This is a genomic window from Sphingomonas sp. Leaf5 (assembly GCF_001421155.1).
Lineage (GTDB): Bacteria > Pseudomonadota > Alphaproteobacteria > Sphingomonadales > Sphingomonadaceae > Sphingomonas.
This window is the reverse complement of the sequence record NZ_LMJZ01000009.1, coordinates 1-85,731: the sequence shown is the minus strand read 5'-3', so window position 1 is coordinate 85,731 and position 85,731 is coordinate 1. Positions and strand designations below refer to the sequence as shown.

78 protein-coding genes and 1 tRNA gene are annotated in these 85,731 nt (G+C 67.0%); 44 read left to right on the top strand and 35 right to left on the bottom strand.

The genetic code is table 11. The features are described from left to right. Positions 1 to 138: 138 nt before the first annotated feature. The 4 genes from arsC to aroQ all read right to left on the bottom strand — a co-directional run bounded on the left by arsC (position 139) and on the right by aroQ (position 2,981). A complete protein-coding gene (gene arsC / locus ASE50_RS08390; protein WP_056398435.1) occupies positions 139 to 474 on the bottom strand; it encodes an arsenate reductase (glutaredoxin) in 336 nt (111 codons plus the stop codon). Positions 475 to 625: 151 nt separating this feature from the next. Continuing rightward, positions 626 to 1,975 (bottom strand): acetyl-CoA carboxylase biotin carboxylase subunit, encoded by a 1,350-nt coding sequence (gene accC, locus ASE50_RS08385; RefSeq protein WP_056398432.1) that lies wholly within the window; start codon positions 1,973 to 1,975, stop codon positions 626 to 628. A 1-nt stretch (position 1,976) separates the two neighbouring features. Beyond that, positions 1,977 to 2,489: an acetyl-CoA carboxylase biotin carboxyl carrier protein gene (accB, locus tag ASE50_RS08380; RefSeq protein ID WP_055996566.1), complete on the bottom strand. Its 513-nt coding sequence runs from the start codon at positions 2,487 to 2,489 to the stop codon at positions 1,977 to 1,979. 45 nt (positions 2,490 to 2,534) lie between these two features. After that, positions 2,535 to 2,981 (bottom strand): type II 3-dehydroquinate dehydratase, encoded by a 447-nt coding sequence (aroQ, locus tag ASE50_RS08375; RefSeq protein ID WP_055996563.1) that lies wholly within the window; start codon positions 2,979 to 2,981, stop codon positions 2,535 to 2,537. Between the two features lie 111 nt (positions 2,982 to 3,092). Between aroQ and thiS the strand changes: the two genes are divergently transcribed. The 3 genes from thiS (at position 3,093) to ASE50_RS08360 (ending at position 4,866) form a co-directional block, all read left to right on the top strand. Continuing rightward, the gene (gene thiS / locus ASE50_RS08370; protein WP_082438912.1) at positions 3,093 to 4,100 is read left to right on the top strand and encodes a sulfur carrier protein ThiS; all 1,008 of its coding nucleotides are present in this window, start codon (positions 3,093 to 3,095) and stop codon (positions 4,098 to 4,100) included. Positions 4,101 to 4,189: 89 nt separating this feature from the next. Then, positions 4,190 to 4,372 carry a CsbD family protein gene (locus tag ASE50_RS08365; protein ID WP_056398429.1) on the top strand — a complete coding sequence of 61 codons (183 nt, stop codon included), beginning with the start codon at positions 4,190 to 4,192 and terminating at the stop codon, positions 4,370 to 4,372. A gap of 149 nt (positions 4,373 to 4,521) precedes the next feature. After that, on the top strand, positions 4,522 to 4,866 hold the full coding sequence (locus ASE50_RS08360) for a hypothetical protein (protein ID WP_056398425.1): 345 nt from the start codon (positions 4,522 to 4,524) through the stop codon (positions 4,864 to 4,866). 480 nt (positions 4,867 to 5,346) lie between these two features. On the opposite strand, the gene ASE50_RS08355 is transcribed toward ASE50_RS08360, so the two are convergent. Further along, positions 5,347 to 6,999 (bottom strand): thiamine pyrophosphate-dependent enzyme, encoded by a 1,653-nt coding sequence (locus ASE50_RS08355; protein ID WP_056398422.1) that lies wholly within the window; start codon positions 6,997 to 6,999, stop codon positions 5,347 to 5,349. A 127-nt stretch (positions 7,000 to 7,126) separates the two neighbouring features. On the opposite strand from ASE50_RS08355, the gene ASE50_RS08350 reads away from it, so the two are divergent. The 9 genes from ASE50_RS08350 (at position 7,127) to grxD (ending at position 14,452) form a co-directional block, all read left to right on the top strand. Continuing rightward, on the top strand, positions 7,127 to 7,840 hold the full coding sequence (locus tag ASE50_RS08350) for a CoA transferase subunit A (protein ID WP_082438911.1): 714 nt from the start codon (positions 7,127 to 7,129) through the stop codon (positions 7,838 to 7,840). Between the two features lie 224 nt (positions 7,841 to 8,064). After that, on the top strand, positions 8,065 to 8,958 hold the full coding sequence (locus tag ASE50_RS08345; RefSeq protein ID WP_056398472.1) for a 5'-nucleotidase, lipoprotein e(P4) family: 894 nt from the start codon (positions 8,065 to 8,067) through the stop codon (positions 8,956 to 8,958). A gap of 4 nt (positions 8,959 to 8,962) precedes the next feature. Beyond that, positions 8,963 to 9,598, top strand: coding sequence for a CoA transferase subunit B (locus ASE50_RS08340; protein WP_056398418.1), 636 nt, complete (start codon positions 8,963 to 8,965; stop codon positions 9,596 to 9,598). A gap of 437 nt (positions 9,599 to 10,035) precedes the next feature. Continuing rightward, on the top strand, positions 10,036 to 11,481 hold the full coding sequence (leuC, locus tag ASE50_RS08335; protein ID WP_056398415.1) for a 3-isopropylmalate dehydratase large subunit: 1,446 nt from the start codon (positions 10,036 to 10,038) through the stop codon (positions 11,479 to 11,481). A gap of 117 nt (positions 11,482 to 11,598) precedes the next feature. Beyond that, complete coding sequence (gene leuD / locus ASE50_RS08330; RefSeq protein WP_056398411.1) at positions 11,599 to 12,228, top strand: 3-isopropylmalate dehydratase small subunit; 630 nt, start codon at positions 11,599 to 11,601, stop codon at positions 12,226 to 12,228. Continuing rightward, positions 12,191 to 13,186 carry an NADPH:quinone oxidoreductase family protein gene (locus ASE50_RS08325; RefSeq protein WP_200909502.1) on the top strand — a complete coding sequence of 332 codons (996 nt, stop codon included), beginning with the start codon at positions 12,191 to 12,193 and terminating at the stop codon, positions 13,184 to 13,186. The genes leuD and ASE50_RS08325 overlap by 38 nt, the downstream gene beginning before the upstream one ends. Positions 13,187 to 13,530: 344 nt before the next feature. Further along, positions 13,531 to 13,854: a DUF1476 domain-containing protein gene (locus tag ASE50_RS08320; protein WP_056398408.1), complete on the top strand. Its 324-nt coding sequence runs from the start codon at positions 13,531 to 13,533 to the stop codon at positions 13,852 to 13,854. Then, positions 13,854 to 14,096 carry a BolA/IbaG family iron-sulfur metabolism protein gene (locus ASE50_RS08315; RefSeq protein WP_055996542.1) on the top strand — a complete coding sequence of 81 codons (243 nt, stop codon included), beginning with the start codon at positions 13,854 to 13,856 and terminating at the stop codon, positions 14,094 to 14,096. The genes ASE50_RS08320 and ASE50_RS08315 overlap by 1 nt, the downstream gene beginning before the upstream one ends. Before the next feature lie 32 nt (positions 14,097 to 14,128). Then, positions 14,129 to 14,452 (top strand): Grx4 family monothiol glutaredoxin, encoded by a 324-nt coding sequence (gene grxD / locus ASE50_RS08310; RefSeq protein WP_056398467.1) that lies wholly within the window; start codon positions 14,129 to 14,131, stop codon positions 14,450 to 14,452. Positions 14,453 to 14,559: 107 nt separating this feature from the next. Here the strand turns inward: grxD and aqpZ are convergent, their stop codons facing one another. From aqpZ to ASE50_RS08290, 4 genes are all read right to left on the bottom strand, one after another. Then, positions 14,560 to 15,369, bottom strand: coding sequence for an aquaporin Z (gene aqpZ, locus ASE50_RS08305; protein ID WP_056398406.1), 810 nt, complete (start codon positions 15,367 to 15,369; stop codon positions 14,560 to 14,562). Positions 15,370 to 15,443: 74 nt separating this feature from the next. After that, a complete protein-coding gene (locus ASE50_RS08300) occupies positions 15,444 to 15,728 on the bottom strand; it encodes a CsbD family protein (protein ID WP_056398404.1) in 285 nt (94 codons plus the stop codon). Next, entirely contained in the window at positions 15,725 to 17,077 is a 1,353-nt protein-coding gene (locus ASE50_RS08295; protein ID WP_056398401.1) for a mechanosensitive ion channel, read from the bottom strand. Before ASE50_RS08295 ends, ASE50_RS08300 begins: the two co-directional genes overlap by 4 nt. Positions 17,078 to 17,101: 24 nt before the next feature. Then, positions 17,102 to 17,425, bottom strand: a complete 324-nt coding sequence (locus ASE50_RS08290) for a hypothetical protein (protein WP_235512256.1) — start codon at positions 17,423 to 17,425, stop codon at positions 17,102 to 17,104. Positions 17,426 to 17,836: 411 nt separating this feature from the next. Between ASE50_RS08290 and ASE50_RS08285 the strand changes: the two genes are divergently transcribed. The 5 genes from ASE50_RS08285 (at position 17,837) to nadA (ending at position 22,689) form a co-directional block, all read left to right on the top strand. Beyond that, entirely contained in the window at positions 17,837 to 18,205 is a 369-nt protein-coding gene (locus ASE50_RS08285; RefSeq protein ID WP_056398396.1) for a BlaI/MecI/CopY family transcriptional regulator, read from the top strand. After that, complete coding sequence (locus tag ASE50_RS08280) at positions 18,202 to 19,818, top strand: M56 family metallopeptidase (RefSeq protein ID WP_056398391.1); 1,617 nt, start codon at positions 18,202 to 18,204, stop codon at positions 19,816 to 19,818. The genes ASE50_RS08285 and ASE50_RS08280 overlap by 4 nt, the downstream gene beginning before the upstream one ends. Positions 19,819 to 19,944: 126 nt before the next feature. Next, positions 19,945 to 20,802, top strand: coding sequence for an MBL fold metallo-hydrolase (locus tag ASE50_RS08275; RefSeq protein WP_056398386.1), 858 nt, complete (start codon positions 19,945 to 19,947; stop codon positions 20,800 to 20,802). Beyond that, the gene (locus ASE50_RS08270) at positions 20,787 to 21,503 is read left to right on the top strand and encodes a DUF4230 domain-containing protein (protein ID WP_056398383.1); all 717 of its coding nucleotides are present in this window, start codon (positions 20,787 to 20,789) and stop codon (positions 21,501 to 21,503) included. Before ASE50_RS08275 ends, ASE50_RS08270 begins: the two co-directional genes overlap by 16 nt. A gap of 190 nt (positions 21,504 to 21,693) precedes the next feature. After that, the gene (gene nadA, locus ASE50_RS08265; RefSeq protein ID WP_056398380.1) at positions 21,694 to 22,689 is read left to right on the top strand and encodes a quinolinate synthase NadA; all 996 of its coding nucleotides are present in this window, start codon (positions 21,694 to 21,696) and stop codon (positions 22,687 to 22,689) included. Positions 22,690 to 22,785: 96 nt separating this feature from the next. On the opposite strand, the gene ASE50_RS08260 is transcribed toward nadA, so the two are convergent. From ASE50_RS08260 to ASE50_RS08230, 7 genes are all read right to left on the bottom strand, one after another. Next, positions 22,786 to 23,625 (bottom strand): hypothetical protein, encoded by an 840-nt coding sequence (locus ASE50_RS08260; RefSeq protein WP_082438908.1) that lies wholly within the window; start codon positions 23,623 to 23,625, stop codon positions 22,786 to 22,788. A gap of 120 nt (positions 23,626 to 23,745) precedes the next feature. After that, positions 23,746 to 26,931, bottom strand: a complete 3,186-nt coding sequence (locus ASE50_RS08255) for an efflux RND transporter permease subunit (protein ID WP_056398377.1) — start codon at positions 26,929 to 26,931, stop codon at positions 23,746 to 23,748. 3 nt (positions 26,932 to 26,934) lie between these two features. Beyond that, positions 26,935 to 28,077 (bottom strand): efflux RND transporter periplasmic adaptor subunit, encoded by a 1,143-nt coding sequence (locus ASE50_RS08250; RefSeq protein ID WP_056398373.1) that lies wholly within the window; start codon positions 28,075 to 28,077, stop codon positions 26,935 to 26,937. After that, positions 28,077 to 29,339 (bottom strand): TolC family protein, encoded by a 1,263-nt coding sequence (locus ASE50_RS08245; protein ID WP_056398370.1) that lies wholly within the window; start codon positions 29,337 to 29,339, stop codon positions 28,077 to 28,079. Before ASE50_RS08245 ends, ASE50_RS08250 begins: the two co-directional genes overlap by 1 nt. A 57-nt stretch (positions 29,340 to 29,396) precedes the next feature. Further along, a complete protein-coding gene (locus ASE50_RS08240) occupies positions 29,397 to 29,729 on the bottom strand; it encodes a hypothetical protein (protein WP_156347364.1) in 333 nt (110 codons plus the stop codon). Positions 29,730 to 29,775: 46 nt separating this feature from the next. Continuing rightward, positions 29,776 to 30,531: a glycosyltransferase family 2 protein gene (locus ASE50_RS08235; RefSeq protein WP_056398367.1), complete on the bottom strand. Its 756-nt coding sequence runs from the start codon at positions 30,529 to 30,531 to the stop codon at positions 29,776 to 29,778. A 248-nt stretch (positions 30,532 to 30,779) separates the two neighbouring features. Further along, positions 30,780 to 33,677 (bottom strand): TonB-dependent receptor plug domain-containing protein, encoded by a 2,898-nt coding sequence (locus ASE50_RS08230; protein WP_082438907.1) that lies wholly within the window; start codon positions 33,675 to 33,677, stop codon positions 30,780 to 30,782. Positions 33,678 to 33,855: 178 nt separating this feature from the next. Between ASE50_RS08230 and ASE50_RS08225 the strand changes: the two genes are divergently transcribed. The 3 genes from ASE50_RS08225 to ASE50_RS08215 are packed head-to-tail and all read left to right on the top strand — an operon-like array spanning position 33,856 to position 36,841. Beyond that, a complete protein-coding gene (locus tag ASE50_RS08225; protein WP_056398357.1) occupies positions 33,856 to 35,121 on the top strand; it encodes an extracellular solute-binding protein in 1,266 nt (421 codons plus the stop codon). Further along, positions 35,118 to 35,999, top strand: coding sequence for a carbohydrate ABC transporter permease (locus tag ASE50_RS08220; RefSeq protein WP_056398354.1), 882 nt, complete (start codon positions 35,118 to 35,120; stop codon positions 35,997 to 35,999). Before ASE50_RS08225 ends, ASE50_RS08220 begins: the two co-directional genes overlap by 4 nt. Then, positions 35,990 to 36,841: a carbohydrate ABC transporter permease gene (locus tag ASE50_RS08215; protein WP_056398351.1), complete on the top strand. Its 852-nt coding sequence runs from the start codon at positions 35,990 to 35,992 to the stop codon at positions 36,839 to 36,841. Before ASE50_RS08220 ends, ASE50_RS08215 begins: the two co-directional genes overlap by 10 nt. Here the strand turns inward: ASE50_RS08215 and ASE50_RS08210 are convergent. Continuing rightward, positions 36,802 to 37,911, bottom strand: a complete 1,110-nt coding sequence (locus ASE50_RS08210) for an ABC transporter ATP-binding protein (protein ID WP_056398348.1) — start codon at positions 37,909 to 37,911, stop codon at positions 36,802 to 36,804. The two genes, ASE50_RS08215 and ASE50_RS08210, sit on opposite strands and share 40 nt — an antisense overlap. A 241-nt stretch (positions 37,912 to 38,152) precedes the next feature. After that, positions 38,153 to 38,836 (bottom strand): hypothetical protein, encoded by a 684-nt coding sequence (locus ASE50_RS08205; RefSeq protein WP_235512254.1) that lies wholly within the window; start codon positions 38,834 to 38,836, stop codon positions 38,153 to 38,155. Positions 38,837 to 39,135: 299 nt separating this feature from the next. On the opposite strand from ASE50_RS08205, the gene ASE50_RS08200 reads away from it, so the two are divergent. The 5 genes from ASE50_RS08200 to ASE50_RS08180 all read left to right on the top strand — a co-directional run bounded on the left by ASE50_RS08200 (position 39,136) and on the right by ASE50_RS08180 (position 43,852). After that, entirely contained in the window at positions 39,136 to 39,570 is a 435-nt protein-coding gene (locus ASE50_RS08200) for a DUF3576 domain-containing protein (protein ID WP_056398346.1), read from the top strand. Between the two features lie 11 nt (positions 39,571 to 39,581). Beyond that, positions 39,582 to 42,197 (top strand): leucine--tRNA ligase, encoded by a 2,616-nt coding sequence (gene leuS / locus ASE50_RS08195; RefSeq protein WP_056398343.1) that lies wholly within the window; start codon positions 39,582 to 39,584, stop codon positions 42,195 to 42,197. Next, positions 42,194 to 42,679, top strand: a complete 486-nt coding sequence (gene lptE, locus ASE50_RS08190) for an LPS assembly lipoprotein LptE (RefSeq protein ID WP_056398341.1) — start codon at positions 42,194 to 42,196, stop codon at positions 42,677 to 42,679. The genes leuS and lptE overlap by 4 nt, the downstream gene beginning before the upstream one ends. Continuing rightward, positions 42,676 to 43,680, top strand: a complete 1,005-nt coding sequence (holA, locus tag ASE50_RS08185) for a DNA polymerase III subunit delta (RefSeq protein ID WP_056398339.1) — start codon at positions 42,676 to 42,678, stop codon at positions 43,678 to 43,680. The genes lptE and holA overlap by 4 nt, the downstream gene beginning before the upstream one ends. Before the next feature lie 85 nt (positions 43,681 to 43,765). Further along, positions 43,766 to 43,852 (top strand) — tRNA-Leu (locus tag ASE50_RS08180). A gap of 26 nt (positions 43,853 to 43,878) precedes the next feature. Here the strand turns inward: ASE50_RS08180 and ASE50_RS08175 are convergent. The 7 genes from ASE50_RS08175 to ASE50_RS08145 form a co-directional block, all read right to left on the bottom strand. Beyond that, a complete protein-coding gene (locus ASE50_RS08175) occupies positions 43,879 to 45,426 on the bottom strand; it encodes a hypothetical protein (protein WP_056398336.1) in 1,548 nt (515 codons plus the stop codon). Then, positions 45,423 to 47,129, bottom strand: coding sequence for an Hsp70 family protein (locus ASE50_RS08170; RefSeq protein ID WP_056398333.1), 1,707 nt, complete (start codon positions 47,127 to 47,129; stop codon positions 45,423 to 45,425). Before ASE50_RS08170 ends, ASE50_RS08175 begins: the two co-directional genes overlap by 4 nt. Before the next feature lie 90 nt (positions 47,130 to 47,219). After that, complete coding sequence (locus ASE50_RS08165) at positions 47,220 to 48,545, bottom strand: NAD(P)/FAD-dependent oxidoreductase (RefSeq protein WP_056398330.1); 1,326 nt, start codon at positions 48,543 to 48,545, stop codon at positions 47,220 to 47,222. 33 nt (positions 48,546 to 48,578) lie between these two features. Next, complete coding sequence (locus ASE50_RS08160; RefSeq protein ID WP_082438905.1) at positions 48,579 to 49,781, bottom strand: DUF1624 domain-containing protein; 1,203 nt, start codon at positions 49,779 to 49,781, stop codon at positions 48,579 to 48,581. A gap of 23 nt (positions 49,782 to 49,804) precedes the next feature. Continuing rightward, entirely contained in the window at positions 49,805 to 50,200 is a 396-nt protein-coding gene (locus tag ASE50_RS08155) for a RidA family protein (RefSeq protein WP_056398325.1), read from the bottom strand. Position 50,201: 1 nt separating this feature from the next. Further along, positions 50,202 to 51,377 (bottom strand): DSD1 family PLP-dependent enzyme, encoded by a 1,176-nt coding sequence (locus ASE50_RS08150; protein ID WP_056398322.1) that lies wholly within the window; start codon positions 51,375 to 51,377, stop codon positions 50,202 to 50,204. Next, positions 51,374 to 52,801: an aldehyde dehydrogenase family protein gene (locus tag ASE50_RS08145; protein WP_056398320.1), complete on the bottom strand. Its 1,428-nt coding sequence runs from the start codon at positions 52,799 to 52,801 to the stop codon at positions 51,374 to 51,376. Before ASE50_RS08145 ends, ASE50_RS08150 begins: the two co-directional genes overlap by 4 nt. A 453-nt stretch (positions 52,802 to 53,254) precedes the next feature. Here ASE50_RS08145 and ASE50_RS08140 point away from each other — a divergent pair, with 453 nt between their 5' ends. Next, on the top strand, positions 53,255 to 53,917 hold the full coding sequence (locus tag ASE50_RS08140) for a haloacid dehalogenase type II (RefSeq protein ID WP_056398318.1): 663 nt from the start codon (positions 53,255 to 53,257) through the stop codon (positions 53,915 to 53,917). 2 nt (positions 53,918 to 53,919) lie between these two features. Then, entirely contained in the window at positions 53,920 to 54,618 is a 699-nt protein-coding gene (locus tag ASE50_RS08135; protein WP_235512253.1) for a cupin domain-containing protein, read from the top strand. Between the two features lie 236 nt (positions 54,619 to 54,854). Here the strand turns inward: ASE50_RS08135 and ASE50_RS08130 are convergent, their stop codons facing one another. From ASE50_RS08130 to ASE50_RS08110, 5 genes are read right to left on the bottom strand one after another with little or no spacing between them, the layout of a single operon-like run. Continuing rightward, positions 54,855 to 56,645 (bottom strand): ABC transporter ATP-binding protein, encoded by a 1,791-nt coding sequence (locus tag ASE50_RS08130; RefSeq protein ID WP_056398312.1) that lies wholly within the window; start codon positions 56,643 to 56,645, stop codon positions 54,855 to 54,857. Beyond that, on the bottom strand, positions 56,642 to 57,439 hold the full coding sequence (locus ASE50_RS08125) for an ABC transporter permease (protein ID WP_056398309.1): 798 nt from the start codon (positions 57,437 to 57,439) through the stop codon (positions 56,642 to 56,644). Before ASE50_RS08125 ends, ASE50_RS08130 begins: the two co-directional genes overlap by 4 nt. Continuing rightward, complete coding sequence (locus ASE50_RS08120; RefSeq protein ID WP_056398302.1) at positions 57,436 to 58,395, bottom strand: ABC transporter permease; 960 nt, start codon at positions 58,393 to 58,395, stop codon at positions 57,436 to 57,438. Before ASE50_RS08120 ends, ASE50_RS08125 begins: the two co-directional genes overlap by 4 nt. Next, entirely contained in the window at positions 58,392 to 59,918 is a 1,527-nt protein-coding gene (locus ASE50_RS08115) for an ABC transporter substrate-binding protein (protein WP_235512252.1), read from the bottom strand. The genes ASE50_RS08120 and ASE50_RS08115 overlap by 4 nt, the downstream gene beginning before the upstream one ends. Next, entirely contained in the window at positions 59,915 to 61,195 is a 1,281-nt protein-coding gene (locus ASE50_RS08110) for an NAD(P)/FAD-dependent oxidoreductase (protein WP_056398296.1), read from the bottom strand. The genes ASE50_RS08115 and ASE50_RS08110 overlap by 4 nt, the downstream gene beginning before the upstream one ends. Before the next feature lie 258 nt (positions 61,196 to 61,453). Here ASE50_RS08110 and ASE50_RS08105 point away from each other — a divergent pair, with 258 nt between their 5' ends. The 10 genes from ASE50_RS08105 to copD all read left to right on the top strand — a co-directional run bounded on the left by ASE50_RS08105 (position 61,454) and on the right by copD (position 72,873). Further along, positions 61,454 to 62,428 (top strand): GNAT family N-acetyltransferase, encoded by a 975-nt coding sequence (locus ASE50_RS08105; protein ID WP_200909501.1) that lies wholly within the window; start codon positions 61,454 to 61,456, stop codon positions 62,426 to 62,428. Positions 62,429 to 62,469: 41 nt separating this feature from the next. Then, positions 62,470 to 63,894 carry an NAD-dependent succinate-semialdehyde dehydrogenase gene (locus ASE50_RS08100; protein ID WP_056398447.1) on the top strand — a complete coding sequence of 475 codons (1,425 nt, stop codon included), beginning with the start codon at positions 62,470 to 62,472 and terminating at the stop codon, positions 63,892 to 63,894. After that, positions 63,891 to 64,958 (top strand): tartrate dehydrogenase, encoded by a 1,068-nt coding sequence (locus tag ASE50_RS08095; RefSeq protein WP_056398293.1) that lies wholly within the window; start codon positions 63,891 to 63,893, stop codon positions 64,956 to 64,958. Before ASE50_RS08100 ends, ASE50_RS08095 begins: the two co-directional genes overlap by 4 nt. A gap of 316 nt (positions 64,959 to 65,274) precedes the next feature. Continuing rightward, positions 65,275 to 66,651: an aminotransferase class III-fold pyridoxal phosphate-dependent enzyme gene (locus tag ASE50_RS08090; RefSeq protein ID WP_056398290.1), complete on the top strand. Its 1,377-nt coding sequence runs from the start codon at positions 65,275 to 65,277 to the stop codon at positions 66,649 to 66,651. 38 nt (positions 66,652 to 66,689) lie between these two features. Beyond that, positions 66,690 to 67,184, top strand: coding sequence for an Lrp/AsnC family transcriptional regulator (locus ASE50_RS08085; protein WP_056398288.1), 495 nt, complete (start codon positions 66,690 to 66,692; stop codon positions 67,182 to 67,184). 19 nt (positions 67,185 to 67,203) lie between these two features. Beyond that, positions 67,204 to 68,358, top strand: coding sequence for a M20 aminoacylase family protein (locus tag ASE50_RS08080; protein ID WP_056398285.1), 1,155 nt, complete (start codon positions 67,204 to 67,206; stop codon positions 68,356 to 68,358). A gap of 213 nt (positions 68,359 to 68,571) precedes the next feature. Continuing rightward, complete coding sequence (locus tag ASE50_RS08075) at positions 68,572 to 70,764, top strand: TonB-dependent siderophore receptor (protein WP_056398282.1); 2,193 nt, start codon at positions 68,572 to 68,574, stop codon at positions 70,762 to 70,764. Positions 70,765 to 70,830: 66 nt separating this feature from the next. After that, positions 70,831 to 71,577 carry a DUF4198 domain-containing protein gene (locus ASE50_RS08070; protein ID WP_082438903.1) on the top strand — a complete coding sequence of 249 codons (747 nt, stop codon included), beginning with the start codon at positions 70,831 to 70,833 and terminating at the stop codon, positions 71,575 to 71,577. A 79-nt stretch (positions 71,578 to 71,656) separates the two neighbouring features. Then, positions 71,657 to 72,022: a copper homeostasis periplasmic binding protein CopC gene (copC, locus tag ASE50_RS08065; RefSeq protein ID WP_056398279.1), complete on the top strand. Its 366-nt coding sequence runs from the start codon at positions 71,657 to 71,659 to the stop codon at positions 72,020 to 72,022. A 2-nt stretch (positions 72,023 to 72,024) separates the two neighbouring features. Then, positions 72,025 to 72,873: a copper homeostasis membrane protein CopD gene (copD, locus tag ASE50_RS08060; protein WP_056398275.1), complete on the top strand. Its 849-nt coding sequence runs from the start codon at positions 72,025 to 72,027 to the stop codon at positions 72,871 to 72,873. Positions 72,874 to 72,986: 113 nt separating this feature from the next. On the opposite strand, the gene ASE50_RS08055 is transcribed toward copD, so the two are convergent. Together ASE50_RS08055 and ASE50_RS08050 are read right to left on the bottom strand one after the other, a co-directional pair. Continuing rightward, the gene (locus ASE50_RS08055) at positions 72,987 to 76,169 is read right to left on the bottom strand and encodes a beta strand repeat-containing protein (protein ID WP_156347361.1); all 3,183 of its coding nucleotides are present in this window, start codon (positions 76,167 to 76,169) and stop codon (positions 72,987 to 72,989) included. A gap of 304 nt (positions 76,170 to 76,473) precedes the next feature. Continuing rightward, positions 76,474 to 77,016 (bottom strand): GAF domain-containing protein, encoded by a 543-nt coding sequence (locus ASE50_RS08050; RefSeq protein ID WP_056398267.1) that lies wholly within the window; start codon positions 77,014 to 77,016, stop codon positions 76,474 to 76,476. A gap of 378 nt (positions 77,017 to 77,394) precedes the next feature. On the opposite strand from ASE50_RS08050, the gene mbhE reads away from it, so the two are divergent. The 6 genes from mbhE to mnhG are packed head-to-tail and all read left to right on the top strand — an operon-like array spanning position 77,395 to position 82,939. After that, positions 77,395 to 80,121: a hydrogen gas-evolving membrane-bound hydrogenase subunit E gene (gene mbhE, locus ASE50_RS08045; RefSeq protein ID WP_056398264.1), complete on the top strand. Its 2,727-nt coding sequence runs from the start codon at positions 77,395 to 77,397 to the stop codon at positions 80,119 to 80,121. Further along, on the top strand, positions 80,118 to 80,492 hold the full coding sequence (locus tag ASE50_RS08040; protein WP_235512250.1) for a sodium:proton antiporter: 375 nt from the start codon (positions 80,118 to 80,120) through the stop codon (positions 80,490 to 80,492). The genes mbhE and ASE50_RS08040 overlap by 4 nt, the downstream gene beginning before the upstream one ends. Then, positions 80,489 to 81,955 carry a proton-conducting transporter membrane subunit gene (locus ASE50_RS08035; RefSeq protein ID WP_082438902.1) on the top strand — a complete coding sequence of 489 codons (1,467 nt, stop codon included), beginning with the start codon at positions 80,489 to 80,491 and terminating at the stop codon, positions 81,953 to 81,955. The genes ASE50_RS08040 and ASE50_RS08035 overlap by 4 nt, the downstream gene beginning before the upstream one ends. Beyond that, positions 81,952 to 82,287 (top strand): Na+/H+ antiporter subunit E, encoded by a 336-nt coding sequence (locus ASE50_RS08030; protein WP_056398261.1) that lies wholly within the window; start codon positions 81,952 to 81,954, stop codon positions 82,285 to 82,287. Before ASE50_RS08035 ends, ASE50_RS08030 begins: the two co-directional genes overlap by 4 nt. Beyond that, the gene (locus ASE50_RS08025) at positions 82,284 to 82,562 is read left to right on the top strand and encodes a monovalent cation/H+ antiporter complex subunit F (RefSeq protein WP_056398257.1); all 279 of its coding nucleotides are present in this window, start codon (positions 82,284 to 82,286) and stop codon (positions 82,560 to 82,562) included. Before ASE50_RS08030 ends, ASE50_RS08025 begins: the two co-directional genes overlap by 4 nt. Positions 82,563 to 82,564: 2 nt before the next feature. Next, positions 82,565 to 82,939, top strand: coding sequence for a monovalent cation/H(+) antiporter subunit G (gene mnhG / locus ASE50_RS08020; RefSeq protein ID WP_056398254.1), 375 nt, complete (start codon positions 82,565 to 82,567; stop codon positions 82,937 to 82,939). A gap of 41 nt (positions 82,940 to 82,980) precedes the next feature. Here the strand turns inward: mnhG and ASE50_RS08015 are convergent, their stop codons facing one another. Both ASE50_RS08015 and ASE50_RS18745 read right to left on the bottom strand, forming a co-directional pair. Beyond that, positions 82,981 to 83,469, bottom strand: a complete 489-nt coding sequence (locus ASE50_RS08015; RefSeq protein ID WP_056620985.1) for a GAF domain-containing protein — start codon at positions 83,467 to 83,469, stop codon at positions 82,981 to 82,983. 250 nt (positions 83,470 to 83,719) lie between these two features. After that, a complete protein-coding gene (locus ASE50_RS18745) occupies positions 83,720 to 84,232 on the bottom strand; it encodes a hypothetical protein (protein WP_156347360.1) in 513 nt (170 codons plus the stop codon). Between the two features lie 289 nt (positions 84,233 to 84,521). On the opposite strand from ASE50_RS18745, the gene ASE50_RS08005 reads away from it, so the two are divergent. Continuing rightward, on the top strand, positions 84,522 to 84,872 hold the full coding sequence (locus ASE50_RS08005; protein ID WP_056398243.1) for a DUF6481 family protein: 351 nt from the start codon (positions 84,522 to 84,524) through the stop codon (positions 84,870 to 84,872). A gap of 599 nt (positions 84,873 to 85,471) precedes the next feature. On the opposite strand, the gene ASE50_RS19025 is transcribed toward ASE50_RS08005, so the two are convergent. After that, positions 85,472 to 85,731: IS1 family transposase (locus ASE50_RS19025; protein WP_162236180.1), on the bottom strand; the 260-nt coding region annotated here is incomplete at its 5' end.

Sequence of the window (85,731 nt, the reverse complement as noted above, 5' to 3'; positions counted from 1 at the left end):
CCCGCGCAGGCGGGGGTCCAGAGCCAAGCAGAACAACGGCCTGCGCTTGGAACCCTGGACCCCCGCCTGCGCGGGGGTACGGCAGGGGCAGGGATTAGTAGTTTCGCAGAGGTCGCGGGCGACGGGGTGGAAAGGTGGTTACAGGATGTAGTGCACCCGTTCGGGCGGACGGGCGATGACGACGCCGTTTGCCGTTTCGACGATCGGGCGTTCGATCAGGATGGGGTGGTCGGCCATCGCGTCGAGAATGGCGTCGTCGGTGGCGTTCTTCAGCGGTTTGGCTTCGGGTTCGCCGGTGCGCAGGGCCTGACGGGGGGTGAGTTGGGCGCGGTGGAGCAGCTCGGCCAGTTCTGTGCGGGTCGGCGGGGTTTTCAGATATTCGATGACGGCGACGTCTACGCCGGCGTCGGTCAGGAGCGTCAGGGCTGCGCGGGACTTCGAGCAGCGGGGGTTGTGGTAGATCGTGGCTTTCATTTGCAAATCCTCCCCGCTTGCGGGGAGGGGGACCGCCGGCGCAGCCGGTGGTGGAGGGGGATGTCCGCGTCCACCACGGTTGCGTTTGGGGCGATCCCCCTCCACCATCCTGCGGATGGTCCCCCTCCCCGCGGGCGGGGAGGATTTTACGTCAGTCGTTCTTTGCCAGCCATTCTTCGAGCCATTTGATCGTATAGTCGCCCTGCTGGAATTCGGGGTCGTCGAGCAGCGCCTGATGGAGCGGGATGGTAGTCTTCATCCCCTCGATCACGAATTCCTCCAGCGCGCGGCGCAGGCGCATCAGGCAGCGTTCGCGGGTGGTGCCATAGACGATCAGCTTGGCGATCATGCTGTCGTAATAGGGCGGTACCTTGTAGCCGGCATACAGCCCGCTATCGACGCGGACGTGCATCCCCCCCGGCGCATGGAAATGCTTCACCGTGCCGGGCGACGGCGCGAAGGTGCGCGGGTCCTCGGCATTGATGCGGCATTCGATCGCGTGGCCGGTGAAGCGGATCTGGTCCTGCCGACAGGTCAGGCCGTGCCCTTCGGCGACGCGGATCTGTTCGCGGACGAGGTCTAGGCCGGTGATCATCTCGGTCACCGGATGTTCAACCTGCAGGCGGGTGTTCATTTCGATGAAATAGAACTCGCCGTCCTCCCACAGGAATTCGATCGTGCCCGCGCCGCGATAGCCCATATCGGCCATCGCCTTCGCACAGATGCCGCCCATGCGCTCGCGGTCGGCCTGTCCGAGCACCGGCGAGGGCGCTTCCTCCAGCACCTTCTGGTGCCGGCGTTGCAGCGAACAGTCGCGCTCGCCCAGATGAATGGCGTGGCCGTTGCCGTCGCCGAACACCTGGAACTCGATATGGCGCGGGTTGCCGAGATATTTCTCCATGTAGACGGTGGCGTCGCCGAACGCCGCCTTCGCCTCGCTGCCCGCCTGCTGCATCAGCGTTTCGAGCTGGTCCTCGGATGCGCAGACCTTCATGCCGCGCCCGCCGCCGCCCGATGCGGCCTTGATGATGACCGGATAGCCGATCGACGCGGCGATCGCCTTGGCATCGTCGACGTCCGCGATCGGGCCGTCGGAGCCGGGGACGAGGGGCAGGCCGAGCTTGCCGGCGGTCCGCTTCGCCTCGACCTTGTCGCCCATTACCCGGATATGTTCGGGCTTGGGACCGACGAAGATCAGATTATGCAGCTCGACGATCTCGGCGAACTTGGCGTTTTCCGACAGGAAGCCATAGCCCGGATGGATCGCGTCCGCGCCGCTGATCTCGGCGGCCGAGATGATGTTGGGGATGTTGAGATAGCTGTCGGTCGCCGCCGGCGGGCCGATGCAGATGGCTTCGTCGGCGAGGCGCACGTGCATCGCATCGGCATCGGCGGTCGAATGGACCGCGACCGTCCTGATGCCCATTTCATGGCACGCGCGGTGGATGCGGAGCGCGATCTCGCCACGGTTGGCGATCAGCAGTTTCTTGATTTCGGGCATGTTATTCCACGACCACCAGCGGCTGGTCGAATTCGACCGGCTGGCCGTTCGACACGAGGATCTGGGTGACGGTGCCGGCGGCGGGGGCGACGATCGGGTTCATGACCTTCATCGCTTCGATGATGACCAGCGTGTCCCCGGCCGCGACCTTTTGCCCGACCGCGATGAACGGTTTCGCATCGGGATTGGCGGCGAGATAGACGGTGCCGACCATCGGCGAGGTCACCGGCGGCACGGCGCTGACCGGCGCGACGGCGGCAGCGGCCTCGATCGTGGTCGTCGCGGCGCTGGCAAGCTGCGGCGCGGGTTGCGAGGCATAGGCCGGGGCGTAGGTCGCCTGTGCGACCGGCGCATGCTTGCGCACCACGCGGACCTTGCGCGCGCCGTCCTCCACCTCGACCTCGGTCAGGTCGGTTTCGTCGAGCACCTGCGCCAGCGCACGGACGAGGTCGATGTCGACGCGCATCGCGTGGCTGGTGAACGGCGTTCCTTCGCCCTGATTGTCGTCTGCCATGGTAACCCCCAATGGTATCGCTGAGTATAAAAAACCGCGCCCTTGTCAGATGCGGGCGGCCGCTTCAAGCGCGACCAGATAGGAGAGCGCGCCGAACCCGGCCACCGTGCCGCGTGCGGCGCGGCCGACGAAGCTGACGTGGCGAAAGTCCTCGCGGGTATGCGGATTCGACAGATGGACCTCGATCACCGGGGTCTTCACCGCCTTGATCGCGTCGTGGAGCGCGATCGACGTATGGGTATAGGCACCGGCGTTGAGCAGCACCGCCTTTGCCCCGTCCGCCTGCGCCTCGTGCAGCCAGTCGACCAGATGGCCTTCGTGGTTCGACTGGCGCAGGTCGATGGCGAGGCCGAGTTCGCGGGCGCGATCCTCCAGCATGCCGGCGATGTCGTCGAGCGTGTCCGACCCGTAGATGTCGGGTTCGCGCAGGCCCAGCAGGTTCAGGTTCGGGCCGTTGAGGACGAAGACGGTGGCGGGCGTCGGTGCGGGCACGGGCGGGCAGGCTTTCGGTTGCGGGCGCTTGGTCGCGGTCCCTATATGCACCGCACCATAGCCGGACCGGGCACCCTAAGTCGAGAGAACGGCGCCCCGACAGGAGACGACATGCATAGCGACGGCACCATCAGCATCACGGTCAACGGCGATCACATGCGGGTTCGCGACGGGCTGACCATCGCCGAGCTGGCCGCGCAGATCGGGCTGGTCGCCGAAAAGGTGGCGGTCGAGCGCAATCTGGAAGTGGTGCCGCGTTCGACGCTGAAGGACGTGAAGGTCGAGGACGGCGACGAGCTGGAGATCGTGCATTTCGTTGGCGGTGGCGATCATCAGCCGGTCGCGGCGTCGGCCGATACGTGGAGCGTGGCGGGCCGCACCTTCACCTCGCGGTTGATCGTCGGCACCGGCAAGTACAAGGATTTCGAACAGAATGCCGCCGCCGTCGCGGCGTCGGGCGCGGAGATCGTCACGGTCGCGGTGCGCCGGGTGAACGTCAGCGACCCCAAGGCACCGATGCTGACCGACTTTATCGATCCCAAGAAGGTCACCTACCTGCCCAACACTGCCGGCTGCTTCGATGCCGACAGCGCGATCCGCACGCTGCGGCTGGCGCGCGAGGCGGGCGGCTGGGACCTGGTCAAGCTGGAGGTGCTGGGCGAGGCACGGACGCTGTATCCCGACATGGTCGAGACGCTGCGCGCGACCGAGGTGCTGGCCAAGGAGGGTTTCCTGCCGATGGTCTATTGCGTCGACGATCCGATCGCGGCCAAGCGGCTGGAGGATGCGGGCGCGGTCGCGATCATGCCGCTGGGCGCGCCGATCGGGTCGGGGCTGGGCATCCAGAACCTCGTGACGATCCGCCTGATCGTCGAGGGGGCGAAGGTGCCGGTGCTGGTCGATGCCGGTGTCGGACAGGCGTCCGATGCGGCGGTGGCGATGGAGCTGGGCTGCGACGGTGTGCTGATGAACACCGCCATCGCCGAGGCCAGGGACCCGGTGCTGATGGCCCGCGCGATGAAGGCCGCGGTCGAGGCGGGGCGCATGGGTTATCTGGCGGGCCGGATGCAGCGGCGGCGCTATGCCGATCCGTCGAGCCCGCTGGCGGGCCTGATATGAAGTAAGTTTAATGGAACCGGTGGGTGCGGTTGCGCTTTGTATAATCGCAATCCAACGAGGGAAACCTCGCCAACCTACAGGAGCCTTTCATGGGTGAACTCACCGACAAGCTCGCCGCCACCGGCAACAAGATCGCCGGGAACGTCAAGGAAGCCGTAGGCAAGGCGACCGACAACGAGCGTCTGGAAGCCGAAGGCGAGGCCCAGCAGGCCAAGGGCACCGGACAGGACGTCAAGGGCAGCGTCAAGGGCGCGCTCGGCGACAAGATCTGAGCCGATCCGCACCGCGTACCGCCGGGTAGTTGGCGGATGGTGCGACAGGGCCGCTCCGGGAAACCGGGGCGGCTCTTTTCGTTTTCGGAGGCGTCGGGTTGCGGCAGGCCGCGCGTTGCGGGTCGGCCGCGGACGCGATAGGAACGGGGATGGCCAGAGCGGATCGACTTGCCCGTACCGAAACGTTGCGCGTCGAGCGCGAGGGCGACTATCGCGATGCGCTGATCGCGGCACTGACGGCGGCGGCGTCGGGCAGGCAGGGGCTGTTCGATCACACCCGCGATCGCCGCACCCGCGCGGCGATCGCCCCGGTCGTCGACGAACTGGTCCAGATCGGCGAGGAGATCGACGCGATGCGCGAGCAGCTGGGGATGCCGCCCTTCGCCTTGCACCACGAATTTCTCAAATCGCGCGGGCCGGTCGGACCGCAGGCGGTCGGTGAGCGCAAGCAGGCGCAGGCATGGCTGAACCGGCTGGCGACGGATGTGGAGTAGCGTTGGGGCGGTGTGATCGAACGGTTCGATCGGAATTGCTGCCCGACGCGGGTCCGGGTGGGCCGACAGAGGTTCATGACCGTCAGGCCGGATGTGTTCGCGATCCCTGCAAAGGTCGCGATCGCTGATCCATCAGCGTACCCTCGCGCAGGCGGGGGGCCAGTGTCACAAGCGCAAGTGGTTGTTTCGCTTGGCTCTGGACCCCCGCCTGCGCGGGGGTACGGGGGGGGTCGCCTCGACGCGCGACGGTTGCAGAGGTCTCGAACTAGGGCCGATCGACCTTCAGCGATAACCACGGAATTTCGTCATTCCCGCGCAGGCGGGAATCCATAAACGCCAACGGTTCGGCTCGATCCGCGACGCTGGCGTATATGGACTCCCGCCTGCGCGGGAGTGACGAAAGGGGATGGAACGCTATTCCTTACGCGCAGCGAACTGAATGTCGATCCCGCATGGTCCGGGGTACCGCAGCGGGCGAGGTTAACGATTGCGGATGGCGGCGATCGTCGTGCTGTGGGTGATGATCTCGATCTCGGTCTTGCAGTGGAGCAGGCGGACACCGGTCCGCGCCAGCGCGCGGTCGAGGGCGGGGGCGAATTGGTCGGTCGTCTCGACGGTTTCGGACCACGCGCCATAGGCACGGGCCAGCGCCGCGAAGTCGGGGTTGTGAAGCGCGGTGCCGCTGAGGCGTGCGGGATATTCGCGTTCCTGATGCATGCGGATCGTGCCGTAGCCGCCATTGTCGACGAGGATGACGAGCAGGTTTGCTTGCGTCTGGACGGCGGTGGCGAGTTCCTGTCCGTTCATCAGGAAGTCGCCGTCGCCGGCAATCGCGACCGCCAGTTTGTCGGGTTCGCGCAAGGCGGCGGCGACGGCGGCGGGGACGCCATAGCCCATCGCGCCGCAGGTCGGGGCGAGCTGCGTGCCCGACCAGCCATAGTGCCAGTAGCGATGCCACCAGCCCGAGAAATTGCCTGCGCCGTTGCAGATGATCGTGTCGTGGCCGGAGAGGCGCTCGCGCATCGCCGCGACGCATTGGCCGAGGTCGAGGGTCACGTCGCGGGGGGCGGGGGTCGACCATGCCAGCCATTCGGCATGGGCTTCGGCAGCGGCGGGCGCGGGTTGCGTCGGCGGTTCGGCTTGGGTCAGCATGTCGGCGAAGGCGAACGGGTCGGCGACGATGGCGAGGTCGGCGCGGTAGACACGGTCGAGCTCGGCCGGGTCGGGGTGGACGTGAATCAGCGTCTGGCCGGGATGGTCGGGGGTCACCAGCGTATAGCCGTCGGTGGTGGCTTCGCCGAGGCGGGCACCGACGACCAGCAGCAGGTCGGCGGATTTGATCCGCTGGACTAGTTTGGGCGACGGGCCGTAGCCGAGATTGCCGGCCCATGCGGGCGTGTCGTTGGCGATGGCGTCCTGTCGGCGGAAGGCACCGGCGACGGGGATGCCCCATTGCTTGGCGAAGGCGGCAAAGGCGGCACCGGTCGCCTTGTCCCAGCCGGCACCGCCGACGATCGCGACCGGACGTTCGGCCCGGCGCAATCGGTCGAGCAGGTCACCGAAGTTGGCGGGGTCGAGCATCGTTTCGAGTTTCGCTAGCGGCGGGCGGTCGACCGCCACCGCTTCCTCAACCAGCATATCCTCGGGCAGCGCAATCACCACGGGCCCCGGACGGCCGGAAGTGGCGGTGCGCCACGCGCGGGCGATATATTCGGGGATGCGCGCGGGATCGTCGATGCGCAGCACCAGCTTGGCGAGCGGGGCGAACATCGTCAGGAAATCGACCTCCTGAAATCCTTCGCGGTCGCGCATTCCGCGATCGACGTCGCCGATGAACAGCAGCATCGGAATCGAATCCTGCATCGCGACATGCACGCCGATCGAGGCGTTGGTGGCACCGGGGCCGCGCGTGACGAACGCGACGCCCGGCCGGCCGGTCAGCACCGCATCGGCACAGGCCATGAAGCCGACCCCGCCCTCCTGCCGGCAGGTGACCAGATCGATCGCGGGCGTGTCGTGCAGCGCGTCGAGGACGGCGAGGAAACTTTCGCCGGGGACGTGGAAGATGCGGTCGCAGCCATAAGTGACAAGGGCATCGACGAGGATGCGGCCGCCGGGTCGTGGAGTTGTCATGGCCCCACGCTATCGCGGGCCACCGGTCGACGCCAGAGCGGGCGGCGAAGTTGAAGGGCGGTTCAGGTTCTTGACCCGCCCGGTCGACCCTGCGACATCGGCGACGCGACCAGTTGGGAGAGAGCGAGTGAACAAGCTGTACCCGAGTGCCGAGGCGGCGCTGGAGGGATTGCTCCACGACGGGATGACGATCTGCGCGGGCGGGTTCGGCCTGTGCGGCATTCCCGAACGGCTGATCGACGCGATCGAGGCGTCGGGCGTCCAGAAGCTGACCATCGCCAGCAACAATGCCGGAATCGACGGACAGGGTCTGGGCAAGCTGTTGCGCAGCCGGCAGGTCGCCAAGATGATTTCGAGCTATGTCGGTGAGAACAAGGAGTTCGAACGGCAGTATCTGTCGGGCGAGCTGGAGGTCGAATTCTGTCCGCAGGGGACGCTGGCCGAACGTTGTCGCGCGGGCGGGGCGGGGATTCCGGGCTTCTATACCAAGACCGGGGTCGGCACGCTGATCGCCGAAGGCAAGGAAGTGAAGCAGTTCGATGGCCCAAATGGACCGGAAGACTATATCCTCGAACGCGGTATTCGCGCCGACCTGTCGATCATCAAGGGGTGGAAGGCCGACGAGGCCGGCAACCTGATCTTTCGCAAGACCGCGCGCAATTTCAACCAGCCGATGGCGACCGCCGCCAATTTCTGCGTGGCCGAAGTCGAGGAAGTCGTGCCGGTCGGGTCGCTCGACCCCGATGCGATCCATTTGCCGGGCATCTATGTGAAGCGGATGATCGTCGGCGCGCCCTATGACAAGCAGATCGAATTCCGCACGGTGCGGGAGCGGGTCTGATGGGGTTGTGGTCTTTCCGTATTCCCGCGAAGGTGGGAATCCAGGATTGCGGGTCACTGCCGGCGGTACCTTTGGCTCTGGATCCCCGCCTCCGCGGGGATACGGGTGGGGGCGGGGCACTCGCCCTCTCACTGCGTCACCCCGGACTTGATCCGGGGTCCCGCTACTCTCCCGCTGTGGAAGAAGAAGCGGGACCCCGGATCAAGTCCGGGGTGACGAGTGTGGTGAGCCGCGCGCTTACCGTCGGTTTCGCTGCCTTCGCGCTGTCGGGCTGCGTCGTTGCGGTGGGCAACCAGTCCGCCGCGCCGGTCGCGCTGGCGACCGTGTCGGGCGTGCCGGCGGGGATGCAGTATCTCTATGGGTCGGGGGAGGCGGCGGCGGCTAGCCGGCAGGCCTATGCCGGGCTGGTCCGCTATGTGAACCAGTATCTGCGCGACCGGACGACGCTCCGGCGGATGCCGTTGTCGGCGGTCCTTGCCGCCAATGCGACGCTCGCGCAGCCGGCGCAGTGGCCCTGCACCGGCAAGCCGGCGGTCGTGTTCGATGTCGACGAAACCGTGCTGCTGAACACCGGGTATGAATATTCGGATGCGCGCGGCGGCCTTGGCTATGATGCCGCGCGCTGGGAACGGTGGGAGCGATCGGACGGGCGCGCGACCCGCGCCGTGCCGGGCGCGGTCGAAGGGCTGGCGGCACTGCGCGCGGCGGGGGTGACCGTGGTGTTCAACACCAACCGCAACGCCGCGACCGCCGAGTTCACCGAAGGCGTGCTGAACCGCGCGGGCCTCGGCCCCGCCAAGCACGGCGAGACGCTGTTCCTGAAGGGGGACGCGCCGGGCGGGTCGGGCAAGGATGCGCGGCGGGCGCTGATCGCCAGCCGATACTGCGTCGTGGCGCTGGTCGGCGATCAGCTGGGCGATTTCAGCGACCTGTTCAACACCGGGCTGAAACCGGTCGAGCGTCGCGCCGCCGCCGATTCGCCGGCCATCGCCCCGCTATGGGGCAATGGCTGGTTCGTGCTGCCCAACCCGGTCTATGGCACCGCGCTGGCCGGTGATTTCGACGATGTTTTCCCCAATGATCTGCGCTGGACCGATCCCGGCGCGCGCAAGGAGTAACCGCATGGCCTGGACCCGCGATGAAATGGCGGCGCGTGCCGCGCGCGAGCTGAAGGACGGATTCTACGTCAATCTGGGGATCGGCATCCCGACGCTGGTCGCGAATCACATCCCGGATGGCGTCGAGGTGACGTTGCAGTCGGAAAACGGCATGCTGGGCATCGGCCCGTTCCCCTATGCCGGCGAGGAGGACCCCGACCTGATCAACGCCGGCAAGCAGACGATCAGCGAATTGCCGCAATCGGCCTATTTCAGCAGCGCCGACAGCTTCGCGATGATCCGCGGCGGGCATATCGACCTGACCGTGCTGGGCGCGATGGAGGTGTCGGAAGCCGGCGACATCGCCAACTGGATGATTCCGGGCAAGATGGTGAAGGGCATGGGCGGGGCCATGGATCTGGTCGCCGGGGTCAAGAAGATCATCGTCGTGATGGAACACACGTCCAAGAACGGCGATCCGAAGTTCATCCCCGAATGCACCCTGCCGCTGACCGGGCGCAACGTGGTGGACATGATCGTCACCGATCTGGCGGTGTTCCAGCGGGCCGACCATGACAGCCCGTTCCGGCTGATCGAATGTGCACCGGGGGTGAGCGCGGACGAGGTTCGGGCGAAGACGACGGCCGCGTACGAGGGGTAGCCTCGCCTCGCCACGGACGTCCTTTGCGGGAAGGCTGGGGTGACGTTCGCGGTGGGCGCTGGGTAAGAAGAGGGGTTTCTTGCGGAGGCGCGGAGACGCGGAGGAAGAAGTAGCAGAATTCGTTCGCGCAGAAGCGCGAAGGGCGCAAAGCACTGCGTTTGCGATAAAGTCCGCCGCGACAACGGCGTTCGGTGCTTGCGGCAAAAGGAAGAGAGGCTTCGCCGGACAGGCGGTGACCGCCACGTCCCCAACCTCTCTGCGTCCTCTGCGCCTTTGCGCGAATTCTCTTTTCTCCCTTCGCGTCTTCGCGCCTTCGCGTGAACCAACCTTTTCCTACTGTTCCACAGGCTCGATGCGCCCTTATGCAGTCCGGGGATATCGGTAATAAAATGTCGTGCGGCCTTTTGTTGACGACTATTTTCGGTTAACGCGCGGCCATGAGCAACCGTCCGCAAACCCTGTACGAGAAGATCTGGGACGACCATGTCGTCGAACGCCGCGATGACGGCACTTGCCTGATCTATATCGACCGGCATCTCGTCCATGAAGTCACCAGTCCGCAGGCGTTTGCGGGCCTGCGCGCCGCCGGACGGCGGGTGCGGCGGCCCGACCTGACGCTGGCGGTGCCCGATCACAACCTGCCGACGACGGCACGGGTCGACGCACAGGGCAACCGCCTGCCGATCGCCGATCCGGCCAGTGCCAGCCAGCTGGCGGCGCTGGAGAAGAACGCGCCCGAATACGGCATCCGCTATATCGACGCGACGGCGGCGGCGCAGGGCATCGTCCATGTCGTCGGGCCGGAACAGGGCTTTACCCTGCCGGGAACGACGCTGGTGTGCGGCGACAGCCATACCAGCGCGCACGGGGCGCTGGGCGCGCTGGCGTTCGGGATCGGCACCAGCGAGGTCGAACATGTGCTGGCGACGCAGACGCTGTTGCTGCAGCAATCGAAGACGATGGAAATCCGCGTCGACGGGACGCTGGGCTATGGCGTGTCGGCCAAGGACGTCGTGCTGGCGATCATCGGCAAGATCGGCGCGGCGGGCGGCACCGGCTATGTCGTCGAATATACCGGCGAGGTCATTCGCGGCCTGTCGGTCGAGGGGCGGCTGACGATCAGCAACATGTCGATCGAGGGCGGGGCGCGCGCCGGGCTGATCGCGCCCGACGAGACGACCTTCGCGTATCTGAAGGGGCGGCCGATGGCCCCGGCCGGGGCCGATTGGGACCGGGCGGTCGATTACTGGCGGACGCTGCCGACCGACGCCGATGCCCGGTACGATCGCGTTGTCCAGTTGCACGCCAGCGACATCGCCCCGTCGCTGACCTGGGGCACCAGCCCCGAGGATGTCGTGCCGATCACCGGCGTGGTGCCGTCGCCCGACAGCTTCGCCGATGCCAGCAAGCGCGTCGCCGCGCAGAAATCGCTCGATTATATGGGGCTGACGCCGGGCACGCGGATGCAGGATGTACCGGTCAGCTATATCTTCATCGGCAGCTGCACCAACAGCCGGATCGAGGATCTGCGCGCCGCCGCCAGCGTCGTGAAGGGTCGCCATGTCGCGGGCGGCATCAAGCAGGCGCTGGTCGTGCCGGGATCGGGGCTGGTCAAGCGACAGGCCGAGGCCGAGGGGCTCGACCGCATCTTTACCGAAGCGGGCTTCGAATGGCGCGAACCGGGCTGTTCGATGTGCCTGGCGATGAACCCGGACAAGGTGCCGCCGGGCGAACGCTGCGCTTCCACCAGCAACCGCAATTTCGTAGGGCGGCAGGGGCCGGGCGCACGGACGCACCTGTTGTCGCCGGCGATGGCGGCGGCGGCGGCGGTGACCGGGCGGCTGGCCGATGTCCGCGAACTGGTGACGGAGCAAGGCGTATGAAGAAGGTGTTGATGGCGCTGATCGCGGGCGCGGTGCTGAGCGGAGTCGCGGCGGCTTATGCGTCGAGCGTGCGGCCGGCAGTGGCGAAGCCGGTCGTGCCACGCGACGGAGCGTAGGATGGAAGCGATCACGCAGGTCGAGGGTGGCGCCTATCCATGGGGCGCCAAGAATATCGACACCGACATCATCATCCCGGCGCACTGGCTGAAGACCACGACGCGCGAGGGGCTGGGCAAGGGCGCGTTCGAGAGCGTGCGGGCGGAAGCCGGCAATATCTTCGACGATCCGCGCTATGCCGGCAGCCCGATCCTGATCGCAGGCGAGAATTTCGGTTGCGGGTCGAGCCGCGAACATGCCGCGTGGGCGCTGGGCGACATGGGCGTCAAGGCGGTGATCGCACCAAGCTTTTCCGACATTTTCTCCGGGAATGCGATCAAGAACGGGATCGTGACGGTCGTGCTGCCGCAAGCGGCGATCGACCGGCTGGTCGAGGTGGCGAAGGATCAGCCGATCGCGGTCGATCTGGAGACGATGACCGTCACCACGCCGTATCAGGATCGCTTCACCTTCGACCTCGATCCGTTTCGTCGCCGGTGCCTGATGGAAGGGCTGGACGAGATCGGCATGACGCTGGCACAAGATACCGCGATTTCGAAATATGAGTCCGGCGCGGCGAATGCCCGACCGTGGCTCAATGGGAGAAGCGGTGATGCGGGCGTTGCTGTCGAAGGAGCCGGGCGGGCCTGATACGCTTGCGATCGGCGAATTGCCGGAGCCGGTGGCGGGCAAGGGGCAGGTCGTCGTCGCCGTCCGCGCCTGTGCGGTCAACTATCCCGACGTCCTGATCATCGAGGATCGCTACCAATTCCGCCCGCCGCGCCCGTTCGCGCCGGGGGGCGAGGTGGCGGGTGTGATCGAGAGCGTCGGCGAGGGTGTCGCGGGTTGGGCGGTCGGCGACCGGGTGATCGCGGTCACCGGCCATGGCGGGATGGTCGGGAAACTGGCGCTGCCCGCCGCCGCGCTTCACCGCCTGCCACCGGACCGCAGTTTCGAAGATGGTGCGGCGCTGTTGCTCACCTATGCCACGGCGATCCACGCGCTGGTCGATCGCGGGCGGATCGCCGCGGGGCAGACGTTGCTGGTGCTGGGGGCTGCGGGCGGGGTCGGGCTGGCGACGATCGAGCTGGGCAAGGCGTTCGGGGCGCGGGTGGTCGCGGCGGTGTCTTCGGAGGAAAAGGCGGCAGCGGCGCGGAGCGCGGGGGCGGACGAGGTCGTCGTCTACCCTCACGCGCCGCTCGACAAGGATGCGTCGAAGGCGCTGGCGGATGTGTTCAAGGCAGCGGTCGGCGGGCAGGGGGCGGACATCGTGTTCGATCCGGTCGGCGGCGACTATGCCGAACCGGCGCTGCGCAGCGTCGGGTGGGAAGGGCGCTATCTGGTCGTCGGGTTCCCGGCGGGGATACCGAAGCTGCCGCTCAATCTCACGCTACTGAAGAGTTGCGATGTATGCGGCGTCTTCTGGGGCGCGTTCGCGATGCGCGATCCGGCGGCGAATGCGGCACATGTGGCGACGCTGTTCCGGTTGTGGGACGAGGGAGCGATCGCCCCGAAGGTGACGGGGGTGTTTCCGCTGGAGCGCGGGGGTGAGGCGATCACGGCGCTGGCGGCACGTAATGTTATCGGGAAGCTGGTGGTGGTGCCGTAGATTCGGTTCACGCGAAGGCGCAGAAGAAGGTGTTTTTTCGCGCAGAGGCGCAGAGGCGCAGAGGCGCAGAGGCGTTGGGGGCGCGATGATCGCAGCATGTCTGGCGAAGCCTCTCGCCCTGTTGCCCTGAAAGCCAAAGGCCGCTGGCGCGGCGGGCGATTGCGACAATGGCCATCCCTTTGCGTCCTTTGCGCCTTTGCGCGCATTGATCTCCCTGCTCCTTCCTCCGCGCCTCCACGTGAACCCCTTCTTCTTCCGAGCTGGAATCGCCCAGAATCGAGACGCCGTTGCGCGGAACCCGGCTGCGTCCTATCTCGCGGGGGAGGGACCATTAGGGGATTGCCATGACGACGTTCGACGACCGGGAGCGCGCTTTCGAAGCCAAATTCGCCCGTGACGGGGAAATGGCGTTTCGCGTGACCGCGCGGCGTAACAAGCTGGTCGGCCAATGGGCCGCCGAACGCATGGAACTGACCCCGGCCGAAACCGACGCCTATGCGACGTCGGTGGTGCAGGCCGATTTCGAGGAAGTCGGCGACGAGGACGTGATCCGCAAGCTGATATCCGATCTGGCCGCCGCCGGGGTCGATTGTGGCGAGTCGGACATTCGCCAGGCGATGGCCGATTGCGCGGTCGAAGCCCGCCGGCAGCTGCTGGAGAGCATGTAATGCCGATGGAGGCTCAGGCGATCGAGGCGCTGATCGTCGCCGCCATCCCCGATGCGGTGGTCGAGATCACCGATCTGGCGGGTGATGGCGACCATTATGCGGCACGGGTCGTGTCGGAGAGTTTCCGTGGGAAACCGCGTATCGCACAACAGCGCGCGGTCTATGCGGCGCTGGGCGAGCGGATGGGCGGTGAATTGCACGCATTGCAACTGACGACCGGCGTCCCCACTCCACAGGCATGACGCGCCCGCCGGGCGACGAGAAGGATATGACGATGACCGACGATACCAACGCCCGCATCGATGCGGTGGTGCAGAGCAACCCGGTGGTGCTGTTCATGAAGGGCAGCCCGCTGTTCCCGCAATGCGGCTTTTCGAGCCGGGCGGTGGCGATCCTGAACCACCTGAACACCCAGTTCGAAAGCGTCGACGTGTTGCAGGATCAGGGCATCCGGCAGGGCATCAAGGCCTATTCGGACTGGCCAACCATCCCGCAGCTGTACGTCAATGGCGAGTTCGTCGGGGGGTCGGACATCATGATGGAAATGTACGAGAGCGGCGAGCTGGCCGAATTGCTGGGCGGCGACAAGGCGGCGTAAGCCACGCCCTCCGGTTCCGGACGGTCTTGCGGCTCTGTGTGGTGCCGCATGAGGAAACAGGCCCGGCCGCGTGGTGATGCGGTCGGGCCTGTTCGTGTCGAGTTGGCTTATCGTTCGGCGCGGTCGCGTTCGACCATCCGTTCGATCGGCATGTCGCCGATCGGGCCGGGCGACTGGTCGCGCGACTGGTGGGCGAAGAGCCAGCGACCGGCGAGGCCGGCGACGACCGAACCGGCCAGCGGGGCGACCCAGAACAGCCAGAGCTGCGACAGGGCCCAGCCGTCGACGAACAGCGCCGGACCGGTGCTGCGCGCCGGATTGACCGAGGTGTTGGTCACGGGAATCGAGATCAGGTGGATCAGCGTCAGCGCCAGACCGATCGCCAAGGGAGCGAACGGAGCCGCCGATCGCGCGTCGGTCGCGCCGATGATGACCAGCAGGAAGCCGGCGGTCAGCAACGCTTCGATGACGAACGCGCTGGTCATCGAATAATTTCCGGGCGAGTGCGCGCCATAGCCATTGGCGGCAAGACCGCTGGACACGAGGTCGAAGCCGGGCTGCCCCGCCGCGATCAGCGCCACGACGCCGGCCCCCAGCGTCGCACCGATCAGCTGCGCGACGATGTAGAGCGGCAGGTCGCGCGCCGGGAAGCGGCCGGCAACGGCCAGCCCGACGCTGACCGCCGGATTGAAATGGCCGCCGGAAATGAAGCCGACCGCAAACGCCATGGTGAAGACGGTCAGGCCGAACGCGAGCGAGACGCCGAGCAGCCCGATCGATCCGGGCACGTTGCTGCCCGCGGCGAGGACGGCGGCACCGCAGCCGCCGACGACCAGCCAGAAGGTGCCGAACGCTTCGGCGGCGAGCCGCCGGGCGGCGGCGACAGGACGGGGACGGATGCCGATATCGTCGGTCATGTCATGTGTCCTTACAGTGCGATGATGGCGATGGCAGGCGGGCGGGGTATCGCGGCGACCCCCGCCCTTCCCGGTTATTTGCCGCGCAGGGTGTTGATGAGCGCGATGCCGAGCACGCCGCCCAGTGCCGCCGAAGCGAACGGGCGTTCGCGGACGAACTGGCGGACATAGTCGATCACCGGGCGGATCGTATCCTCGACCACGTCCTTCGCTTCGCCATAGGTCTGCTGGACCTTGCCGCCGAGCTGGTCGGCCTCGCCCTGGCTCTGCAACGTCTTGTCGCCGGTGGCGGCACCGATGCCTTCCTTCAGCTTGCCGCCAAGGTCGGTCGCGGTTCCGGTCAGGGTGTCGGTGTTCATAGGTCGTCTCCTTGATTGAAGCGGTCGGAATAGTCCGGGCGCTCGCCGGTCGCGGCCGGATCGGCCGGACGGGCGGTGTCGCGGGCGGATTTGTCGTCCCGGTCGAGCAGCCGGGCGACCGCGCGGCGGGCCGGTTCGCGCCCGCCCAGACCGAAGGCGAGGGCGAAGGCGACCGCGACCGCACCGAACAACAGGCCGAACGCCATGTTGATGATGTCGTCGGCCAGCCCCATGAAGCGCAGGCCGATCGCGGTGCCCAGCACGATGATCGCGATCCGGACGACCGGGGCGGCGGCACGCGCCCCCCCGTCGCCGCTGCGTTCGATCGCATGGCCGATCAGACGGGCGATGACGACCGCGGCAAAGATGATGACCGATCCGAACACGACCTGTCCGAACAGTGTCAGCACTTCGGCCATGATCTGCGAACCATAGTCGAAGCTGAGCTGGCGGAACGCCTCCATCAACCCGAAGATCAGCACGGCGACGAAGACGCCGTTGCCGACCAGCTTCGATGGCCGGAACCCGGCAGTGCTGCCCGCCGAGTCGCTGGTCGCCTGCTGCCACAGCCCTGTCGCGCCGATCGCGCGGTCGAAGCCGGTGGTGCCGAGGAACTGGGTCAGCAGGCGCTGGGCGAACTTGCCGATCGCATACGCTACGGCGAGGATCAGTGCGGCGGCGATGACATGCGGGATGGCGTCGAGGATGATGCGCAGCATCGCCGTCGCCGGTTGCGAGATCGCGGCGATGTTCAACGTATCGAGCGCGGCGATCGCCACCGGAATGATTATGAGCGCGAAGACGATCGCACCCAGCGTCCGGGCGAGCATCGCCGGATCGGCGGGCGTCGCGTCGCCAAGGCGCGACGACAGCCGTTCGACATGGCTGGCGGTCACGACCGCCTCCACGGCCTTGCGCGCGACCTTTGCAAGGACATAGCCGAGGAAGAAGATCAGGCTGGCCCCGATGATGTGCGGCACCGCCTGGCCAAAGCCGCGCAGCATGTCGCCGAGCGGGCCGGTCGCGCCGGTCAGGCCCAGCGGCTGGACGGCGAGGAACAGCGTGACCAGCAGTACGACCCAATAGGCGGCGTCGCCAACCTGTGCGCCGATGCTGTCGGGATGGCGTTCGCCATGGCCCGGTTCGTTGGCGTGACGCGCCAGCGGGGTGCGGTTCACCAGCTTGGCGACACCCCATTTGATGCCGCGCGCGATCAGCCAGCCGACACCGAGGATGACCAGCGCGGCAAGGATGCGCGGACCCCATTGTCCGGCGTAGAAAAGCAGTTGCGAGCCGAATTCACGGCCGTGCGACACGACGGTGCCGCCCGCATAGGTTACGTCGTTCATGACGATTTCCAATATGGTAGGGCGTCAGAGCGCCGGCGGATTGGTGAGGACGCCGCATCCGGCAGCGGCGCGAGCGACTTCCAGCGGGACCTTCGGGTCCTTGACCGCAGCGGCGGCGCGGACGAAGTCGCTGACGGTCAGCCGGCCGGGCGTGGTGTCGCCTTCGCGGGCGGCACGGGCAGCGCGCCCCAGTTGCTGCAACTGGCCGAGCGACAAATTGGCTTCGAGCCGGTCGCCGACGCATTGCGACTGATCGGGCTGGAACCCATAGCCTTCCAGTGACGACGCGATCCGCGCCGACGGGTTTACGCAACCTGACAGCGACAATCCTATTGCCGTGGAAGCCACGACAATGCTTGCGATCCGCATGATATTTCCCCTGTAGAAGCGGAATTAACCATGCTGAACTTGGATGTATCCCAGGTACATATGCACTATAGTACCAAGTACATCGGCGAAACTGGCGGAATATTGCGGTTTCCGTGCCGGAAAGCGGCGGGTGCGACGCGGTTTGGTACGGTATCGCCGGACCCGGGTGGGCGGACCGGCAGGGGCCGGCCCGCCCGATTGAAGCGCGAACGCATCGGGTGCCGGTAACCGTGCAGGTCGCGTGCCAGTTCCGGAAAATGCCGATTTCGGCGGGGCGGTGCGGTTAATCCGGCTCCACCACGGGTGCGAAGTGTAAGCCGTTCCGACAGGTTTGGAAACGCCTGTAAATTACACTTGTAAACGTTACGACCACGGGTGTAGTCAACATTCATGGCCGAACGAATCAGCGATGCCGAGCATGCCGTCATGGAAGTGCTCTGGGACAAGAACCCGCTCACCGCGCAGGAGGTGGTCGAACGTGTTGCCCCGCTGCGCGATTGGAGCGCGAACACCGTCAAGACGCTGCTCGGCCGGCTGCTCGCCAAGGACGTGATCGGCGCGGAGGAGGATGGGCGGCGCTACCGCTATCGCCCGCTGGTCGCGCGTGAGGAATATGTCGCGGGGGAATCGCAGAAGTTCATCGACCGGTTGTTCGGTGGCAGCCTGACCCCGCTGGTCGCGCATCTGGCCGAACGCGACCAGTTGAGCGCGAAGGAAATCGACGAGATCGAGGCTCTGTTAAAGGCGCTGAAACAATGATCGGATGGGCGGTGGAAACGATCGCGGCGGCGACGCTGCTGATGTTGCTGGTGCTGATGCTGCGCGGTCCGGTCGCGCGGCGGTTCGGTCCGCAAGCGGCCTATGCGCTGTGGGCGCTGCCGGCGCTGCGCATGATCCTGCCGCCGATTCCCGATGCGTGGCGGCCGGTCGATATCGCGCCGATCGGTGCCGCGACCGAGCCGGGCTTCATCATGCTGGGCGTGCCCGTCGCCGAGGTGCCGGCACTGCCACAGGGCTGGGGCATGGCCGATGTGCCGCTGGCAATCATCGCCTTGTGGTTTCTGGGCGCGGTCGCGTTCGTCACCTGGCATGTCGTCCAGCATCGTCGTTTCTGTGCGAAGGTGCTGGCGTCGGGGCGGGCGAAGGGGGTGGCGAACGGCCACGTCAAGATGATCGAGACGCGCCATGCCGCCGGGCCGCTCGCCTTCGGCGTGGTGCACCGCTACGTCGCGATGCCGGTCGATTTCCGCGAACGCTATGACGAGCGCGAACAGGCGTTGGCGCTGGCGCACGAGCTGGGCCATCATGCGCGCGGCGACCTGCTCGCCAACTGGGTCGCGCTGGTCGTGCTGGGGTGCCACTGGTTCAATCCGGTCGCGTGGCGCGCTTTTCGGGCCTTCCGCGCCGATCAGGAGATGGCGTGCGACGCGATGGTGCTGGCCCGCGCCACGCCCGGCGTCCGCCACGCCTATGCCACCGCCATCGTCAAATCCGCGCATGGGCAGGGGCTGTCGGCCGCCTGCCACCTGCACGGCGTCCATGAACTGAAAGGGAGGCTTGTCATGTTGTCGAAGCATCGGGTGATGTCGCCCGCCACCAAGCGGATCGCCGGGGGGGCGACGCTGGCGCTGGCCGTGCTGGGGCTGGGGATCACCGCGTCGGGGACGCAGGCGGCCGAGACGCTGCGCGGCAAGATGGAGGATGCGACGGGCGTCGAGATCGCAGCAGTCGAGGAGAAGGCGGCGGCGGTGCTCGCCCCGGTCGCGGCGATCGTGCCGGCACAGGCGGCCCCGGCGCAGCCTGCACTTCCGGCTGGGCCGGCTGGGCCAGTCGCGGTGCCGCCCGTCTCCCCGGTTCGCGACGGGCAGGTCCGCAAGATCGTGATCCGTCAGATCGGCGAGGACGACAAGGTGCTGAGCGAGAGCCTGACCGAGATTCCCGAGATCGCCAATGCCAATTGCGGCATCGGCGGCACGCCCGGCGGCAACCGCGAGACCACGATCACCCGTACGGAGAACGGGCGGACCAAAATCATCGTCTGCAAGGACCGGGTGCGGCAGATCGCGACCTTCGCCGCCCGCGACGCAGCGTTTGCCGAGCGCTCCGCCGCCTTTGCCGAGCGTCAGGCCGAAGCCGCCAGTCGCCGGGCGGCGACCGCCGGCATCCGTGCCGAGGTACAGGGTGCGGATGCCGAGCGCCAGGCGGCAGTGGCGGCCGCCTCCGGCCTGCGCGCGGCAATGGCGGGGTTGAAGGCGGCGCTCGTGTCGATCGATGCCGACCTGAGCCTCTCGGCCGAGCAGCGCCGGGAAGCCGTGGCTGGCATTCGTGAAGGCATGACCGAATTGCAGGCCGAGATGGACGACAAGGATTAACCGCTTCCCCGAACGTCCTGCCCCGTTCGTTCGGTGGAAAGGGGACCGGCCGCTTTACCGCGGGCCGGTCCCCATATCGTTTGCAGCGGTTGCATAACCGGGGGGGCACCGCCATCTGCCGAGGCAATGGCCGAATTTCCCCCCGGTATCGCCCAGCCGCTCGAACCGCTGGTGACGCGCGTGCTGGCGCGCAATGCTTCGCCCTACACCCATAGCGGTACCCAGAGCTTCGTGGTCGGCGGCACGGGGGCGGTGGCGGTGATCGATCCGGGGCCGGTCGACGACGTCCATCTCGACGCGATCCTCGCAGCGGTCGGCGGGCGCGAGGTCGCCGCGATCCTGTGTACCCACACCCATCGCGATCACAGTCCGGGCGCGGCACCGCTGGCCGAGCGGACCGGCGCAGGGATCATCGGCTGCGCACCGCTGACGATGGACGATGCGGGGCCGCGTTCGGATGCAGCGTTCGACATCGATTATCGCCCCGACCGGGTGCTGGCCGATGGCGAGGCGGTGGCGGGCGACGGGTGGACGCTTGTCGCGGTGGCGACGCCGGGCCATACGTCGAACCACCTCGCCTTCGCCTTGCCCGAAAGCGGTGCGCTGTTCAGCGGCGACCATGTCATGGGCTGGTCGACGACGATCGTGTCGCCGCCCGATGGCGACATGGGCGAGTACATGGCGAGCCTGTCGAAGCTGCTCGAACGCGATGATCGCGTCTATTACCCGGCGCACGGTGACGTCGTAGCGACGCCGCAACGGCTGGTGCGCAGTATGCTCGGCCATCGTCGACAGCGTGAGGGGCAGATCGTCCGGGCAATCGAACGCGGCATGCACGACGTGCCGACGATGGTTTCGGCGATGTATGTCGGACTGGCACCGGGGCTGGTCGGTGCGGCGCAGCGGTCGGTGCTGGCGCATCTGATTGACATGGAGCGGCGTGGATTGGTGATGCAGGAGGGCGCGACATGGCATCGCAGGTGAGGCCACAGGCGCTGCGGCTGGTCGTCGCGGTCGTCGTGCTGCTGGCATTGGCGGTCGGCGGTTGGCTGCTGTGGCAACGCTATGAAGAGCGCTATACCGTCACAACCGAGCCGGACAGCGGGCAGGCGGTGACGCGGATCATCACCGCGCGGCTGTCGGGGGCGAGCGCGCTGAAGGTCGCGTCGTTGTCGGGCACGTTGCAGGCGACGGCGAGCGATGTCCGCGGCTTTGGCTGGCTGCGGTCCGATCAGGTGGTCAAGATGCCGTATTCGGTCGATTATTTCGTCGATGTCGGCGGGATCGGGGACGGGCAGCTCAGCTGGTCGGCCGATACCCGGACGCTGGTGGTCGATGCGCCCGAGGTCACGGTGGCGCGGCCGAACGTCGACGAAGCAGCGCGGACGCTGATTCAAACGAACGGGTTGTACGTCACGCGCGAGGCGGCGGCGGCGCTGTCGCAGCGGGTGTCGTCGGTGGCACAGACGCGCGCCGAACGCGAGGCGCGCAGTCCCGAGCGGCTGGCGCAGGCGCGTGAAATGGCTCGCGCCGGGCTGGCCCGGTTGCTGGCCGCGCCGCTGGCGGCGGCGGGCGAGCGGAATGTGCGGGTCGTGGTGACCTTTCCGGCCGAACGGGCGGTTCGGAACAACGAGCGTTGGGATGTTTCGGCGGACCCGGCCGAGGTCGTCGCCAATCGACGGTGACGTTTGCTCCCCTCCCTGACAAGGGAGGGGTTGGGGGTGGGTAGACCGGTTGTAGAGCGTTTCCGTTCCCTCGCGGGCCGACCCACCCCCGGCCCCTCCCTTGTCAGGGAGGGGAGGCGCTTGTCTCGACACAGGAGCGACTTGCGGCGAACGGGTCCGCGACCTACGGGCAGGTTCACAGGAGACGACAATGAACGCGCGCACCGACATGCCCACCGGCACCGACCTGCTGGCCGAGATCGACCGGCTGCGCCGTGAGCGCAATGCCGTCATCCTCGGCCATTATTACCAGCGGCCCGAGATTCAGGACCTTGCCGATTTCGTCGGCGACAGCCTCGACCTCAGCCGCAAGGCGGCGGCGACCGATGCCGATGTCATCGCGTTTTGCGGCGTGCGCTTCATGGCGGAAACGGCCAAGATCCTGTCGCCCGACAAGACGGTGATCCTGCCCGACATGGATGCCGGCTGTTCGCTGGAGGACAGCTGCCCGCCCGACCAGTTCGCGGCGTTCCGGGCCAAGCATCCCGACCATATCGCGCTGACGTACATCAACTGTTCGACCGAGGTGAAGGCGCTGTCCGACATCATCGTGACGTCGTCGTCGGCCGAAAAGATTCTGGCGCAGCTGCCGGCCGATCAGAAGGTGATCTTCGGTCCCGACCGCAATCTGGGCGGGTATCTGATGCGCAAGACCGGGCGCGACATGTTGCTCTGGCCGGGGGTGTGCATCGTGCACGAGGCGTTCAGCGAGACCGAGTTGCTGAAGCTCAAGGCGCAGCATCCCGGCGCACCGGTCGCGGCGCATCCCGAATGCCCGGCGATCATCCTCGACCATGCCGATTATGTCGGGTCGACCAGCGGCATCCTCGCCTATGCCGCCGACTTCCCCGGCGACACGCTGATCGTCGCGACCGAACCGCACATCATCCACCAGATGGAAAAGGCGTTGCCGAACAAGCAATTTATCGGCGCGCCGGGTGCGGACGGCAACTGCAACTGCAATATTTGTCCGTATATGGCGCTCAACACGCTGGAGAAGCTCTATATCGCGCTGCGCGACCTGTCGCCGCGGATCGAGATCGAGGAGGGCTTGCGCCAGCGGGCCAAGGTGTCGCTCGACCGGATGCTGGCGATGGCCAGCGGCACGGTGGGACTGGGCGATCTGGGACCGCTGCGCGCGGGGTGACGCCGGCGTAGCGCCACGGGTGCCGGATGCCGGGTCGTCATGCCATCGGCGGTACGGGCCGGCGGCTATCCCCGCCGGTGCGGGAGCGGTCGCGATTCACACGCGGGCCCGGTTCCGGATTTCGTCCGTCGCGCGCGGCACCCCGCGGCCCAGCCAATGGGCGAAACCGCCATTGCGCAGGCCGGTGATGGTGCCGATCAGCACCAGCAGCGTGGCGATCACCACGCCGATCGCGACCAGCGCCGATCGCTGGCCGCCCGATCCCCAGATCGCCGACAGCGCCCAGAAGAACACCAGCGCATAGGGTGGGCAACCCCGGCCGGCGACCAATGCCGCCGACGCGATCGCGCCACCGACGACCACCACCGCCGCGGCGATGAACGGCGTCTCGCCGCCGAAATAGACGCCGTGCGCGCGCAACGTCGCGGTGATGTTGACGATCGATGCGACGGTCAGCCAGCTGGCCAGTGCGGTCAGCGGCAGGACCGCGCACCACCGCTCCCCGGTGGTGAAGCCCGATGGCCATGCGGCGAGAATGCGATAGCTTTTGAGCAGGCACAACAGCGTGAACAGGATGATCGCGACCGACGGCACACCCAGCCCGGCGACCTGCACATAGGCCGCCCATAGCGCGTTGCCGAAGAACGCGCCGGCGGCGGGGCCGCGCAACCGGGCGATCAGCGCATTGTCGCGCTGGGCGGGCAGCGCCTGATACAATGCGAACACCAGGGTGCCGGTATAGAGCGCCCCCCAGATCGCGAACGCCCATCCGGCCGGCGTGACCAGCGTGCGGACGGCGTTCGACTGGTCGCCGATTGTCCGGCCGATGCCGATCATCGGCAGCAGGGGGGTGAGGATCTGTGCGCAGGCGCAAACCAGAGGGAGCAGGCGCGACGTAAAGGATACGTCGGCGACATCAGGGGATTGCGTCGTCATGGCGAGCAAACTCGCAACATTATATTCGGTTGCCAACTGCTACTGGCATGTTGGTTCCATTATTTTTTGTTCTGCTCCGACTAATCGGCGCGCCGGGGGGTGCCGGCGCGCCCGAAATGGTCAGGGATTTGCCATGCCGCGCCGTTCGCCGAACCGGGCATAGAGCGTCGGCAGAACGAACAGCGTCAGCAGCGTGGCGGAGATCAGCCCGCCGATGACGACGGTGGCGAGCGGTTTCTGCACCTCCGCCCCCGCCCCCGATCCGAGCGCCATCGGCACGAAGCCGAGGCTGGCGACGAGCGCGGTCATCGCGACCGGCCGCAGGCGGAGCATCGCCCCGGTCCGCGCCGCTTCCGCCCGGGCCATGCCGCCGGCGACCAGTTGCTGGATCGAATTGACCATCACCAGCCCGTTGAGCACCGCGATCCCCGACAGCGCGATGAACCCCACCGCCGCCGATACCGAGAAATCGATGCCGCGTGCGTAGAGCAGCAGCACGCCACCGACCATCGCGAAGGGAACGCCGGTGAACACGATCGCCGCATCGAGGACCGATCGCAGCGCGCCGTACAGCAGCAACAGGATCAGCACGAAACAGGCGGGGACGACCAGTTTCAGCCGGGCGGTGGCGGAGGCGAGGTTTTCGAACTGACCACCCCATTCCAGATAGCTGCCCGAGGGCAGGCGGACCTTCGCCGCGATCGCCTCCTGCGCATCGGCGACGACCGAGGCGACGTCGCGGCCGCGGACATTGGCCTGCACCACGACGCGGCGCTTGCCGTTTTCGCGGCTGATCTGGTTCGGTCCATCGACGACGCGGATCTCGGCCACGCTCGACAGCGGTACGCTGCCGCCGCCCGCGATCGGCACCGGCACGCGCTCCAGCAGTTGCAGGTCGGCGCGCTGGCTGTCGGACAGGCGGATGACGATCGGCACCCGCCGGTCACCTTCGAAGATCACGCCCGATGGCCGCCCGCCGATGGTGGCGGTGATGACGTCCTGCACGTCCTGCGCGGTGACGCCGCGCTGCGCCATCGCCATGCGGTCGACGCGGATGTCGAGCATCGGTAAACCCGTCGTCTGTTCGACCTTCACGTCCGCCGCGCCCTTCGTCTGGCGCAGGACGCCGGCGATCTGTTCGGCGGTGCGGTTCATCGCGTCGAAATCGTCGCCGAAGACCTTTACCGCGATGTCGCCGCGCACCCCCGCGATCAGTTCGTTGAAGCGCATCTGGATCGGCTGGGTGATCTCATAGGCATTGCCGGGGATCTTCGACAGCTCGTGTTCGATCCGCTCGACCAGTTCGGCCTTGGGCAGACGGGAGTCGGGCCATTCGGACCGGGGTTTCAGGATCACGAACATGTCGGTCGCGTTGGGCGGCATCGGGTCCGACGCGAGTTCGGCGGTGCCGGTCTTCGAATAGACGAAGCGCACCTCGGGCTGTCGCGACATCATCCGTTCGATCGGGACCTGCATCGCCTGGCTCTGCTGGACCGAGGTCGCGGGGATGCGCAGCGCCTGGATCAGCAGATCGCCTTCGTCGAGTTGCGGCAGGAATACCTGCCCCAGCCCGGTGAAGGCGAGCAGCGCAACGATCAGGCTGGCGATGCCCGCACCGATCGTCAGCGACGGGCGCTTCATCGCGCGGTCGAGTCCGGGTTCGTAGCGCGCCTTGAGCCACGTGACGATCCGGCCGTCCTTTTCCTCGATCCGGCGCGACAGCAACAGCGCGATCATGGCGGGGACGAAGGTCAGCGACAGCACGAAGGCGAAGGCGAGCGCGATGATGACGGTCAGCGCCATCGGCACGAACGTCCGCCCCTCGACCCCCGACAGCGTCAGCAAGGGCAGGTAGACGAGGATGATGATCGCCTGTCCGTAAACAGATGGCCGGATCATCTCGCGCGCCGCCGCCGTCACGGTGTCGAGCCGTTCGTCGGTGGTCAGCAGCCGGCCTTCGTGATGTTGCCGGTCGGCCAGACGCCGCATCGCGTTCTCGACGATGATGACCGCGCCGTCGACGATCAGCCCGAAATCGAGCGCGCCGAGGCTCATCAGATTGGCCGACACGCCCGCGTGCAACATGCCGAACCCGGTCAGCAGCATCGTGATCGGGATGACCAATGCCGCGATCACCGCCGCGCGGAAATTGCCGAGCAGCAGGAACAGCACGACGATGACCAGCACCGCGCCTTCGGAAAGATTTTTCCCGACGGTGGCGATGGTCGCGTTGACCAGTGCGGTACGGTCGAGCACCGGCTGCACCACCACGTCGGGCGGCAGCGAGGCGTTGATCGATTTGAGCTTGTCGGCAACGGCGGTGGCGACGGTCCGGCTGTTCTGGCCAATCCGCATGATCGCGGTGCCGACGACGACTTCGGTGCCGTTTTCGGAGGCCGATCCCATCCGCACCGCCTGCCCGGTCCGCACGGTCGCGACCTGATCGAGCGTGATCGGCACGCCTTCGCGGGTGGCGATGACCATGCGCGACAGGTCGGCGGCGCTGCGCACCAGCGCGTCGGAGCGTACCGCCAGCCCCTCGCCACCGCGATCGACGAAGCCGCCGCCGACGCTGCTGTTGTTGCGTTCCAGCGCGGTGCCGAGCTCGGTCAGCGTCAGGTTCAGCGCCGCCAGCCGCTGGATATCGGGGACGACGAGGAACTGTTTCGCATAGCCGCCGATCGAATCGACCCCGGCGAGGCCCGGCACGGTCTTGAGCAGCGGGGTGACGATCCAGTCCTGCGCGGTGCGCAGATAGGTCGCCTTGTCCTCTTCGCTGACCAGCCGTTCGCCCTCGGGCGTGATATAGCTGCCATCGGGTTGCTGGCCGGGCTCGCCGGGTTTGTGCAGGTCGTCGCCGCGGTGCTGCAGCCGGACGGTGTACATATACACCTCGCCAAGGCCCGTCGCGATCGGCCCCATTTCCGGGGTCACGCCGGGCGGCAGGCTTTCCTGCACCCCCTGCAACCGTTCGCCGACCTGTTGCCGCGCGAAATAAGTGTCGGTCGATTCGTCGAAGACGGCGGTGATCTGGGCAAAGCCGTTGCGGCTCAAGGAGCGGGTATAGTCGAGGCCCGGCGTGCCGGCGAGCGCGGTCTCGATCGGGAACGAGACCTGTTTTTCGACCAGTTCGGGCGAGAGGGCGGGGGCGCGGACGTTGATCTGCACCTGATTGTTGGTGATGTCGGGCACGGCGTCGATCGGCAGGCGATAGAGCGACCATGCGCCGATGGCGGTGGCGATGAGGGTCAGCAGCAGCACCAGCCAACGCTGCGCGACCGACCATGCGACGATACGGGCGATCATCGATCAGTGATCCGCATGGGTGGCTTCACCCTTGCCGAGTTCGGCCTTGAGCGTGAAGCTGCCGGTGGTGGCGATCTGTTCGTTGCCCGACAGCCCCGTGCGAACGACCACCGCGCCGCCCGATGCGGTGCCGAGTTCGACGGGAACCGCCCTGAACCCGGTGGGCGTGCGGACGAACACGACCGAGCGATTCTCGACGGTCTGCACCGCCGTGGTCGGCACGCGGATCGCGCCGGTGCCTTCGCTGCCGGTCAGGCGGATCGCGGCGGTCACCGGTTCGCCCAGCCGCCACTGCCCGCCGCGGTTGTCGAGCGTGGCGATGGCGGGAACCAGCCGCGTTTCGGGGTCGAGCGCGGGCGAGACGAAGCGGATGCGGGCGGTCGTTTCGCGGCCCGGCGCGGTGACGGTGACGACATTACCCGGCGCAATACGGCTGGCATCTTCGGGCTTCAGGCTGAGCGACAGCGCGACTCGCGACAGGTTGGCGACGCGGAACAGTTCGGCGTCCGCCGCGACGGTCTGACCCAGTACCACCGGGCGGGCGATCACCTGTCCGCCGATCGGGGCGACGATGCCGATGCGGTTGAGGCTGCCGCCCCCGCCGCCGGTCGCGGCCATCATCGCGCTCGCCTGTGTCAAGGCGATACGCGCCTCGGTCGCGGCGGTGCGCGCGGCGATCAGATCCTGTTCGGGCGTGACCTTTTGCGCAAACAGCCGCTGTTCGCGGGCGAGATTGCTGTTGGCGAGCGTCAGGCGGGCGCGGGCGGCCTGTACCTCGCCCTTGATCTGCGCCGCCTCGCGGCTCTCGATCACGGCGAGGGTCTGGCCGCGCGCGACGGCTTCGCCGAGATTGTGGTTGAGCGCGACGATCCGTCCGCCGATCGCGGCGGAGACGACCTGCGTCGCTTGCGGATCGCCCTCGACGATCGCGGGGATTTCGATCGTCGCCGCGCCGTCGTTGGTCGGGCGGGCCAGTTCGACGCCGGCCAGCGCGATCTGTTCGGCGGTCAGGGTGACGGTCGCGTCGTCATGCTCGCCGCCATGTTCCTCGCCATGTTCGGCTTGTGCCGCTTCGTTGGCGGGTATGTCGGCGGCGTTGCAGGCGGACAGGAGCAAGGCGAGCGCCAGGGTCGTGCGCGATTTCATCACGGTTTCTCCGCAAGCGGCGCAGGGGCGGTCAGACGCTCCAACTGCGCGCGGGCATTCTGATACTCGGCCAGCGCGTCGATCGCGGCGAGCCGGGTTTCGGCGAGGGTGCGTTCGACGTCGAGCAATTCGGTCTGGCCGAACTTGCCCTCGCGATAGCCGATACGGGCGATGCGCGCGGCCTCTTGCGCCGCTGCCAGTGCCGGGCCGGCGGCGGTGCGCGCGGTGGTCGCGGCATTGGCGGCCTGCACCTGCGCATCGGTGATCGCCTGGGCCACGTCGAGCGCGGTGACGCGGGCCTGCGCCTCGGCACGGCTGCGTTCGGCGCTGGCCTGCGCGATCGCGGCGCGACCGCGGTCGAACAGCGGAATCGGCAACGACAGGGCGACGACCGCGGCGGTATCGTTGGTCGCCTCCAGGCGCCGGATCGCCGGACCGATATTCAGATCGGGGACGCGGGCCGCGCGGGCGAGGCGAATGCCGGCATCGGCGACGGCGATATCGGCCCGCGCCGCCGCCAGCGCGAGCGTGCCGTCGGGCAGGACAGACGCGACGGGGCCTTGGGCGTCGGCGGGCAGGCGATCGAGCAGGCGGTCGTCGAGCGGGCCAGTGACCGGCTGCCCCGTCCGCCGCGCCAGATTGGTGCGCGCCGCCGCCGCCAGCCGCTCGACCCGTTCGACCCCGGCCTCGGCATTGATGCGCGCGACCTCGGCCCGCTGCCGTTCCAGCGGTGAGGCGCGGCCGGCCTCGACCCGGATCGTGGCGACGCGGAGTGCTTCGGTGGCGATCCGGGCCTGTTCGCGCGCGGTCGCGACGCGGCGGTCGGCGGCCAGTGCGCCGACATACATCTGCGTGATCCGCAGCCGCAGGTCGGCGGCGATGACCGCCGCCTCGATCCGGGTGCGCGACACTTGCGCCCCGGCGACCGCGCCGCGCGCGCTGCGCTTGCCGCCCAGTTCGATCGGGATCGCGATGCCGAGCGTCGTCTCGGCGCTGCGGAGTCCCTGATAGGCACCCGATCCGACGATGTTTTCGACCTGCGCCTGCACCTGCGGGTTGGGGCGAAGCGCCGCGACGGCGCGCGCCTGTTCGGCGGCATCGATCGCGGCGGTGGCGACGTCGATCGACGGTGCGCGACCGCCCGCCGCCGCGACCGCCCGATCGAGCGTATAGACCAGCCCCGCATCGGCGGGGGCGGTTTGCGCCATGGCCGGACCGGCACAGGACGCCACGACCACGATGGCCGCGAACCAGATTTGCATGATGGAAATATCCCAACGAACTGCGTCGGGCCGATCGCGACCGGCCGGTGGCGTTCGTCAGGCGGCGGGGGGCCGCAACGCCGGGTCGATCGCCCGCGACGGCGCTCCGCGAACCTGCACGAGCGTCGCAGGATTGACCGCCGTCAGCGCGAACAGGCTCAGCGCGCCGCGCTGCGGGACGCTGAAGGTACCGGCGTGGCAATTGCCGTGATGGTGCAGCGCCGCCTTGTCGTTGTCGCCGCCATCGGGGGCGGCGTCGCCGTCGCTATGGACCGGTCCCGAACATTCGACAGTCGCCGGCCCGGCCGATTCGCGCGCATGAACCGTCGTCGCCAGCACCAGCGACGACAGCAACAGCATCAGCAACAAGGACCAGGCTCGGGTCAGCACGGCCGCGACCCTATCGCATCCCCGGACCGATGTCACGGTACCCCGATCAGCCGGCGGCGACCCGCTCCGCCGCGACGGGCGCGAAGCCCGCCAGATAGGGATGCGCCAGCACGCGGCGGGCGTTGCGTTCGCCGATCGCGGTGTCGTTGACCAGCCGGCTGCCCGCGACGGTGCGATACTGCGCGACACAGGCGTCGATCCGCGCGAAGCGGGCCCCGGCCGCCCCGGCGCGGGTGTAGAAATCCCAGTCGTTGCAATTGTGGAAGCTGGGATCGAACCCGTCGACGCGCTCCACCAGCGTGCGGCGGACCACCGACCAGCTCGGCCCGATCACCCCGCCGCTGGCAAGGCCCGCACGGATGCAGTCGCCGTCCCAGCCGCATTCGGGATCGCCGGGCGCGGCATCGCCCTCGACCCGCGCGAACCAGCCGACGACGATGTCGCTGGCGGCACTCACCACGCCGCCGAGCAGGGCGCGCGCCGCGCCGGGCAGCCACACATCGTCGCTGTCGAGGAACGCGATCCAGTCGGCGGTGGACAGCGCCGCGCCGCTGTTGCGCGCCTGCGATGCGCCGACGTTGCGCGGCAGGATCATCGCGACGACGCGCGGGTCGGCAGCGGCAAGGGCGCGGATCACGGCGGCGCTGTCGTCGCTCGACCCGTCATCGACCACGATCACGCGTTCGGGTGCCGGCACCTGCGCCAGCACGCTCGCCACCGCATCGGCGACGACGTGCGCGCGGTTATGACACGGGATGACGACGTCGTACGACGCGACGAACGGATCGGCGGAGTGCAGCATCCCCGTCCCATGCCAGAACCACGCCCACGATCAAGCGTCGCAACCGTACCCGCTCAAAGGCTGTTCGAAAACGCGGCGTTGCGCGTTTTGCGGTTCCGGCCCGCTCCCCCTCCCCGCCACCCACAGGGTACACTCAATGAGTGGCGGGGAGGGGGTAGCCCAGCAAAGTATTACTTTGCTGGGACCCGAGGGGGAGCGGGCCGGAACCGCCTCGAAACTCGCCCTTTTGCGAGTTTCCGAACCGACGTTTAGCGCCCGCCGTAGCGAAGGCGGGCACCGGCATAGACATAGCGGCCGACCGGCGAGATCGGCACATTGGTTTCGAAGCCGATATCGGGCCGCTGGTCACCCAGATTGTTGACGCCGCCATAGAAGGAGAAATCGTCGTTGACCGCGACCTGCGCCTGCACGTCGTGGCTCCACAATTCCTTGTACCGCAGATAGCGCGGATCGACGAGGCTGGGGTTGCTGTCGGTATCGATCCGCGGGAAGCGGCGGACGCCGTTCTGCCAGCGCAGATTATAGCTGAGCGTCAACGCACCGCTGTTCCAGGTCGGCGAGAAGGCGAGCGTGTAGCGCGGGCGGAACGGCTGATCGACATTATTCTCCGCCACCGCGCCCGGTGTCGCCACCTGTTCGAGCCGGTCGAGATAACCGCCGACCAGCCGCAGGTCGAAATCACCCGCCGAGGCGGTCGAAAATCGGTAGGTGACATTGAGTTCGGCCCCGGCGGTGCGGAAGGCGGCGACATTCTGGAGGGTGATCGCGTATCCATTGATGAAGCCGCTGCCTTGTGCGCGGGATATCTGCGGGCAGAACACATTGTCGAGCGTCGGCTGATCGACGCACGCCGCTGCATAGTTGTTCGGATCGGGATTGATGATCGCGTCGGTCAGGTCGATGTCGTACCAATCGAGTGCCACCGACAGGCCCGGCACGAAATCCGGTCGCAGCACGACGCCCGCCGTCCAGGTCCTTGCGACTTCCGGCCGCAGGTTGGGATTGCCGGCCACCGATCCCGGGATGAAGATCGTCGCGTCGGGATTGTTCTGGGCCGTGAAGTTCGCGAAATTCCCGCCGGCGGCAGTAATCAGCGTCTGGCAGTTCGCCGTGCGATACTGGGTGCCCCGGCTGCGATTGGCGACGTAGCAGGGGTCGGAGAAGAAGTTGCTGGTGCCGGACAGCGGGCGCTGAAGCTCGCCGATATTGGGCGCGCGGACCGACCTGCCGTACGAACCCCGGACGCTGATCGCCGCGATCGGCGCATAGATCCCGTTGAACTGGTAGGCGCGGGTCGATCCGATCGTCGAATAATCCGACAGGCGACCCGCCGCACCGACCGAGAGCAGATGGGCGAAGGGCACCTCCTTCAGCAACGGCGCATTGACCTCGCCAAAGGCTTCCCAGACGTCGAAGCTGCCGTCCGACGGGGTCGGAATGATATATTCGTCATATTGGTAGAAAGCGTTGTCGATCAGCGCCTGTGCCGGACGGAAGCGGCTTGATTCACGACGATATTCGCCACCGGCGGCGAAGGCGACGGGGCCACCGGGCAGCGTGAGGAACTGGCCGAAATCGCCGGTCAGCGATGCGTTGGCGACATGCTGTTCGATCCGCGCGTTGCTGACCGGGTTGCTGAGATAATAGCCGAACGAGCGGCCATCGACGGTATTGCCGCCAAAGGTGTTGACCGGAATGCACCCCGCCGCCCGCGCGTCGGCCGAACGGCACACGATCGCGCCGCTGCCGTCGCGCACCGCGTCGAGGGCGTTCAGGAATTGGGTGTTGAGCCGGTCGTTCAGCTTGGTCGCGCGAACATCGGTGCGGCCATAGGTATAGGACAGGTCGTAGCTGGCATGGTCGCTGATCCGCCCGGCAAGATCGACCACGCCGCGCCACGTCCGCCGCCGGTCGCGCTCGCCGCGGCGGGGAATGTCGAAATTGTTGCGGCTGATATCGACCGAGGTAAGGCCGGCGGCGCGCGCGGCGGTCAGGATCGACAGCGGGATGAACGGGTTGTCGAGCGCGATGGTCGCCGGGTAATTGCCACCATAGCCGCTGAAGCTGGTCACCTCGCTCTGGACGAACTTGCCCTCTACCGACAGCTTGAACGCGTCCGAGACGTCGAAATGGGCGAGCGCGTTGACCGCATGGCGTTCGGTGCGCGGCAGGATGTCGCCGACATAGCCCGCGACCGGCGTATCGTCGCCGCCGATCGAGTAACCGTCATTCTGCAGGAAACGGCCGGGGGTGTAGATCGCGCCGTCGCCACGAAATACCTGATCGCCGATCACGACATAGCCCTGGTTCGATCCATAGGGATAGCGCAGGTCGGTGACCGGGCCGATCTTGTAGCTGCCGGCGCGGGTCGGGTCGTAGCCGTCGAGGTTCACGAAATACTGGCGTTGGGCGAGCGCCAGATAGTCGCGGTCGTCGTTCGCCAGCGGATCGTCGGCGTTATATTCATAGGCCAGCGTCAGATTGCCGCGCCCGTCGGCGAAATTGCGTCCCGCGATCAGCGAGCCGAAGCGGTTGCCGGCATCGCCGCGTTCGGAAATGCCCGCCTGCGCCCGCGCGGCGATCCCGTCGAAATCGCGTCGCAGGACGAAGTTGACGACGCCCGACACGCCATCGGCGCCATAGACGGCGGAGGCGGCACCGGTCAGCACGTCGACCCGTTCGATCAGGTCGGTCGGGATCGCGTTGATATCGACGGCGGCGGTGTCGGGCTGTCCCGCGACGTGGCGACGGCCATTGACCAGCACCAGCGTCCGGTTCGGACCGAGGCCGCGCAGGTCGAGCAGGTTCAGCCCGACCTGTCCCAGTGCGCCATCGGCCTGGTTGCGGCCGGCGGTGCGCGTGCTGTCGAGCGAGTTGGTGAGCGCGGGCACGCGTTGCAGGAAACTGGTGACGTTGGTCGTCCCCGATCGCCGAAGCTCCTCGACCCCCAGCGACACGACCGGATTGGGCGCGGCATAATCGGGACGGGCGATCCGCGATCCGGTGACGACGATTTCGCCGCCGTCGTCATTGCCTGTCGTCGCTTCGGGGGGTTGCGGTGCCACGGCTACGGTCTGGGCCTGTGCGGATGCTGCGGCGAGCAGCGCCGCCCCGGCGAGCAGGCGACGGCGTGTGACGATCGACATGGTGTACTTCCCCCGACCATCGCACCCCTTGGCGTCAAAACTGGTCGAAATGCAGAACATCATACGGCCGAAAAGGGTTCGGTTCGGTACGCGGCGGACCGGAATATCGGCGCGTTTCTTGTGGTTTAGATGTCACGTCGGCTGGCGTCCGACTCCGCGATCCGGCACAGGTCGACGGGTGCAGAGCGGCGACGATCATGGCGGACCGACGCGCAGGACGATGCTCGGCCTGTTCCCCGCGCTCGCGATCGCCGGCTGCGGCAAGACGAGCGGACCGCCGCCGCTGCGCGTCTGGGCGATGAGCTATGAGGGCGATTATTCGCCGTTCCTGATGCCCGGCTTTACCGCCGCCACCGGCATACCGGTCGAGGTCCAGTCGCTGCCGACCACCGCGTCGCACGAAAAGCTGCTGACGGCGTATGCGGGGGGGGCGTTGCCCGACGTGTTGATGTTGTTCAACGGCTGGGTGCGCGAATTCGCGATGATCGGTGCGGTGGCACCGGTCCCGTCGCCCGCGCTGACCGCCGGATTGTTCCCCGGCATCCGCGACGCGCTGCGCATCGAGGGGGTCGATTATGCGGTGCCGTGGTCGGTCGCGCCGCAGGTCCAATATTATCGCACCGACATCGTCGCCGAGGCCGGCTATGCGACACCGCCGCTCGACTGGGCCGGATGGCTGACGATGGCGCGCGCGATCAAGCGGCGGCGGCCCGACAATTACGTGTTCCTGATGCTGCTGAACTGGCCCGGCGCGCTGCTGACGATGATGACGCAGGCGGGCGCGACGATGCTGCGCGATCAGGCGACGCGCGGCAATTTTCGGTCCGAACCGGTGCGCGAAGCCTTTGCCTATTACGCCAATCTGTTCGCCGAGGGACTGGCCCTGCGCGCGGCGTCGACCGAGGTGCAGGACCCGCTGGCGGCGTTTGCGCAGGGGTTTTTCGCGATCTGGCCGAGCGCGCCGACGACCTTGCTCGACCTGCGCCGCCGCGCTGCCGACATCGCGCCCGATCGCTGGGGCACCGCGCGGCTGGCCGGGCCGAACGGGCCGGGGCCGGTGTCGGGGGACAGCAGCGTCTTGTGCGTGTCGACCACGACCGACCGTCCGGCCGAGGCATGGGCGCTGGTCCGGCACATGACGTCGCGCACCAGCGAGCTGACCTTCCAGCGGATGATCGGCAATCTGCCCGCCCGTCTGGATGCGTGGGATTCGCCGCAACTGGCGCTGCCGGTACTGCGCGCGTTTCGCGAACAGATGGCGCAGCCGGCACCGATCCCGCCGGTCGTCGAGTGGGAACGCATTCAGGGCGAGATCCAGCTGGCCGCCGAACGGGTGGTGCGCGGACTGCAAACGATCGGTCAGGCGCTGACCGCACTGGACGAACGCGTCGATCAGCTGCTGGCGCGACGCCGGGCGCTGGTCGATGCGGGGAAGATCGCATGACCCGCCAGTCGCGCGCCGCATGGTTGTTCACCGCGCCGGTGCTGACCATCATCCTGATCGTGCTGGTGATCCCGACGATCGCGGCGATGGCGCTGTCGGTCACCGATTATTCGGTCTATGCGCTGGCCGATCCGGGCAATCTGCATTTCATCGGCATCGACAATTTCATCGAGCTGCTGGCGACGCCGTTATTCTGGCGGTCGCTGAAGAACACGCTGATCTTTGCGGTGCTGGGCGTGCCGATGGCGATCGGCACCTCGCTGCTCGCCGCCTTGCTGTTGAACGACGCGACGGTCCGGTGGAAGCCGTTGTGGCGCGTCGCGCTGTTCGCGCCCTATGTCACCAGCGTGGTCGCCACCGCCGTCGTGTGGCGGTTCCTGTTCAACGAACGCTTCGGCCTGCTCAATCGGGGGCTGGCGCTGATCGGCATCGCGCCGATCGACTGGCTGGGCAATCCGAACAGCTCGATCCCCGCCATCCTGATCTTCGTCACGTGGAAGATCTTTGGATACAACATGATCGTGTTCACGGCCGCGCTGGCGGCGGTGCCGCAGGACCTGATGGAGGCGGCGCGGCTCGACGGGGCGGGGCGGTGGTTGCGGTTCCGCCACGTGACGTTGCCGGCGATCGGGCCGACGCTGCTATTGGCAGCGGTGATGAGCGTCGCGGGGTTCCTGCAGATCTTTGCCGAACCCTATGTCATGACGCTGGGCGGACCGGCGCAAAGCACGACGACGGTGCTGTATTTCATGTTCGAGGAGGGGTTCAAATGGTGGAACCTCGGACAGGCGAGTGCGGTCGCCTTCGTCCTGTTCGTCATGATCCTCGCCATCACCTGGGTCCAGACCCGCATCGGCAGGCGCAACGAATGGCTGTGAGCAAAATGCGCGCGGTCGTCGCCAATGCCGCGGTCTTCGCACTGGTCGCGCTGACCGTCGCGCCGCTTTTCTATATGGTCATCGTGTCGTTCATGCCGCGCGGGGAATCGGGCACGCTGCCGATCCCGCTATGGCCGTCGCGCTGGTCGCTGGAGAATTATCACGAACTGCTGGTCCGGCGGCAGATCGACGGGGCGTGGTTCGATTACCGGATCCTGCCGGCGCTGCGCAACAGTATCGGCATCGCCATGCTGTCGACGCTGCTCGGGCTGCTGCTGACGGTGCCGGCGGGCTATGCCTTTGCAAAGCTGCGGTTTCGCGGGCGCGAACGGTTGCTGAAACTGCTGATCGCCGCGCTGGTCGTACCGGGGCAGGTCGCGATGCTGCCGCTATTCCTGATCTTCCGCCATCTGGGGCTGGTCAACAGCTATGCCGGGGTGATCCTGCCGGGGCTGGCCGGGATATTCGGCGTGCTGTTCGTGCGGCAGGCGACGCTGGCGATCCCCGACGAACTGATCGATGCGGCGCGGATGGACGGGGCGAGCGAGATGCGCATCTTTCGCGCGATCGTCCTGCCGCTGCTGACGCCGGTCGTCGTCACGCTGGCGCTGTTCACCTTCCTGGCGAGCTGGAACGATTTCATGTGGCCGCTGGTGATCCTGGCCGATCAGCAACGCTATACCCTGCCGGTCGCGGTCGCGGCGATCGCCCGCGAACATGCCGCCGACGGCGAACTGATGATGGCGGCATCGGTGGTGACGACGCTGCCCGTGCTGGTGATCTTCCTGATGCTCCAGCGTTATTATCTGACCGGGCTGCTGGGCGGCGGGGTCAAGGGATAGGCGCGGCCATCGGCGGCAAAGACATGGGCGTCGGCCGGGGGAATCGAGAATTGCAGCGTCTCGCCGAGCGTCACCGAGCGGTCGCCCGGCAGCTGGGCGACGATCGTGTCGACATCGCCCCGCGCGCCGAGATGCGCGAACGACAACGGCCCCAGCCGCTCGAACAGCTCGACCGCGCCGACGAACGGCCCGTCGTCATCGGGCACCAGATGTTCCGGGCGCACGCCGAGCGTCACCGATGTGCCGATATCGTCGACGCCGGCACGCGCCGCTGTCGCGACCAGCGCGCCGTCGGTCAGGCGCAGCGTCGCCCCGTCGGGCGTCATGGCGGCCAGCGTGGCCGGCAACAGGTTCATGCCCGGCGATCCGATCGCGGCGGCCACCGCGATGCTGGCCGGGCGGCGATAGACGTCGATCGGCGCGCCGATCTGTTCGATCCGCCCCGCGCTCATCACGACGATGCGGTTGGCGAGCGTCATCGCCTCCAGCTGGTCGTGCGTCACATAGATCATCGTTGCGCCCAGTTGCTGGTGCAGGCGTGCGAATTCGTGCCGCATCCGCGCGCGCAGCGACGTGTCGAGGTTGGAGAGCGGTTCGTCGAGCAACAGCACCTGCGGCCGGCGGACGATCGCGCGGGCGATCGACACGCGCTGCCGCTGTCCGCCCGACAATGCCCGCGGGCGGCGGTCGAGCAGCCCGGTCAGGTCGAGCATCGCCGCCGCTTCGGCGACGCGTTCGGCGATCTCGGTTTTCGGCAGGCCGGCGACCTTCAACGGAAAGGCGATGTTCCCGGCGACGGTCAGATGCGGGTAAAGCGCATAGGACTGGAACACCATCGCCACGCCCCGTTCGGCGGGTGGCGAGTCGGTCACATCGCGCCCGCCGATCAGGATGCGGCCTTCGCTGGCGGTTTCCAGCCCGGCGATCATCCGCAGCAGCGTCGATTTGCCGCAGCCCGACGGGCCGACCAGCACGACGAATTCGCCATCGGCGATGGTCAGGTCGCTGGGGGCCAGTGCCACGGTGTCGCCGTAACGCTTCCCAAGTCCTGCAATATCGACCGCCGCCATGATCTCTCCCGTTTGTTACAGCGGCTTACGCGCATCGGCGGGCGGTGCAACCTTGGGTGTGGTAGCGGCGGTTGCGGAAGTCCCGGCATGGAGCGGGCAAAATCCTCCCCGGTACGGGGAGGGAGACCAGTAAAGCTGGAAGGGGCATGCCCATCGCCAGGACAGCTTGTGCGGAAATCCCCTCGACCATCCGCTGCGCGGACGGCCCCCCTCCCCACGGGCGGGGAGGCGTTAGCTTGGATCAGAAGCGGAAGGCGGTTCCGACGTAGATCGCCTGGCTGTCGCGATTGTCGCGGGCGATGCGCAGCATGCGTTCGCGCTCCGACCGGTAGCGGACGCCGGCGGTGACATCGAGGTTGCGGGTCAGCTTGTACGATCCGCCCATGTCGAGCGAATAGGCCGGTGCATCGGCGATCAGCGCCGGCTGATCGGCGAGCGGACGGTCGCTGATCGCGCCGACGCGCCCGGTGAACTTGCGGCCCGAATAGCTGACGCCGACGCCCATCTGCTCGCGGCTGCCCGGCTGTCCGGCAAGATCGAGGCGAGTCACGTCGCCCGATACCGCCAGCCGCTTCCAGCCGACCGACACGCCGAGATTATAGGCGACCGGGTTGAGCGTCTGCACCGGTGCCGCCGCGGCGACGCGTTCGGGCAGGCGATTCGGCTGAAGCGACCGGCCGCGCACCGCGACCTTGATCGAACGGTTGCCGATCACCGCCCCTTCGGACGGCGTGAACTGAAACCCCGGTGCGTTCAGCGCGGTCCGCGACAAGGCGGCGGTCAGACGCGGGTCGGCAGCGGCGGGGGTGAACGATCCGAACGCCACCAGCGGCATCGAGTCGGGATTGACGCGCTTCAGGACGCGCGGAGCGCGCTGTTCCTGCGCGAAGAGTGCAGGCGACGCACCGAGACCGGCGGCGATCATCGCCCCCAATCCTATGCCAGCCGAGATCCTGCCACGCGTCATCATTTCCCTCACTCCCCGCTAATGGCGCTATCACGATTCGGTTGCGTCGCACCACCGCGCCCGGTCGCTTTCCCGCGACCTGTTGCATCGAACCCACATATTTGTCCGACCACATCCGAACCTGCATCAATCCGGGACCGTCACCGCCGCGCCCGCCCGGTTCCGGTCGCGTGTCACCAACCCGCTTGCCGCGTCCGCGGCACCTCCTATAGAAGCGGCGCGAACTGCCGTAATGGCCTGTAGTCAAGGAACCGCTAATGAACCGCCCGCTGCTGATCGCGTTGCTGGCAACTCTCGCCTTGCCGATGGCCGCGTGCAGCGGTGGCAAGGGGCGTGTCGCGGGCGATCTCGCCGCGTCGAAGGTGACGACGATCGGCGTCAACAGCTATCTGTGGCGCGCCAGCCTCGACACGCTGTCGTTCATGCCGCTGACCCAGACCGATTCGAACGGCGGCGTCATCGTCACCGACTGGTACGTCAATCCGGCGACGCCGACCGAGCGGACCAAGGTGACGGTCACGATCCTCGACCAGGACCTGCGCGCCGATGCGCTGCGCGTCGCCGCGCTGCGTCAGATCAATCGCGGCGGTCAGTGGATCGAAGCCCCGGTCGAGGCCGCGACCGTGCAGAAGCTGGAGGATATCATCCTGACGCGCGCACGCGATCTGCGCCGCGGGGCGGTGACCGGCTGAGCGACGCATCGATGACCCCCCGTTTTTCGCCCGGCGAGGCCGATGCGCGCTGGCAGGCCGCATGGGACGATGCCCGCACCTTCGTGGCCGACGATGCGTCGCCCAAGCCGAAGCGCTATGTCCTCGAGATGTTTCCCTATCCATCGGGGCGCATCCATATGGGCCATGTCCGCAACTATACGATGGGCGACGTGCTGGCGCGGTTCCTGCGGATGACCGGCCACGAAGTGCTCCATCCGATGGGGTGGGACGCGTTCGGCATGCCCGCCGAGAATGCGGCGATGGAAAAGAAGGTTCATCCGGGCCAGTGGACCTATGCCAATATCGCGGCGATGAAGGCGCAGCTGAAGCGGCTGGGTCTTGCCTTCGACTGGAGCCGTGAGTTCGCGACCTGCGATCCCGAATATTATGGCCACGAACAGGCGCTGTTCCTCGAACTGCTGAACGGCGGTCTGGTCTATCGCAAGGAATCGGCGGTCAACTGGGACCCGGTCGACATGACCGTGCTGGCCAATGAACAGGTGATCGACGGGCGTGGCTGGCGGTCGGGCGCGGTGGTCGAGAAGCGCAAGCTGTCGCAGTGGTTCCTGAAGATCACCGACTTCGCCGACGATCTGCTCAGCGGCTTGGGCAGCCTCGACCAGTGGCCCGACAAGGTCCGGTTGATGCAGGAAAACTGGATCGGCAAGTCGGAGGGGCTGCAATTCGCCTTTGCGCCGGTCGCGCCGTTCGACCAGTCGATCGAAGTCTATTCGACGCGCCCCGACACGATCTTCGGCGCGAGTTTCGTCGCGATCGCCGCCGATCATCCGATCGCGCGGGCGCTGGCCGATGGCAATCCCGATGCGGCGGCGTTCATCGAGCTGTGCAAGCAGGGCGGTACCACCGCCGCCGAGCTGGACACGGCCGAGAAGCTGGGGTTCGATACCGGTTATCGGATGCGGCACCCGTTCGATGCGTCGATCGACCTGCCGGTCTATATCGCGAACTTCGTGCTGATGGACTATGGCACCGGCGCGGTGATGGGCGTGCCGGCACATGACCAGCGCGACCTTGATTTCGCACGAAGATACGGGTTGCAGGTCCGCCGCGTCGTCGCCGATGGCGACCTGACCGACCCGGTGTTCGACGGGACCGAAGCCTATACCGGCCCGGGCCGGCTGGTGAACTCCGACTTCCTGAACGACATGGACGTCGCCGCCGCCAAGCGCGCGGTGATCGATCAGGCAGAGGCAGGCGGCTGGGGCAAGGGCACGACCGTATGGCGCCTGCGCGACTGGGGCGTCAGCCGCCAGCGTTACTGGGGCACGCCGATCCCGATCGTGCATTGCGACGCGTGCGGCGTGGTGCCGGTCCCGACCGGACAACTGCCGGTCAAGCTGCCCGACGACGTGTCGTTCGACATTCCTGGCAACCCGCTCGACCGTCATCCGACGTGGAAGCATGTCGATTGCCCGGGCTGCGGTGCCCCGGCGCGGCGCGAGACCGACACGCTCGACACCTTCGTCGATTCGTCGTGGTATTTCATCCGCTTCGCCAGCCAGCCCGACGACAAGCCGTTCGATCGCGCGGCAGCCGAAAGCTGGCTGCCGGTCGGGCAGTATATCGGCGGGGTCGAACATGCGATCCTGCACCTGCTCTATGCGCGCTTCTGGACGCGGGCGCTCAACCATGTCGGGCTGATCGACCTGAAGGAGCCGTTTGCGGGGTTGTTCACGCAAGGGATGGTCACGCACGAGACGTATTCCTACGACCATCGATTTGAGACGGAAGTAGCATCGCCGAGCGATCCCAATCGCACGATCATATCGCATAATAAGCAACTCGTTTGGGTGTCTCCAACGGACTTGGAAAGGCGAGACGGCCAACTCTTTGACCGAGTGTCAGGCGAGGCTGTTACCGTCGGCCGCATCGAGAAGATGTCGAAGTCGAAGAAGAATACGGTCGATCCCGAACCGATTCTCGATCGCTACGGTGCCGATGCCGCACGTTGGTTCATGCTGTCGGACAGCCCGCCCGAGCGCGACCTGCCGTGGAGCGAAGCCGGGATCGAGGGTGCCGAACGCTTCGTGAAGCGGGTGTGGAAGCTCGTGGCAGGGCACAGCCCCACAATTACAAGCGAAGATAACGATGCCGGCGTTAGGTTTGTTGAAAACGAGCAAACTCGGAAGTTGGCTCGGGCTCGTCATCAGACGATCGCGGGCGTGGCAAAAGATATCGAGGCTCTACAATTTAATAAAGCCGTTGCGAAGCTGTATAGCTTTCTAGGTGAGCTTGAGAAAGCTACGCTTTTTCACGACGATGATCTCGACGCGCTGCTGCTGCTGGTCAGTCCGATGATCCCGCATCTGGCCGAGGAAGCATGGTCGCAGCTGGGCCGCCCCGGGCTGATCGCCGATGCGCCATGGCCTGAGGTCGATCCGGCGATGCTGGTCGACGCGGAATCGACGATCGCGGTGCAGGTCAACGGCAAGCTGCGCGACACGATCGTCCTGCCCAAGGGCGCGGCGAAGGAAGACGCCGAAGCCGCTGCGCTGGCTAGCGAAAAGATCGTCCGCGCGCTGGACGGCAAGACCCCGCGCAAGGTCATCGTCGTGCCCGACCGCCTCGTGAACATCGTCGCATGATTCGCGCCGCCGTCCTTGGCGTGGCGCTCCTGCTCGGCGGGTGCGGCCTGCGCCCGCTCTATGCTGGCGGCGAGGGTGGCATGGTCCGCCAGACGCTGGCAGGGGTCGAGGTTGCGCCGATCGCCGGGCAGAATGGCTGGTTGGTCGCCAACGCCCTGCGCGACCGGCTGCGTGCCGAAGGGCCGACGCGCTACCGGCTCGAAATCAGGCTCGACGACGATATCACCGGTCTGGGCGTGCGGCGCGACGATTCGATCACGCGCGAGCGGCGGACGCTGCGCGCGCGCTATCAATTGATCGACCTGACCAACGGTGCGGTGACGCTCGACGCAACGGCCGGATCGGATGCCGGCATCGACGTGGTCCGGTCCGAATATGCGACGATCGCGGCGGAGCGTACCGCGCTCGAACGGCTGTCGCTGATCGTCGCCGACCAGATCGTGACGCGGATCGCGCTGACGCTGCCCAAGTCAGGCTCGTGAAGCTTCGGCCCGAGCAGGTCGCGGCCAAGCTCGACCGGCCCGGCCCCGATATTCGCCTCTATCTGTTCCACGGACCTGACACAGCGGGGGCGATGGCGCTGGCCGCGCGACTGGCCAAGGGCGTGGGCGAGGGGGCCGAGCGCGTCGACATGGACGGGGGGATGCTGAAAAGCCGGCCGGGCCTGCTGGCGGACGAAGCCGCGTCGATGTCGCTGTTCGGCGATGCCCGCTGCATCCGCGTGACCGGCATGGGTGAGGAATCGGTCGAGGCGGTGACGCTGCTGCTGGCGGCCGAGCGTGCCGGGAATCCGGTCGCGGCGATCGCGCCGAGCGTCAAGGGCACGTCGAAGCTGGTGAAGCTGGTCACCGCCTCGCTCAACGCCGTCGCCGTCGCCTGCTACGTGCCCGACGCGGCGCAGGCGGCGAAGCTGGCGGTGACGATGGCCCGCGACCATGGCTTGCGGCTGCTGGGCGACGTGCCCGACCGGCTGGCGGCGGTGACGGCGGGCGACCGTGCGGTGCTGGCCAGCGAGATCGAGAAGCTGGCACTGTATCTGGACGCATCACCCGAGCGCCCGCGCGACGCCGATGGTGAGGCTTTCGATGCGATCGGTGCCTCGATCGCCGATGCCGAACTGGGCGGTATCGTCAGCGCGATGATCGCGGGCGATGCGGCGGCGGCGGCACTGCCCGAAATGCCCGGCGGGGCGATCCCGGTGCTGCGCGCGGTTGCACGGCGGCTGTTGTCGCTGGCCGAGATGCGCGCCGATATCGACGATGGCGACAGCGTCGACCGGGTGATGGAGCGCCACCGGGTGTTCTTCAAGGAACAGGCCGCGACCGCGACGGCGCTGCGCCGCTGGGATGCGACCCGCCTTGCCCGCGCCCTCGAACGCGTCCGCGATGCCGAGCGTGCGGCGCTGTCGGGCAGCGGTCTGGGCGAGGTGATGACCGCCGCCGAAGCCATCGCCATCGCCCGCGCGGCGGCCCGCGGCAAATAATCCACAAAAGCGTTTGCACGACCGCAAACGCGCTGCTAGGGGCACGCTCCTGCCAGCCAAGGGGGCGACCCCAAGGTGTTCACGTGCGGTCGTGGCGGAACTGGTAGACGCGCAACGTTGAGGTCGTTGTGGCCGAAAGGCCGTGGAAGTTCGAGTCTTCTCGACCGCACCATTTCCCGTTCCGTGATCGGAACGGGGTCATTCCCCAGATTTTTTGGTTTTGGTGCGATCGTGCACTATCAGCGGTTGCAGGTCGCGCAGCAGCGGTAGGCCAACCGATGCCTCTGCGCGCAATGCGGCTTCGCGCAGGGCGATCTGTACCGTGCAACGGGTCTCTGCGGTCTCCCTGTTCTGCAACGCTCGTCCAATCGTCTCAGGCGGCAGCTTCGTCCGGGCCGCCATCTGATCCACGATCGAGAAAGGGATGACGAAGCGATAGGTTGTATCCGAGATCGGCCGTTCGCGTGCATACCAGATGACGTCGCGCAGCAATTCCTGTCGCCGGTCCTGAATTGTGGATGCCATGACCAGACCCGGCTGCATGAGATTCACCTTTTCGCACTCCTCTGGTGCGGGGCCTTGCACGGCACGCATCTGATCGAGATCCCAGCGCGTAAGTTGCAACAGTACCGGCTCGGGCAGGTCCGACAGACCATGACTGACCAGGTCCTCGGTCAGTGTACGGCCGATGACGCTCGCGCTGGTCCCGGCCGATGAGTCAGTGACGGCCTGCATGATCGCCGAGGCCAGTGCCGGATTGGCTGCGCGAACCTTGTCGATGCTGCGACCGGTCATCTCCCGTGCAACCTCGTCAACGCTGGCGTGGGCGGCCGGAGGCGAGGTCGGATAATGGGTGCCGCTCAGAGCGAAGCGCAGGACGGTCACGGCGATGACGATTGCGATCCACCAGTACGTGCCGTTGCTGGATTTTGCGGGCCTGTCCCATTTGTCCACCCGGACCGGGTTCATCCATTGCTCGATCACAGGATATCGCTGGCGCACCGTCGACAATAGTTCGCGTACCAGGCCGCCCTTTACGCGCCATTCCGCCCGTCCGGTGTCGGTGCGGGTAAGCTCCCGCCACGCCCGATGGAACCGATGCTTCGGATCATCAAGCATCGCGGCGAAGCGCGTCGCGCCAATCCGCTCGACAATCGTCTGCGCCTCTCCCGACAGCGCATAGTCGTTGCGGCGGTCTATCCAGCCGAACGCTGCTGCGGCCGGTTCGAGCAATGGGTCGGACCGCGGAATGCTCGCCGCCAGCGTGTCGGCGAACCAGCGTTCGGCACTGGTCGCGAAATCGATCTGTTCCATGCGCGGATCGGCCAGCAGTGCATGGCCATGATGCTCGATCGATGCGAGTTCGGCCTCGGTCGGCGGCGTGTCGTGCCCCGGGAACAGCAACGATTCGAGCGCATGTAAATGGGCGTTGATCGCATCGTGAAAGGCGGCGATTTCGGGGTCCGGCTCCGGCTCCGGCTCCGGCTCTGGTTGTGGTTCCAGCTCGGGTCGTTCGACCGTAGTAGAGTACAGGGTGCCGACAGCGCCCTCCATCTCCCAATCGACATCGGGGAGCGGGTCGGTATCGCCCGCCAACGCCGCATCCCGCGCCGCGCGCAGGGCTGCGAAGCCGTCCGGATCAGCGTCGACGTCCATCGCCTTCAACCGTGCGGCATAGGCCTTGCGGATCGCGCTGCGGTCGGTCGTCGGATCGAGGTCGAGCGTCGCCCAGATGCCGTGCCTCACAGGAATCGCTCGCCTTCGATCTGGTCGAGCGCCGCGCCGAACGCCTCGCGCGCCTGGGCGATGATCCGGTCGTCTTGCGTTGCCAGCGCGGTTTCGAACTGGCCGAGCATGTGGCCGATCGCGGCGCGGGTGTCGCCGAGGAAGGATTCATACGCCCGCCGCGCCCGTGCCAGCAACGCCGCATTGACCGCATCGTCGCGCGGATGGACCTTCAGCGCGACCAGCGCCGCGCGGCGCTTCGCCAGTTCGGCGGGGTCGGGCGCATCCTCGTCATCGACGATCACCAGATTGCGGGTCATGCCCGTCTCCGGCACGCTGACGTCGATTTCGAGCAGTCCCGACGTGTCGTAGCTGAAGCGGCATTCGACGGTGACCTCACCCGCGCGGCGCGGGGGAACGGGCACGGTGATCTCACCCAGCTTGACGTTGCCCGATACCTCGCGCGCCTCGCCCTGATAGACGCCGAACTGCACCTTGGTCTGCTGGTTCGACAGCGTCGAGAAGGTCGAGACGCGGCTGACCGGCACCGCCGAATTGCGTTCGATGATCGGCGAGAACAGCCCGGTGCGAAACCCGCCGCGCCCGTCCGGCTCGCTGGTATCGACGCCCAGCGTGAACGGGCAGACATCGGTCAGCCGGATTTCGTCGAGACCCGCATCGCGCGCCAACAGCCCGGCCTGCACGGCCGCGCCCATCGCCACCGCATGGTCGGGATGGACCGTCGTCGCCGGGAACCGGCCGAACATTCGCGTGACCGCCCGGCGCACGATCGGCATCCGCGTCGCCCCGCCGACCAGCACGACTTCGGACAGGGCCGCGGCGGCGATGCTGCTGTCGCGCAGCGAGCGCAGCACCGGCTCGCGGATGCGCTGGAGCAGGCCCGCCGCCGCTTCCTCAAACGCGCTGGCGGTGACGGGGACGGTCAGCGCCGTATCGCCCACCGTGACGCCGAAATCGGCGCTGTCGCCGTCGCTCAGCGCCCGGCGGCAGCGTTCGGCGGCCTGCGCCAGCAAGGCGGTGGCGCGGTCGGGCGGGAGCGTCGCCAGCAGCCCCTGCGGATCGAGCGAGGCGCGGACCAGTGCGATCAGGCAGTCGTTGAAATCGTCACCGCCCAGCCGGTTGTCGCCGGCCGATGCGCGCACCTCGATCACCCCGTCGAACATCTCGACGATCGACACGTCGAACGTGCCGCCGCCCAGATCGAAGACGAGAAACGGTTCGTGATCGGCGCGGTCGGCTATGCCGAAGGCGAGCGCGGCGGCGGTCGGTTCGTTGATGAGCCGGCGGATCGGCAGCCCGGCGAGTTCGCCGGCACGCCGGGTCGCCTTGCGCTGGCGATCGTTAAAATAGGCGGGAACGGTGACGACGGCTGCGGTCACGCTTTCACCGGTAAAGGCTTCGGCATCGCGCTTCAGGCTGGCGAGGACGAGGGCCGACAACGCCTCGCTGTCGAAATCGCGTTTGGCGAGCTTCACCGTCTCGCGCGTGCCGATGCGGCGTTTGAAGCTGGTGACGGTGCGGTCGGGATGGGTCGCCATCCGGTCGCGCGCCGCACGCCCGACCAGCACCGCGTCGTCCTCGCCGATGCTGACCGCCGACGGTGTCAGATAGTCGCCCAGCGCATTGGGCACCATCACCGGCGCATCGCCCTGCCAGATCGCGCACGCGCTGTTGGTCGTCCCCAGATCGATACCGACGATCATCCCTGTCCCCTTCCACTACGGCGACGGGTGTAGCGCGTCGGCTTCGTCAGGCAACGGGGTGGCGATCCTCCCTTGGGACGACCGCCGCGATCAGAATTCGGCGACCTTGCCCCATGCCGACTGGGCAAAGCGGTCGGGGTGATAGGGTTTGGGGTCGACGATCGGTTCGGCACCGCTGACGATATCGGCGATCAGATGGCCGGCACCCGGTCCGATGCCGAAGCCATGCCCGCTGAAGCCGGAGGCGAGGACCAGCCCGGGCAGGGCCGCCATTTCGCCGATGCCGGGTACGCCGTCGGGGGTGCTGTCGACATAACCCGCCCATGCCCCGGTCACCGCCCGTTCGTTCAGGCGCGGCATCATCTCCAGCGCGCGGGCACGGGTGCGTTTCACGGTCGCGGCGTCCGGCGTGGGATCGAGGATACGCATCCGCTCCATCGGCGTCGGCCGATCGAGCTTCCATCGCTTCACGCTCTCATGGCCCGACTGCACCCCTTCCAGCCCGCCGGGGGACAGCTTGCGCCAGCGCCGCGCGAACATCGGCAGGAACTGGGTGGAGAAGCGCAGGAATTGCGGGGTCGGATCGACCTTGCCGCTGCCGCTGATCGACAGGGTGTAGCCGCCGTCGCCGCGCCGGGTCATCGAGATGAATTCGCTGTGCATCGCCGGCGGAAAGACGTCCTCGCCCGGCCCGACCGACACGACCGTCTGCCGGATCGTCGCCTGCGGAAAGCGGATGCCATATTGGTAGCAGAAGGACGATGCCCACGCCCCGGCGGACAGGACCGCGATGCTGGTGCGGATCACGCCGTGTTCGGTGACGACGCCCGACAGCCGGCCGCCTTCGGTTTCCAGCCCGCGGACGGCACATTGCTGGTGCACGGTCCCACCCAGCGCCATGATCGCCCGCGCGACGGCCGGGGCTGCGCGCGACGGGTCGGCGGTGCCGTCGGTGGGGGAAAAGACGCCGCCCTTCCACGCCTTGTTGCTGAACCGGCCGCGTTCGCTCGCTTCGGCGGCCGACAGCATATGGGTCGTGACACCCGCGGACTTCGCAAAATCGCGCCAGCGGGACCAGGCGGCGATTTCCGACTCATTATCGCTCAGATACAACAGGCCGCAGCGGCTGAAGCCGGTATCCTCGCCAGTGTCGATCGCGAATTGTTCCCACAGATCCAGCGCCTTGGTCGCCATCGGCAGTTCGCGCGCATCGCGGTTCTGCTGCCGGCACCAGCCCCAGTTGCGGCTCGACTGTTCGGCGCCGATGCGGCCTTTTTCGATCAATGCGACCTTCAAACCGCGTTTGGCGAGGTAATAGGCGGTGAAGCTGCCGACGATGCCCCCGCCGATCACCACCACATCGGCGGAGTCGGGCAGGTCGGGGGTCGAATCGACGAACGTCAGCGGTGCGGGCATGCGGACGGGCTCCAGTAGATCGGGTCGGGACGCTCAGAGATATTTGAGCCAGCGGATGTCCTTGCGGCGCTTTTTCAGGTTCGAAAACCACCGCGTCGGGAAATAGAGCGGCACGATCAGCAACAGCCACATCAGCCAGACCCAGCCGATCGAGGGCAGGCCGAACACCTCGCCATGGTTGGTGCCCCAGATCGCCAGCGCGATCAGGTACAGCGTGCGCAGGAGATACAGGTGGAACAGATAGAAGAACATCGGCGCGCCGCCCAGCACCGCCAGCCATCCGGTCACCCGCGCGTCGGCGATCCGGTCGAACAGCGCGAGCAGCAACAGCCCGACGCCGAGCGTCGCCAGCACGTACAGCAGCGACGGCGGATATTTGGTCAGCGCGAGGAAGCTCATCACCGTGCGCAGCGACGAACCGGGCACCACGAACCACGGCGTGTCGCCATAGACATTGGCGAAGCGCAGCACGACACAGGCCACCAGCATCGCCAGCCCGGCCCGCACCAGCGTCCGCCCCCGCGCCGCGACGTTGCCGCGCGCGAACCATGGCCCGGCGGCCCAGCCGAGGCAGATGACGCCGATCCACGGCAGCACCGGATAGCTGAACCGGATCGGCAGCCCGCCGATGGTGATCGTGCCGCGTTCGTGCAGCAGCGACCAGATGGCGTAGAAGGGGTGTTCGGGCGGCAGCACGATCGGATCGAGCAGGTTGTGCCCGGCGACGATCACCACGCCGATCGCGGCGATCACGACATGCGGCAGGCGGATCAGCCCGGCCAGCACGATCATGCTGAGGCCGATCGCCCAGATGACCTGCAGATAGACGATCGTCGGCGGGAATTGCGCGTACCACTGGAAATTGACCACGGTCAGTTCGAGCAGGATGAGGAAGATGCCGCGCTTGAGCAGGAAGGCGGTCGTCTCCGACATGCTGTGCTTCTGCGCATAGAGATAGGCACCGAGCCCGGTGAGCGCGACAAAGACCGGCGCGCAGATCTGGCTGGTCAGGCGGCTGAAGAAACTGGCGGGCGAGACGGTCAGGGCATCAACCGGATCGCCGATCGACACCCACAGGAAGAACCCTTCGCGCACATGGTCGAGCAGCATCAGCACCATCACGAAGCCGCGCAACGCATCGATGCTGATGAGCCGTGCCGCCGCCACGGGCTTCGCCGCCGCCGGGGGCGGTGCGGTTCGCCCGGAAAAGGCTCGGTCGGTCGGGATGCTCGCCATGGAAAACTCCACCGATGAAAGGGTCAGTCGCGCGGTAGCAGCGCGACGGCGTCGATTTCGACCAGAAAGCCGTAATGCAGTTCGGGCACCGGCACGACGGTACGCGCCGGACGTGCCTGCCCCAGCTTTTCGGCATAGACGCCGTTGAAGCGCGGCCAGTTGTCGACGCCGACGATATAGGCGGTGACGCGAGCGAGGTGGGCGGGGCTGCCCCCGGCCGCGGTCAGGATCGCCAGCATATTGTCGATCGCCTGCGCCGCCTGCGCCTCGAACGGCAGGTCGTCGAGCTTCGCGCCGTCCGCACGGATCGGCAGCTGGCCCGAGATGTAGAGGTGGTCGCCCGCGTGCACCGCCTGCGCATAATGGCCGGCGGGAGCGGGGGCATCGTCGGTCCGTACCGGCTGGATCATGTCGTGCATCTCACCACCCCCCGAAGCGCGACCATGTCGCGACGACCGCCGGATCGTCGCCATGGACGACGTGATAGGCGGGATGCTGCGCGCCGGTCGAACAGGCATGGTTGGGCAGCACGCGCACCCGGTCGCCGATCGCAAGCGGCGGCAGCTGGCCGTCCGATCCGGGACGAACGGTGATGATACCATGTTCCTGATTCGCGTCGGCGAGGATCAGGTCGGGATAGGGCGTGCCGTCCAGCGTGCAGACCACGCCATAGCCCTGATCGACCGGCTGTCTGGCGGTGCCGCGATCGCGCGACATCGCCATCCATCCGGCGTCGATCAGAATCCAGCCCTTTTCCTTCTGAAACCCGATGACCGTGCCCAGCACCGACAGAGCGATATCGTCGATCGCGCACACGCCGATGCCGTGCATCACCAGATCGAAGAACACGAACACGCCGGCCCGCACCTCGGTCACGCCGGTCAGGTCGGTGGCGAAATGCGCGGTCGGCGTCGATCCGACGCTGACGACCGGACAGGGCAGGCCGGCACCCCGCAGCGTCGCCGCCGCATCGACCACGCTCTTGCGCTCGGCCTCGGCATAGCGACCCAGTTCGTCGGGCGTGCGTGCGGCATAGCTGCCGCCGGCATGGGTCATGACCCCGCGCAGTTCGCCGCCGGCGACCAGCGCGCGACCGATCGCGATCAGCGCGGCGCTGTCGCCGGGCAACACGCCCGAGCGGTGACCGTCGCAGTCGATTTCGATCAGCGCGGGGATGGCGGTGCCCGCCGCGACCGATGCCGCCGCGACCGCCTGCGCCTGTTCGACCGTGTCGAGGACGACCGCGATATCGACGCCGCGCGCCCGCAGCGCGAGGACGCGCGGCAGTTTGTCGGGGGCGATGCCGACCGCATAGATCAGGTCGCGAACACCGGCGTCGGCGAATTGTTCGGCTTCCTTCAGCGTCGATACCGTCGCTGGTCCTGCCGGGCTTTCCATCAGCCGCTGCGCCACCTCGACCGACTTGCCGGTCTTGAGATGCGGGCGCAGCGTGACCCCCATCGGCCCCAGATGCGTGCGCAGCCGGGCGATGTTGCGGTCCATCCGGTCGGCGTCGAGGATCAGGCACGGCGTCTCGACCGTCGCCAGCGTCGCGCCATCGGCCTGTGCCGAGCGAGTCGGGGTTGCCGTCGTCATGCCAGGATCGCCTTGGTTTCCAGATATTCCTCAAAGCCATGGACGCCATATTCGCGGCCATTGCCCGATTGCTTGTACCCGCCGAACGGCGCGTGCGCGGTCCATGCCGGATAGTTAATATGGACCTGTCCCGACCGGATGCGCCGGGCGATCGCCTGCGCCCGCGCCGGATCGCCCGACTGGACGTGTGCGCCAAGGCCATAGACGGTGTCGTTGGCCAGCGCGACGGCATCGTCGTCGTCGGTGTAGGGTATGATGCAGAGCACCGGCCCGAAAATCTCCTCGCGCGCGATCCGCATGTCGCGGGTCACGCCCGAAAAGATCGTCGGGCGAACATAATAGCCGCGATTGAGATCGGCGGGGCGGCCGGGACCGCCGCAGATCAGCCTCGCCCCTTCGGCCATGCCCGCTTCGATCATGTCCTGCACGCGGGCAAATTGCGCGGCGTTGGCGATCGGACCCATCGTCGTCGCTTCGTCGGTCGGCGGGCCGACACGCCACGTGCCGGCGGCCTGTGCGGCCAGTGCCTCGACCTCGGCAAGGCGGCTGGCGGGGACCAGCATCCGCGTCGGTGCGCTGCACGACTGGCCGACATTGCGCATGCCGGTCATCACGCCGCGCGGGATCGCGGTCGCGAAATCGGCGTCGTCGAGGAAGAGGTTGGGCGATTTGCCGCCCAGTTCCTGCACGACCCGCTTGACGCTGACCGCCGCCGCCTGCGCGACCAGCACGCCGGCACGGGTCGATCCGGTGATCGAGATCATCGCGACATCGGGATGCGCCGACAACGCCGCCCCGACCGCTTCGCCGGACCCGTTGACCAGATTGAACACGCCCGCCGGCAGCCCGGCATCGTGGACGACCTCGGCGAACAGCAGCGCGCTGTACGGCGACATCTCGCTGGGCTTCAGCACCACCGGGCACCCGGCGGCGATGGCCGGGGCAACCTTGGCCGTGATCTGGTACAGCGGCCAGTTCCACGGGGTGATCAGCGCGCAGACGCCGATCGCTTCCTTGACCAGCGTGAACCCGGTATCGGGCCGTTCGAACCGATAGCCGCGCAGCACGTCGATCTGCGCGCGGACATGGGCGATGGCGAAGGGCACCTGCGACGCGCGGGCAAAGCCGATCGCCGCCCCCATTTCCAGCGCGATCGCCTGCGCAAAGGCTTCGGCGCGTCGTTCCATCAGCGCCGCGATCCGTTCGAGCAGCGCGATCCGCTCGGCGACCGGGGAGATCGACCAGCGATCGAACGCCCGCAGCGCGGCTGCCACCGCGCGGTCGACATCGGCGGCAGCGCCGGCGGCGATGGTGCCGATCTGCGTTTCGGTCGCGGGATCGATCACGGCGATGCGCAGGGCGTCGCCGACCGGATCGCACCAGCCGCCATCGATATAGAATTGTCCCGACCTGTCGTCCGTCATGTCCATCCTGTGCGCATGTCCGTTTACCCGAAGGGGCAGCGGGACCGGAGGCCGCCTATGGACGCAAGTCTACTGGCAAGCGAACGGCAGACGCTTTCGAAAACAGGGCCTCAAACGGCATTCCGGCGATGGCGAAGCGGCGTTGCCAGTGATTTTCAACGGCAACGCGCTATTTTCTGCTGTCGGCGCGGTGGAACGTCGGCGGTGGTCACGCAGGCGGTGGCCAGTGGGAAGTGGCCCGTCGGAACGCGGATCGGATGTCGGTGTGTCAACACCTGTCGAACCGACGACCTATGCCGCACGGCGTGACCCATAAGGCCCGGCATTTTATGCCGGCCGGCGGTCAACGTCGTTCGCTTCGCCGCGCCAAAGTCACGGAAACAAGTATTTCTGCCGCGTTTCCGCCGCCAATATCCCGACCATTCCACAACGACTTCGCAAAGGGGGCCAACCGTGCTTCGTCCTAAATACATCACGTTCGACTGCTATGGCACGCTGATCTATTTCGAGATGGCACCGGTCGCCCGCCGCATCTACGCCGATCGTGTCGCCGAAGCCGATCTGCAGCGCTTCACCGACGACTTTTCCGCCTATCGTCTCGACGAGGTTCTGGGCGCATGGAAGCCGTATCGCGATGTCGTCGAAGCGTCGTTGCGCCGGACGTGCAAGCGGTGGAACATCGAATATCGCGACAGCGATGCGGCCGAGGTCTATGCCGCTGTGCCGACCTGGGGTCCGCATCCGGACGTCGTCGAGCCGCTCAAGCGCGTCGCCGCCGAATATCCGCTAGTCATCCTGTCAAATTCGATGATCGACCTGATCCCGCACAGCGTCGAAAAGCTGGAGGCACCGTTCCACGCCGTCTACACCGCCGAGGAAGCGCAGGCCTACAAGCCGCGGATGCAGGCGTTCGAATATATGTTCGATCAGCTGGGCTGCGGGCCGGAGGACGTGCTGCACGTCTCGTCCAGCTTCCGCTACGATCAGATGACGGCGTTCGATCTGGGCATCAAGGACAAGGCGTTCGTCAATCGCGGTCACGAACCGCTGAACCCCTATTATCAGGTCCATGACATTCCCAGCCTTGCCGGCCTGCCGGGACTGGTCGGGCTTTGAGCGTGTCGACCAAGGTCCGCTCGTTCATCGACCTGCGCGCCTTTGCCGATACGGCAGCGGTGCCAGCCACCGGCGACTATGCGACGGCGCGCGCCGCGTTGCCGCTGACCGACGGGCCGTGCGGGGTCGATCTGGTCGCGCTTGATGGCGGCGCGGGGTCGGTGGCGGGCCTGCCGGGCGACGAATTCGTGATCGTCGTCGCCGGATCGCTGCGCATCGGTGGCACCACGCTGGTCGCCGGACGCAGTGCGGTCCTCCCTTCGGGTGTCGCCTTCGACTGGGAAGCGGCACCGGCCACGCGCGTGCTGGCGATGCGCCATGCGATCGAAACGCCCGCCGCCGACGCGGTGGTGCCGATCGACGAGGATGCGGCGCTCGTCCCGTCCAACCCGCCGCTTGCCGAGCTGCTGGTCGGGCCGACGCCGTCGTGCCGCAACCATACCGATTACCTGTCGAGCGACGGGGTCTTCATCTGCGGGACATGGGATTCGACGCCCTATCACCGCATCGCCATGCGCTATCGCCATCACGAACTGATGCACCTGCTGGACGGCAGCGTGACTTTCGTCGACGAGGCGGGGGTCAGCGGGACCTTTGCCACGGGCGATATCTTTCTGGTCGAACATGGGGCCGAATGTTCGTGGGACAGCCGCGAACAGGTGAAGAAGGTCTATGCGATCTGGCGGCCGGCGGTCGCCTGATCGGGGGGTGATGGCGGGATCGTCATCCCGGGTCTGGCCCAGACGTTTGCGAAGGTGCCGAACCCCTCCTTTGTCGTACCCCCGCGCAGGCGGGGGTCCAGGGTTCCAAGCGCAAGCCGTTGTTCTGCTTGGCTCTGGACCCCCGCCTGCGCGGGGGTACGGCTAGTTTTCTCGCGATGATTGCGAGTTTCGCAGAGGTCTCGGCCTGCCCCGGAGTAACGGCGAACCGGCTTTTTCTACTGCTCCGCCAGCGTCTCGATCGACCGGTGGCAGAAGATGTGCCGGTCGTCCTCCCGCAGCAACGGCGGCATCTGCGTGGCGCAGGTGTCGATCGCCAGCGGGCAGCGCGATACGAAACTGCACCCGACCTCGCGCATCCGCGCGCCGCCGGTCGTGTTCGCGTCGCGGGCGGGGGTTTGCTCCAGCCAGCCGGGGCGCAATTCGGGCACCGATGCGGTCAGCAGCCGGGTATAGGGATGATGCGCGCCATGGCCGACGCCGTCGCGCGTCACCCGTTCGGCGATGCGGCCGGCATAGAGCACCAGTACATCGTCGCTGATCGCGCGCACGATCTCCAGATCATGGGTGATGAACATATAGGCGAGGCCGAGTTCGCGGCGCAGCTCGATCAGCAGGTCGAGCACCGCTTCGGCGACCACCGGGTCGAGCGCCGAGGTCACTTCGTCGCACAGCAGGAGTTCGGGGCGCGCCGCCAGCGCGCGGGCGAGGTTTACGCGCTGCTTCTGCCCGCCCGACAATTCGCCCGGTAGCCGGTCGGCAAGCGCGGCGGGCAGGCGGACGAGGTCGAGCAGCCGCGCGACCTCCGCCCGTGCCGACCGGCGGTCCATGCCATGGTAGAAGGCGAGCGGGCGGGCGATCGCCGCGCCGACGCTGACCGCGGGGTTGAGCGCGGTGTCGGCGCTCTGGAACACCATCTGTACCCGGCGCAGTTCGTCGCGCGAGCGGCGGCGGACGACGGGGGCGAGCGGCTTGCCGTCGAGCAGGATGCGGCCAGCGGTCGGCGCGTGCAGCCCGGCGACGACGCGCGCCAGCGTACTCTTGCCACAGCCGGATTCGCCGATCACGCCCAGCACCTGTCCGCGCCGGATCGACACGTCGATCCCGTCGAGGATCTTCACGCGGGGGGTGCCGTCGTGATTGGTCCCGCCATAGCCGGCGACGACGCCCCACAGGTCGAGCAGCGGCCGGTCCTCCGCCACGGGCACGTCGGCGGGCTTGCGCGGCGCGGCGGCGGCGACCAGCGCGCGGCTATAGTCATGGGCCGGGGCGAACAGGATCTGTTCGGTGGTGCCCAGTTCCTGGACTTCGCCACCCTTCAGCACGGCGATGCGATCGGCAATCTGCGCCACCACCGACAGGTCGTGGGTGACATAGACGGCGGTGGTGCCGAGATCGCGGACCGCGTCCTTGAACGCCTTTAGCACCTCGATCTGCGTCGTCACGTCGAGTGCGGTGGTCGGTTCGTCGAAGATCACCAGCTTGGGATCGGTAATGAGCGCCATCGCCGCCATCAGCCGCTGCAACTGCCCGCCCGATACCTGGTGCGGATAGCGCGCGCCGACGCCGTCGGGATCGGGCAGGGCGAGACGCCGGAACAGCGCCTTCGCCTTCTCCTCCGCTGCCGCCCGGTCGAGCGTGCCGTGGATCAGCGCCGGTTCGATCACCTGCGCCATGATCGTCAGCGACGGGTTGAACGCGGCGGCGGCGCTCTGCGCGACATAGGCGACGGTGCGACCGCGAACGGCGCGCAGTTCCTCGGCACTCGCGGTGTCGAGCCGCTGGCCCGCGACCTCGATGATGCCGCCGGCGATGCGGCAACCGGGCCGGGCATAGCCGAGCAGCGACAGCGCGATGGTCGTCTTGCCCGATCCCGATTCTCCGATCAGCGCCAGCACTTCGCCCGGGGCCACCGACAGCGTGCAATCGGGGACGATCACGATCTCGCGCCCGTCCTCCCCGGCGGCGGTGATGCGCAGATGCTCGATACGCGCCAGCGGAGCGGTCATCGCCGCCGCCGTCCGGGAAGGGAGTCGATCAACAGGTTCATCCCGATGGTGAGGGAGGCGATCGCCACCGCCGGAAACAGCACGGCGGGCGCACCGAAGCCGAGGCCGGCGATATTCTCGCGGACCAGCGCGCCCAGATCGGCGTCGGGCGGCTGTACGCCCAGCCCCAGAAACGACAGCCCGCTGAGCAGCAGCACGACGAACACGAAGCGCAACCCGAAATCGGCGGCAAGCGGCCCGGTGACGTTGGGCAGCACCTCGCGCACCACGATATAGGGCAGGCGTTCGCCCCGTGCGCGGGCGGCGGACACGAAATCGAGCGCCATGACGCCGAGCGCCAGCGCGCGCGCGGTGCGGAATGCGCCGGGGGTATAGATCACCGCCAGCGTCCCGATCAGCACCGGGATCGACGCGCCTGTCGCCGCGATCACGACGAGCGCGAACATCAGGCTGGGAATGGCGATGACGATGTCGAACAGCCGCGACAGCAGCGTGTCGACCCATCCCCCCGCCGCCGCGGCAAGACCGAGCAGCACGCCAGTGACGACGGCAATGGCGGTCGCGACGAAGGCGATGAACACGGTGTAGCGCGCGCCGTACAGCACCCGGCTGAGCATGTCGCGGCCGAGATAGTCGGTGCCGAGCGGGGCCATGCGGCTGATCGGCCCGAACACGTCGAGGTCGATGATCTCCCCCACGCCGTGCGGGGCGAGCGCCGGACCGGCCAGCGCCACCGCCACCCAAAGTAGGACAAGGGCAAGGCCGATCCGGCCGCTGGTCGCGAGCCTGTTCATCGGCGGCGCAACCGCGGGTTGGCGAGGATCGCGACGACGTCGGCCGCCGTGACCAGCATCAGATAGGCGATGCAGAAGATGATCGCGATGGTCTGCACCAGCGGCAGGTCGCGGGTCGCGACCGCATCGACCATCAGCCGCGCGACGCCCGGATAGTTGAAGATGATCTCGACCACGATCACGCCCCCCAGCAGGGTCGACAGGCTGAGCGCGATCGCATTGGCGATCGGCCCGACGGCATTGGGTAGGGCATGGCGCAGCACGACGCGCGCGGGCGAACAGCCCTTCAGCCGGGCCGCCTCCGCATAGGAGGTGTCGAGCGCGTCGATCACCGCCGCGCGCGTCATCCGCACCATCTGCGCCATCACGAAACAGGCAAGGCTGAACACCGGCAGCGCGAACACGCGCAGCAGGTCCCACGTCGAATGCACGTCGCGCGTCGACGACAGCGCCGGCAGCCAGCGCAGCGTCACCGCGAACAACATCACCGCCAGCGTCGCGATGAGGAATTCGGGGACCGAGACGATGCCGATCGTCGCGATGCTGATCGCGCGGTCGAACGCCGTGCCGCGTTTCACCGCCGCGACGATACCGAGCAGCAGCGCGAACGGCACCGATACCAATGCGGTCAGCCCGGCCAGCGTCAGCGAATTGCCGAGCCGCGCGGCGATCATCTCCCACACCGGCAGTCCGGTGATGAGCGAGCGCCCCGGATCGCCGGTCAGCACGCCGGTCGCCCAGTCGAGATAGCGTGCCCAAGCCGGCTGATCGAGGTGCATCGCCGCGCGCAGGCCCGCCAACGCTTCGGGCGTCGCGCTCTGGCCGAGGATCGCCTCGGCCACGTCGCCTTCCATCAACTGGGCGATGCCGAACACCGCCAGCGACACGAACAGCAGCGTGACCAGCGACGCGCCGACGCGGCGCACGATCAGCGAGGCGAGGGGCGAGAGCGTCATTTGCCCTCCAGCCAGACATGGGACACGAAATCGAACCCCATCAATCCCCCCTGCGGCATCGGGCGCAGCCCCTTCAGCCGTGGGCTGAACGAATCGAGCGAACTGATGAACAGCGGTATGCCGATGCCGGCGTGATCGTGGATCAGATGCTGCATCTCGCCATAGAGCGACTTGCGCCGTGCCTCGTCGGTTTCGCCTCGCGCGGCGTCGAGCAGCCGGTCGAACCGCTGGTTCTTCCACGCGCTTTCGTTCCACAGCGCGTTCGACGCGAAGAACTGGGTGAAGATTATGTCGGCGGTGGGGCGCGGATTGGTGTTCCCGAACCCCAGCGGCACCTTCATCCAGCTGTTGGTCCAATAGCCGTCGGACGGCACGCGACGAATGTCGAAGCCGATTCCGGCACGTTCGCCCGCATCCTGGATCAGCACTGCCATGTCGTCGGACTTGTCGGCAGCGGTCGAGGTGACCAGCGGCACCCGCGTCCCCGCCAGCCCGGCGCGCCGGAAATGAAAGCGGGCGCGTTCGGGATCGAACGGCCGCTGCGGGACGCTCGGGTCGTAATAGGGATTGGTCGGTGCGATCGGCTGATCGTTGGCGATCGTCGCATAGCCGCGAAAGATCGCGGTACGCATCGTTTCCCGGTCGAGCAGCAGTTTCAGCCCCTCGACGAAATCGGGGTTGTTGCCCGGTGCCCGGTCGAGCCGGGCGATGAGGTTGGTATAGCCGCTCGATTTGGATTCGAGCAGGCCGAAGCCCGCCTCGCGCAGATGGCGGGCGATGCGCGGATTGATCGCGTGGATCAGGTCGACATCGCCCGACAGCAACGCGTTGATCCGCGCGCTGTCGTCGGAGATCGCGAACAGCTCGCATTCGCCCAACCGCACCGGCCCGCGCCAGTAATCGTCGTAGCGTGCGGCGAGCGAGCGGACGCCGGGCAGGAATTCGATCATCCGCATCGGGCCGGTGCCGACGGGCCGGTTGAAATCGCGCGTGCCGTCGCGGATGATCTGGAATTGCGGAATGCCAAGGATCGTCGGCAGATCGGCGTTCGCGCTCTTCAACACCACGCGCACCCGGTCGGGGCCATCGGCGCGGACCGAGGCGAACTGGTCGGCGAACACCTTCGCCTTCGATCCGACGGCGGGGTCGAGGTGGCGGCGCAGCGAATAGACGACGTCGGCGACCCGCAGCGGCGATCCGTCGTGGAACCGCACGCCCTTGCGCAGCCGGATCGACCAGTCGCGGGCATCGGCGGTCTCGATCGCCTCGGCCAGCGCCGGCTGTGGCCGGAACCGGTCGTCGAGCGTGGTCAGCCCGTCATAGACCATCGCGCAGCGGCAGAAATCGGTGACGACGGTCTGCCGCGCCGGGTCCATCGTATCGGCGGTCGAGGAGACCGCCACCGCTACGCGCAACCGTCCACCCACCGGCTCGGGCCGCGCCGGTTCGAACCCGCAGGCACCCAGCCCGACCGACAACCCGCCGCCGCCGATCAGGCGGATCGCATCGCGCCGGCCGATCAATGCCGCCAGTCCTGATAGCGATAATAGGCACCGACCGCCGGCAGGAACCATGGCGGGCCGAAATGTCCCGGCACCGCCGGCCATGCGATCGCGTGGAACGGATTTTCGTCCACCGCCGGCGCGCCGCCGATGATCCGCGCCATCGCTTCGCCCATCACCACCGAAATCTGCGTGCCGTGGCCGCTATAGCCCATGGCGTAATGGATGCCGTCGCGCGATCCGGCGCGGGGCAGCCGGTCGGCGGTCAGGTCGACGATCCCGCCCCAGGTATGGGCGATGCGGACGTTGGCCAGCTGCGGAAAGATGCGGCGCATTCCCGCTTCGAGGATCGCGCCGCTGCGCGTGTCGCTGCGCGGGCTGGACAGTGCAAAGCGGGCGCGCCCGCCGAAGATCAGCCGGTCGTCGGCGGTCAGGCGAAAATAGTTGCCGACGTTGCGGGTGGTCGTGCCGTTACGCCGTCCCGGCATGATCTCCTGCGCCAGCGGCCCCAGCGGTTCGGTGGCGACGATGAAGCTGCCGATCGGCACGATCCGCCGTCGCAGCCAGCGGAACGGCCCGGTCATCGACGCGCCGGTCGCCAGCAGCACGGCATCGGCCTCGATGATCCCGCGCTTCGTCGTCAGTCGGTGGCGACCGCCGGACGACCGCTCCATGCCGGTCAGTGCCGCATTCTCGTACAGTTTCGCGCCGTGACGGACGGCGGCACCGGCAAGCCCGGCGGCGAACCGGCCCATGTGCAGCGAGCCGCTGCGCGGGAACAACAGGCCGCCGTGAAACGCGTCCGACCCGATTTCGGCCGGCAGGTCGGCCTTGGCGATCAGGCGGATGCCGGGTTCGACCGTCTGCGACAGCAGTTCCGCAGTCCGGGCGAGCTTGGCCGCATGGTCCGGCTTGTCGGCCAGCTTCAGCTTGCCGTTGCGCACGAAGTCGCAGGCGATGCCCTCTTCGGCGACGATCGCCTCGACCCGGTCGACGCCGGTGTCGAACGCGCGATAGATCGCGGTCGCGCGATCGATCCCGAACCGGCTGGTCAGCGCGGCGAGGTCGCCGGCGATGCCGTTGTTGCACTGGCCGCCATTGCGCCCCGATGCCTCGCCCGCGATGCGCCCGGCCTCGACCACCACGACGTCGGCACCGGCCATCGCCAGCGTGCGCGCCGCGGCAAGGCCGGTGAAGCCGCCGCCCACGACCACCACCGACGCGCGCACCGGCACCGGGCCGTGTTCGGCCCCTGCAAAGCGTTCGCCGCTGTCCAGCCAATAGGATTCCAGCTTCATCGCGTGTCCGCGTCCCCCATCGAAGCGATGCTGCTCCGGCACGGCATAATCTGCTCCAACCGCACCGGCATCGTTACACCTTAGTTGGTCTGACGACAGGGCATATGTGCCGATCGCTGCCCCGACCACCGCACAGCGTACCGCCCGCCGTGTATTTCCATCGGGTTCGACCGGCGTCGTTCGTCGGGCAGGGACGGATGGCGGTCCGTATCCCGGCAGCAGGATATTCCGGGCGACGGCCGATTTACGCGCGATACCATGCCAGTTGCGGCGCGGCGCGGCACCTCCTGCGCCCAGCGGCCGGGTACACCATGGGTCGAGGACATGATGGAACGCGAAACGATGCAGACGAGTGCCGATCCCCAGCCCGCCGAAAGCCGGACGATGCGTCTGCGGTCGATGACGCAGGACGATGTTGCCGGGGCGCATGTCCTGTCGAAGGCGGAGCAATGGCCGCACCGGGCGGAGGATCTGTCCGACATGCTGACGGTCGGCAACGGCATGGTCGCCGAACTGAACGGCGAAATCGTGGGTACGACCATGTGGTGGCGGGCCGGACCGAAGGTCGCGACGCTCGGCATGGTCATCGTGTCGCGGCGGCATCGTGGTGCTGGTATCGGGCGGATCGTGATGGCGGCGGTGCTCGACCAGATCGCCGATGCGATCGGCCCCGATGGTTCGATCCAGCTGAATGCGACCGAGGACGGGCTGCCGCTCTATCGCAAGCTGGGCTTCACCGGGATCGGCGAAATCCTGCAGCATCAGGGCGCGGCGTTCCAGGCGCCGCTGGTGCCGCTGGCGGCCGGCGAGCGCATCCGGCCGATGGGCGCGCGCGACGGCGCGCTGGTCGATGCGCTGGTGCGCGCCGCCAGCGGTCTCGACCGGCCGACGGTGATGACGGTGCTGCGCGAAAAGGCGCATGGCGTGGTGCTGACCGAGGGGGACGAGGTGACCGGCGTCGCGCTGTTCCGCCGGTTCGGGCGCGGCTATGTCGTCGGTCCGGTCATCGCCCCCGACCGGATCCGCGCGCAGGCGCTGATCGCGCAGTGGATCGGCTCGCGCAGTGGTGAGTTCATCCGGCTCGACATTCACGGCAATAGCGGGTTGGGACCATGGTTGGAGGAACTGGGACTGGTACGGGTCGGACGGGTCGTGACGATGGTGAAGGGCGCGGAGCCGCCGGCCACCGCCCCGGCGACGGCGTTCGCGATCGTGAGCCAGGCGCTGTGCTGAGCAACGACGACCTGCGCGGCACCGGGCTGCTGATCGAATCGATGCTGATCGGCGGCGAATGGGTCGCGGCACAGGACGGGGCCACGCTCGACGTGACCGACCCGGCGACCGGCGACGTGGTCGGCACGATCCCCGCGGGCGGGGCGGCCGATACCGAGGCGGCGATCGCCGCCGCAGCGGCCGCCTTGCCGGCGTGGAAGCGGCGGACCGCCGACGATCGCGCGACGTTGCTGGAACGCTGGCACGCGCTGATCCTCGACCATGCCGACACGCTGGCGGCGATCATGACCGCCGAACAGGGCAAGCCGCTGGCCGAATCGAAGGGCGAGATCGCCTATGCCGCGTCGTTCGTGAAATGGTTCGCGGGTGAGGGGCGGCGGATTTCCGGGCACACCATTCCGGCCCCGACCAGCGACCGACGCATCCTCGCCACGCGCGAGCCGGTCGGCGTCTGTGCGGCGATCACGCCGTGGAATTTTCCGGCGGCGATGATCACGCGCAAGGTCGCGCCGGCGCTGGCGGCGGGCTGCACCGTCGTCATCAAGCCGTCCGAGCTGACCCCCTATACCGCGCTTGCGCTGTGCAGGCTGGCCGAACGGGCGGGAATGCCGGCGGGCGTCGTCAACATGGTCACCGGCCTGCCGCAGGCGATCGGTGCGACGCTGACCGCATCGCCGGTAGTGCGCAAATTGTCGTTCACCGGATCGACGCGGGTCGGATCGCTGCTGATGCAGCAGTCGGCCGATACGCTGAAGCGGTTGAGCCTCGAACTCGGCGGCAACGCGCCGTTCATCGTGTTCGACGATGCCGATCTCGACACCGCCGTCGCCGGGGCGATGGCGTCGAAATTCCGCAACGCCGGCCAGACCTGCGTCTGCGCCAACCGCATCCTCGTGCAGGACGGCATTCACGACCGCTTCGTCGAGAAACTGGGTGAGGCGGTTCGGGCGCTGCGGGTCGGTGACGGCCGGGCGGAGGGGGTCACGATCGGCCCGCTCATCAATGCCGCCGCTTGCGCGAAGGTCGCCGATCACCTGTCCGATGCGCTCGCCAAGGGCGCGACGATCGCCGCCGCGCCCGATGGCGTCGAGCAGAACGAACGCTTTGCCCGGCCGGTGGTGCTGACCGGAGCCACCGCCGACATGCGGCTGGCGTCGGAGGAGACCTTCGGCCCGGTCGCGCCGATCTTTCGCTTTTCCGCCGAGCAGGAGGCGATCGACCTCGCCAATGCCACGCCGTTCGGTCTTGCCAGCTATTTCTATACCGAGGACCTGCATCGCGCATGGCGCGTCGGCGAGGCGCTGGAATTCGGCATGGTCGGGCTGAACACCGGCAGCATCGCAATGGAAATGTCGCCGTTCGGCGGGATCAAGGCATCGGGGCTGGGCCGCGAGGGCGGCCGCGAAGGCATTGACGAATATCTGGAAACGAAAGCGTTCCATTGGGGGGGATTGAAGGGCCTGTGACCAAGTATCGGATTGCAGTCATTCCCGGCGACGGGATCGGCAAGGAAGTCATCCCCGAAGGCATCCGCGCGCTGGAAGCGGCGGCGGCGGCCTATGGCTTCACCGTCGAGCAGCAATGGCATGATTTCGCGAGCTGCGATTATTATGTCCGCCACGGCCGGATGATGCCCGAGGACTGGAAGGCGCGGATCGGAAATGTCGATGCGATCTTCTTCGGCGCGGTCGGATGGCCCGACACCGTGCCCGATCACATCTCGCTATGGGATTCGCTGATCCAGTTCCGGCGCGAATACGACCAATATGTGAACCTTCGCCCGGCGCGGCTGATGCCGGGCGTGCCGTGCCCGCTGGCCGGTCGCAAGCCCGGCGACATCGACATGATGATCGTCCGCGAGAATACCGAGGGCGAATATTCGGCGATCGGCGGCACCGCCTTTCCCGGCACCGACCGCGAGGTCGTGTTGCAGGAAACGGTGATGACGCGCATCGGCACCGACCGCATCCTGCGCTACGCCTTCGACCTCGCGCAGAAGCGTCCGGCCAGGCATGTGACGTCGGCGACCAAGTCGAACGGCATCGCCATCACCATGCCGTGGTGGGACAGCCGCGTCGCCGAAATGGCCGCGCGCTACCCCGACATCCGCACCGACAAATATCATATCGACATCCTCGCGGCCCAGTTCGTCCTGAACCCCGACCGTTTCGACGTGGTGGTCGCGTCCAACCTGTTCGGCGACATCCTGTCCGATCTGGGTCCGGCCTGCACCGGTACGATCGGGATCGCGCCGTGCGGCAACATCAACCCCGATCGCAGCGTGCCGTCGCTGTTCGAACCGGTGCACGGTTCGGCCCCCGACATCGCGGGGCAGGGCGTCGCCAATCCCGTCGGGCAGATCTGGTGCGCATCGATGATGCTCGACCATTTCGGCGAACATGCGGCGGCGAAGTCGATCGTGACGGCGATCGAAACGGTGCTGGCGGGTGACTCTGGACGGACCCGTGACCTGAAAGGGTCGGCGAATACCGAGCAGTGCGGGAAGGCGATCGCCGCGGCGATCGGCTGAGCCGGCATCGGTCTCGCGCTCAACCGCACAATCGCCGTACCCCCGCGCAGGCGGGGGTCCAGAGCCAAGCAGAACAACGGTTTGTGCCAGGTACCCTGGACCCCCGCCTGCGCGGGGGTACGGCCAAGGCGGGACCGGGCGCGCAGCCTGAGCCACGGTCCTGTTTCGGCTGGAACAACGATAAGCGACCCACGGCATAATCTGCCGCACGCCTGCGAAGTTCGGCAGCTTGGCTGCGTCGTACGGCGTGCGGGATCGCTCCCGCCATCGTCGTCCGCCCCTACACTGGCCCCATCATCAGACAACAGGGCCAGCCATGTTTTCCAATTCGCTGATCGAGGCCGACCGACGCCACCTCATCCACCCGGTAACCGCATGGCGCGGGCATGAGGCGCGGGGCGCGACCGTGTTGACCAGCGGGCAGGGCATGTATCTGACCGATGGTGACGGCAACCGGCTGCTCGATGCGTTTGCCGGGCTGTGGTGCGTCAATATCGGCTATGGTCATGAAAGCGTCGTCGAGGCGGCGGCGGAGCAGATGCGGCGGCTGCCCTATGCCACCGGCTATTTCTCCTTTGCCAGCGAACCGGCGATCCGGCTGGCGGAGCGGCTGGCCGAGCTGTCGCCGCCGGGGCTGGAACGGGTCTATTTCTCGCTCGGCGGGTCGGACGCGGTCGATTCCGCGCTGCGCTTCATCGTCAACTACTGGAATGCCAAGGGCCGCCCGACCAAGAAACAGGTGATCGCCCTCGACAAGGGCTATCACGGATCGTCGTCGAACGGGGCGGGGATCACCGGCCTGCCCGCGTTCCACCGGCTGTTCGACCTGCCGCACGACTGGCAGCATCATATCCCGGCCCCCTACCCGTATCGCCACGCGGTCGGCAGCGATCCGCAGGCGGTGATCGACGCCAGCGTCGCCGCGCTGAAGGCGAAGGTCGCCGAGATCGGTGCCGACAACGTCGCCGCCTTCTTCGCCGAACCGGTGCAGGGGTCGGCCGGGGTGATCGTCCCGCCGACGGGCTGGCTGAAGGCGATGCGTGCGACCTGCACCGAACTCGGCATCCTGCTGGTCGCCGACGAAGTCATCACCGGTTTCGGCCGTACCGGGCCGATGTTCGCCTGCGAGACCGAGGGCGTGACCCCCGATCTGATGACGCTCGCCAAGGGGCTGACCGCCGGTTACGCGCCGATGGGCGCGGTGTTGATGACCGACGAAATCTATGCCGGCATCGCCGATGGTCCCGACAACCACCTGCCGGTCGGGCATGGCGCGACCTATTCGGGGCATCCGGTGTCGGCCGCCGTCGCGCTGGCGGTGCTGGATCTGTACGAGGGCGGCATCCTCGCCAACGGGATCGCCCGCGCGCCGCAACTGGCCGCCGGGCTGGCGGCGATCACCGATCATCCGCTGGTCGGCGACGTGCGACAGGCGGGGATGCTGGCCGGCATCGAACTGGTCGCGGACAAGGCCAGCAAGGCCCGGTTCGACCCGGCGGTCGGCCTGCCCGACAAGCTGGCGCGGACCGGCTATGCCAACGGCATCATCTTTCGCGCCTTCGCCGACGGCACGATCGGTCTGGCACCCGCGATCAGTTGCGATGAAACCGATATGGCTGCATTGATCGAGCGGCTCACGCGGACGCTGGATCAGGTAGCGGACATGGCCGAGGTTCGCGCGGCCGTACGATAGACGTTGCGGTAACGGAATGATGAGATAAAGTCTCCTGTATGACACCATCGCCCAAACTCGATCGACTGGACTTCCGCATCCTTGCGCAATTGCAGCGCAACGGGCGGATCACGAACGTCGATCTGGCCGATGCGGTCGGCCTGTCGCCCAGCCCGTGTCTGTCGCGGGTCAAGCGGCTGGAGAAGGCGGGGTACATCACCGGCTATGGCGCGCATGTCGCGCTGGCCAAGCTGGGCGAGACGCTGACCGTGTTCACCGAGATCACGCTGAAGGATCACCGCACTGGCGATTTTTCACGTTTCGAACAGCGCGCGCGCAACGTGCCCGAGATCGTCGAATGTCATCTGGTCAGCGGCGGATATGATTATCTGGTCAAGTTCATCACCCGCAACGTCTCGCAATATCAGGAGCTGATCGAATCGATCCTTGAAAGCGATTTCGGCATCGAGAAGTATTTCAGCTACATCGTACTCAAATCTCCCATCGTGAAACGCTACGACCCGATCGAGGCGCTGTTCGACGAGCGGAGCTAACCACGAAAGGCGCCCGACGATGCGTATCGACGACCAGGATCTTGCCGACCTCGCCGCGTTGCGCCGCGACCTGCATGCGCACCCCGAACTGGGCTTTGCCGAACACCGCACCGCCGCGATCATCGCCGAGGCGCTGCGTGCCGCCGGGCTGGAGGTGACGACGGGCATCGGCGGTACGGGCGTGGTCGGTACGCTGCGCAACGGTCCGGGCAACGGCGCGATCGGCTTTCGTGCCGACATGGATGCGCTGCCGTTCGCCGAGCAGACCGGCCTGCCCTATGCCAGCAAGACGCCGGGCGTGTTTCACGGTTGCGGCCATGACGGGCACAGCGCGACGCTGATCGGCGCGGCGCGGCATCTGGCGAAGACGCGCGACTTTTCGGGCACGATCCATTTCATCTTCCAGCCGGCTGAGGAAGGGCAGGGCGGGGCCGATGCGATGGTCCGCGACGGGCTGTTCGATCGCTTTCCGTGCGACCGGGTGTTCGCGCTGCATAACTGGCCCGACCTGCCGCTGGGCAGCGCGCGTACCCGGCCGGGGCCGATCATGGCCGCCGCCGACCGGTTCGAAATCGCCATTTCGGGCAAGGGCGGCCATGCTGCCATGCCGCACCAGACGCCCGACGCGATCCTTGCCGCGGCGACATTGGTCCAGCAGCTGAACACCATCGTCGCCCGCCGCCTGCCCCCGACCGAAAGCGCGGTGCTGTCGGTGACCAAGGTGCATGGTGGCGATTCGCACAACGTCATTCCGGCGACGGTGACGCTGACCGGCACCGTCCGCACCTTTTCGCCGGACGTGCAGGACCGGATCGAGGAGTCGCTGCGGGCGATCTGCGACGGGGTCGCACGGTCGAGCGAGACGCAGATCGCGGTCGAGTATATCCGCTATTATCCCGCCACGGTGAACGATGCCGAAAGCGCCGCGATCGCGCTGGCGGCGGCGCAGGCGGTGTGCGGCGATGCGCAGGAAGCACCGGCCCCGGCGTTCACGTCGGAGGACTTCGCGTTCATGCTGCGCGCCCGGCCCGGTGCCTATCTGTGGATGGGCCAGCGCGACGACACCCATGTCGCGGCGCTCCATCACCCGGCCTATGACTTCAACGACGCCGTGACGCCGATCGGCATCGCATGGTTCGCCGAACTGGCGCGCCAGCAGCTTCCCGCCGGCTGACGGCACGAATGCGTGGGCGGACCACGCCCAAAGCCGCATTTCGTTCCGAAGGTGTCACAGCTTCGCAACAAAATGCTTGAAGCCCCCCCGCATGATGCAGATGCCGCAGAGGTGGCGCTACATCGACCAGCCGGTTTATCGGAACCGGGACGAAGGTCGGGACGCCATCAGGTCGAGGACGACGCGATAGCCGTTTCACGCTTGGGGGTTCAAATGCGCAACCGACATCTGCTTTTCTTCACCGTCGCCAATCTGGCGCTTCTGGCACCGACCACGGTGTCGGCACAGGAACTGACCGCCGCAGCGACCGCGTCGGCGAGCGCGCCCGAGGAGGCGGGGCAGCCCGGCGAGAGCGAAATCGTGGTCGAGGGGGTTCGCCAGCAATATGTCGCGAACGTCCCGACGATCGAGGTGCCGCAGAGCATCCAGATCCTGTCGTCGGAAACGCTGAAGGATGCCGGCATCACGCGGCTCGACAACGCGCTCGATTTCGCGACCGGCATCGCGCGGCAGAACAATTTCGGCGGCCTGTTCGACGTGTTCGCCTGTCGTGGTTTCACCGGCGACGAGAGCAGCGGCAGCAACTATCTGGTCAACGGCTTCAACGCCGCGCGCGGCTATGGCGGCGGACGGGACACGTCGAACGTCCAGCAGATCCAGGTGCTGAAAGGTCCCAATTCGTCGCTGTTCGGTCGTGGCGAACCGGGGTGCACCGTCAACATCATCACCAAGAAACCGGGGTTCGACCTGCATGGCGGCGCGACGTTTTCGGCGGGCAGCTTCAACAATTTCCGCAGCGAAGGCGATATCAACGTGCCGCTGTCGAACCGCGTCGCGGTGCGCGTGACCGGGGCGGCCGAGTCCGCCGACAGCTTCCGCGATTTCGTGTCGAGCGAGAAGGTCACGGTCACCCCGTCGATCCTCGCCAAGCTCGGACGGGACAGTTCGATCAGCTACGAATTCGAATTCATCGATCAGAAGGTGACGTTCGATCGCGGCATCGTCGCGCCGACCGGCGACCTGAAGCTCGTCCCGCGCGAACGCTTTTTCGGCGAACCGGGCGACGGGCCGGTCCATGTCCGCGCCATGGGGCACCAGGCGCAGTTGCAGCATGACTTCAGCCCCGACTGGTCGCTGGTGCTGGGCGTCGGCTATCGCGACACGTTCTTCCGCGGCTCGTCGACCGAGGCGGAACTCGCCGTCGGTCGCCAGCGGCTGTACACCGACGGCACGACCCTGTCGCGCCAGCGCCGCGTGCGCGATTATTCGACCACCGACCTGACCTTTCGCGGCGAACTCAGCGGCGAATTCACGACCGGACCGATCGGCCATCACATGATCGTCGGTGCCGACTGGGACGATTACGAACTCGACATCGTCCAGAACCGGTATCGCCCGCCCGCCATCGCGGCGCAGGCGGTCGGCAACTTCACGCTCGGCAACCGCATCAACATCTTCGATCCGGTCTATGGCAAGCTGCCGGCCGCAGGCGCGTTCCAGAGTTATCGCGAACGGCAATATAGCTGGGGCGGGTATCTGCAGGATCAGGTCGACGTGACCGATGCGCTCAAGATCCGCTTCGGGGGACGCTATGACGAATTCGAACAGATCGTCGACGACCGGATCGCCAATCGCCGGACCATGCAGTCGAAGACCGCGTTCAGCCCGTCGGTCGGCGCGACCTATCTGTTGGGGGACGATTTCTCGCTATACGCCAATTACGGTCGCGGCTTCCGTCCGAACAACGGCACCGACGCCGGCAACAACGCCTTCGAACCCGAACGCACCGTGTCCTATGAGGCCGGGGCGAAGATCTCGCTGCTGCGCAAGCGGCTGACGGGTACGCTCGCCTTCTTCAAGACGACGAAGGACAATGTGCTGACCGCCGACCCGATCAACGCCAATTTCTCGCTGGCGGTGGGCAAGGCGCGCAGCAAGGGCGTCGAGGCGGAATTGTCGGGCAACCTGCCGGCCGGGTTCCGGGTCCAGCTGAACTATGCCTATGTCGATGCCGAAGTGGCGCAGAACGCGCTCGACCCCAATTTCGGCTTCGGCCTGCGCGAGGGCGATCCGCTGCTCAACATCCCGAAGAACAGCGGCAGCGCGCTGCTGTTCAAGGATTTCGACATCGGCAGCAGCCGGCTGACGCTGGGCGCGGGCGTGAACTATGTCGGCAAGCGGCTGGGCGAGACCGGCTTCCGCTTTGCCAGCGGCGACTTCTATTACCTGCCCGCCTATACGCTGACCCGGGTCATGGCGTCGTACGAACCGACCGAGCGGCTGCGCGTGTCGGGCGAGGTGACGAACCTGTTCGACGAACAGTATTTCCCCAGCTCCTATTCGCGGTTGTGGACGCTGCCCGGCGCGCCGCGCCAGTTCATGGTGCGGGTCGGCTACGCCTATTGAACCACCTTCGGCCGGCGTCGCCAGCGCGCCGGCCGTTGCCCTTCTTCCTTCGATCTGTGAGGTGTCATGAGCCACGAACGCCTGCTGCGCGCATCGCGCTGGATCGCCGCCGGCATGATCGCCGCGCTTGCCGCCCCTTCCTTTGCCCATGGCATCTGGTTCACGCAGCGCGCCAAGCAGGTCGCGCTGGTCTATGGCATCGGTGCCGACGATCTCGACATGGTCCGCCGCCTGCCGCAGGCCGAACACATCGCCGCCTATGACGCGCAATTCCACCCGATCGCCGCGACCGCGCGCGTATCGGGGCCGGTGGTGCTGATCGATACCGTGGCCAAGCCGGTACTGGTCAGCGCGGTGCTTCAGAACGGCACCTGGTCGCGGCGCGGATCGGCGGAGTTCGAAAAGAAGGGCCGCGACGAGATGCCCGATGCGACCCTGTCCGAAAAGACGGTGAAATATGCCGTCGCCGTCGAAGGTCCGCTGACCGGACGCATCCCGGCGCTGCCGCATCAGGTGCTGCAACTGGTCCCGGCCGGGCCGTTGCCCGAACAACATGGCGCGCCGCTGACATATATCGCGCTGTTCGACGGCAAGCCACAGGCCGGGGTGCGGGTGATCGCCGACATGGTCAACGATCCCGATGCGAAGGAAGTCGAGACCGCCGCCGATGGCAGCGTCACCTTTCCGGTCCGTAATCAGGGGCTGAACGTCTTGCGCGCGGTGTTCGCCGGTCCCAGCGACAATCCGAAGAAATATGATCGGATCGAACACACCGCCACGCTCGCCTTCACCCTGGCGCACGCGCCGGAATGACCGGGTGAGGGGCGATCGATTCGCCTGCGTACAGACTGGGGACGGTGGTTCGCCGTCCCCCCTTCGGAGTTTCTGCCCCATGCGTCACATCCTGACCGGTTTCGCCGCTGCCGCCCTGTTCGCCGTCCCGGCACTCGCCCATCCCAAGCTGGTATCGGCGACGCCGGCCGCCGACGCGAAGGTCGCGGCGGGTCCCAGGACGCTGACGCTGAGCTTTTCGGAAAAGCTGGTCGCGCCGCTGTCGGGCGCGGAACTGACCATGCTGCCGATGCCGGGCATGGGGCCGCACCGCATCCCTGCCACCGCCAAGCTCGGCGATGACGGCAGCTCGCTGGTGCTGGCGCTCGCCCGTCCGCTGCCGCGCGGCAGCTACCGCGTCGACTGGCATGTGGTATCGACCGATACCCACCGGGTGGCGGGCAGCTACACGATCACGGTGGGCTGATCTTGGCCGCGGCCGCGTTCGTCGTCGTGCGCGGCCTGTTGCTGGCGGTGCTGCCGGCGACGTTCGGGCTGGCGCTGTTCGCCCGAAAAGGTCTGGCCGGGCGGCGGGGGACGATCGTCGCCACCGTCGCCGCGCTGCTCCTGTCCGGGGTCGCCTTCGTCCTGATGGCGGCGTCGATGACCGGGGCGGGGGTCGGATCGCTCGATCGCAACCTGCTATGGATGCTGGTGCGTGAGACGACGCCGGGCACCGCCTTCCTGATCCGCAATGCCGCGCTGGTGGCGATGTTGGTCGCGCTGCTGGTGCCACGGCCCCGCTTCACCCTCGTCGCGCTGCTGGCTGCGATCGCCAGCGCGACGCTGGCGTGGAACGGCCATGGCGCGATGCACGAGGGGGCGGCGGGCTTGCTGCATCTGGTGCCCGACATCCTGCATATTCTGGCAGCGGGCGCATGGATCGGGGCGCTGGCGGTGTTCGTCGGACTGGCGCTACGCCGATCGGCGCGGACCGGGGATGCGCTTGCGGGCTTTGCGGGGATTGGCACGGCGATCGTCGCCACGATCCTGCTGACCGGCATCGTCAACGCCGCCATGATGGTCGGCATCGATGGCGTCGCCCGGCTCGGCGACAGCCTGTACGGGCAATTGCTACTCGCCAAGCTGGCGCTGTTCGCGTTGATGCTGGCGCTCGCCGCGGCCAACCGGTTCGTCCTGACCCCGCACCTCGTCGCCAGCGGCGACGTGCGCGCGCTGCGGATCAGCCTGTCGGTCGAGTTCGCCGCTGCCATCCTGATCGTGCTGCTGATCGGTTGGGCCGGTACGCTCGAACCACCGATCTCGGCAGCTGCCTGACAGCGGACCTGTGCCGGCTCGAAACCCGCTCGTTCGGTAGTTTCCAATATCAGGAGCAGCGATGGGCAGGAAATTGCCCATCGCTGCTCCTGCCCCGCGTTCGATGACGCGATTTACCCGAACAGATAGTCGTTGCTGCCCGTGCCCGTGTTCAGATTATACACGCCCATCAGCTGGATCGTCACGGCCTGGTGGGTGGCGCTCTGGATCGTGTAATAGTCGCTCAGCCCCACCTGCGCGATCGTGGCACCCGAACCGAAGCCGAGGAACAGCAATTTGTCGCCACTTGCGGCACCCGCGCCGCTGAAATCGGCTACCCGGTCGCCGGCGACGGTTTCGCCCGCGCGGAAGACGAAGGTGTCCTTGCCGCTGCCGCCGCGCAGTTCGTCGGCACCTGCGCCGCCATCGAGGATGTTGGCACCGCCATTGCCGACGATGACGTTGGCCAGCGCGTTGCCGGTCGCGTTCCTGGCATTGCCGATCTGGCGAAGATTCTCGACATTGGTGGCCAGCAGGTAATTGCCGGCCGCGCTGAGGACTTCGTCGATCCCGCCATTGACCGCTTCGATCACGATGTCTTCCGCACGGCTGACGACATAGGTGTCGTTTCCGTCATAGCCGATCATCGTGTCGAGGCCGTCGCCGCCGTTCAGATAGTCATGGTTCTGACCGCCGCTGATCAGGTTGTTGGCGGACGTGCCGGTGCCGGTGAAATTGCCGGTGCCGGTGTAGACGAGGTTCTCGACATTGGCCTTCAGCGTATAGGTGGCCAATGCCGTCTCGATCGTGTCGGTCCCGGCATTGGAACGCTCGGTCACGGTGTCGCCGAGGCTGTCGACGACATACACGTCGTTGCCGTCGCCACCGATCAGCGCGTCGTTCCCGCCCTGTCCGTCGAGATAATCGTCGCCCGCCTCTCCGCGCAGGGTGTTCTTCGCGGCATTGCCGATCAGGACGTTGTCGAGGGCGTTGCCGGTGCCGGTCACCGCCTTGACACCGATCAGCGTCAGATTCTCGACATTGGCGGACAGGGTGTAGGAGGCGATGTTCGACAGGACCAGATCGGTGCCCTCGTCGCCCAGTTCGGTGATGACGTCCCCCGCCGCGTCGACCACATAGCTGTCGTCACCGCTGCCGCCGAACAGCGTGTCGTTGCCGCTGCCGCCATCGAGATAGTCGTTGCCACCCGCGCCGCGCAGCATGTTGGCGGCGGCGTTGCCGGTCAGCCGGTTGTCGAGATCGTTGCCGGTGCCGGTAGTTGCGCCGACGGCCAGCAGCAGATCCTCGACATTCGCGGCGAGGGTGTAATCGACGCTGGCGACGATCCGGTCGGTGCCTTCGCCCGTCGCCTCGACCACGACGTCGCCGACGTTGTCGACGACATAGGTGTCGTCACCGCCATGGCCGACCAGCGTATCCGCGCCTGCCTTGCCGTCGAGCATGTCGTTCCCCGCGCCGCCGGTCACGCTATTGGCTGCGGCGTTGCCCGACCCGGTAAAGGCACCGGCTCCTCCGAAGATCAGGTTCTCGATATTCGCGCCCAGCGTATAGGTAGTCAGCGTCGAACGAACCGTGTCGGTCCCGGCATCGGCCTGTTCCAGGACGACATCGCCGATCGCGTCGACCACATAGACGTCGTCGCCGACACCGCCGTCGAGCGTGTCATTGCCCTCGCCACCGTCCAGCGTGTCGTTGCCGGCATTGCCCGCAAGGCTGTTATTGCCCGACGAACCGGTAAGGACGTTGTCGAGCGCGTTGCCGATGCCGTGCAGCGCATCGCCGGCAAGCGTCAGATTCTCGACGTTCGTGCCCAGCATATAATCGACCGAGGAAACGACCAGATCGGACCCTTCATCGGCCAGTTCGACGACGCTATCCGTCGCGGTATCGACGACATAGATGTCGTCGCCCGTGCCGCCGATCAGGGTATCGACGCCGCCGCCGCCGTTCAGCCGATCGTCGCCGCCCCGCCCGGACAGGATATTGTCGAGCGCGTTGCCGGTGATGACGTTGTCGATATCGCCGCCGACCACTTCCAGCTGGTGCGTGGTCAGTTTCAGGTCGCGGCCCGACGCCGCGGTCACGAAATTCTCGTACGCGACGTCATATTCGCGGGTGATCGTCTCCAGCGTGTAGACGCTTTCGTCGCTGAACAGTTCGAAGCTGATGTCGGGGCCGAGCGGGATCGACCCCTCGATCAGGCTGATATCGAATCCCCATTTGTCCTGATAGCCCAGCACGTCGATCGCGACGAACGCCTCGCCATACAGCATTTTCCAGTCGACCGCGGTCGCGAGGACGAGCGACGTCACCGTGCCGACCGTCACGCTCGCATGATAGACGGCCGTAACCTTGAACGTGCCTTCGCCCTCGGGCGTGGTGAATTCGAAGACGTCGCCGAGATCGCCCTTCAATTCCTCGCCGAACGACGACGTCATCGTCACGTCGATATCGGGGGTCCAGGTGATCTCCTGCTTGAACGAAGCGGTTGCGACCAGCTTCGCATCGAGGATGCCCAGATCGATACCGAAGGTGATGGTATCGTCGAGCAGGTCGACTTCGTAGTCGAAGGAATTGCCCTCCGGCAGCAGGAACGAGTCGATATCGACCTCCACCGTCAGGAACGGCGACGACGTGCCGGTCATGGTCAAGGTCGCCAGCGGTCCATCGCCATCGGCGACGATGTCGTCATAGTCGAAGACCGGCAGACCGGCCGCGATTTCGGCGAAATCCAGATCGACGCGGTACAATTCGCCATCCGCCCCGCCAAGATCGGCGGCGGTGACCTTGAACACCTCCTCCTGGATATTCAGGTCGACGACGTTCTCGTCGAATTCGGTCTTGCCGCTGTTCCAGTCGAGCCCGATGTCGTACCAGCCGCCGAAATGGCCGAAGACATCCGCCTTCACCTTGGCCATCATGTCGATCGAGATATAGCTTTCCGCGGCATCGGGGCCGGTTACCTCGAAACTGCTCTCGTCGATCGAGGAGGCGGAGGTGTCGACGAACGCCCGGACGGTTCCGTCGACCGTCGCTGCGTCGGATACGACGGCATCGTCGGTATAGGACAAGGTGCCGTCGATCCGGCCGAGGTCGAGATGCGCCTTGCCGATCAACCCGAACGCCAGGTCGTAGCGAACGCCCAGTTCATAGTCCGCCCCCGCGACCCCGATATCGTAGGAATCGGACACCGATCCCTGACCGCTGTCCGAAAACCCGAAATTGGCAAAGTCATACTCCAGCGCCGATCCGGCATCCTTGCCGAACAGCCCGAGCGACGATTTCAAAACTGGCATGTATCTTCCCCCCCATGCGCACGAACGGACCGTCCGCAACCATCGTCGCGTCAGCCTGCGTCGTGCATTTCGTAAGAATATGGATCGCCGGCGGGATCAGATATCCATGACGCGCGGTCGATCGTCCGTTGCGGTTCCGTTCGATGCTCTTCGAATATTGTTACAGGCTGGACAACAACGACGCGACATCTGCTTTGGTCGATGATCACGCGATGCCGTTCGGCCCCTGTCGGAGACCGCTAACCCGTTTTGCAATATTTGGGCACAGGCTACCCGCCCAAAATGAGAACGCGCCGCGACTGTCTCAATCGGGGACGGGGGCGGTGTTCCGGTCCTGCGAAATCTGCACGATCCGCGCGGCCATATCGGCGGCGGCGGCCAGCATGACCTCCCGCTCGGCCGGGGAGATTGACGGGCGCGGCTTGTCGTCGAGGACGCTGATGACGCCGACGGGCAGTCGGCCGTGCGGGCGGATCAGCGATGCCGTATAAAAGCGGAACCGCGCCACCTCGCCATTCACCCACGGATTTTCCGCAAAGCGCTTGTCGGCGGCAAGGTCGGGCACGACGAACAGATCGTCGTCGGCGTACAGCGCATGTCCCGACAGCGAATTCTTTCGACTATAGGCACCGATCGCGAAGCCATGCGCGGCGATCACATATTGGGTTTCGCCGTACAGGATCGACAGCAACGCCGCCTTGCCGCGGACTTGCCGGCAAAGCTCGACGCAGATCGCGCCCAATACCGTATCGCCCCTGGCGTCGATCGCACCGGACTCGATCACGGCACGCTCGCGCTCCGCTTCGTTCGCCCCGGTCGGCGGCGGAGAAAAATACGAGACGCCCACAAAAAGTCCCTTTCGCTGTCGTCGGCGTCCTTAACTGCCCGGAACACGTTAACAACCAACCATTAATTTAGAACTGTCTCGTTTTAGCCCATGGTTACCCGGCGACATGCCACGGGAACTGCGGCGTTATTCGATCTTGATTTGGATTATGGTCGCCCATGTTCCCGGCCGCGCTTCCGATCATGCCGGGCATGGTCGAAAGCATCCGCCGCACCGTCCGGCCGGGGGTTCGTCGTATGTCCGCGGCGTACGCAGCCGGTCCGCCGACCCGTCGGAAGGCGTCGGTCGTGCCACGACCGCGCTTATTCGCGAACGCTGCCTCTCTGTTGGGCAACACGCAAACTTGCCTGATCCGGCCGGTTGTACGAAGGCAGTCGGATGCTGGTCCTGCTCCTCGTCTCGCTTGTCGGCAGCTGCCTTCTGCCGCAGATCGCCCGGTTCATGGGGCGTGGCGCCGGACTGGTCATCGCGTTGTTCCCGCTCGGCCTGTTCGCGGCGTTCATTCGCATGTCCGACATCGTCGAGCGCGGGTGGGTGCGGGGCGAGGGTAAGGATTGGGCACCCTCGGTCGGGTTCGATCTGACCCTGCGGCTCGATGGATTTTCGTTCCTGTTCTGCCTGCTGATCACCGGGATCGGGACGCTGGTGATCGTCTATGCCGGCGGCTATCTGACGGGGAAGCCGCGGCATCAGCGGGCGCGGTTCTTCACGCTGATCCTGTTGTTCATGACCGCGATGCTCGGCACCGTGCTCGCCGACAATCTGCTGTTGATGGTGACGATGTGGGAGGCGACGAGCATCCTGTCGTTCCTGCTGATCGGGTTCGATAGCCGTTCCGCGCGGGCGCGGCGCGCGGCGTTGATGGCGTTGCAGGTGACGGCGGGCGGCGGGCTGGCGCTGGTCGCGGCGGTGGCGATGATCGCGCATGTGCTGGGCACCTTTTCGCTCGCGCAGACGATCGATCGCACGCCGGAGCTGGTCGCGAGCAGCTGGGCGGCACCGATCATCGTCGCGGTGATGATCGCGGGTTTCACCAAATCGGCGCAGTTCCCGTTCCATTTCTGGTTGCCCAACGCGATGCAGGCACCCACCCCGGCGTCGGCATTCCTGCATTCGGCGACGATGGTGAAGCTCGGCATCTATCTGCTCGCGCGGTTCGAACCGGTGATCGCGGCGACGGTGTGGGGCCGCAACGTGATGATCGCGGTCGCGTGCATCACCATGCTGGTCGCGGCGGTACAGGCGTTGCGGGCGGAAAGTTTCAAGGCGGCGCTCGCCTATTCGACGATCGCATCGCTCGGCATTCTCGTCCTGCTGGTCGGGCTGGACGGGCCGACCGCGACGGTGGCGATGATCGGCTTCCTGATCGCCCATGCGCTGTACAAGGCGGCCTTGTTCTTCTGCGCCGGATCGGTGCTGCACATGACCGGACAGGGATCGTTGCGCGCGCTGGGCGGGCTGGCCCGGCGGATGCCGCTGACCGCGATCGCCTGTATCGGGGCCAGCCTGTCGATGGCGGGGATACCGCCCTTTTTCGGGTTCATCACCAAGGAATTCTTGTTCCAGGCGCAGATCGAGAGCAGTTGGGAAAGCGTACCGATCGCGATCGCCGTGCTGGTCAATGCGGTGATGGTCGCGGTCGCGTCGGTCGTGACGCTGCGGCCCTTCTTCCTGAAGCCCGGCGCGCCGATCGAGTTCAAGAATCGCGAGAGCCTGTCGCTGGGCCTGCCGCCACTGTTCCTGTCGCTGCTCGGGCTGTTCCTCAGCCTCAATCCGGGATGGATCGAACGCGTGGTCGTCAGCCCGGCGGTCGCGGCGGTCTATCGCCGGCCGATCCCGGTCGACGTCGCGGTGTGGCACGGCGTCACGCCGATGCTGTTGCTGAGCGGTCTGGTCGTCGTCGTCGGCATCGCCATCTCGGTCTTCTGGCGTCGCATTCACCTGTTCCTGCGCGATAGCGACCGGTTCGAACGCTTTGCGATCGAACGCCTGTGGGAATCGAGCCAGCGGACGCTGCCATGGCTTTCGGCGCATGCGGTCAACTGGACCGAACACAGCGATCTGCGCGTGCTGCTGGGCATCGTCCTCGCCACGATCGCCGGCATCACCGGGTGGTCGATCCTCGCGGTCGGCGCGCCGGTGCGGATCGCGATCGGTGAGATGCCGCATCTGGCCGACGTCGCGATCGCCCTGGCGGCGGTCGTCGGGGCCGTCGTCGCGGCGCGGTCGCAACATCTGGTCACGACGATGCTGGCCGTCGGCCTGACCGGCTTCGCCGTCGCGATCCTGTTCATGACCGGCGGCGCGCCCGACCTAGCCATCACGCAGTTCACCGTCGAGGCGTTGCTGGTCGTCCTGCTGACTGCAATGCTGGCGACGCTGCCGCTGATGGCCGGGCGGACGCGCAACCCGGCGCAGCGTCTGGTCGATGCCGGCCTTGCCGGGGCGCTGGCGCTGGTCCTGCTGGTCGCGACGCTGGACGCGGCGGCGGCGATCCATGGTGCGGCCGCCTCCGACTTCTTCGGGCGGATGAGTTATATCGCCGGGCGGGGCCATAATGTCGTCAACGTCATCCTCGTCGATTTCCGCGCGTTCGACACGCTGGGCGAAACGGCGGTCATCGCCGCCGCCGCGTTGCTGGGATCGGCGCTGTTCTTCCGTCCGGGCGACGAAGACCGGCCCGTGCGTGGCGACGTCCATTTCGGCTTTGCGATGGCGGCGGGGCCGCTGTTCGCGCTGTTGCTGGCGGCATCGGTCGCGATCCTGTGGCGCGGCCATGACCAGCCCGGCGGCGGGTTCATCGGCGGGCTGGTCGCGTCGCTCGCCTTCGCCGTCCTGTCGCTGGCGCGCGGGCCGATCGCCGCAGCGCGCAGCTTGCGCCTGCCACCGACCGTGCTGGTCGGGGCCGGACTGTTGCTGGCGGTGGCGAGCGGCCTGCCCGGCATGATCGGCGGCGGGGCGTATCTGACCCATTTATGGTGGGAACCGGGCGGAGGGTTGCCGAAACTCGGCACGACGTTGTTGTTCGACATCGGCGTCTATCTGGTCGTGCTGGGCGCGGTGCTGACCTATCTCTTCGGATTGCAGAAGGAGGCGGTACGATGATCTTGCTCCACGCCGTCGCCGCCGCGATCGTCATCGCCTGTGCCCTGCACATGGTGCTGTCGCGCAATCTGGTGCGGATCCTGCTAGGGCTGGCGCTGCTGGCAACCGGCACGAACCTGATGCTGTTCGTCGCCGGTGGACAGGGCGGGCGGCAACCGCCGTTGATCCGGGAGGGGGCGAAGACGCTCGGCGCGTCGGCCGACCCGCTGATCCAGGCGCTGATCCTGACCGCGATCGTCATCGGCCTCGCCCTGACGGTCGTCCTCGCGACGGTCGTGTTGCGCGGGTGGCAGGCGACGGGATCGCTCGACGCGCGCGATCTCGATCTGGTCGAGCCACGGCACCCGACCAAACCGGTCGAACCGTCATGATGCCCGACGCCCTGCTGTTGCTGGCACCGGTCGTCCTGCCGCTGGCCGGCGGCGCGGTCGCGATGGTGCTGCGCCGGCGACCCCGGCTGGTCGAACCGTTCGCGGGCGGCGTCGTCGCGCTGACCGTGCTGGCATCGTTCGCGCTGTTGCTGCGGACGCTCGATCGCGACAGCCTCGCCGTCACGATCTTCGGGGGCTGGCCGGGCGGGATCGGCGTGGGCTTTGCCGCGCGCCTGCCGGGCGTCGCGCTGGTCGCCGTCGTGGCGCTGGTCGCCTGCGCTGCGGCGATCTTCGCACGGGCGGACATCGGCGACCGGCGGCGGCGGGCGGGCTATGACGCGTTGATGCTGGCGCTGATCGGGGCGGTCGACGGCGCATTGCTGACGACCGACCTGTTCAACCTGTATGTCTGGTTCGAACTGGCGCTGGTCGCGGCGCTGGGGCTGATCCTGCTCGACCGGCGGCGGCATCAGGTCGGCGGCGCGACCCGCTATGCCGTGTTCGGCATGGTCGGCGCGACCGCGATCCTGATCGGCATCGGGCTGCTCTACGGCGTGACCGGCACGCTCGACATGGTCAGCCTCGCGACGATCCTCAAGTCGCGACCGCCCAGCGTCGCGACCGGCGTCGCCGCGGCGCTCCTGCTGTCGGGTTTCGCGCTCAAATCCGGCCTTGCCCCCTTTCATGTCTGGCTCCCCGCTTCCTATGCCGCCGCGCCGTTGACCGTGGCGGCGGTGTTTGCGGCGTTGATGACGAAAATGGGTTTTTTCGCGCTGATGCTCGTGATGGCCGGCGTGTTCGGCAACGGCGCGGCGCAGCTTGATCCGGTCATCGCCGTGCTGGCCGCCGCGACGATGCTGCTCTGCGCGCTGGCGACGCTGGCGCAGACCGATATGCGCCGGCTGATCGGCTATCACGTCGTGGCGCAGGTCGGGTATATGGCGGCCGGGCTGGCGATCGGGTCGGCAATGGGGCTGGCGGCGGCGACCTTCTACATGATCCATTCGATGATCGTGCAGGCGAACCTGTTCCTCGGCATCGGCGCGATCCGCCGCGCGACCGGCAGCTGGGACCTGAAGCGCAGCGGCGGGATGGTGCGGTCGGACCGGTGGTTCGTCTTCCTGTTCGCGGTGCCGATGCTGTCGCTGGCGGGCATTCCGCCGCTCTCCGGTTTCTGGGCAAAGCTGTTCGTGGTGCGGGCATCGGTCGATGCCGGCATGGGCTGGCTGGCGCTGATCGCGCTGATCGCCGCGCTGCTGACGATCGTTTCGGTCGCCAATCTATGGTCGGAAACCTGTTGGAAGGCGCTGCCGACCGACCGCCAGCCCCGGCGCGTGCCGGTCGCGATGAAGGCGGGGATGGCGGTGCTGTCCGCCGCGACGCTTGCCATCGGGCTGTTCCCGCAATCGCTGTGGGTCGTCGCACGAGCGTCGGCGCGGACCTTGATGGAGTTGGGGCTATGACCATCCTGCGGCGGATCGTTGCCGTCCCGGCACTGCTGGCGATGTTCCTGTGGGACCTGCTCTTCTCTTCGTTCCGGGTGGCGGCGGTCGTGCTGCGCCCCCGGCTGCGCAACCGGCCCGCCATCCTCGTGATGACGACCGACCTTCGACAGCCATGGGCGGTGGCGCTGCTCGCCTATCTCACGTCGCTGACCCCCGGATCGACGTGCCTGCATGTGTCGGTCGATCGTCGCCGCCTGTATCTGCACGTGCTCGACGCGCCCGATCCGCCCGCGACGATCGCGCGCTTCCGGCGGCTGTACGAACGCTGGGTCCGGGAGCTGGCGGCATGATCGCGGTCGATCTGGCCGGGATCGCATGGGGGTTGATGGCGGTGCTCGGCGTCGCGCTGGCGCTGGCGGCGTGGCGGATGCTGCGTGGGCCGACGCCGGCCGACCGCTTCGTCGCGTTCGACATGCTGACCGCCGTCGCGGTCGCCTTCTCCGCGCTGACCGCCGTCGCGACCGGGCGCAGCGGCTTCCTCGACGTCGCGCTGGTGCTCTCGCTCGTCAGCTTCGTCGCGACGGCGGCGTTCGCGCTCTTCCTCGAACAGCGAAAGCGGCCTTGACCATGGCGCTTGCCGAATTTTCCGTGTCGACGTTCGCCGGTGTGCTGTTGATGGCGGCCGGGGTCGCCTTTCTGCTGATCGCCGCGATCGGCCTCGTTCGTTTGCCCGACGCGTTACAACGCATGCACAGCGCGACGAAGGCGGGAACGCTCGGCACCGCGCTGGTGATCGTCGGGGCGATGCTGCTCGGCGAAGTCGCGCGACCACAGACCGGATTGTTGAGTATACTCTTCCTGCTCGTAACCCTACCCGCCGCCGCACAACTGCTCGGGCGGGCGACCTATGTCACACATACGCCGCTCGACGGGATCACCGACGATCCGCTGGCCAGCGACGAACAGTTTCCGCCAGCAACGCCACCGTCGAACGACCGGTAGACGCCGGGCCGTCGCTGCCTCGACGGGTTGGTACCGAGCGATCAGATCGAGCTGACCAGCCGTTCCGCGGTCCGCGCCAGATGGCTCAAGGCGTAGATGTCGAACGCATCCGGTCGCGGCTTCGTGTCGGCTACGCAGAGCGCGCCAAGCGCATACCCCGCACGGTTGACCAGCGGGATGCCTGCGTAGAAACGAATATGCGGGGTCGTCACCACCGCCGGATTGGTCGCGAAGCGGATGTCTTCCAGCGTGTCCAGGACGATGAGCGGCTCGCCCGGTTTCAGGATGGTATGGGCGCAGAACGCTTCGCTGCGCGGCCCCTCTTCGTTGTCGAGACCGACCCGCGCCGCGAACCATTGTCGGGCGCGATCGATGATCGTGATCGCCGCTATCGGTGCTTTTGCCAGCCGGGCCGCGTCCTCGACGATCGATTGCAGCGCCGGATTATTGCCACGCCGTAGGATACCGGTCCGATCGACGGCCGCCTGGCGCCGCATCTCGTTCGCCACGACGGGGTCATACGCTGCCACAAGCGTCCTCCTCTGTTCTGTTCTAAAGATAAAGCTAACCAAGACATATGGTTAGGTAAAGGGCAGTCGTCGTGTCACCTGCGGAATTGTGCAGATCCGGTGGTCGGCACAGGTGGTCGACGGCGCTTATGGCAGGTGAACCCGGATTCCATTCAGCCGCCGCGTAAAGCGATCGCAACGCTGCGGTTTTTCGTCCTGCGCTGCCAAGCGGTACCATCCCGTCGCGTTCGGCGGGGCGAGCCGCTGCGGCTTAGCGGCCTGGTGGCGTCGCTCGGTTGCAGGCGCGAAGTTTTTCAGCGGTCAGGACGTGCCAATGGACGGTTGCCAACAGCATCTCGGCGATCCGATCCTCGCCCATGCCGCTTGGCGAGGACGAGCGCCCCGATGCGTGGAATGCGGTGCGATCGAGGCGCACTCGCCCCAAGGCATTCGTCCGGTATCGGTCCCGATCACCCGCGCTGGTCGGGCAGATCGACGACAGCACGCAGAGTTTGATCCTCGACGGCGCATCGGCAGGACATGTTGCCAGCCCCGATCGCGTAGCGCGTTCGTTGATCGCGTAGGTGAACAACAGGTCGAGTTCCCGGAGCACGTTCAAGGCCACCATCGCCGGTACGGCATGTGCTCCACGTCGGAGGGTTTGGCCGATATAGAGCCGTTCCGCACGAGCAGCGCCGCTGCGCAGGGCATCGAGCGCCGGTGACCGTCCGCGAGCGACCGGCGCTGGACTGGGGCGGGGAGCCAGGTGAAGGTTTTCAATCATCGCGAATGGTTGATCGGCACCGCGGCCCAGCGACCCGTGTCAGGATGTTCACGGCGTGCGTCCTTTGATTGGCCGATACTGCGAAATGGCCGTACCGCATGGCGACCGAGTTCCATCGATCCGACATGTCCGATGGCATCACGGGTACGATGATGATGTTCGGGCGAGAAAGTGCGATCGGCAAAGGGGGCGGAGGTTCGCAAATTTAGGACCGGATGCCTCTTCTGCCAATGACGTAAAGTGTTATATGGCTTTTGGGGTACTATTGCCCCGTCCTTGGGACATATTGATGCCGGCATTCAAGACCCCTGATTTCAATGAGCGTACCGCTGCTGCCCGTGCAGCCAAGCTAGAGGCGCTGAAGCAGTATCGCGAACGACCCGAACCCGACCCGGCCGTAGTGGCCGAGCGGAAAGCCGCCCGAGAGGCGCGCGAAGCTGCGCAGGCCGAGCGTCAGGCGGCCAAGATTGCGGCCGTAGCTGCGGCCAAGGAAGCTGCGGAACAGGCAAAGGCCGCCGCCGAGGCGGCCGCGCTCGCCGAAGCGGAAGCCGCCAGGGCGAAGCTTCCGAAGGTACCGACGGCAGCGGAACTGAAAGCGGCGCGCGATGCCCGGTATGCAGCGCGCAAGGCGCGTAATTAGGGGCCGGATAGTCTGTTTGTGAGCAAGGTAAACGGCGGGTCGGTAGGGTTGTAGGCGAAGGCCGATATCATCCTCTACTGCCTCGCCGGATGATCGAGCATGAAGCGAACTGCTACGTCCGCGTTGTTCATGCCGGGTACCGCGACTTCGCTGACCGGACTGTACCCAACGGGACGTCACGCCAGTGGGCGGCGCGACCGTTCGTTCACGGTCCGCTTCAACGCCGGATGAGTCGAGCGGCGGAGTATTTCGCCGGCGACCGTTAGCAACTGCGTCCGTCGTACTGGCCAGAGGCGAACACCGAACCGTCTTATACGAGTTGATAGTGGTGCCCGGCACCAGCGGCAAAAGGCCAAATGCCGCCGTTGTTGGAGTAAGCGGTCCACACGCGGCAAACTTTGGTACCACCCTGACGTCGTTTCGTCTATGGAGAGAGGCGATGCCCGGCCCGGCCGATATCCGCTATTGCGGGGTAGACCTATCGTCATTCCACGTCGCACTCGTCAGTATAAGGCGACCGCCGCCGGTGTGTGGGAGACGAAGCGCGGAAGGCGCGCGAAGAGGTCCGTAAGGGTCGATCCCCGCACCCGCGAGAGTAGTCACTTCAGACCCAGTCGTTTTCTGGCGAGGAAGATGTCGAGGGTGATCTCGAGCATCTGTTGGGTCTTGGAAGCGCGCTTGGTTCGGCGGTTGAAGCGGGCCAGCATGTCGCGGAACGAGGCGTTGGACGATTCGATCTGATTCGTCTGCGCCTTGGTCTGCTGGTGGGGTTCGGGCGCGCCGATCCGCGCAAAGGCGAGGTGGTAGCAGGAGTTGGCGTCGGTGAAGATGGCGCTGATCTGGCCGACAGCGGCCTTGG

What these genes read in the sequence shown, in the direction of transcription:
- ASE50_RS08325 (WP_200909502.1), top strand. Translation starts at nt 12,191, where the DNA reads ATGCGGGCGTTGCTGTCGAAGGAGCCGGGCGGGCCTGATACGCTTGCG.
- ASE50_RS08145 (WP_056398320.1), bottom strand. Translation starts at nt 52,801, where the DNA reads ATGACGGACGACAGGTCGGGACAATTCTATATCGATGGCGGCTGGTGC.
- ASE50_RS08275 (WP_056398386.1), top strand. Translation starts at nt 19,945, where the DNA reads ATGGCCGAATTTCCCCCCGGTATCGCCCAGCCGCTCGAACCGCTGGTG.
- ASE50_RS08130 (WP_056398312.1), bottom strand. Translation starts at nt 56,645, where the DNA reads ATGACCGCTCCGCTGGCGCGTATCGAGCATCTGCGCATCACCGCCGCC.
- thiS (WP_082438912.1), top strand. Translation starts at nt 3,093, where the DNA reads ATGCATAGCGACGGCACCATCAGCATCACGGTCAACGGCGATCACATG.
- grxD (WP_056398467.1), top strand. Translation starts at nt 14,129, where the DNA reads ATGACCGACGATACCAACGCCCGCATCGATGCGGTGGTGCAGAGCAAC.
- ASE50_RS18745 (WP_156347360.1), bottom strand. Translation starts at nt 84,232, where the DNA reads ATGATTGAAAACCTTCACCTGGCTCCCCGCCCCAGTCCAGCGCCGGTC.
- ASE50_RS08055 (WP_156347361.1), bottom strand. Translation starts at nt 76,169, where the DNA reads ATGCCAGTTTTGAAATCGTCGCTCGGGCTGTTCGGCAAGGATGCCGGA.
- ASE50_RS08125 (WP_056398309.1), bottom strand. Translation starts at nt 57,439, where the DNA reads ATGAACAGGCTCGCGACCAGCGGCCGGATCGGCCTTGCCCTTGTCCTA.
- ASE50_RS08220 (WP_056398354.1), top strand. Translation starts at nt 35,118, where the DNA reads ATGACCCGCCAGTCGCGCGCCGCATGGTTGTTCACCGCGCCGGTGCTG.
- ASE50_RS08170 (WP_056398333.1), bottom strand. Translation starts at nt 47,129, where the DNA reads ATGATCGTCGGTATCGATCTGGGGACGACCAACAGCGCGTGCGCGATC.
- ASE50_RS08030 (WP_056398261.1), top strand. Translation starts at nt 81,952, where the DNA reads ATGACCATCCTGCGGCGGATCGTTGCCGTCCCGGCACTGCTGGCGATG.
- leuD (WP_056398411.1), top strand. Translation starts at nt 11,599, where the DNA reads ATGGAAGCGATCACGCAGGTCGAGGGTGGCGCCTATCCATGGGGCGCC.
- arsC (WP_056398435.1), bottom strand. Translation starts at nt 474, where the DNA reads ATGAAAGCCACGATCTACCACAACCCCCGCTGCTCGAAGTCCCGCGCA.
- ASE50_RS08075 (WP_056398282.1), top strand. Translation starts at nt 68,572, where the DNA reads ATGCGCAACCGACATCTGCTTTTCTTCACCGTCGCCAATCTGGCGCTT.
- ASE50_RS08040 (WP_235512250.1), top strand. Translation starts at nt 80,118, where the DNA reads ATGATCTTGCTCCACGCCGTCGCCGCCGCGATCGTCATCGCCTGTGCC.
- ASE50_RS08090 (WP_056398290.1), top strand. Translation starts at nt 65,275, where the DNA reads ATGTTTTCCAATTCGCTGATCGAGGCCGACCGACGCCACCTCATCCAC.
- mnhG (WP_056398254.1), top strand. Translation starts at nt 82,565, where the DNA reads ATGGCGCTTGCCGAATTTTCCGTGTCGACGTTCGCCGGTGTGCTGTTG.
- ASE50_RS08005 (WP_056398243.1), top strand. Translation starts at nt 84,522, where the DNA reads ATGCCGGCATTCAAGACCCCTGATTTCAATGAGCGTACCGCTGCTGCC.
- ASE50_RS08035 (WP_082438902.1), top strand. Translation starts at nt 80,489, where the DNA reads ATGATGCCCGACGCCCTGCTGTTGCTGGCACCGGTCGTCCTGCCGCTG.
- ASE50_RS08100 (WP_056398447.1), top strand. Translation starts at nt 62,470, where the DNA reads ATGCTGATCGGCGGCGAATGGGTCGCGGCACAGGACGGGGCCACGCTC.
- ASE50_RS08260 (WP_082438908.1), bottom strand. Translation starts at nt 23,625, where the DNA reads ATGACGACGCAATCCCCTGATGTCGCCGACGTATCCTTTACGTCGCGC.
- accB (WP_055996566.1), bottom strand. Translation starts at nt 2,489, where the DNA reads ATGGCAGACGACAATCAGGGCGAAGGAACGCCGTTCACCAGCCACGCG.
- ASE50_RS08245 (WP_056398370.1), bottom strand. Translation starts at nt 29,339, where the DNA reads ATGCAAATCTGGTTCGCGGCCATCGTGGTCGTGGCGTCCTGTGCCGGT.
- ASE50_RS08205 (WP_235512254.1), bottom strand. Translation starts at nt 38,836, where the DNA reads ATGATCGCCGCCGGTCTCGGTGCGTCGCCTGCACTCTTCGCGCAGGAA.
- ASE50_RS08110 (WP_056398296.1), bottom strand. Translation starts at nt 61,195, where the DNA reads ATGAAGCTGGAATCCTATTGGCTGGACAGCGGCGAACGCTTTGCAGGG.
- lptE (WP_056398341.1), top strand. Translation starts at nt 42,194, where the DNA reads ATGATTCGCGCCGCCGTCCTTGGCGTGGCGCTCCTGCTCGGCGGGTGC.
- accC (WP_056398432.1), bottom strand. Translation starts at nt 1,975, where the DNA reads ATGCCCGAAATCAAGAAACTGCTGATCGCCAACCGTGGCGAGATCGCG.
- ASE50_RS08155 (WP_056398325.1), bottom strand. Translation starts at nt 50,200, where the DNA reads ATGCACGACATGATCCAGCCGGTACGGACCGACGATGCCCCCGCTCCC.
- ASE50_RS08120 (WP_056398302.1), bottom strand. Translation starts at nt 58,395, where the DNA reads ATGACGCTCTCGCCCCTCGCCTCGCTGATCGTGCGCCGCGTCGGCGCG.
- ASE50_RS08150 (WP_056398322.1), bottom strand. Translation starts at nt 51,377, where the DNA reads ATGACGACGGCAACCCCGACTCGCTCGGCACAGGCCGATGGCGCGACG.
- leuC (WP_056398415.1), top strand. Translation starts at nt 10,036, where the DNA reads ATGAGCAACCGTCCGCAAACCCTGTACGAGAAGATCTGGGACGACCAT.
- ASE50_RS08025 (WP_056398257.1), top strand. Translation starts at nt 82,284, where the DNA reads ATGATCGCGGTCGATCTGGCCGGGATCGCATGGGGGTTGATGGCGGTG.
- ASE50_RS08085 (WP_056398288.1), top strand. Translation starts at nt 66,690, where the DNA reads ATGACACCATCGCCCAAACTCGATCGACTGGACTTCCGCATCCTTGCG.
- aqpZ (WP_056398406.1), bottom strand. Translation starts at nt 15,369, where the DNA reads ATGACCGACGATATCGGCATCCGTCCCCGTCCTGTCGCCGCCGCCCGG.
- ASE50_RS08355 (WP_056398422.1), bottom strand. Translation starts at nt 6,999, where the DNA reads ATGACAACTCCACGACCCGGCGGCCGCATCCTCGTCGATGCCCTTGTC.
- ASE50_RS08230 (WP_082438907.1), bottom strand. Translation starts at nt 33,677, where the DNA reads ATGTCGATCGTCACACGCCGTCGCCTGCTCGCCGGGGCGGCGCTGCTC.
- ASE50_RS08285 (WP_056398396.1), top strand. Translation starts at nt 17,837, where the DNA reads ATGGCCGAACGAATCAGCGATGCCGAGCATGCCGTCATGGAAGTGCTC.
- mbhE (WP_056398264.1), top strand. Translation starts at nt 77,395, where the DNA reads ATGCTGGTCCTGCTCCTCGTCTCGCTTGTCGGCAGCTGCCTTCTGCCG.
- ASE50_RS08210 (WP_056398348.1), bottom strand. Translation starts at nt 37,911, where the DNA reads ATGGCGGCGGTCGATATTGCAGGACTTGGGAAGCGTTACGGCGACACC.
- ASE50_RS08280 (WP_056398391.1), top strand. Translation starts at nt 18,202, where the DNA reads ATGATCGGATGGGCGGTGGAAACGATCGCGGCGGCGACGCTGCTGATG.
- ASE50_RS08070 (WP_082438903.1), top strand. Translation starts at nt 70,831, where the DNA reads ATGAGCCACGAACGCCTGCTGCGCGCATCGCGCTGGATCGCCGCCGGC.
- ASE50_RS08315 (WP_055996542.1), top strand. Translation starts at nt 13,854, where the DNA reads ATGCCGATGGAGGCTCAGGCGATCGAGGCGCTGATCGTCGCCGCCATC.
- ASE50_RS08365 (WP_056398429.1), top strand. Translation starts at nt 4,190, where the DNA reads ATGGGTGAACTCACCGACAAGCTCGCCGCCACCGGCAACAAGATCGCC.
- ASE50_RS08340 (WP_056398418.1), top strand. Translation starts at nt 8,963, where the DNA reads ATGGCCTGGACCCGCGATGAAATGGCGGCGCGTGCCGCGCGCGAGCTG.
- ASE50_RS08165 (WP_056398330.1), bottom strand. Translation starts at nt 48,545, where the DNA reads ATGCCCGCACCGCTGACGTTCGTCGATTCGACCCCCGACCTGCCCGAC.
- ASE50_RS08250 (WP_056398373.1), bottom strand. Translation starts at nt 28,077, where the DNA reads ATGAAATCGCGCACGACCCTGGCGCTCGCCTTGCTCCTGTCCGCCTGC.
- ASE50_RS08270 (WP_056398383.1), top strand. Translation starts at nt 20,787, where the DNA reads ATGGCATCGCAGGTGAGGCCACAGGCGCTGCGGCTGGTCGTCGCGGTC.
- ASE50_RS08200 (WP_056398346.1), top strand. Translation starts at nt 39,136, where the DNA reads ATGAACCGCCCGCTGCTGATCGCGTTGCTGGCAACTCTCGCCTTGCCG.
- ASE50_RS08160 (WP_082438905.1), bottom strand. Translation starts at nt 49,781, where the DNA reads ATGGCGAGCATCCCGACCGACCGAGCCTTTTCCGGGCGAACCGCACCG.
- nadA (WP_056398380.1), top strand. Translation starts at nt 21,694, where the DNA reads ATGAACGCGCGCACCGACATGCCCACCGGCACCGACCTGCTGGCCGAG.
- ASE50_RS08360 (WP_056398425.1), top strand. Translation starts at nt 4,522, where the DNA reads ATGGCCAGAGCGGATCGACTTGCCCGTACCGAAACGTTGCGCGTCGAG.
- ASE50_RS08300 (WP_056398404.1), bottom strand. Translation starts at nt 15,728, where the DNA reads ATGAACACCGACACCCTGACCGGAACCGCGACCGACCTTGGCGGCAAG.
- leuS (WP_056398343.1), top strand. Translation starts at nt 39,582, where the DNA reads ATGACCCCCCGTTTTTCGCCCGGCGAGGCCGATGCGCGCTGGCAGGCC.
- copC (WP_056398279.1), top strand. Translation starts at nt 71,657, where the DNA reads ATGCGTCACATCCTGACCGGTTTCGCCGCTGCCGCCCTGTTCGCCGTC.
- ASE50_RS08105 (WP_200909501.1), top strand. Translation starts at nt 61,454, where the DNA reads ATGCCAGTTGCGGCGCGGCGCGGCACCTCCTGCGCCCAGCGGCCGGGT.
- ASE50_RS08215 (WP_056398351.1), top strand. Translation starts at nt 35,990, where the DNA reads ATGGCTGTGAGCAAAATGCGCGCGGTCGTCGCCAATGCCGCGGTCTTC.
- ASE50_RS08295 (WP_056398401.1), bottom strand. Translation starts at nt 17,077, where the DNA reads ATGAACGACGTAACCTATGCGGGCGGCACCGTCGTGTCGCACGGCCGT.
- ASE50_RS08255 (WP_056398377.1), bottom strand. Translation starts at nt 26,931, where the DNA reads ATGATCGCCCGTATCGTCGCATGGTCGGTCGCGCAGCGTTGGCTGGTG.
- ASE50_RS08080 (WP_056398285.1), top strand. Translation starts at nt 67,204, where the DNA reads ATGCGTATCGACGACCAGGATCTTGCCGACCTCGCCGCGTTGCGCCGC.
- ASE50_RS08320 (WP_056398408.1), top strand. Translation starts at nt 13,531, where the DNA reads ATGACGACGTTCGACGACCGGGAGCGCGCTTTCGAAGCCAAATTCGCC.
- ASE50_RS08235 (WP_056398367.1), bottom strand. Translation starts at nt 30,531, where the DNA reads ATGCTGCACTCCGCCGATCCGTTCGTCGCGTCGTACGACGTCGTCATC.